Genomic DNA, 113734 nt, shown 5'->3' with positions numbered 1-113734 from the left:
CCCTTGCCCGCGATGTCCGGGGCGCTCCCGTGCACCGGCTCGAACATCGACGGGTTGGTTCCCGAGGCGTCGATGTTGGCGCTCGCGGCCAGGCCGATACCGCCGGTGACCGCACCGGCCAGGTCGGTGATGATGTCACCGAACAGGTTGTCGGTGACGATGACGTCGAAGCGGCCCGGGTCGGTGACCATGTAGATGGTCGCGGCGTCGATGTGGCAGTACGCCGTCTCGACGTCCGGGAACTCGGCACCGACCGTCTCGACGGCGCGGGTCCAGATCGCGCCGGCATTGGACAGCACGTTCGTCTTGTGGATGAGCGTCAGATGCTTGCGGCGGGTCTGCGCCAGCTCGAACGCGTAGCGCACGACGCGCTCGGCGCCGAACCAGGTGTTGACCGACACCTCGGTGGCGATCTCGTGGGGGGTGCCGACGCGGATCGCGCCGCCGTTGCCGGTGTACGGACCCTCGGTGCCCTCCCGGACCACCACGAAGTCCATGTCCGGGTTCCCGGCGAGCGGCGACGTCGAACCCGGGTACAGCCGCGACGGGCGCAGATTCACGTGGTGATCGAGCAGGAACCGCATGTTCAGCAGCAGACCCCGCTCGAGGATGCCCGGGCCGACGAGCCGCGGGTCGCCGATCGCACCGAGCAGGATCGCGTCGTGCCGGCGGATCTCCGCGAGTTCGGCATCGGGCAGCAGTTCACCGGTCGCGTTGTACCGGCGGGCACCGAGATCGTATTCGGTGGTCTCGAGATCGGGCACCAGTTTCCGCAGCACCTTCAGTGCTTCTGCTGTGACCTCGGTACCGATGCCGTCACCGGGGATGACCGCAAGCTTCATGGGCTCAACTCACTTCCTTGTGCGCGGTGGCCGCGACCGTGCAGACGGTCGCGGCCACCGGGGTGAAGCCGGGGGGTGAAATCAGGAGAGGTCGACCTGCGCGACGCGGGCGTCGAGCTGCTCGACGATCTGCGCGACCTCGGCGTCGCCGACGACACGGTCCACGCGCAGGATGACGGTGGCGCCCTCGCCCTCGACGTCCTGGCTCAGCGCAGCAGCCTGGATGTCGATCGACGCATTGCCGAGGATCGTGCCGAGGACGCCGAGCACGCCCGGACGGTCCGCGTAGTGCACCACGATGTTGTGGCCCTCGGCGCGCAGGTCGAAGCTGCGACCGTTGACGTTGACGATCTTCTCGACCTGCTGCAGACCGGTCAGCGCGCCCGCGACGGCGGTCACGGAACCGTCGGCGGCCACGGCACGCACCTCGACGGCGCTGCGGTGGGTCTGCGCCTCGGTGTGCTTGTCGACCTCGACGCTCACGCCACGCTGCTCCGCGAGCTGCGGGGCGTTGACGAAGGTGACGGCCTCGTCGCTGCTGGCCGAGAACAGGCCGCGCAGAGCCGCGAGCCCGAGGATCTCGACGTTCTCGGCGGACAGCTCGCCGCTGACGACGACCTGCACGTTCTGCACAGCCTCGGGCGACAGGGTGCCCGCGAGCAGGCCGAGCTTGCGAACCAGCTCGAGCCACGGCGCGACCTCTTCGCCGACCGGGCCGCCGGAGACGTTGACGGCGTCCGGCACGAACTCGCCGGCCAGGGCCAGCAGCACGCTCTTGGCGACGTCGGTGCCCGCACGGTCCTGCGCCTCGGAGGTGGAGGCGCCCAGGTGCGGGGTCACCACGACGTTGTCCAGGTCGAACAGCGGCGAGTCGGTGCACGGCTCGGTGTTGAACACGTCGAGGCCGGCGGCGCGGACCTTGCCGGAGACGAGAGCGTCGTGCAGGGCTGCCTCGTCGATCAGGCCACCGCGCGCGGCGTTGACGATGATGACGCCGTCCTTGGCCTTGGCGAGGCGCTCGGCGTTGATCAGGCCGGCGGTTTCCTTCGTCTTGGGCAGGTGCACCGAGATGAAGTCGGCGCGCTCGACGAGTTCGTCGATGTCGACGAGCTCGATGCCGAGCTGCGCGGCGCGGGCAGCGGGCAGGTAGGGGTCGTACGCGATGATCGTGGTCTCGAACGCGGCGAGACGCTGCGCGAACAGCTGTCCGATGCGACCCAGACCGACGACGCCGACGGTCTTGCCCAGGATCTCGGTGCCGTTGAAGCTCGAGCGCTTCCAGGTCTTCTCACGCAGGGTGCGGTCGGCCGCCGGGATCTGGCGCGCGGTCGACAGCAGCAGCGACACCGCGTGCTCGGCGGCCGAGTGGATGTTGGAGGTCGGCGCGTTGACCACCATGACGCCACGCTCGGTGGCGGCGGGGATGTCGACGTTGTCCAGTCCGACACCGGCGCGCCCGACGATCTTGAGCTTCGTCGCGGCAGCCAGCACCTCGGCGTCGACGGTAGTGGCGGAACGGACGAGCAGGGCGTCGGCGTCGGGCACAGCCGCGAGCAGCGCGGGACGGTCGGGACCGTCGACCCAGCGCACCTCGACACCGTCTCCGAGCGCATCGACGGTCGATTGCGCGAGCTTGTCGGCGATCAGGACAACGGGGCGGCCATTCTGGCTCACGTGCGAACTCCCTGTGGTTGATTTTCTGGCGGGTGTCGACGACGCGCGCACCCCCTCGGCACACGACACAGCCGTGACAGCGTCGAGTTTAGAACCCCAGGCCCCCGTGTGGGCGCGCGACCCGGGGTTGTCCTACCAGGTGGTACGAAACCGCGGAATCGGTGTGAGGCGGCCAGCGAGCGCCCGACAGAGGTGATTTCGGTTACACCGTTCCGGCTCGGCGCCCGCGGTTCGTCGCCTATGCCCGAGAAGCCGGGTTCACGAGAAACCACTCGCGCGGTGCAGGATTCGCGAACCCGCTGTCGACTTTTGTTCTCGCGCTGTGGGATTCACGGACCCGGACCATCCGTCTCCTCTGCCGCCTGCCGATGTTCCCGGAAGGCGGTGACCGCGGCCGCACGGTCGGATGGAAGTGTGTCGCGTCGAATCTGCCTCCCACCCCGAAGCGCACCAGCTTGTCCTTGACCGGGCCCTTCATCGCGGCGAACGCCAACCGGATTCCCTGGCGGCCGAGACCCGGACTCCACGACATCGGCACATCATCCACCGTGGCAGGGGTGACACAGGCCGGGAACGCCGCCGGCCCGGCACCCGCGATCGGGTGCCGGGCCGGCGGACGAGCGGAAACCGCTTACGCGGTCTCGGTGATCGGGCGATCGACCCAGCTCATCAGGTCGCGGAGCTGCTTGCCCACGACCTCGATGCCGTGCTCGGCGTTCTGCTTGCGCAGACCCTCGAGCTCGGTGTTGCCGTTCTCGACGTTCGCGACGAGACGCTTGACGAAGGTGCCGTCCTGGATGTCCTTCAGGATGTCCTTCATGCGGTCCTTGGTGCCGGCGTCGATGACGCGCGGGCCGGACAGGTAGCCGCCGAACTCGGCGGTGTCGGACACCGAGTAGTTCATGCGCGCGATGCCACCCTCGTACATGAGGTCGACGATGAGCTTGAGCTCGTGCAGGCACTCGAAGTACGCCATCTCCGGCGCGTAGCCCGCCTCGACGAGGACGTCGAAGCCGGTCTTGACGAGCTCCTCGGTGCCACCGCAGAGCACGGCCTGCTCACCGAACAGGTCGGTCTCGGTCTCTTCCTTGAAGTCCGTCTTGATGACGCCGGCGCGGGTGCCGCCGATGCCCTTCGCGTAGGACAGAGCCAGGGCCTGGCCCTCGCCCTTCGGGTCCTGGTGGACGGCGATGAGCGCCGGGACGCCCTTGCCGTCGACGAACTGGCGGCGCACCAGGTGGCCGGGGCCCTTGGGGGCGACCATGCCGACGGTGACGAACTCCGGCGCCTTGATCAGACCGAAGTGGATGTTCAGGCCGTGGCCGAAGAACAGCGCGTCGCCGTCCTTCAGGTTCGGCTCGATGTCGTTCTTGAAGATCGACGCCTGCGCCGTGTCGGGGGCGAGCAGCATGATCAGGTCGGCCCACTCCGAAACCTCGGCGGGGGTACCGACGGTCAGGCCGGCCTCCTCGGCCTTGGCACGCGACTTCGAGCCTTCCTTGAGACCGATGCGCACCTCGACGCCCGAGTCACGCAGGCTCAGCGAGTGCGCGTGCCCCTGGCTGCCGTAGCCGATCACAGCGACCTTGCGGCCCTGGATGATCGACAGATCGGCGTTGTCGTCGTAGAACAGCTCGACTGCCACAGTTCCTACCTCTTTCAGCTTTTGGGGTGTGTTCAGGCTAACGGGTGGCCGTGATCGACTTCGGACCACGTCCGACGGCGACGACACCGGACTGCACGATCTCGCGGATGCCGTACGGCTCGAGCATCCGCAGAAGCGCGTCGAGCTTCGAGCGGGTGCCGGTGGCCTCGATGGTCAGCGACTCGGGCGAGACGTCGATCACCTTGGCGCGGAACAGGTTCACCGTCTCGATGACCTGGGTGCGGACACTGGCGTCCGCACGGACCTTGATGAGCACGAGCTCGCGCGCCACCGACGCCTCGCCCTCCTGCTCGACGATCTTGATGACGTTGACGAGCTTGTTGAGCTGCTTGGTGACCTGCTCGAGCGGGAACTCGTCGACGGTCACGACGATCGTCATGCGGGAGATGTCGGGCAGCTCCGTTCCGCCGACCGCGAGGGATTCGATGTTGAATCCGCGTCGCGAGAACAGTGCCGCGACACGGGCCAGCACGCCCGGCTTGTCCTCGACGAGAACGCTGAGGGTGTGACTCGTGCTCACTGACGATCCTCTCCTGCTGCGGCATCGGTGGCCTGCTCGCGGTTCATGGCCTCGTGGATGACGGCCGGCTCGGAGGCCTGCTCGTCGTCGTCGAACAGCGGGCGGATGCCCCGCGCCGCCATGATCTCGTCGTTGCTGGTGCCGGCGGCGACCATCGGCCACACCTGGGCGTCCTTGCCGACGATGAAGTCGATGACGACGGGACGGTCGTCGATGGCCTGGGCCTGACGGATGGCCGGCTCGACGTCCTCTTCCCGCTCGACCCGGATCCCGACGCAGCCGAGGGCCTCGGCGAGCTTGACGAAGTCGGGGATGCGGACCTCACCGTGGGTACCGAGTTCGGTGTTCGAGTACCGCTGGTCGTAGAACAGCGTCTGCCACTGCCGGACCATGCCGAGGTTGCCGTTGTTGATGAGCGCGACCTTGATCGGCACGCCCTCGACCGCGCAGGTGGCCAGTTCCTGGTTGGTCATCTGGAAGCAGCCGTCGCCGTCGATCGCCCACACCTCGGCCTCCGGCTTGCCCATCTTGGCGCCGAGGGCGGCCGGAACGGCGTAGCCCATGGTGCCGAGACCACCGGAGTTCAGCCACGTGCGCGGCTTCTCGTAGTCGACGAACTGCGCGGCCCACATCTGGTGCTGACCGACGCCGGCGCAGTAGATGGCGTCCGGACCGGCGAGCTTGCCGACGGCCTGGATGACGTACTGCGGAGACAGGGAACCGTCGGCGGGACGGTCGTAACTCAGCGGGTAGGTGCGGCGGATGTCGTCGAGGTACTCCCACCACTGCGCGTAGTCGAGCGTGGTGCCGGTCGCCAGATCCGCGCGGATCGCCTCGACCAGTTCGACGAGGACCTCGCGGCAGTCGCCGACGATCGGGACGTCCGCGTGCCGGTTCTTACCGATCTCGGCGGGGTCGATGTCGGCGTGGATCACCTTCGCGTCCGGCGCGAACGAGTCGAGCTGGCCGGTCACGCGATCGTCGAAACGGGCGCCGAGCGTGACGAGCAGGTCGCTCTTCTGCAGCGCCGCGACCGCCGCGACGGTGCCGTGCATACCCGGCATACCGCAGTTGAGGCGGTGGGTGTCGGGGAACGCTCCGCGCGCCATGAGCGTGGTGACGACCGGGATGCCGGTCAGTTCGGCGAGCTCGAGCAGCTCCGCGGACGCGTCGGCCTTGATGACGCCGCCGCCGACGTACAGCACCGGGTTCGTGGCCTCGGCGATCAGGCGCGCGGCCTCGCGGACCTGCTTGCCGTGCGGCTTGGTCACCGGGCGGTAGCCGGGCAGGTGCATCTCCGGCGGCCAGCTGAAGGTGGTCTGCGCCTGCAGGATGTCCTTCGGGATGTCGACGAGCACGGCACCCGGGCGGCCCGACGCGGCGATGTAGAACGCCTCGGCGAGGATGCGCGGGATGTCGGCGCCGTCGGTGACGAGGAAGTTGTGCTTGGTCACCGGCATCGTGATGCCGGAGATGTCCGCTTCCTGGAACGCGTCGGTGCCGATGAGACCGCGGCCGACCTGGCCGGTGATCGCGACGATCGGGACGGAGTCCATCTGGGCGTCGGCGAGGGGGGTCACGAGGTTGGTGGCGCCGGGGCCGGAGGTGGCCATGCACACACCGACCTTGCCTGTGGCCTGCGCATATCCGGTCGCAGCGTGACCGCCACCCTGCTCATGACGGACGAGGACGTGGCGCACCCGCTTGGAATCGAAGAGCGGGTCGTAGACGGGAAGGATCGCACCCCCGGGAATACCGAAGACCGTGTCGACCTCGAGCTCTTCGAGGGCTCGGACGACCGACTGGGCTCCGGTGACCCGCTCGGGGGCCACCTGACGGCGGTTTCCGGGCTGCGCTGCGGCGGCCGCGGGAGTCGGGGTGGACCCCGGCTTTCGCGGCGAGGGTTGAGGCCGTGCGGTTGGTGCGCTCACTGCGAATTCCTCTGATTCTGGCTCCGGGCAACAAAAAACCCTCGTCAGCATGTGCTGTACGAGGGTGGCGCGTCGTGGGCGAGTTGCGTTATGCGGCTCAGGCGACGACGCGCCGGCCGATTACGAGCAACTCATTCTGATTCACGCGCTAGACGGTAGGTGCGCGCAACGCAGACAGTCAACTTGGTTCGGTCATCTGTCCCAGAATGTGAGATGCCTCGGCTGCAATGAGAAGATGGTGAGGTGTCATCTTCCCAGCAGCCCGTGCCACCGTCTACATCATCCCACACGCCGGAAGCGACGACGCGCGTCATCCGTATTTCCCGGCTGTCGCTGCTCGCGTGCGGCTTCCTGCTGCTCGCCGTGGCGTCACCCGCGATGGCGTGGCCCGCGGCGTTCTCGTGGATGCTGGTGATCCCGTTCCTCGTCCTCGCGTGGATCCTGCGCGTGCGCACCGTCGTCGGACCCGACGGCATCACCGCCCGCGCCACGTTCTCGACGACCCGCATCGGATGGGATGCGCTCGCGGGAATCCGTTTCCCCAAGCGCGGCTGGGCCCGCGCGACCCTCACCGACGGTTCCGAGGTACCGCTGCCCGTCGTCACCTTCGGCCGGCTGCCCGAACTCGCCGCAGCCAGCGGCGGGCGCATCACCGATCCGTACGCCGCGGCCGATGCCGCCCGCGCCGCTGCTGCTTCCGCGGAGGATGACGCTGCCGCAGCCGAGTCGGATGACGCAACGAAATAACACAGCGGTAAATTCGTCAGTGCTGCACCCCGGCCCCTGCCCCAGCCCGGCAGCCGGCCCGGCAGCCGAAGGCGCAGCCACCAGCCCCGTGAAGGAAACCAGCACATGCCCCCGTTGAGGTCACGCACCACCACCGTCGGACGCAACGCCGCCGGTGCCCGCTCCCTGTGGCGCGCCACCGGTCTGACCGACTCCGATTTCGGCAAGCCGATCGTCGCGATCGCGAACTCCTACACGCAGTTCGTCCCCGGACACGTCCATCTCAAGGACGTCGGCGAGATCGTCGCCGAGGCGGTGCGGGCGGCCGGTGGCGTTCCCCGCGAATTCCACACCATCGCCGTCGACGACGGCATCGCCATGGGCCACGGCGGCATGCTGTACTCGCTGCCGAGCCGCGAAATCATCGCGGACTCCGTGGAATACATGGCGAACGCGCACACCGCCGACGCGCTGGTGTGCATCTCCAACTGCGACAAGATCACCCCTGGCATGCTCAATGCCGCGATGCGCCTGAACATCCCGACGGTGTTCGTCTCCGGTGGTCCGATGGAGGCCGGCAAGGCCGTCGTCGTGGGTGGTGTCGCGCAGGCCCCGACCGACCTCATCACCGCGATCTCCGCGTCCGCCAACGATTCCGTCAGCGAAGAAGGCCTCGGCGAGGTCGAACGCAGCGCGTGCCCGACGTGCGGTTCGTGCTCGGGCATGTTCACCGCGAACTCGATGAACTGCCTCACCGAGGCGCTGGGCCTGGCGCTGCCGGGCAACGGCTCGACCCTCGCCACGCACTCGGCGCGGCGCGCGCTGTTCGAGCGGGCCGGCACCACGGTCGTCGAGGCGGCGCTGCGGTACTACCGCGACGGCGACGAGTCGGTGCTGCCCCGCAACATCGCGACCCCCGCGGCGTTCCGCAACGCGATGGCACTGGACGTCGCGATGGGCGGTTCGACCAACACGGTGCTGCACACCCTCGCCGCGGCGCAGGAAGGCGAGGTCGACTTCGACCTGTCGACCATCGACGCGATCAGCCGCAAGGTGCCGTGCCTGTCGAAGGTCTCCCCGAACTCGGACTACCACATGGAGGACGTGCACCGCGCCGGCGGCATCCCTGCCCTCCTCGGTGAGCTGCGTCGCGCCGGCCTGCTCGAAACGGACGTCCACACCGTGCACACCGCGAGCTTCGACGAGTGGCTCGACGACTGGGACATCCGGTCCGGCAAGGCCACCGACGAGGCCCTCGAGCTGTTCCACGCAGCGCCGGGCGGCGTCCGCACCACCGAACCGTTCTCGACGGACAACCGGTGGTCCTCACTCGATACCGACGCTGCCGGTGGATGCATCCGCGACATCGAACACGCCTACACCGTCGAAGGCGGCCTGTGCGTGCTGCGCGGCAACATCGCAGTCGACGGCGCGATCCTCAAGACCGCGGGCATCGACGAGGAGCTGTTCACCTTCCAGGGCCCGGCGGTGGTCGTCGAGTCCCAGGAGGCCGCGGTCTCGGCGATCCTCCAGAAGGAGATCAAGCCCGGTGACGTGATCGTCGTCCGCTACGAAGGCCCCAAGGGCGGTCCGGGTATGCAGGAGATGCTGCACCCGACCGCGTTCCTCAAGGGCGCGGGCCTGGGCAAGGTGTGCGCGTTGATCACCGACGGCCGGTTCTCCGGCGGCACCTCGGGCCTGTCGATCGGGCACATCTCCCCCGAAGCCGCTGCAGGTGGCGTGATCGGGCTCGTCGAGAACGGCGACCAGGTCCGTATCGACGTCGCGACCCGCACGCTCGAGATCCTGGTCTCCGACGAGGAACTCGCCACCCGCCGCGCCAAGATGGAGGCCTCGGAGAAGCCGTGGCAGCCCGTCGACCGCCAGCGCACCGTCACCACGGCACTGCGCGCGTACGCAGCGCTGGCCACGTCCGCCGACAAGGGTGCCGTGCGTTACGTCCCGTGATCCACCCCTCGTGCGCGGTTCCGGTAGCTCCCGCTACCGGAACCGCGCACGGGCGCGTCAGCGCACGAACAGCCAGAGGCACACGCCGCCGGCGACGCCGAGCAGCAGGGCCACGAACGACCCGATGAACGGGCGGGTCGCCCAGCCGCGGGCTCCGTCGACCGCGATCCGGCCGGGACCGGTCAGCACGATCGCCACCGCCGCCGCGCCGAGCAGCACCTCGAACTCCACACCGGACTGCTCGGCCGCGAAGTACTGCAGTCCCGGTTCGAGATTGTGCTTGAACAGCACCGCGTTGATCATGATCGCGACCACGGCGGCCGCCGCGAGCGGCGTCAGCAGCCCCAGAACGAGCAGCACACCCGCCGCGACCTCGCCGATCGCGCCGACGGTCGCGAGGATCCCCGAGTACCGGTATCCGGCGCTCTCCACGGCCGCTTCGAACCCGTCGAGTCCGGGCCCGTCCCACCACCCGGTGAGTTTCTGCAGGCCGTGCACGATCATCGTGGCGCCGACCGCCAGCCGCAGGATCAGCAGACCGAGATCGAGGGTGCCGCGCCGCGCCTTCGGAGGCTCCGCCGGGGCAACCGGTTCCGGCTCGACGTACCCACCCGGCGCGATCGGCGGGTCCGGCCGGTAGATCTGCTCGGTGGGCCGGGAATCGAATGCCGCGCGGTCGAGACCGAGGTCGTCGTCGGATTCGAGCATCGACGAACGCGGACGGTTCAATTCCAGCGTCGGATTTTCGTACGGCTCCGGCTCCGGTACGGGGTCTTTCGCCTTGTCGCTCACATCTCCCAGCGTAGGTCGCGCGGCGGGGCGCACCCGGGAACCGAGGCGACGCCGGGCGTGCCGGTAACGTTTGCGGCATGACGAGGGGTGCGCGCTCGAGGGGTTCACGACGGCTGCCGACGCTGGTTCTGGCGGTGGGACTGCTCGCGACGGTCACATCGTGCGCCCGGTTCGACGATGCGGCCACGACGCCGTTCACCCCGGAACCGTCGTTCGACGGTGGCGCCGACATCGGCCCGCTCGAGCAGTCGCCGTCCTCGTCGACGACACCGTCCGTCCCGCCGGTCCCACCCGGTCCGTGTGTGGACCCGGATCCCGCGGTCGTCGCCACCTGCCTCGACACGACCGGGGGACTGGTCACCGTGCCCGACGGCAGTTCGGCGTTCGTGGCCGAGCGCCGGACCGGCCGGATCCTGCAGGTCGCACCGGGCACGGAACCGGTCGAGATCGCCACGATCCCGGTGGACGGCTCGGGCGACGGTGGCCTGCTCGACCTGACGCTGTCCCCCACCTACGGCGAGGACCGGTTGATGTACGCGTACATCACGACACCGTCCGACAACCGGGTGGTGCGAATCGCCGCCGGCGACGTCCCCAAGGACGTGTTCACCGGTATCCCGCGCGGCGCGAACGGCAACGCCGGCGCCCTCGAGTTCGTCTCCCCCACCGAGCTGGCCGTCCTCACCGGTGACACCGGAAATCCCTCCGCCGCAACGAATCCCGCATCGTGGGCCGGGAAACTGCTGCGGGTTCCCCTGCCCGCCCCCGGCGGTCCGGCCCCTGCACCGACCGTGATGCTGTCCGGTATCGGAACCGCCGGCGACGTGTGCCGCGACCCGATCGGGAACCTGTGGATCACCGACCGCACGCCGTTGGAGGACCGGCTGCAGCGGGTCGGTTCGGACGGTTCCGTCGGCGCCGCGCCGGTGTGGACGTGGCCCGACCGGCCCGGACTCGCCGGATGTGCGGCCGGCCCCGACGCGGTGGCGATTTCGCTCACCGGCGGCGAAGCGGTGGCGGTGGTCACCACCGACCCGGGAACCGGGGCGGTCACCGCGGCGCCGGAACTCGCGGTCCAGGATCGATACGGGCGACTGGGCGGCGCATCGGCCGGTGCCGACGGGCTGCTGTGGGTTTCGACCGTCAACAAGGACGGTGGCGAGCCGGGACCGAACGACGACCGCGTGGTGCGCATCCAGTTCCCCGCAGGCGGCGGTGGATTCGACTGAGCCGCGATCGTTGCCGCGTCGGTCACGCCGGGACCCGATCGGGACGGCGGAGCAGTCCCGCGACCATCGGCAGGATCAGTACCGTGATCGCCCCGGCCGCAACGAGAATCGACGCACTGGCATTCGTCATCTCCCCCGCCGCGACCGCAACGCCGGTGACCGCCACGATGAGAGGCAGCCCCGTCGTCGAGTACAGCGCGATCTGCAATTGTTCGGACGTGTCGAATCCGGCGGCCCGGTCCAGTCGCGCGGACACGAACACCGGCATGCCCCGAACCAGGACCAGCAGCACGAGGAACGCCACGAGCACACCCGGAGCGCCCACGACGGCGCTCACGTCGATGGCCATTCCGGACGTGACGAAGAAGATCGGGATCAGGAACCCGTAGGCCAGTCCGTCGAGTTTCGTCTCGAGCAGCGGATCGCCGGTGGGGATGGCCCGGCGCAGGATGAATCCGGCTGCGAACGCGCCGAGGATCACGTCGAGGTCGAACACGACCGCGACGGTGATGAGGCCGACGAGAAGCAGTATCGTCAAGCGGACGGATGTCTGGGCGGTGGTCACCGAGGTACGCCGCACGAACCCCAGGAACTGGGATCCTTCCCGCAGGATTCGCGGGGGCAGCACGGCCACGAACACGGCCACGACCGCGAACGCCGCGAGGACCAATAGGGAACCGAGCGCGCCGCGGGCGCCCAGCAGTGTCGCCATCGCGATCACCGGCAGCAGCTCGCCGATGGCGCCGTGATTGAGTACCGACCGTCCGAGGGGCGTTTCGACGAGACCCCGGTCGGCGAGGATCGGCAGCAAGGTCCCCAGCGCGGTCGACGTCAGGGCGATCGCGACGGCGATCTCCGCCCGGACGAGTCCCATCGCGCCGAGCACGACGACGGTCACGAGCGCCAACGCCATACACACGCACCACGTGATCAGGGCGCGCCGGCCACCGCGACCCCGCAACTCGGTGGGATCGATCTCGTACCCGGCGAGCAGGAACAGCAATCCGAGGCCGAGTTCACGGAGCATCTCGATCCCACCGTCGACCTGCGCGATGCCGAGTGCGTTGGGGCCGATGACGATCCCGGCGACGAGCAGCAGCACCACTTCCGGCACGAGCCGGCGCGGGACCGCTCCCGCGACGATCGGCGCGACCACGGCCGCTACAACGATCCAGAACAACGACGTAGCGACAGCAGGTTCCATGCACCGCAACGTTAGCGGTACAAGATCAAGTACACGCGGCAACCGAACTACGGAACGTCGCTGTCGCCGCCTGCATCCCGGGCAGGTTCCCGCAACCATCTCCGCCGATGTTCCCGCAACTCCGCCTCGCGGCGGGCACGGTAATGCGCCAACGCCGCCGACAACAGATCACCGAGATGATGACGCTGATTCACCCGAGGTTTCTGCTCGGGATCGATGTGTGGTGGCGGAATCCACTCGGTGCGGCCCGGATACTCGGCATCTGCCGCTGCGACGCGGGTTTCCCAGCCGCCGGGCCCGTCGTGCACCAGCGCATGACACGCATCGCACGCCAGATCCTCATTGGTGATGTCGGTGCGTCCGCCGTCCCTCCACTCGGTGATGTGATGCACCGCGGTCAAGGTGGCCGGCGCGTCGCACCCCGGGCGGGTACAACCCCCGGACGCGGCGATCAACGCGAGCCGCTGATCGGCCGACGCCAACCGTCTCGCGCGCCCCAGGTGCAGCGGCCGCCCGTGATGATCGAAAATCGCCAGCACCGGATGCGCGGCCTCCGCCATCCGCAACGCGTCCCGGATCGGTACCAGACCACCCGAGGCGGTGGTGACGACGCCGGTCGCTTCTTCGACCTGCGTGACCGTCATGGTCAGGATCGCGGTGACCGGAAGCCCACGGTGACTGCCGAGCGCACCGGACGACAGGATCTGCCGCAACGCCACCGTCAACGCGTCGTGGTTCCGCTGCACCGCGGTGCGGGTGTCGCGGGCCGCGGCCTTCGCGAGGGCATCACGGTCGAGACTCTCGGATTCGACGTCACCGCGCGGTGATGCGGGGTCGTCGGGGTTGTTCATGCCGGGGCGGGCGAGTTTCGCGAGGACCGGTTCGAGCAGCGCCCGGGTCTCGGGATCGATCAGCCCGGAGATCGGGGTCATGAGGTCGGTGCCCTGCTTACCGATTCGCAGGCCGCGGCGGCGCTTACGTTCCTTCTCGTCGGGTACGTCCCCGTCGGGATTGAGATAGGCCAGCAGATGCGCGCCGAGTTTCACGAGATCGTCGGGAGTGACCGAACACGCCGCGTCCGCCAGAATCCTCTCGGCGACGGCGATCTCGTCGAACCCCACCCCGTGCGGAACCTTTCGCATCACCTTCGCGACCGCAGCGACATGGTCGGGCCCGATCGCCCCGGCCCGGACAGCAGCAGCGGTGGCTGGCAGTTCCGGTTCCACGTCTTCGCCGCCGAAGGCATGCCACGTGCCGACCTTCCTCGCACCCTTGACCCGTTGGGCCGCATCCGCCGCCGAGATCCGCAGGGTCCCGATGAGGAAGTCGTTGATCGACCGGCAGCCGAGATGTTCGGCGGTCCGTCCTTCGACGGCGGCGACAGTCATCCGATGCCCAACCGCGGAGGCCTTGCGCAAGGAGGTTTCCAGCCGTTGCAGGACCTCGACGATGTCGTCGTGCGAGAACGCGGTCAGGTCGTCCCCGAGCAGGCCGTCGACGGCCTCGTCGAGGGCGGTCAGCCGCGCCTCGACGAACTCCCCACCGACGCTGTTCGAAAGCATGTTCGAATTGTAGCGAGGACCACCGACAGAAACGGTCGGGCCGGAAAACGACCACGGCCGCCACCGTTCCTGAGAACAGTGACGGCCGTGGACGGCGAGAGATCAGCTGCAGGCGGCGATCACGAGTTCCTTGACGCGGGCCGGGTCGGCCTGGCCGCGAGTGGCCTTCATGACGTCACCGACGATCTTGCCGGCGGCCGCGACCTTGCCGGAGCGGATCTTGTCGGCGATGTCGGGGTTCGCGGCAAGCGCCGCATCGACGGCGGCCTGCAGCGCCGAGTCGTCGCGCACGACCTCGAGGCCACGGGCAGCGACGACCTGCTCCGGGTCGCCCTCACCGGCGAGGACACCGTCGACGACCTGCCGCGCCAGCTTGTTGGTGAGCTTGCCGTCGGCAACCAGGGCGATGACCTTCGCGACCTGCTCCGGGGTGATCGGCAGATCCGCCAGCTCGACGCCGCGGGTGTTGGCCTGCTGCGTGAGGTAGGCGACCCACCACGACCGGGCCTCCGATGCGGGTGCACCGGCCTCGGTCGTCGCGATCACCAGGTCGAGGGCGCCGGCGTTGACGAGGTCGCGCATCTCCTCGTCGGACACGCCCCATTCCTTCTGGATGCGGGCACGGCGCAGCCACGGCAGCTCCGGCAGGGTGCCGCGCAGTCCCTCGATCCACTCGGCACTCGGCGCGACCGGCTCGAGGTCCGGCTCCGGGAAGTAGCGGTAGTCCTCGGCAGTTTCCTTGCGGCGACCCGGCGAGGTGGTGCCGTCGCCCTCCTGGAAGTGGCGGGTCTCCTGGATCACCTCACCACCGGCGACGAGCACCGCGGCCTGGCGGCGCATCTCGTAGCGGACGGCGACCTCGACGGACTTGAGCGAGTTCACGTTCTTCGTCTCGGTGCGTGTACCGAACTCGTCCGCGCCGATCGGATTGAGGGAGAGGTTGGCGTCGCAGCGCATCGAACCCTGGTCCATGCGCACGTCGGACACGTCGAGGGACTTCAGCAGGTCGCGCAGCGCGGTGACGTAGGCACGGGCCACCTCGGGGGCGCGCTCACCGGCACCGACGATGGGCTTGGTGACGATCTCCACGAGCGGCACACCGGCACGGTTGTAGTCGAGCAGCGAGTGGTCGGCACCGTGGATACGTCCGGTCGCACCGCCGACGTGCAGCGACTTGCCGGTGTCCTCTTCCATGTGGGCGCGTTCGATCTCGACGCGCCACGTGCTGCCGTCGTCGAGGACGACGTCGAGGTACCCGTTCGTCGCGATCGGCTCGTCGTACTGCGAGATCTGGTAGTTCTTCGGCTGATCCGGGTAGAAGTAGTTCTTCCGCGCGAACCGGCCCCACGGGGTGATCGAACAGTTCAGGGCGAGGCCGATGCGGATCGCGGACTCGACGGCCGCCTGGTTGACGACGGGAAGCGAACCGGGCAGGCCCAGGCACACCGGGCACACCTGCGTGTTGGGCTCGGCGCCGAACGTGGTCGGGCAGCCGCAGAACATCTTGGTGGCGGTGTGCAGTTCGACGTGCACCTCCATGCCCATCACAGGCTCGAACTTCGCGAGCACGTCGTCGTAGGCGAGCAGATCATCGGACATGGCGGCAGTCATGGGCTCGATTTTAGACGCCGGCCGCCGGCGCCCTCACCACCACTCAGCCGAACAGAACCCGCATCTCGTGGTATCGCTCCTCCGGCACCAGCTTGTGGTGTGCGAGGGCCTCGTCGAATCCGACCCGGACGATCTTCGTTCCGTGCAACGCCACCATGTGCCCCCAGTCCTCGTCGGCGACGAGATCGGTGACGGCCATGCCCAGGCGCGTGGCGAGCACCCGGTCGAACGCTGTGGGTACTCCCCCGCGCTGGATGTGCCCGAGTACCGTCGCGCGGGTCTCGATGCCGGTGCGTTCCTCGATCATCGGGGCCAGGATCTCGCCGATTCCGCCGAGTCGCGGGCGGTCGAACCCGTCGAGGCCCTTGTGCGAATGCGCCTCCGTCATGCCCGGGAGCGTGAACCCTTCGGCGACGACGACCATCGGGGCGCGACCGCGGTCGCGCACGCTGGTGACCCACGCACAGATCTGCTCGATGCTTTCCGGGTGCTCGGGGATGAGGATGGCGTGGGCGCCGCCCGCGGTACCCGAGTGCAGTGCGATCCACCCGGCGTTGCGGCCCATCACCTCGAGCACCATGCAGCGTTTGTGCGAATTGCCGGTGGTGCGCAACCGGTCGATGGCGACGGTTGCGATCTCGACGGCGGTGTCGAACCCGAACGTGTAGTCGGTACGACCGAGGTCGTTGTCGATCGTCTTGGGCACGCCCACGATCGGGATTCCTTCCTCGAAAAGCCGTTTCGACGCTGCCGCGGTGCCTTCCCCGCCGATCGCGACGACCGCGTCGACGCCGAGCTTGTCGAGGGTGCGGGCGATGTTCTGCGCCCCGCCCTCCGGGGTCTGGTACGGCCCGAATCGGCTCGTGCCGAGGATCGTGCCGCCCTGGTTCGACAGACCGCGCACCGAGCTGCGGTCGAGCGGCACGACATCGCCTTCGACGAGTCCGCGCCACCCGTCGAGGAATCCGACGAACTCCTGGCCGTGCACGGTCTCGCCCTTCAGGACCGCGCCGCGGATGACCGCGTTCAGTCCCGGGCAATCGCCACCGCTGGTGAGAATTCCGACTTTCGTCATGTACACCTCCCGCTGCAGAGGAACCGTGTCGCTCCTGTCATCCTGCCCGCAACCGCCGTGAGCGTCATCTCGATCGGCAACGTTGCCCGCTGCGAAGTCTCACCGTGCGACTGCGGTGTCGCTGAGCGGAACGCAACGCGCACTAACGACGAGGCAACACACCGGTCACCGTGAGCCCGGACACTTTCTCCGATCCCACAGGAGGTTGCCGTGTCCTATGTCCCGCCGGCCGAACTGGCCCGTGCAATGGTCGACGCCGGCCATAGCAAAGTTCTCACGTCCACCCGCGACACGTTGATCCGCGCGTTCATGGGCGGTGCGCTGCTCACGCTCGCGGCAGCGTTCGCGGTCACCGTGACCGTCCAGACCGGCAATGCCCTCCTCGGAGCCGCGCTGTTCCCCGTGGGTTTCTGCCTGCTCTACCTGCTCGGTTTCGACCTGCTCACCGGCGTGTTCACGTTGGCACCGATCGCGTATCTGGATCGCCGGCCGGGCGTCACCATCGGCGCCGTCCTGCGCAACTGGGGGCTGGTGTTCCTCGGCAACTTCGCGGGAGCGTTCACCGTCGCCGTCATCATCACGTTCGTCCTCACCTACGGCTACTCGATCCCGCCGAACGACGTGGCCGAGAAACTCATGCACATCGGCGAGGGCCGGACCATCGGCTACGCCGAGCACGGCGCCGCCGGTATGGCGACCTTGTTCCTGCGCGGCGTGCTGTGCAACTGGATGGTGTCGACCGGCGTCGTCGCGGCGATGATGTCGAAGCATGTGACGGGCAAGGTCCTGGGCATGTGGATGCCGATCATGCTGTTCTTCTACATGGGTTTCGAGCACTCGGTGGTCAACATGTTCCTGTTCCCGTCCGGCCTGCTGCTCGGAGCCGACTTCACCATCGCCGACTACCTGGTGTGGAACGAGATCCCCACGGTACTCGGCAATCTCGTCGGCGGATTCGTCTTCGTCGGCCTGGCCATCTACACGACCCACGTTCGTACCCGGCCGAAGCGGGCCGAAGTCGAGATCGCACCCGTTCCGGTTCGGGAGACCGAAACGGTCTGATCCCGAACGATTCTCCGGCAGGATAGCGGACGGACCGGGCGCGGATGGGGCGCTCGGTCCGTTCGTCCTGCACACCGTGCACCCACACTGTGCGGAAATCAGCGCTCAGACCGTCGGTCCTGTCGTCAGCCGGGCACCACCAGTCCCGACTCGTAGGCCACCACGACCGCCTGCGCGCGGTCGCGCAGATGCAGCTTGCCGAGCACCTTGCCGACGTGCGTCTTCACCGTCTGCTCGGCGACGAACAACTGCTCGGCGATCTCCTGGTTGGACAGGCCCTGCGCGATGAGTTCGAGCACTTCGGTTTCCCGCGGAGTCAACACGTCGAGCGCGGTGTTGCGGCGCGGAGTCCGCCGCCGGGTGACGTCGGCGATGAGCCGGCGTGTGACGGTCGGAGCCAGCAGCGCCTGCCCTTCGGCGACGACCCGCACGGCCCGCACCAGTTCGTCGGCGGGCGCGTCCTTGAGCAGGAATCCGCTCGCACCCATCCCCAGTGCCTCGTACACGTAGTCGTCGAGGTCGAACGTGGTGAGCATCAACACCTTCGATCGGGGCTCACGCCGGTCCGCGAGGATGTGCCGGGCGGCGTCGAGTCCGTTCATCTCGGGCATGCGCACATCCATGAGCACGACGTCGGGCCGCAACCGCGCGACCTCGCTCACCGCGACCTTCCCGTCCGGGGCGTCCCCGACGACGCTGATGTCGGGTTGCGCGGCGAGCAGAGCGCCGAAGCCCTGGCGGACCATGGCCTGATCGTCGGCGATGAACACGGTGATGGGTGCATGCGGCTCGGTCATTGCCCCGAGCCTAGGCGGCGGGGACGCGTGGCAGCGACGCCGACACCTCGAATCCCCCCTCGGGTCGCGGATGTGCGTACAACCGGCCGCCCACCGACGCCGCGCGATCCACCATGCCGCGGATGCCGTTGCCTCCGGCGAGTTCCGGTTGCATCACAGGACTGTCGCCGCCGCCGTCCTTCGCGGCGCCGTTGCACACCGTCACGTCCACCCGGTCCGGACCGCACACGACCTGCACGGACACCTCGGATCCCGGCGCGTGCCGGACGGCGTTCGCGAGCGATTCCTGCACGATCCGGTACACGGCGAGTCCCGCGCCGTCGGACACCGACGCGGGGTCCCCGTCGATCCGGGCCGTGAGGTCGACCCCGGCGCGACGCGACGCGTCGAACAGCTCGTCGAGCCTTCCCATTCCCGGCTGCGGGGCATTCTCGGGCAGCGTGCCGTCGCTGCGCAGCACACCGAGCATGCCGCGAACCTCGTTGAGCGCCTCGCGCGCGAGCACCCCGATCGACTCGAATTCGGCGCGTGCGGCGTCGGAGACGTCCGGCAGCCGATACGGGGCGCTCTGTGCCTGCACCACGACGAGTGACATGTGGTGGGCGACGATGTCGTGCAGGTCGCGGGCGATGCGTGCCTTCTCTTCGAGCGCCGCGCGACGGGCACGTTCGAGTTCGCTGATCTCCTCCTCGCGGGCGAGCTGGCGCCGTGACAGCACGAGCCACCGAACGAGCAGCGCGAACGCGGCGATCGCGGTGAGGCCGATCGCCCACCCCCACCCGTCGTTACCGGGAACGTACGCGAAGAACAACAGGACGGTTGCGAGCCAGACGACGAGCACGATGCGCATCTCCTCGCGCAGGCACACCGCGGTGAGCAGCGCGAGGAGCACGAGGATGTGCACGACCTGCCAGGGGTAGTCGTAGCCCGGGATGCGGTCGAACGCCCACGGCACGATCATCGCCGCGACCGCGGAGATCGCCCAGCCGAGCGCCGGCTGTGCCCGCACCAGCAGGAACGGGAACACGGCCAGCCCGGAGATGATCGGCATGAGCGGGGCAGGCACGTCGTGTGTGAGCTGGAGCGTCGGCCACGCAATCGAATAGAGGATCAGGGTGGTCACGACGATCGCGACATCCCACCACCGACCGCGGCCGTACCGGACCGACAGTTTCACACCGTCACGAACTCCATTACGCACGAACGACTTCACGATCCCCACACTAGGGTCCGTATTCTCGTCGGTCCTCATACCGTGGAGTGAGATGCGGCCGCTACCTCGGTAGCACCGCCTGCGCACGCAGCAACCGAGGCGTCAGACGATCACCACGTCGAGGGTCCGCGGGCCGTGGACCCCCTCGACGCGTTCGAGCTCGATGTCGGATGTCGCCGACGGCCCACTGATCATGGTGGTGGGCCGTTCCGGCACCAGCCTGGCCAGTGCCTCCGGCACACCGACCTCGATGCTGCTCAGCGTCACCACGCACACGTGCAGGTCGGGCACCAACGTCAGGGCGCGCCGGCCCTGACCGGTGCTGCCGTCGAGGAAGATCGTGCCCGTTTCCGCGCAGGACACCGCCGACGCGGTCACCACACCGTCGAGTTCGCCGAGTTCCGGCGCCGAGATGTCGGCACTGTCGACGATCGTCTCGCCGTCGAACAGCGACATCCACGCTGTGTCCAGTCCCGCCGGGACACCCACCCGGCGGGCACCGCGCTCGGCCAGCACGCGGGCGATGGTCGCGGGCAACTCCTCGGCGGTGGTGCGATGCACACTCGCCTTGTAGTCGACGAGCCGGTCGACGAACAATTCGCAGCGTTCGTCGTCGGGAAGCGTGCGACCGGTGCGGTATTCGCGCGGGATGTCCGCAGGTACCGGCGGCGCCAGCACTGCTGCATCGCGGATACGACCCAGGATCGTGTCGCGGGAAGTCACTCGAGTTCTCCCGTCTCGCGCGCCTGCGCGATCGCCGCGGCCCCCTCGTCGGAGTTCCACCATTGTCTGAACGTCTGCTTCGGCGGGGCCGGGATGTCCCGGGCCGCCGTCCACCCTGCGAGTGGTCCGGGCAGATTGGAGATCTTGCCCTTCTTCCCGGCGACGATCCGCAGCGCCCCGGCGGCCTTCTGGGCCGCGGTCCAGCGAGTGGACGAGGCCATCGCCACCGAGGCCGCTTTCATCGCCGCGGCTTCGAGCCCGAACCCGGCATGTTCGACCTTCTGGTGCCGCAATTCGACGAGCAGGGACGGAATGTCGATCTTGACGGGGCATGCGTCGAAGCACGCTCCGCACAGACTCGAGGCGAACGGCAGGGTCGCGTTTGGGTCCCCGGGCTCGCTCATCCCTGCCAGCTGCGGGCTGAGCACCGCACCGATCGGACCGGGATAGGTGGAGCCGTAGGCGTGTCCGCCGGTGCGTTCGTACACGGGGCACACGTTCAGGCAGGCGGAACACCGGATGCAGTGCAGCGCTTCGCGTCCGATCCGATCGGCGAGCGCTGCGGTGCGGCCGTTGTCGAGCAGTACGAGGTGGAAGTTCTGCGGACCGTCGCCGGGGGTGACACCCGTCCACATCGAGGTGTAGGGATTCATCCTCTCGCCCGTCGAGGACCGCGGCAGCAGCTGCAGGAACACCTCGAGATCGCGGTAGGTGGGCAGCAGCTTCTCGATGCCCATGACGGTGATGAGGGTGTCGGGCAGGGTCAGGCACATACGGCCGTTGCCCTCGGATTCGACGACGGCGAGCGTTCCGGTTTCGGCGATCCCGAAGTTCGCTCCGGACACCGCCACCGGAACCGTCATGAACTTTCCGCGCAGGAACGTTCGTGCCGCTTCGGCCAGGTGTACCGGATTGTCGTCGAGATCCGGATCGACGCCGGTCATCTCGCGCAGGAAGATCTCGCGGATCTCGGTGCGGTTGCGGTGGATGGCCGGCACCAGGATGTGCGACGGCTTGTCGTGCCCGAGCTGGACGATGAGCTCGGCGAGGTCGGTCTCGTACGCGCGGATCCCCTCGGCTTCGAGGTGCTCGTTGAGTCCGATCTCCTGCGTGGCCATGGACTTGACCTTGATGACCTCGTCGGAGCCGGTGTCGCGGACGAGCTGCGCGACGATCGCGTTGGCTTCGGCGGCGTCGGCGGCCCAGTGCACCACTCCGCCGCGTTCGACGACGGCGGCTTCGAGTTGCTCGAGCAGTTCCGGCAGCCGGTTCAGCACATCGGTCTTGATCGCGGCACCCGCGTCGCGCAACTGTTCCCAGTCGGCCAGCTCGCCGGTGACGTGCAATCGCTTGGCACGGATGGTGTGCGTCGCCTTGCCGATGTTCCGCCGCAGCTGTCCGTTCGCGAGCTCGTGGTGCGCTGCGGCCGGAAACGTCTCGGTTCCACGCAGATTGCCGAAGCCGCGCGGGGGAACGGTGGGAACTCCGAGTGCGGTCGATGTCATGCCGAGATCACCTCCGACTCGGTGGCGCAGAGAATCTCCGCGAGATGGACGGTTCGGGTTCCGGTCTGCAATCGGGACATGCCCCCGCCGATGTGCATGAGGCAGGACGAATCGCTTGCGCTGCAGAATTCGGCTCCCGTGGTCGAGACGTTGCGGATCTTGTCGGCCAGCATCGCGGTCGAGGTCTCGGCGTTCTTGAGCGCGAACGTTCCACCGAAGCCGCAGCACGCGTCGGCCTCGGGGAGCTCGATCAGGTCGAGACCGCGGACCTCCCGCAGAAGCCGGAGGGGCTTGTCGCCGACACGCAGCATGCGCAGCGAGTGGCAGGTGGGGTGGTAGGTCACCCGATGCGGGAAGTAGGCCCCGACGTCGGTGACACCGAGAACGTCGACCAGGAACTCGGACAGCTCGTAGGTCTTGGCCTTCACGGTTTCCACCCGCCCGCAGAGCGAGGGTGTGCCGTATCGCGAGGCGACGATCTCGTGCTGGTGTCGCACGGATCCGACGCAGGAACCGGACGGTGCGACGACGGCGTCGATCGACGGATCGCCGAACGTGTCGGCGAAGTTCGAGACGAGGGGCAGCGCGTCGGGTTGATACCCGGTGTTGACGTGCATCTGGCCGCAGCACGTCTGCCCTTCGGGGAAGACGACCTCGTGGCCGAGCCTGGCGAGCAGCAGGGCCGTGGATTTGACTGCATTCGGGAACAGTGTGTCGCCCAAACACGTGGCGAACAACGCGACTCGCATGGGAACTCCGCATCGGATGGTGTGGTCTGACCACACAATAGCGTACCGAAAGTGGGTGGGGTCACCGATCGCGGAGATTGCCCGATCCGGAACCGGCGCTCGATTGTGACCCGCATCATGGTGTAGCTTCCTGTGGTCCGACCACGTGGTCCGACCACAGACCTCGCCGCACCCGCGGCCGCGACCTCAGGAGACCCCGGTGGAAACCGATCTGCTCGCGGTGAGCTTCACCCCGTCGACGACCGCCGTCGCCGGCAGCCTCACCGCCTCCGCACTGCTCGGCCTGGTGCCGCTGCTGACCTTCTTCGTCCTGCTCGCCGGATTCAAACTCAAAGCCTGGTACTCCGGGCTCGGCGCGCTCGCCGTCGCCCTGATCGTCGCGGTCGTCGGATTCGGGATGCCCGCACAGCTCGCCGGCCTCTCCGCCCTGCAGGGCATCGCGTTCGGCCTGTTCCCGGTCATGTGGATCGTGGTCACGGCGATCTGGTTCTACGAACTCACCGTCGTGAGCGGTCGCTTCGAGGACCTGCGACAGGTCTTCAACTCCGTCGGCCGCGGCGACATGCGCGTCCAGGCGATGCTCATCGCGTTCTGCTTCGGCGGCATGCTCGAAGCCCTCGCCGGCTTCGGCGCACCGGTCGCGATCACCGGCGCCATGCTCATCGCCATCGGGATGCCGCCGATTCGCGCCGCCGTCACCGTGCTCGTCGCCAACACCGCACCGGTCGCGTTCGGCGCCATGGCAATTCCGATCACCACCGCAGGCAACCTCACCGGCATCCCGGCCACCGAGATCGCCGCCGTCGTCGGTCGTCAAACGCCCGTGCTGGCGCTGTTCGTGCCGATGCTGCTGCTCTTCCTCGTCGACGGCCGCCGCGGTTTCCGTCAGGTGTGGCCGATCGCGCTGGTCACCGGCGTCGCGTTCGCGTTCGCCCAGTTCTGGTGCTCCTCGCACTTCTCGTACGAACTGACCGATGTGGTCGCGTCGCTGGTTGGCCTGGCCGCCGCGGTCGTCATGCTGCGTTTCTGGGCACCCCGCACGCCCGAAGACCAGCTCTCACAGGCCTCGGCCGAACCCATCGGCCCCACCCGCACGATGTTCGCCCTGTTCCCCTACCTGCTCGTCATCGTGGTGTTCGGTATCGCCAAACTGTGGACGATCGGCGTCGACGTCCCGAAGTGGCTGGCGTCCACCGATATCAAGATCGAGTGGCCCGGACTGTACGGAAACCTGCTCAACGCCGACGGATCGGCATCGACCAGCGCGATCTACACCCTGCCGTGGCTGTCCACCCCCGGCACCCTCCTGCTGATCTCCGGTGCCATCGTCACCGTCGTCTACACGGTGTGGACCCACGCGGGCAGATTCCCCATGACCGGGCGCCTCGCCGTGGTGACCCTGGGCAGCACCGCGTGGAAGATGCGCCTCGCCATCGCCACCGTCGCAACGGTGCTGGGACTGTCGTACGTGATGAACCAGTCCGGGCAGACCGTCGCGATCGGCACGTGGCTGGCCGGGGCCGGCGCGATCTTCGCGTTGCTCTCCCCGATTCTCGGCTGGCTGGGCACCGCGGTCACCGGCTCCGACACCTCGGCCAACGCCCTGTTCGCGCGACTGCAGCAGGCGGCGGGTCAGACCGCCGGAATCGACCCGACGCTGCTGGTCGCGGCGAACACGTCCGGCGGTGTCGTCGGCAAGCTGATCAGCCCGCAGAACCTCACCATCGCGGCAACGGCCGTGGATCGGCCCGGCAGCGAACCCGAACTGCTGCGCAAGGTGGTCGGATACAGCGTCGGCATGCTCGCGATCCTCTGCGTGCTGGTGTACCTGCAGTCGACGCCGGTGCTGTCCTGGATGCTGCCCTGACCAGGGTCGATACGTAAGCTGTCCAGCTATGCCGACACAGTCCGAACCGCGCGCGTGGGAACACGTGCTCAACCATCTCGAGCAGATGCTGGTCTCCGGGGAGCTCTCCCCGGGCCAGCGTCTGCCCGGGGAACGCGTACTCGCCGCCGAACTCGGTGTCGGACGCTCGTCGGTACGCGAAGCCCTGCGCGTCATGGAAGCGATGGGACTGCTCAAGTCGCAGACCGGGTCCGGCCCGACATCGGGCGCGATGATCGTCTCCCGGCCCACCGGTGGAATGACGATGCTGATGCGGATGCAGGTCGCCGCCCAGAACTTCCCGGTCACCGACGTGGTGCAGACCCGACTCGTCCTCGAATCCGAGGTGATGCGGTCCCTGGCGGCCCGCACCCCCACACCGGATCTCGGGAGCGCCGAGGAGTTGCTCGACGCGATGGACGACACTGCGCTGGAACCGCACGAGTTCCTGGTGCTCGATTCGCAGTTCCATATCGCGCTGGCCGATGCCGCGGGGAACCAGGTGATCGCGGCGATGATGGCGGGTCTGCGCGAATCCATCGAGGGTTACGTTCTCGCCGGAGCTCCGCTGGCGATCTGGCCGGCGACGTGCGGGCGCCTGCGGCACGAGCACCGCGGGCTGGTCGCAGCGGTGCGTGCGGGAGATCCGGACCTGGCATGTGCACGCATCGAAGGCCATATCCGCGGGTACTATTCCGAGACCCTGGGCTCGACGAGCACGCATCCGACGCCCCCCGGTTCGACCACCCACGTGTAGAAGACCGTCCGCGCCGGGCGTGGCTCCGCCTCGCCCGGCGTCATACCGTGGGGTGAGTCCGGGGCACTACTGCGGTGCTGGACGATCCACCGGGAACCGGTCCGGCGTGTGATCCGGACACCGGTATCGCGCTCTTAGCGTCGGATTCATGATCATCCGATCCGGGAAAGCCCGGGCCGCAACGGCTGTCGGTGTCCTCGCCGCACTCGCGTGCGTGGGTGCCGCGAACCCGCCCACGGTGAGTTCCTCCGTCCCCGAACATTCCGCGGCCGCCGCCACCGTCGTTGCGCTCGGCAACGGCGACAGCGATGCGGCGAGCGCCGCGTTCCCGTCGGACTTCGCGGCGGCGATGCACTACGACCCGATCCGCGAATCAGGCGCCGAGGGCGATCGCCTCAGCGACCCGGACGGTTCGTGTTCGTCTCCGGTTCCGCTGCCCGGGTTGTTCGAACCGGCATGCCGCACCCACGATCTCGGATACGACCTGTTGCGGTTCGCCCGCGATTCCGGCGGTGAACTCGGGCCGGACGCGCGCCGGGCACTGGATCGGAACCTGACACGGGACCTGCGTGCGGCGTGCGCGACGGAACCGGACGCCGGGGCCGGGTGCGCGGTCGTCGCCGAGATCGCTTCGGTTGCGGTGCGGATCAATTCGTGGCGGCAGGAATATCGGGCGCCGGGTCCGGAATCCCCGCTCCCCGTCCTGCTCGGGTTGGGCGCGGCAGTCGCGGCCGCAGGAATGCGGGTGCGATCGTGAGCACAGCGACCGCCGGAACTCCACGGCCACAGAGCCTTTCGCTGTCCCTGGCACGCACGATCGCGTGGCCCCGGGTCACCACCACGATCGCGGTGACCTCCGCGGCGGGACTCTCCCTCGCACCGTCGCTGTTACCGCGGTCGGCCGTCACGCAGGCGGTGTTCACCGCGCTGTCGGTGTTGTGCGCGCTCACGCTCCTCGCGGCGAGCCGGGCACTGCGCGGCAAGCTCGGCAGGACGCCGCGAACGGTCTCGGCCGGAGCCCGGCAGGGTGTGCTCGTCGTCTCGATCGCCGGTTGCGGTGCGGCGGTTCTCGCCGCGGATCATTGGCAGAACGGACTGCGCGCCGCAATGGGGGTGGACCCCGTCGGCGCCGGGCACTGGACGACGGTCGCGATCGTTTCGGGCCTCGTCGTGGCCGGCACCCGGGGTCTGGCGATCGGGGTCCGCCGTATCGGCCCGGTGCGCACCGTCGCTGCCGGAGCGGTGCTCGCTGTCGCCGGGTACGCCGCGTCGCTCGGCGTCGTTCCGACGGCAGGTACCTCCGCACTGTCTGCATCCCTCGCGGCAGGCGTCTCGGGGTCGTCGGAGTCGCTGGTGTCGTGGGAAACCCTCGGCGAGCAGGGTCGGCGCTTCGTCACCCTGGCATCGGACCATTCCCCGATCCGCACGTATGTGGGTGCGGAATCGGCGCCCGATGCGCAGGCACGGGCCGTCCTGGCGGTCCGGGAACTCGATCGGGCCGGTGGATTCGATCGTGGACACGTGGTGGTCGCGGTGCCCACCGGATCGGGCTGGGTCGACGCGAATGCGGTGGCGGGCTTCGAAGCGGTGTACGGCGACGACCTGGCACTGGTGGCCACGCAGTACTCGTCGGCTCCGAGCTGGGTCACGTTCGTGTTCGACCGCGACGCCGCCACCGAGGCGGCCACCGCGCTGGTGGATACGGTCCGCGCACACCTGGCCACTCTGGCTCCGGCGCACCGTCCGCAGCTGCACGTGTACGGGCAGAGCCTCGGCGCGGTCGGGGCCGGCGCCGCGTTCGACGGCTTCCGCGCGCCGGGGCCGTGCGAGGCGTTGTGGGCCGGCCCGCCCGCAGGCTCGGTGCGGGCGGACGGCGGGACGGTGCTGGCGAATTCGTCCGATCCGGTGATCCGCTGGCAACCGTCGCTGCTGTGGTCCCCACCGGATCTGTCCCGCGCCCGCGTCGACGCACCGATGCCCACGTGGCTGCCGATCGTCGGATTTCTCCAGACCACAGTGGATCTGCTGTTCGCGTTGGACGCCACCCCCGGTCACGGACATCGTTACGGGCCGGACCAGGCCCGCTGCGCGTCGTAGGGTGGCGCCGTTCCGAGCGTCGATCGGTCAGTTCGTGGCTGCCAGGAACTCGGTGATCGCCGCGGTCAGTTTCTCCGGTTGATCCTCGGCCAGAAGGGTGTAGCTGTCGTCGATCTCGACGAGTCGGGCATCCGGGAACAGGTCGGCGAGGCGACGCCCGTGGTCACGGGGCATCATCCGGTCTTCGGTGGCCCACACGATCAGCACCGGACCGGCGAACTGCCCGGACTTCGCCGCAAGGTCGAGCAGTTCCTTCTTCGGCGGCGCCGAGACCGAGTATCTCGCGACATCACGACGCACGTCGCGATCGACGGTGGCCGGACGGAACCAGGCGTCGTAGACCTGTTCGGGTACCGGTCTCTTGCTCATCCAGCCCCACGTGCCGGGACCGCGCCTGCCCAGCCGGGTGCCCAGCACCGACATCAGCACACGGAACCCACCGGGCATCCGGGCCAACGGAAGAAGCAGCTTGACCGGGCCGGGCGGATAGTTGTCGAACGCCTCGCACGCGGTGAGTACGAGCCGGGACACGCGTTCGGGATTCGCGACGGCGAGAAAGATCTGGGCGACACCCCAGTCGTTCTGGACCAGCGTGACCTCACGCAGGTCGAGTGCCTCGAGGAATTCTCCGACGAGACGGCCCATTCCGATCAGCGTCAGGTCCGCGTCCGGGTGCATCGGTTTGCGGTGCGAACCGATCGGCCAGGTCGGCAGGATGCACCGGTACGTGCCACGCAGTTCCGGGACCACGTGCCGCCACCCGGTGCTGTCCATGAGCAATCCGTGGATGAAAACCAGGACCGGACCGTCACCCCCGGTGTCCTCGTACTCGATCGTCCCTGCCGAAAGCTCGACCTCGGGCACGCGATTCCCCCTTCGCGGACAATGCGTTCCATAGTGGCAGAGGACGAGCCGGGGCGCAGGGGAAGCAGCGCAGCGGATCCCCGGGACGAAAACGGACGCCGGGCCCGGGACCGTGTGGTCCCGGGCCCGGCGCCGGCTGTTCAGGTCAGGCGAGGACCGGGCCGCGCGCAGCCTCGAAGGCCGCGCCGACGCGGTAGAGGCGCTCATCGGCGAGTGCCGGAGCCATGATCTGCAGACCGACGGGCAGTCCGTCGTCGTCGGCGAGACCCGACGGCACCGACATCGCGCAGTGCCCGGCCAGGTTGGTCGGGAGCGTGCACAGGTCGGACAGGTACATCGCCAGCGGATCGTCGACCTTCTCGCCAATCTTCCACGGCGTGAACGGGCTCGTCGGCGACACCAGGACGTCGACCTGCTCGTAGGCCTTGTCGAAGTCCTGCGCGATGAGCGAGCGGACCTTCAGCGCCTGGCCGTAGTACGCGTCGTAGTAACCCGAGGACAGCGCGTAGGTGCCGATCATGATGCGCCGCTTGACTTCCTTGCCGAAACCGGCGGCACGGGTGGCGGCCATGACCTGCTCCGCGCTCATGTTGCCGTCGTCGACCCGCAGGCCGTAGCGCATCGCGTCGAACCGTGCGAGGTTCGAGGAGACCTCGGACGGCAGGATGAGGTAGTAGGAGGCCAGCGCATACTCGAAGTGCGGGCAGGACACCTCCACGACCTCGGCGCCGAGCTTCGTCAGCGTCTCGACCGCGGCATCGAACGACGAGATCACGCCCGGCTGGTAGCTGTCGGAGTGCAGTTCCTTGACCACACCGACGCGCAGGCCCTTCAGGTCGCCGGAAGCACCCTGGCGAGCGGCCTCGACGATCGGGCGGACCGGAGCCTCGACGGAGGTGGAGTCGCGCGGATCATGGCCGGCGATGACCTCGTGCAGCAGCGCGGTGTCGAGGACGGTGCGACCGCACGGACCGCCCTGGTCCAGCGACGACGCGCAGGCGACCAGACCGTAGCGGGACACCGTGCCGTAGGTGGGCTTGGTGCCGACGGTGGCGGTGACGGCCGCGGGCTGGCGGATGGAACCGCCGGTATCGGTGCCGATCGCGAGCGGCGCCTGGTACGACGCGAGCGCCGCGGCCGAGCCGCCACCGGACCCGCCCGGGATGCGGGTGGTGTCCCACGGGTTGCGGGTCGGGCCGTAGGCGGAGTTCTCGGTCGACGAGCCCATCGCGAACTCGTCCATGTTGGTCTTGCCGAGGATCGGGATGCCGGCCTGGCGCAGCTTGGTGGTCAGCGTCGCGTCGTACGGCGCGACCCAGCCCTCGAGGATCTTGGAGCCGCAGGTGGTGGGCATGTCCGTGGTGGTGAACACGTCCTTGAGAGCGATCGGCACACCCGCGAGCGGCGAGACCGGGGTGTCGCCGGCGGCGACGGCACGGTCGACCTCGGCCGCGGCGGCGAGCGCCTGATCGGCGGCGACGTGCAGGTACGCGTGGTACTCGCCGTCGACCTCGCCGATGCGGTCGAGGTGCGCCCGGGTGACCTCGACCGAGGACACCTCGCCGGCGTGGATCCGCGACGCCAGGTCGGCGGCGGACAGACGGGTCAGTTCGCTGCTCATTCGCCCTCTCCCAGGATCTGCGGAACCGAGAAACGGCCTTCCTCGACGACCGGCGCACCCGAGAGCGCTTCGTCGGGGGTCAGGCCCGGCACCACGACGTCGGGGCGGGTCACGTTGGTCACCGCGTTCGGGTTGGCCATCGGAGCCACGTCGTCCGCGGCCACTTCCGACACCGCCTTGACGTGGCTGAGGATCGAGTCCAGCTGGCCGGCGAACTCGTCGAGTTCGGCGTCGGACAGCGCGAGCCGGGACAACCGGGCGAGGTGTGCGACCTCGTCACGGGAGATGGCAGGCACCTTCGGTGACCCCTTTCATGGAGAACGAACGTCGCGTCCAGCGTAGTGCGTGCCCGGTTCGGCCTCCTGTGCGGGACCCTGAACGCGGCCGCACCGTTTCGGATGCGCGAAACACACGTTGCAATCGTGTTTCGTGCCCGTCCTTGACCGGCGGATATTCGACAATGACGCCCGTTTCGTCCGGAATCCGTATACCGGGAGGCTTCCGGAAGTGACAGGATGGTCGCAGTCGGGGGTCGCCGTGCGGCCTCGAAAACAGTAGTGCCCCGGAACCGGTCGGCACTCGTATCGGCCAGAGGTGAAAGGACACACGTGTCGTATCTGTTGCGTGTCCAGCTACCCGATCGGCCCGGTAGCCTCGGCGCGCTCGCCGTCGCTCTCGGCTCGGTCGGCGCGGACATCCTGTCGCTCGACGTCGTCGAACGCGGCGCCGACTTCGCCATCGACGATCTCGTCGTCGACGTCGAGCCCGGCAAACTTCCCGACACGCTCATCACCGCCGCCGAAGCCCTCGACGGTGTCACCGTGGACTCCATCCGGCCGTACGCGGGCATGCTCGACACCCACCGCGAACTCGAACTCATCGACCAGGTCGCCGCCGCACGCGACGGCCGGCTCCAGATCCTCGCCGACGGCGCGCCGCGTGTGCTGCGCGTCGGCTGGGCCACGGTGATCGCCGTCGGCCCCAACGGCCCCTACCGGGTCGCGGGCAGCCCCGGCGCCCCCGAGACCCACGCCCTGAACCTGCCGTGGATGCCGCTGGAGAAGCCTCAGCTGCTCGATCACGAGGCCCCGTGGGTTCCCGAGGTGTGGCGGCAGATGGACACCACGCTCGCTGCCGCACCCCTCGGCTCGCCCACCCGGGTACTCATGCTCGGCCGTCCCGGAGGGCCGGAGTTCCGGCCCTCCGAGGTGGCCCGGGTCGGCTACCTCGCGGGCATCATCGGCACCGTGCTGGGCTGAACCCCGGACCGGTTCGGATCAGACGAGTTCGCGCACCATCGCGGTGAGCTCGACACCGGGAACCGGCACCCAGTTGCGCTCGGCGACGGGAACGAACCCGTTGCGGTCGTAGATACGGCGCGCGTCGACCATGGCCGGTTCCGTCGAGATCACCACGGCGCGGTCCCCGCGCTCGTAGGCGGCGTCGAGCCCGTGCCGTACGAGAGCCGACCCGACGCCGCGGCGGCGTGCTTCCGGCGCGACCGCGAGCATCCGCAGTTCGAGTTCGTCCTTCTCGGCGATGTCCGCGAGCCGCGACATCGGTTCGGCCAGCGTCAGCGACCCGACGATCTCGCCGTCCGCGACCGCGACGACGACCTCGCCCTGCGCGTCGCGGGTGGCGGTGTCGCGCAGTCGCCCGACGTACGGATCGTCGGGTTCGACGAAGCCGCCGCCGACGTACACGCCGACGGTGAGGTCGCCGACGGTCTCGTACTCGTCCGGGCTCACGCGCCTGATCTCGATCATTTCTGCACTATGACAGCCGATTCTGCAGCCGCCCAAAACGGCCGGGAGCGATACTCGCCACAGTCAGGCGTCGGCGTCGTCCACGTCACTGCCGGTCACCGCGTCCGGACCGAACTCGAGCAGAGTGCGGAACCCGGCCTCGTCGAGGATCGGAACCCCCAGATCGGCGGCCTTGTCTGCCTTCGATCCGGGGGCGTCGCCGATCACCACGAACGCGGTCTTCTTCGACACCGACCCGGCGGCCTTGCCGCCGCGCAGCAGGATGGCCTCCTTCGCCTGATCGCGGGAGAAGCCGTCGAGACTGCCGGTGACGACGATCGACAGTCCCTCGAGGTTCCGCTCGACCGATTCGTCGCGTTCGTCCTCCATGCGGACACCGGCGGCCGCCCACTTCTCGACGATCTCGACGTGCCACCCGACCGTGAACCATTCGCCGACGGACGCCGCGATGGTCGGGCCGACGCCCTCGACGGCGGCGAGCTCGTCGACGGACGCGGCCCGGATCCGTTCGAGGCTGCCGAACTCGGTGGCCAGCGCCCGCGCCGCGGTGGGTCCGACGTGCCGGATGGACAGCGCGACGAGCACCCGCCACAGCGGCTTGTCCTTCGCGCGTTCGAGATTCTCGAGCAGCCGCTCGCCGTTCTTCGACAACGCGCCCTTGGCGGTGCGGAAGATCGACGTGGTCATCAGATCGTCGGCGGTGAGTGTGAACAGGTCGCCCTCGTTGCCGATCGCACCGGAGGTCACCAGCGCCGTGGACGCCTCGTACCCGAGCGCCTCGATGTCGAATGCGCCGCGGCCGGCGACATGGAAGACCCGCTCCCTCAGCTGCGCCGGGCAGTGCTGCTGATTCGGGCACCGCAGATCGACGTCGGATTCCTTCGCCGGCGCGAGAGGTGTTGCGCACTCCGGACATTCGGTGGGCATCACGAATTCGCGTTCGGTGCCGTCGCGCAGGTCGACGACCGGGCCGAGCACCTCCGGAATCACGTCGCCGGCCTTGCGCAGCACCACGGTGTCGCCGATGAGCACGCCCTTGCGGACCACCTCGGACGCGTTGTGCAGCGTCGCCAGCGACACCGTCGACCCCGCGACCGTCACCGGTTCCATGTATGCGAACGGGGTGACGCGGCCGGTGCGGCCGACGCTGACCCGGATGTCGAGGAGTTTGGTGGTGACCTCCTCCGGCGGGTACTTGTAGGCGATCGCCCAGCGCGGCGCACGCGAGGTCGCGCCGAGGCGCCGGTGCAGCGACATCTCGTCCACCTTGACGACGAGACCGTCGATCTCGTGCTCGATGTCGTGGCGATGCTCGCCCCAGTACCGCATCCGTTCGACGACCGCGTCGGCGCCCTGCACCCGGACGGTGTGCGGGGAGACGGGCAGCCCCCATGCCGCGAGCGCCGTGTACGCCTCGGACTGGGACTCCGGTTCGAATCCTTCGAGACGTCCGAATCCGTGGCAGATCATGCCGAGCCGGCGTCTGGCGGTGACCGCCGGGTTCTTCTGCCGCAGTGAACCTGCCGCGGAGTTGCGGGGATTCGCGAACGGCGCCTTGCCCTCGGCGACCAGGCTCGCGTTGAGGGCCTGGAAGTCCTCGAGCCGGAAGAACACCTCGCCGCGCACCTCCAGCACCGTCGGTACCGGGAAGTCGTCGGTGCCGGTGATCCGCTCCGGGATGTCCTCGATGGTCAGGGCATTGAGGGTGACCTCCTCGCCGGTGCGGCCGTCGCCGCGGGTCGCCGCGCGCACCAGCCTGCCGTTCTCGTACACGAGGTTCAGCGCGACACCGTCGATCTTCACCTCGCACAGATAGTGCAGGTTGCCGCCGGTCTCGGATTCGACGCGGGCGAGCCATCCGCGCAACTCGTCCTCGGTGAAGACGTTGTCGAGACTGAGCATCCGCTCGAGGTGGTCGACGGCGGTGAAATCGGTGGCGAAGCCGCCGCCGACGAGCTGGGTCGGTGAATCGGGCGTGCGCAGTTCCGAGTACTGCTCCTCGAGGGCGTTCAGTTCGCCGAGCAACTGGTCGAACGCGCCGTCGGAGATGGTCGGGGCGTCGCGCACGTAGTAGCGGAACTGATGCTCGCGCACCTCCTCGGCGAGCTGTTGCCAGCGCTCGCGTGCCTCGGGAGGTGCGGTGATGGCTGCGTCCGTCGATTCACTCACAGCCCGCAAGCCTAGTCGAGGGCGCCGACAGTTCCCGGTCGCTCGGGCCGCGCAGTCAGAGGGATTCGGGGTCCTCGGCGAACGCCGCCGCCACGTCGCGGGTCAGTCGCAGCGCGGTGCGGGCCCACGCCGGATCGGCACCGGCCAGCCCGCACGCGGGAGTCACCGCCACCGACCGCAGGACCGTGCGGGGAAACCCGAGCCGGTCGATCAGCGTCACCGCCGGTGCCGCGGCCTCCCGCCAGGTCGGCGGCGTGGCCGGTGCGGTCGTGGGGACCAGGCCGAGCAGCAGTGTGGTACCGGCGTCGAGGAGTTCCCCGATGCCGTCGAGATCGCTGACCCGGTCGACGTCGAGCGCGACCGCGTCCGCGGCGCTCGCCCGCAGCAGCGCGGTCGGAACGGTCCCACCGCAGCAGTGCACCGCGACCGGACGCCGTGTCGCCTCGATCGTCGTGTCCAGCACGTGCTGGGCTTCCGGTTCGGGCACCGCGGCGACGGTTTCGAGGATCGTCCGGCCCTTCAGGGTTCCCGCCAGAACGTCCGGCAGTGCCGGCTCGTCGAGCTGCACGACGACCGCGGCGCCCGTCCGGCGGGTGATCTCGGCCGCGTGCCGGGACAGACCCTCCCCCAGCGATTCGGACAGGTCCCGCACCGCACCCGGATCGGTGAGCACCCGCCGTCCGGTGGTCAGTTCGGTGTGCGCGGCGAGGGTCAACGGCCCGGCGGACTGCACCTTCACGGTGCGCCCGGAGCCGAGACCCGCGTTCTCCCAGGCCTCTTCGAATCCATCGAGGTCCTGGTGCAGCAGGTCCTCCGCCCGGGCGGCGATCGCGCCGCGACGCCCGGTGAGCCGGTAGCCGGTCGTCGTGCCGTCGAGATGCAGATCCACCAGCAGCGCGCTCGCACGGCCGATCATGTCCGCGCCGAGGCCGCGGGCGGGCAGTTCCACGAGATGCGGGAGCGCGGCGAGCTCGCCGAGGATCACCGCCGCCGATTCACGCGCGTCGACGCCGGGCCACGATCCGATACCCGTCGCGACGCCCGCCCAGCTTCCGGGACCGGGGGCCGCGGTCACCGGGCGCCGGCCGCGGCGGCGATGGTGCCGCTGCCCACGACGATGTCGCCGGCCGCATCGGGGCGGTAGAGCACGGCGGCCTGGCCCGCGGCGACGCCGGTGAGCGGTTCGCGCAGCGTGATCTCGATGCCGGTGCCGACGGCCTCGGCGATCGCGGGGGCGATGCCCCCGTGGGCGCGCACCTGCACGACGCATTCGATCGGTCCCTCGGGTGCCGCGCCCGCGGTCCACACCGCGCGTTCGGCGGTGATCGAGCGGACCTGCAGGTGCTCGGCGGATCCCACTTTCACGGTGCCGCTGTCCGGGTCGATCCCGGTCACGTAGCGGGGACGGCCGTCCGGGCCGGGTCCGGCGATACCGAGACCCTTGCGCTGACCGATCGTGAAGCCGTGCACGCCTTCGTGTTCGGCGAGCACCGCGCCGGAGTCCACATCGACGACCTTGCCGGGCCGCACACCGATGCGGGCTCCGAGGAAGGCACGGGTGTCGCCCGAGGGAATGAAGCAGATGTCGTGACTGTCCGGCTTGTTCGCGACGGCCAGGCCCCGCTCGGCGGCCTCCGCGCGGATCCGCTCCTTGGGGGTGTCCCCGACCGGGAACATCGCCCGGGACAGCTGCTCGGCCGTGAGAACGCCGAGGACGTACGACTGGTCCTTGTCGGCGTCGACTGCGCGGCGGAGCACCCCGTCGTGCAACTGCGCGTAGTGACCGGTGGCGACCGCATCGAAGCCGAGCGCGACGGCCCGATCCGCGAGCGCCGCGAACTTGATCTTCTCGTTGCAGCGCAGGCACGGGTTCGGTGTCTGCCCCGCCGCGTACGCGGCGACGAAATCGTCGATCACGTCTTCCTTGAAGCGATCTGCGAAATCCCACACGTAGAACGGGATGCCGAGCACGTCGGCGGCACGCCGGGCATCACCGGCGTCCTCCTTCGAGCAGCAGCCCCGCGAGCCCGTACGCAGGGTGCCCGGCGCCGTCGACAACGCCAGGTGCACACCGACGACCTCGTGTCCGGCATCGACGGCGCGGGCAGCAGCCACCGCCGAGTCCACACCGCCGCTCATCGCCGCGAGAATCCTCATCGTCCGTCACCTCCACGACCGGCAGCGCTCGCCAATCCGGCGGCACGAGCCCGTTCCACCACCTGCGGCAGAGCCGCGATCACCGCATCCACATCGGCACGAGTCGAGCTGTGCCCCAACGAGAACCGCAACGATCCGCGCGCGGTCCGCGGATCGGCACCCATCGCGACCAGCACGTGGCTGGCCCGGGCGACACCGGCCGTGCACGCCGACCCGGTGGAGCATTCGATCCCTGCCGCATCCAGCAGCATCAGCAGCGAATCACCCTCGCAGCCGGGGAAAGTGAAATGCACGTTGCCGGGGAGCCGGTCCGCGCCGCGCGGCCCGTTGAGGACCGCCCCGGGGACCGCGTCCTCGATGCCCGCGATGAGTGCATCGCGCAGCGCACCGAGCTCGGCGGCGTTCGCAGCGAGATCGGCGGTCGCCGCGCGCAGCGCCGCGGCCATACCGACGATCGAGGCGGTGTCCTGCGTACCCGAACGGATGTCGCGTTCGTGCCCGCCGCCGTGGGCGAGCGGCACGCACGGCACCTGGCGGCCCAGCAGCAGCGCACCGACGCCCTGCGGGCCACCGAACTTGTGGGCCGCGACCGTCAGTGCGGACAGGCCGCTCGCCGCGAAATCGACGGGCAGGTGCGCCACGGCCTGGACCGCGTCGCTGTGGATCGGCACGTCGAACTCGGCGGCGACGGCAGCGAGTTCGGGGATCGGCATCACGGTGCCGACCTCGTTGTTGGCCCACATGACCGTCACCAGCGCGGTCTCGTCGGCGTGCTCGGCCAGCGCGGCCCGCAGCGTCGCCGGGTCGACGCGCCCCTCGGTGTCGACGGGCAGCCACGTCACCTCGGCGTTCTCGTGGTCGACGAGCCATTCGACGGCGTCGAGCACGGCGTGGTGCTCGACCGAGCCGGCGATCACGCGGTTCCGTCGCGGGTCCTGCGCGCGGCGGGCCCAGAAGATGCCCTTGACCGCGAGGTTGTCGCCTTCGGTGCCGCCGGAGACGAACAGCACCTCCGAGGGGCGGGCACCGAGATCGGCGGCGATGGATTCGCGGGCCTCCTCGATGCGGCGGCGCGCGGCACGTCCGGAACCGTGTAGCGACGAGGCATTGCCGACCGTCGCGAAGACCTGCGTCATCGCCTCGATCGCCGCAGGCAGCATCGGCGTGGTCGCGGCATGGTCGAGGTAGACGGTGTGCGGGGAGCCGGATGTGCCGGCGCTGGGCGAGGTCATGACCGGTCCAGGATAGCGGGTGCCGGGGTGGTGCTCGTCCGCTCGCTATCCGGCAACCGGGACCGGGAGCGGCAACGCGTCCGGCTCACCGCGTACGGCGCGTTCGCACCGTGCCGCCAGTTCGTGCCGGTCGGTGCCGGGACGCTGGAGCGGTGCGAGTACGACGTCGGCGACCGTGCCCCGGTGCCGCAGCATCCGGCGGATGGCCGCGCCGATCGTGTCGTCGCCGACGAATGCGGGGGCGGTGCCGACGGCGCCGGTGCCGTCGAGGTAGCGCAGCCGCACCGGCTGAACGGGGCATTCGGCGTCGACCGCCGCCTGGAACAGCGCGGAACGGAAGCGGCCGTGCGCCCGCCCGCACCATGTGGTGCCCTCGGGGAACACGGTGACCCGGTCGCCGAGCCGGAGGCGGGTGCGGATCCGCGCGACGACGTCGGGCAGCTCCCGCAGGTTCTCGCGCTCGATGGGGATCACCCGCATGCGCCGGGCGAGGGCCCCGAGTGCACCCCATCCGAGCAGGTCGGCGCGGGCGACGAAGCCGGACGGTGTGATCGCGGTGAGTACCAGCACGTCGGTCCAGGACACGTGCGGTGCGACGACGAGGACACCGGCTCCGGGTTCGGCGGCGTCGGGTCCGTTCCGCAGATCGGTGACCGTCAGCCGCAGGCCGGCGCACCGGAGCAGCCCCCGCGCGCAGTGCCGCAGCAGCGCGACGCGAGCGGCGGCGGGGAGCATCCGGCTCGCGGCGAGGAGCGGCACGGCGACCAGCGCGAGGATCACGACGAGCCACCTCGCGGCGCATGTGAGAAGACTCACACGTTGCGGCCGGCGCGGCAGGCAGCCGATTCCGCACGGGCTGACGGGCATCCAGGCGTGGGCGCGGATGCTCACGCCGGAACCGCCGGGACCCGGTCGGCCTGCTCGGCGGCCCCGCGCAGCCGCGAAAGATAGCGCGTGTCGGCGTCGTGGAGGTTCAACAGGGCCACGAAGTCCGCGACCCCGAAGTCAGGGTCGTGAGCGGGTTCGCCGCAGATCCGGGCTCCGAGCCGCAGATAACCGCGCAGCAGGGGCGGCAGCACGGCGCGGGCGGGGCGGCCGGAGCCGTCGGGCGCGGGGCGGGCCGGCGGCACCGAACGCAGCGGGCGCACCCGCTGACCGGGTGCCGCCGAGTGCCGTTCCAGAAGCACGTCGCGGACCGCGAGGACGTTGGCACCGGGAATCTCGCCCGGCTGCGCGCACATCGGGACCGACACGCAGCCGAACACCCATGTGTGGCCGGTCGATTCCAGGTATCGCAGGATGCCCGCCCACATGAGGGTGAGCACCGCGCCGGAGCGGTGTGCCGGGTCCACACAGGCCCGGCCCATCTCGACCGCGCCGAGACCGAGCGGATCCAGCACCGCCAGATCGAATTCGGTCGCGGTGTAGTACCCGCCGGCGGCACGGGCGGCCTCGGGCGGCAGCATGCGGTAGCAGCCGACCGTCGCGCCGGTGTGACGGTCGTGGACGAGCACGTGGTCGCAGAACTCGTCGAACCGGTCCTCGTCGAGATCGCCGGCGCCCGCAGGAATCCGGAATCCGGGTTCGGTGGAGAACACCCGCCGGCGCAGGCGTTGCGCGGCCTCGCGGTGTTCCGGATCGGAGGAAACGAACAGGGAGTACCGGGGTCCGGACAGCACCGGCACGGAATGGAGACGGGGACGGGCGAGTACCGACGTCGTGGTCATGGTGCAGGTGTATCGGACCGGTGCGGCGGTCCGGCGGCACCGCGATGACGCCGGGATGCACCGCCGGTGAACACCTTCACGTGCGTGCCGGATGCACCGCGGCCCCGCTCCGGGAGATCGGAGCGGGGCCGCGATCGGGCTACGAGGGCCCGGGCTACGAGGATCAGCCCTTGTGCTTCTTGACCTCTTCGGTCAGCTGCGGGGCGACGTTGAACAGGTCGCCGACGACGCCGAAGTCCGCGATCTCGAAGATCGGGGCCTCTTCGTCCTTGTTGACGGCGACGATGGTCTTCGAGGTCTGCATGCCGGCGCGGTGCTGGATGGCACCGGAGATGCCGAGCGCGACGTACAGCTGCGGCGAGACCGTCTTGCCGGTCTGGCCGACCTGGAACTGGCCCGGGTAGTAGCCGGAGTCGACGGCGGCACGCGAGGCACCGACTGCGGCACCGAGCGAGTCGGCGAGTTCCTCGACGACCGAGAACTTGTCCGCCGAGCCGACACCGCGACCACCGGAGACGACGATCGACGCCTCGGTGAGCTCGGGGCGGTCGCCGCCGACGACGGGCTCACGCGAGGTGATCTTGACGGCGGACTCCTCCTGAGCCGGAACCTCGACGGCGACGCGCTCGGCGGCACCGGCCTGCGGCTGCGCCTCGACGGCACCCGGGCGGACGGAGATGACCGGGACCTCGCCGTTGGCCTTGGCGTCGACGGTGAACGCGCCACCGAAGATGGAGTGGACGGCGGTGCCGTCGGACTTGACGTCGATGACGTCGACGAGCAGACCGGAGCCGATGCGCGCGGCGAGGCGGCCCGACACCTCCTTGCCCTCGACGCTCGCGGCGGTGAGCACGGCGGCCGGGCCGGCGGACTCGACGAGGGAGGCCAGCACGTCGACCTTCGGGGTAACCAGGTAGCCGTCGATGTCGTCGGACTCGGCGGCGTAGACCTTGGCGGCACCGGCCGCGGCGAGCGCGTCCTGCAGCTTGTCCGCGGTGCCGGCGGGGCCGGTGACGACGGCGGCGGGCTCACCGAGCGCACGCGCCGCGGTGATGAGCTCGATGCTGACCTTCTTCAGAGCGCCCTCGGCGTGCTCGACGAGCACGAGTACTTCTGCCATTGCTTCTTTCTCCCTTGGTGTGTCTGCTGTGTTCGCGGGGCGCGGATCAGATGATCTTGTTGGAGACGAGGTATGCGGCGATCTTGCTGCCGCCGTCGCCCTCGTCGGTGACGCGCTCGCCAGCGGTACGCGCGGGCTTCGGGGTGACACCGGTGACGGTGGAACCGGCGTTGGCGACGCCGAAGATCTCGGGATCGAGACCGATCTCGGCGAGCGTGAGGGTCTGCACTTCCTTCTTCTTCGCGGCCATGATGCCCTTGAAGGACGGGAAGCGCGGCTCGTTGATCTTCTCGGTGACCGAGACGATGGCCGGGAGGGAGGCCTCGAGGCCGAAGACGCCCTCGTCGGTCTCGCGCTCGCCGGTGGCCTTGCCGTCGGCGACGGTGAGCTTGCGCAGGTGGGTCAGGTGCGGAAGGCCCAGGTACTCGGCGATGATGGCCGGAACGGCACCGGCGCGGCCGTCGGTGGCCTCGTTGCCGGCGATGACCAGCTCGACGCCCTCGATCTGACCGAGAGCAGCAGCCAGGGCGTACGACGTCTGGATGGCGTCGGAGCCGTGGAGGGCCGGGTCGTTGAGGTGGATGGCCTTGTCGGCGCCCATGGACAGCGCCTTGCGGATGGCATCGGTCGCGCGATCGGGACCGGCGGTGAGCACGGTGACCTCGCCACCGTCGCGCTCCTTGATGAGCAGAGCCTCTTCGACGGCCCGCTCGTTGATCTCGTCGAGCACGGCGTCCGCAGCTTCGCGGTCGAGGGTGTAGTCGCCGTCGGTGAGCTTGCGCTCGGACCACGTGTCGGGGACCTGCTTGATCAAAACGACGATGTTCGTCATGGGTCTACGTCGACCTCCTGTTGTATCGCTGCCTTTTCGGCTCGGCGAGGCGATGCCTGAACCGAGTACTCGTGTTTCGCACGGGGTGTGCGTCAGATTACCTCACGCTAAGTTACCCACCGGTAACTTGGCAAGAGATCCGGTTCACCATAACCACACGAAGGGAACGAGACGCTTGTGATGTGGACCACCCCGAACAGCGAACTAACCGGTACGTCTACTCTCGGGGCGGTGAGCGACTCCACCGTCCGCGCCGACGAGGCGCAACAACTGCCCCTCACGGGCGAGCGAACCGTCCCCGGCATCGCCGAGGAGAACTACTGGTTCCGCCGGCACGAGGTGGTCTACCGCGACATGCTCGCGCGGTGCGCCGGACGAACCGTCCTCGAAGCCGGCTGCGGCGAGGGTTACGGGGCCGACATGATCGCCGACGTCGCGCAGCGCGTCATCGGACTCGACTACGACGAGAGCGCCGTCGCGCACGTGCGCGCCCGTTACCCACGCGTGGACATCCGCCGGGGCAACCTCGCCGACCTGCCCCTCGACGACGCGTCGGTCGAGGTCGTGGTCAACTTCCAGGTCATCGAGCACCTGTGGGATCAGGGCCGGTTCCTGCGCGAATGCCACCGCGTCCTCGCCCCCGGCGGCGAACTGCTCGTGAGCACCCCGAACCGGATCACCTTCTCCCCCGGCCGCGACACTCCCCTCAATCCGTTCCACACGCGCGAGCTCGACGCCGCGGAACTGGCCGAACTGCTCGTCGAGGCGGGCTTCCGCGTCGAGCTCATGACCGGTGTCCACCACGGCCCGGCGCTGCGGGCACTCGACGCCAAACACGGCGGCTCGTTCATCGACGCGCAGATCGAACGCGCCCTCGCGGGTGAGCCGTGGCCGGCCGAACTGACCGCCGACGTCGCGGGCGTGGACGTGGCCGATTTCACGCTCGATCCCGAGAACATCGATGCCAGCCTCGATCTCGTCGCCATCGCCGTGAAGGATCCGGCACGGTGACCACCCGCGCGAACTCGACGGGGGGTGCCACGGCAGGACGTGAGCCGGGCATGTTCGCGCTCGTACTGCACTCACACCTGCCGTGGCTCGCCAACCACGGGCGCTGGCCCGTCGGCGAGGAATGGCTCTACCAGTCGTGGGCCGCAACCTATCTGCCGGTCACCGACGTACTGCACCGGCTCGCCGCCGAGGGCCGCACCCGGCTGCTCACCCTCGGGGTGACGCCCGTGCTGGCGGCGCAACTCGACGATCCGCACTGCCTGACCGGTATGCACCACTGGCTCGGCAACTGGCAGCTGCGCGCACACGAAGCGGCCGGCATGGCCGAGCAGTCCTACCGCGACCTCGGCGCGCGGGAGCACCGCCTCGCCGCCGACGCACGCGACCTGTTCGAAACCCGGTGGCGCCACGGAGGTTCCGCAGTCGTTCGCGGGTTGATCGACGCCGACGCGATCGAACTTCTCGGCGGTCCGCTGGCACACCCGTTCCAGCCGCTGCTCGACCCGCGCCTGCGCGCGTTCTCGCTGTCCGAAGGGCTGTACGACGCACGGGCCCGCTGGCAGCACACGCCCCGGGGCATCTGGGGTCCCGAGTGCGCCTTCACCCCCGGCATGGAATCCGGCTACGCCGCCGCCGGCGTCGAACACTTCATGGTCGACGGTCCGGCCCTGCGCGGCGACACCTCGCTGGGCCGCCCCGTGTGGGACTCCGACGTCGTCGCGTTCGGCCGCGACCTGCAGGTCTCCTACCGCGTGTGGTCACCGAAATCCGGCTACCCCGGACACGCCGCGTACCGGGACTTCCACACCTACTGCCACGACACCGGCCTCAAACCGGCACGGGTCACCGGCCGGACCGTACCGTCGCACGAAAAGGCGCCCTACGACCCGGATCTCGCGTCCGCGACGGTCGACAGGCACGTCGCAGACTTCGTCGAGACCGTGCGCCGGCGACTGCGCAGCGAATCCACGCGGATCGGCCGGGACGCCCTCGTCGTCGCCGCGTTCGACACCGAACTGTTCGGGCACTGGTGGTACGAGGGACCGCTGTTCCTGGAGCGGCTGCTGCGGGCACTGCCCGAGGCCGGCATCGAGGTCGGCACCCTCGCCGACGCCCGCGACCGCGGCTACGTCGGCACGCCGGTCGAGCTTCCCGATTCGTCGTGGGGGTCCGGCAAGGACTGGCGGGTGTGGGCCGGTGAGCAGGTCCAGGACCTCGTCCGGCTCAACGACGAGGTCGTGCGCACCGCTCTCGACACCCTCGACAAGGACCGCGCCACCGCGGCACCCGGTCTGCCCGCGCTGCGCAACCGCGTCCACGACCAGATGCTCCGCGAGGCGCTGATGGCGGTCTCGAGCGACTGGGCCTTCATGGTCAGCAAGGACACCGCCGCCGGATACGCGCGCGACCGCGCGCACAAGCACGCGCACGCGCTGCGCGAGATCGCCGACGCGGTCGCGTCGGGCCGCCACGACGCGGCCGCGCGCCTCGCCGACGGCTGGAACCGCGCCGACAACCTGTTCCCCGCACTCGACGCACGCCGACTGCCGAACGGAGAGCCGACATGAGAGTTCTCATCGTCTCGTGGGAGTACCCGCCGGTCGTCGTCGGCGGACTCGGTCGCCACGTGCACCATCTGGCCACCGAACTCGCCGCGGCGGGCCACGAGGTCGTCGTGCTGTCCCGGCGCCCGACGGGAACCGACCCGTCCAGCCACCCCACCGTCACACACATCGCCGAGGGCGTTCTGGTGGTCGCGGTCGCCGAGGATCCGCCGCACTTCGACTTCGGTGAGGACATGCTCGGCTGGACGCTGGCGATGGGCCACGCGATGGTGCGCGCCGGGGTCGGCCTGAGCAAGGGCGGCATCGGTGACGGCTGGACCCCCGACGTCGTGCACGCGCACGACTGGCTGGTCGCACACCCCGCGATCGCGCTCGCCGAATACTTCGACGTGCCGCTCGTGTCCACCCTGCACGCCACCGAAGCGGGCCGGCACAGCGGCTGGCTGTCCGGGAAGATGAACCGTCAGGTGCACTCGGTGGAGTGGTGGCTCGCGAACGAATCGGATTGGCTCATCACGTGTTCGGCGTCGATGCGCGACGAGGTCGCCGAGCTGTACGGGCCGGACCTGCCGTCGATCTCGGTGATCCGCAACGGCATCGACGTCACCACCTGGTCGTATCGCGACCGCGAGCCGCGCACCGGCCCGGCCCGGCTGTTGTTCGTCGGGCGACTCGAATACGAGAAGGGGGTGCAGGACGCGATCGCGGCACTACCGAAGATCCGGCGGTCGCATCCGGGCACGACGCTCGTCGTCGCCGGTGAGGGCACCCAGTTCGAATGGCTGCGCGAGCAGGCGCGCGTCCACCGGGTCGCACGGTCGGTGACGTTCCTCGGCAACCTCGACCACACCGAACTGCTCGGCTGGCTGCACGGCGCCGACGCGATCGTGCTGCCGAGCCGCTACGAACCGTTCGGGATCATCGCGCTCGAGGCCGCCGCTGCCGGCACACCGCTCGTCACCTCCACCGCCGGCGGGCTCGGCGAGGCCGTCGTCGACGGTGTCACCGGCCTGTCGTTCCAGCCGGGCGACGTGGCCGGGCTCGTCTCCGCGGTACGGGAACTGCTCGACGAACCGGACGCCGCGCAGGATCGTGCCCGCGCGGCCCGGGCGCGGCTCACCGACGACTTCGACTGGCGGCAGGTCGCCGAGGAGACCGCTCAGGTGTACTCGGGCGCAAAACGCCGGGTCCGTCATCCGCTGGCGCGCCCGCAGATCCCGCAACGTCCGCTTCCCGACCGCGGCTGATCACGTCCCCTGCACGTTTCCGTCTCGTGCGTGTTTCCGGTAGCGGGTGCTACCGGAAACACGCACGGGGGCAGTCAGTCCGATGCGAGTGACGGCTGCAGGTGCGCCCACGGCCGCGCCTGCTCCAGTTGCGCCGCGAGCGCAAGCAGCAGGCCCTCCCCGCCGAGCGGGGCGACGAACTGGACGCCGAGCGGCAGCCCGGCGGCGGTCCGGTACAACGGCACCGAGATCGCCGGCCGCCCGGTGATGTTCGCCAATTGCGTGTAGGGCGTGCGGCCCAGATTGTCGTCGACGATCGAGTCCAGGAGGCCACCGAGACGCGCGAGACGGCCGAGCCTGCCCGCGACGATCAACCGGCTGAGCACCCGGATCAGCGGCGGCGTGGTCAGTTCGCCGACCCGTACCGGTGGCGACGCCAACGTCGGCGTGAGCAACAGGTCGTAGCGTTCGTGGAACGCCACCAGCCCCCGGGTGTACCCGTTCCACCGTTCCAGTGCCGCAAGATAATCCGGTGCCGGCACCGAGCGCCCGACGGCCGCGAGAACCCGGGTGTCGAGTTCGAAACCCTCCGGTCCGCACCCTGTCCGGCGCCGGGCGTCGTCGACCTCCTGGGCGAGCGAGGCGAACCACATGGTCAGGAAGTCCGTGGCGAGGCGCCGCTCGTCGATTCCCGTCTCGGCGGGTTCGACGTGGTGCCCGAGTTCGTCGAGCAACGCGACCGCGTCGTCGACGGCGGTGACCGCTTCCCGGTCGACGGGGGTGCCCAGCGGCGACGCGGTCGCGTAACCGATGCGCAGTTGCCGCGGCGGCCGGCCCGCGATCGCCGCGTACGACTCCTCGGCGCGGGCACCGAGGTACGGACCGCTCGGGTCGGCACCGGCGACGACGTCGAGCATCGCGGCCGCATCCCGAACCGTCCGGGTGACGACACCGTTGGACACCGCCCCGTGCAGGGGTTCGCCGATGGCCGGGCCGTTCGGTACCACACCGCGTCCCGGTTTGAGTCCGACGAGTCCGCAGCAGGCCGCGGGAATCCGGATGGATCCGCCGCCGTCGTTCGCTCCGGCAGCGGGCACCACCCCCGCCGCGACCGCGGCGGCCGAGCCACCCGACGACCCGCCCGGGGTGTGCGCCGGGTTCCACGGGTTGCGCGTCGGCCCGTTCGCCTCGGGCTCGGTGATGTTCTTGGCCCCGAACTCCGGGGTGTTCGTCTTCCCGAACACGACCAGCCCGGCGTCGAGCCAGCGGTCGACGACGAGCGCGTTGCGCGCGGCCGGGAGCGCTGCCAGGGCGCGGCTGCCGCTCCCGGTCGGGGTGCCCACGACGTCCTGCGCGAGGTCCTTCACCAGGAACGGCACGCCGGCGAAGGGACCGGTGAGCGAACCCCGCGCGCGGGTGCGGGCCCGCTCGTCGAGGCGGTACACCACCGCATTCAGTACCGGATCGACCGCGTCCAGACGCGCGATCGCGGTGTCCAGCAGTTCTTCGGCGCCGACCTGCCCGCTGGCGACGAGCTCGGCCAGCCCGACCGCGTCGTGACCGCGGTAGTCGGAATACTCCATCGCGCAACTCCCCTCGTGCTCGTCGACGGCGAATCCCGGATCAGGAACCGGCGTCGGCGCCTTCCGGCAGGTCCCCCGCCTTCTTGCGGGCGATGTCCTCGAGGGCGGCGATGTATTCGGCGCGCTGCGCGGCACCCGCCTCCCAGTCGGCCCTGCGGTTCTTCACGGCCCTGGCCGGGGAACCCACGGCGATGCTGAAGTCCGGGATGTCGCCCTTGACCACGGCGTGCGCTCCGAGCACGCAACCGCGACCGACGCGGGTACCGCGCAGGACGGTGACCTTCGCGGCGATCCACGTGTCGGGGCCGATCCGGACGGGGCTCTTGACGATGCCCTGGTCCTTGATCGGGTAGGTCACGTCCTCGGTGCGGTGGTCGAAATCGCAGATGTAGCACCAGTCCGCGACGAGCGTGGACGCACCGATCTCGATGTCGAGGTAGGTGTTGACGACGTTGTCCTTGCCGAAGACGACCTTGTCGCCGATGCGCAGCGATCCCTCGTGACAGCGGATGGCGTTGCCGTCGCCGATGTGGACCCACTTGCCGATCTCGAGCCGGGAAAGTTCCGGGGTCGAGTGGATCTCGACGTTCTTGCCGAGGAAGACCATGCCGCGCAGGATCACGTGCGGGTTCGCGAGTTTGAACTTCGCGAGCCGGTAGTACCGCACCAGGTACCAGGGTGTGTAGGCCTTGTTGGCCAGCACCCACCGCAGCGAGTCGACGGTCAGGAACTTCGCCTGATCGGAATCCCGCCGACGGGAACCACGCCACCTCGTGCGCAACGGTGCGCCCCACATGCTCGTCATAGCATGCCAGCCTACGGTCAGCCTCGTGCGGAGGGTACGGGACCCGGCCCGATAGGCTGGTCGATCGTATCCTTCGGGCCTGAGGAGAGATGTGTGATGCGGGGTGTCCTGCGGACGGCAGTGCTGGCGACGACGGCGGCACTCGCGTTGAGCGGATGCGGAAGCGGGAACGAACCGATCGACATCCTCTCAGCCGGGGGCTGGCCCGGCCGCTATTCCGATGCCCGCAACAGCAGCACCTCCACCGTGGCCGGACTGCCGGATGTGTCGGTCGCCTGGACCCGGTCGGTCGGCGGGACGGTCGGCTCCCCGCCGTCGATCGCCGCGAACGGGCAGATCTTCGTGAGCGCCTCCACCGACGCCGGGTGCAATCTGTTCGCGTACCAGATCGACACCGGTCGCAAACGCTGGTGCACGCGGATCGCTCCGGGTGTCGGCGTGGTCACGCCGGTCGCCGACACCGTCGCCAACGTCTACGTCGGCGAGGAGGGTGGGCTGTACTCGTTCAACGAACACGGTCAGCGGCGCTGGCGCATTCCCGTGAGCGGCACACCGCGCAGCCCGCAGTTCACCGGCGACGGAAACCTGCTGGCGGTCACACATTTCGGTCAGGTCAACGTGGTGGACACACAGACCGGCAAGCTCGTCGCCCCGATCTACGACATGATTCCGGTCCCCGCGGTGGAGGACGGCACGGACGTACCCCGGCAGGCCCCCGACCACGGACTCGCCGCGTGTTTCGGCGGCTCACCCGACTGCCCCGTCGCGACGACCCCCGCGGTCGACCTCGCGACCGACCGCATCTTCGTCACCCTGTGGCGCCCGGGAGCGGACCGTGCGGCGCTCGTCGCGTTGCGCTACACCGGAGGCGACGACGCGCACATCGCCCAGGAATGGTCGTTCGACGATCTGCCGGGTGGTGCGGTCACGAGCCCGGTGCTCTCCGCTGACGGCGCGACGGTCTACGTGCACGACGGTGACGGCACCCTCTGGGCGATCGACTCCGCGTCGGGATCGGCACGCTGGAGCCACGATCCGGGGTATCTGACGTCGACGGGCCCAGCCATCACCGCCGACGGGACGATTCTGCTCGCCGGTGGCGGCGCGGACGGTCCGCTCGTGGCGCTGCGTGACGCCGGGGATCACGCCGAATCGCTGTGGCAGCGGGACGACGTGCGCCAGCTCGGTGCCGTGGCCGCCGCGGCGGACGGGATCGCGTACACGGTGGTGCGGTCGCCGGAGGGTCTCGACGCGCTGGTCTTCGACGCCTCCGACGGCACCACCCTGGATCAGGAATCCCTGCCGGGAGCATCCGGTTTCGCGGTCGGCACCGCGATCGGTCCGGACGGGGAGTTGCTGGTGACGACGCTGCTCGGGGACCTGTACACCTTGCGCTGACGGCTCCCCTACCGCCGGCGCCGGGTCAGGCCGCCAGGACCGTCAACTCGATCCCGCTGCCGCGCCGGATCGTGTTGTAGATCGGGCAGGTGGCGACGAACCGCTCGCCCAGGACGTCCGCGGCGGCCTGATCCACCCCGCGCACGGAGATCGTGACCCGGGTGAAGTCGTACCGGGTCGGGTCCGCGCTTCCCCGTGCGTGGGACGCATCGACATGAATCCCGCTGACCGCCATCCCGAGTTCCTGCGCGTTCGACTCGAAGTTCGCCATCGCGCACGAGACGAGCGCCGACAGAAGCAGTTCCCCTGCCTGGATCGACTCACCGGGACCGAACCGCGAGTCGGTGACCAGATGGTTGGCGCGGGCGTCGATCACGAACCGGCCGGGAACCCCGGCAATGGTGTGGCCGGACACGGCCGCGACGTTCGCGACGGGCACGGCGTCGTCGATGCTCATTCGGCAACCGTCCCAGGCTTGGGAACACGGTTCTCCCACTCGCGCGCGGTGGACCGCTCGAGCCCGAGGTTCTGCCGCAGGGTGGCGCCCTCGTACTCGGTGCGGAACAGGCCGCGCTTCTGCAGTTCGGGAACGACCTGCCGCGTGAAGTCCTCGAACCCGCCCGGCTGGTAGGGCGCCTGCACCATGAAGCCGTCGCACGCGCCGCCGGTGAACCATTCCTCGAGTCCGTCCGCGACTTCCGTTGCGGTACCGATGAATCCGCCTTCGACACGGCCCCCGTACTGCTTGCCGAGCTCACGCAGCGTGAGTCCCTCGCGTTCGGTGATCTCGCGGACCTCGCGGTAGTGGCCCTCGACGCCGGGAACTTCGACGTCCGGGAGCCGCTCGTCCAGCGGGAACGTCGACAGGTCCACGTCCAGGTGGTAGGCGAGGGTGGAGAGCCCGCCCAGTGACGGCACCAGCTCGAACAGTTCCTCGAAGGTCTGCCGCGCGATCGCGTTCGTGGCTCCGACGACCGGCGCGATCGACGGCAGGATCTTCACCTGACGCGGATCGCGGCCGTGTGCAGCAACCCGTTCCTTGATCTCCCGGTAGAAGTCCTGCGCCGACTCGAGCGACGCGTGACTGCAGAAGATCACGTCGGACCAGCGCGCGGCGAAATCCTTGCCCTTGGACGAGGCACCGGCCTGGATCACCACCGGGTAGCCCTGCGGCGGCCGCGGCACGTTGAGCGGCCCCTGCACGGTGAACCACTCGCCCTTGTGGTCGATCGCGTGCACCTTGGCGGGGTCAGCGAACAGCGGCGCCTCGGTGTCGAGGACCAGCGCGTCGTCCTCCCAGCTGTCCCAGAGCTTCGCGGCCACCTCGAGGAACTCGTCGGCGCGTTCGTAGCGTTTGTCGCGGGGGAACTGCTCGTCCCGGTTGAAGTTGCGCGCCTCGGATTCCTGGAAGGAGGTCACCACGTTCCAGGCGGCGCGGCCCGCGGTCAGATGGTCCAGGCTGGCGAACGATCGGGCCACGGTGAACGGTTGTGCGTACGTGGTCGACACAGTGGCGGCCAGCCCGAGGTGCTCGGTGACCGCTCCCATGGACGCCAGCACGTGCAGCGGATCGAGGCGCATCGACCCGAGCGCGCCGTTGCGCAACTGCGTGTCGGTGCTCGACCCGAAACGGTCGGGCACCGAGAGGATGTCGGCGAAGAACGCGAGGTCGAAGCGCCCGTCCTCGAGGGTGCGGGCGATGTTCTGGTAGTAGTCCGCGGACAGCCATCCGGGGACCGACGCCGGGTAGCGCCAGCCACCGGGACGACCGGGTCCTGCAGTGATGAATGCGGCGAGGTGCATCTGGGAATCGGACATGACGTGGGCAATACCTACTTCGAGAGTTCCTGGTCGATAACGGTTTTGATCGAGTCGAACCGCGGATCCCGCAGCCATGTCGCGACGTCGACCTGCTCGGGGTAGATGCCGAGCCGGTGGAAATTGTCGGCGAGATCCTGCGTGCCCGTGATCGCGTCGTCACCCACCGAGACGAGCTGCCCCGCCCCGGAGTACGAGAGCCGGCTCGTCTCGACGAGGTCCCGGTACACCTCGGCCTCCATGGCGCTGCCGCCGAAGCCGCCCAGGCGGGTGAACTCGTCGACGGCGGCTGCCGGGTTCGCCTCGATCCAGCGTTGCGCGTCCCGGACGTTGCGGACGAGGGCTGCCGCGACCTCGGGATGGTTGTTCGCGAAGGACTCGCTCGCGACGAAGAACGCGTAGTCGTAGGTCTTCACGTCGGGCAGTGTCGCGGCGCCGTGCTTGCGCTTCGCCAGCTCGGCCATCGGCTGCCACGTGATCCACGCGTCCACCTTGCCCTGCGCGAACGCCGCTTCGGCGTCCGCGGCGGTGAGGTTGACGTACTCGACGTCGTCGAGCGTCAGGCCCGCGGTCCCGAGATACTCGACCAGACTGTACGTGCCGGTCGTGCCGCGGTGGTCGGCGACCTTGCGGCCCTTCAGATCCGCTGCGGACCGGATGTCGGACCCCTGCGGGACCAGAACGTCGACCTCGTTGCCCGGCAACGGATACGCCACCAGCGGCACGATGGGAACGCCGCCGCCGATCGCGTAGATGACGGCGGTCGCGGTCGCGAAGGAGAAGTCGACGCTGCCGGACTTGATCGCTTCCATCACCGGCAGGGACGCCGGGAATCCGGTGGGCCATTCCACGGGGACGCCGAGGTCGGCGCTCACGTCGAACCCACCGAGGTTGTTGCGCAGCACGGTGCCCGGCTCGGCGTTGCCGTCGCCGATCAGTGCGTATCGGACCCGGGTGAGAGGTCCGTCCTCGTCGGCCGCGGCGTCGGAGCCGCATCCGGCGAGGGACAGGGCGGTCAGGCCGAGCACACCGGCACCGGTGGCCTTGAGGAATCCGCGTCGGCTCAGCGACGAGGAGGTCAGGGGTGACATAGCGGGGGTGAAACCTTCCTACGGACGAAGCGGGAGAGCAGGGTCAGGAGTGCAGGACGCGATCGGCCTCGAGAAGCCCGTCGAGGAACTCCTCCTTCCAGGCGGCGAGCCGGGCGTCGCCGCGATGCCGCGGACGGGCCTGGTCGATCCGGAGTTCGCGCGTGATCCCGGATTCGGTGAGCAGCAGAACCCGGTCGGAGAGGATGAGCGCTTCTTCGACGTCGTGGGTGACGAGCAGGACGGTGCGCGGGCGCTCTGCGAGCATGCGTTCGAGCAGTTGCTGCATCGTGACGCGGGTGATCGCGTCGAGGGCGCCGAAGGGTTCGTCGAGGAGCAGCACGTCGGGCCGGTGGAGCAACGCCCGGACGAGGGCGACGCGCTGACGCTGGCCGCCCGACAACTCGGAAGGCCAGGCGCTCTCGCGCCCGGCGAGCCCGACCTCGGCGAGAAGCGCGGCTGCCTCGTCGCGACGCCCGCGGGTGCCGAGCCGGACGTTGTCGAGGACGGTACGCCACGGCAGCAGCCGGTCCTCCTGGAACATCATCCGGAAGACGACGGCCCGGTCGACGGTCGGCTCGACGCGCCCCTCGGTCGGCTCCTCGAGCCCGGCCAGAATACGGAGCAGGGTGGACTTTCCGACACCGCTGGGGCCGAGGAAGGTGACGAACTCGCCCGGCGCGATCGACAGGTCGATGTCGTCGAGAATTCGCTTGTCCTGGTAGTGGTGTCCCACTCCGAGCAGATCGAGACCGACGAGATCGTCGCGGGACATCAGCGGGTTCCCTTCCGGTAGTTCGGGTTCCAGCGGAGAACCCGCGCCTCGACCAGCCTGATGAGCTGGTCGGCCAGGAGACCGGCGAGGGCGTAGAGGACGATCGCGAGGACGATCCGGTCGTTGCGGAGCAGGTCGCGACCGTTCTGAGCGAGGAAACCGATACCTTCGCTGGTCGCGATGGTTTCGGCGATCACGAGCGTCAGCCAGGCCACGCCGAGCGCGTAGCGGATGCCGGTCAGGATCATCGGCATCGCTCCGGGCACGATGACCTGCCGGATCAGCTCGCCGCGACCGAGGCCGTAGGAGCGGCCGAGCTGCACGAGCTTGGGGTCTACGGTGCGGATGCCCGCGACCGTGTTGAGATAGACGGGGAAGATGACGCCGAGAGTCACGAGCATGACCTTCGGCAGCTCGCCGATGCCGAACGCCGCGATGAGCAGCGGGACGAGAGCGAGATGCGGAAGGGCGCGCAACATCTGCAACGTCCGGTCGACGAGCCCCTCGGCTATCCGCGAGAGTCCGACGGCGAAGCCGAGGACGAGCCCGATCGCCGCGCCGATGGTGAAACCGATGACGATGCGCCGCACGCTGACCAGCAGATGGGTCTGCAGTTCTCCCGCGCTCCAGAGATTCCGTGCGGTGTCGAGGACCTTGCTGGGCGGAGGCAGGATCGACGCGGAGACGAGTCCGGTGGTCGAGGCCCACTGCCAACCGAGCAGCACGAGGACCGGTACGACCCACGGCAACAGCGCGCTCGCGCGGAGCCGGCGCGCGGCGCGGCGGGGACGGGTCCGCCCGGCGTCGGGCACGGCGGCCGGTGCTGTGGAAACCGTGAGATCAGACATGGTCGGTCGCCGTCGGGGTGGGTGTGGTCGTGTTCATCGTTCTCCTCGCGGACAGCAGTGCGAGGAGCACTATAAATACAGCCGACAACTTACGACGACAGTTGTATACACATGGATTCAAACTCTTCCCATTCGTGGGGCATCCTGGTATGCGTTGCTCGATCGACTTTCTGCACGCTTCGAGGAGGAGACCACCCGGTGGACGACGACAGATCGCCGTACGCACAACTGCGCGAACGCATCACGAGCGGCGAATGCGCGCCCGGGTCCATGCTGGTGCCCGCCACCGTCGGCACCGGGATGGGGCTGTCGCGGACCCCCGTCCGCGAAGCCCTGCAACGCCTCGAATTCGATGGGCTGGTGGTCAAGGTCACCCGCGGTTACATGGTGCGCGAGCGCACCGAGGAGGAAGTACTCGCGATCTGCGATGCCCGGATCGCCCTGGAATCCGCCGCGGCCTTCGCGGCGGCCACCAGACGCTCCGAGATCGACGTCGCCCGGCTCGACAGCCTGTTCGAGCGCGCCCTCACCGCACCGGACCCGACGACCGCGCTCCGCCTGCACAACGAGTGGCACGCAGCGCTGCGTTTCGCCGCACACAACCCCACCATCGCCGAGCTGATGGAACGGCTCGACGCACAACTTGCCGTATACGACGCCGAGGAATCGAAGGCGTCCGGCAATCTCGACGCCATCGAGACGGAGCACCGTGCCATCCTCGACGCGATCGTCGCGGGAAACGGCGAACAGGCACGTGCCCTGATGACCTCTCACCAGGAGCGCACCCGGGATCTGCGGATCACCGCCATGGCGGCGCGGTAGCTCCGGTCCCCCCACGGCCGCAGGTCGTGCGACGCTTGCCCCCATGACGCGGGCAGCGACGAAGAACATGGTCCGGATCCCGGGCGGCACGTTCTGGATGGGTTCGGAGGACTTCTATCCCGAGGAACGCCCGGTCCATCGGGTGACGGTCGGCGGATTCCTGATGGACGAGCACCCGGTCACCGTCGCCGAGTTCCGGCGCTTCGTGAAGGCCACCGGGTATGTCACGACCGCGGAGGTCGCGCCCGACCCCGAGCAGTACCCGGGCGCGGACCCGGCCCTGCTCGTACCCGGGTCGCTGGTGTTCACGCCGCCGCCGGGACCTGTTCCCCTCGACGACCACACACGATGGTGGTCCTTCACCCCCGGCGCCGACTGGCGTCACCCCGAGGGTCCCGGCAGCAACGTCGGGGGCCGGGAACGGCATCCCGTCACGCACGTGTCGTGGTTCGACGCCCAGGCATACGCCGACTGGGCCGGCAAGGACCTGCCGACCGAGGCGGAGTGGGAATTCGCCGCGCGGGGTGGGCTCGACCGCAAGCCCTTCGTGTGGGGCGACGAGCACGAGCCCGGCGGCAGGCCCGGTGGGAACGTCTGGCAGGGCGAGTTCCCGTGGCAGAACCTCCTGGAGGACGGGTTCGCCGGAACCTCCCCCGTCGGGCACTTCCGGTCCAACGGGTACCGGCTCCACGACATGGCGGGCAACGTGTGGGAGTGGACCGCCGACCACTTCGCGGCGGACCACTCCGCGAGCGGCAAGAACGTCGCGCCGGCGTCGTCGTGCTGCATTCCGGCCGATCCCCGGGTGGACAGTGCGGTCGGCCTCGACCCGCAGGAGCCGTATCCGCGTCGCGTCATCAAGGGCGGCTCGCACCTGTGCGCACCGAACTACTGTCTGCGTTACCGGCCCGCGGCCCGGCAGGGCGAGACCGAGGAGACCTCGACGAGCCACATCGGCTTCCGGTGCATTCTCCGTCCGTGACCGCAGTGCTGTTTTCACCCGGTGCGGGTGACGCCGCGGCACGGATCCGCTGGTGCACTGGAAACGGGTGGGGCGAGGGAGGGATCCGGGAATGAACCAGCAGTTGCGGGCGACGCCGATACCCGGCGGAGAGACTCTGCCGTTTCCGCCGACGCCGTCGGGCAGCATCGCGGGCCGCACCATGCAGGAATCCGTGTACAGCCCGCGCGCGCAGCAGCGCCGCCTTCCCCCGGACGCTCCGAACATCCTCGTCGTCCTCATCGACGACGCCGGGCCAGGCCTGCCGAGCGGGTTCGGCGGCGAGGTGAACACCCCCACCCTGGATCGCATGCTCGGCGAGGGCGTCGCCTACAACCGATTCCACACGACGGCAATGTGTTCCCCGACCCGCGCCTCCCTGCTCACGGGCCGCAACCACCATCGCGTCGGCAACGGCCAGATCGCCGAACTGGCCAACGACTGGGACGGATACTCGGGCCACATCCCGAAGTCGAGCGCGACGGGCGCCGAGGTGCTGCGGCACTACGGATACACCACCGCGGCGTTCGGGAAGTGGCACAACACCCCGGCGGAGGAGACCACCGCCGCCGGGCCGTTCGACAACTGGCCCACCGGCGTCGGATTCGACTACTTCTACGGCTTCCTCGCCGGGGAGGCATCGCAGTACGAGCCGAACCTCGTCCGCAACACCACCGTCGTCCTGCCTCCGAAGACACCCGAGCAGGGTTATCACCTCAGCGAGGACCTCGCGGACGATGCGATCGGCTGGCTGCGGCGGCACAAGGCGCTCGACGCCGACCGGCCCTTCTTCATGTACTGGGCCAGCGGCTGCCTGCACGGCCCGCACCACATCATGAAGTCGTGGGCCGACCGGTATGCGGGCAGGTTCGACGACGGCTGGGACGCCTACCGCGAGCGCGTGTTCGCCCGGGCCAAGGAGAAGGGATGGATCCCGCCCGAGGCCGAACTCACCGACCGCGACCCCACCATGACGGCATGGGACGACATTCCCGACGACGAGAAACCGTTCCAGCGACGCCTCATGGAGGTGGCGGCCGGCTACGCCGAGCACTGCGACGTGCAGGTCGGGCGGCTGTTCGACGAGCTGGACCGGCTCGGTTACCGGGACAACACCCTCGTCCTCTACATCTGGGGCGACAACGGATCGTCCGGTGAGGGCCAGGACGGGACCATCAGTGAACTACTGGCGCAGAACGGAATTCCGACGACCACGGCGCAGCACATCGCGGCGCTCGAGGAACTCGGCGGACTCGACGTACTCGGATCCCCGAAAACCGACAACATGTACCACGCGGGATGGGCGTGGGCGGGCAGCACGCCTTACAAGGGCATGAAGCTTCTCGCCTCGCATCTCGGCGGGACGCGCAACCCGATGGTGGTGCGCTGGCCCGCGCGGGTCGCGCCGGATCGGACCCCGCGAACCCAGTTCCTGCACTGCAACGACCTGGTGCCCACCTTCTACGACCTGCTCGGCATCACCCCACCCCGCACGGTGAGCGGGATCCCTCAGGATCCGATCGACGGCGCCAGCTTCGCCCGGACCCTGATCGAACGGGATGCCGCGGCCGGCAAACTCACCCAGTACTTCGAGATCATGGGCAGCCGCGCGATCTACCACGACGGCTGGATGGCCTCCGCGTTCGGACCCCGCGCACCGTGGTTGCAGGGCATGCCCGGCGGAATCCGGGACTGGAACCCCGACGACGACACGTGGGAGCTCTACCATCTCGACGAGGACTGGACCCAGAATCGCGATCTCGCGCAGCAGCATCCCGAGAAGCTGGCCCAGCTGCGGGAATTGTTCGCGATCGAGGCCGCCAAGAACAACGTCCTGCCCGTCGGCGGCGGACTGTGGGTGGTGGCACTGCACCCCGAGCAGCGGATCACCACGCCGTACACCAGCTGGGAGTTTACCGGCGATGTCACCCGGATGCCCGAATTCTGCGCCCCCGCACTCGGAAACAGGAACAATCGCGTCACCGTCGAGTCGACCGTCCCCGAACGGGCGAACGGTGTCCTCTACGCCCTCGGCGGCAACGGCGGCGGGCTGACGTGTTTCATGGACGACGGCCACCTCTGTTACGAGTACAACCTGTTCATCCTGATGCGCACCAAGATGCGTTCGGCGGAACCGGTTCCGCCCGGCGAGCACGTTCTCGAGGTGATCACCGAGTACGCCGAGGACCGGCCCGGCGGCCCGCTGAACGTCCGGATGTGTGTCGACGGACAGGTGGTCGGTGAGACCGTCGTGCCGGTCAGCGCACCGCTGTTGTTCACGGCGAACGACTGCCTCGACATCGGTACCTGCCTGGGCTCGCCGGTATCGCTCGACTACTTCGATCGCGCACCGTTCCCGTTCGACGGCACCATCGGCAAGGTGGTCGTCGACTACATCTGAGGCCGGTCCGAGGCTTCGCACACGAACGCTTCGGCGGTCCGGCCGATCCGGGTCAACACCACCGACAGCGAACGCGACCCCCGCAGTTTCAGGCGTGGCCGCAGTACCGCGGGGTCGACGTCGACGCCGCGGACGAGGATCTCGGCGATCCCGCAGTCGTGTTGCGCGAGAGCCTGTTTCAACGTCTTCTCGGTGTACTTGAACCGGTCGAGGACGCGGAACCCGCGCACCCCGTCGGGCAGGGTGTCACCCGTGAGATAGGCGATGCGCGGATCCAGTTGCCACAGGCCGTGATACGCCGCCCAGTGGCGGACCAGCCCGGCCCGCACGATCGCGCCGTCGGGGTCGACGATCCACCGCCCCGGCGGCCGGTCGTCGATGTCGTCGGACATCGCATCGGTGACCTCGAATCCGCTGCCGTCCGACCGCAGCACGCTAGCCCGGCGCCGCACACCGGGACTCGACAGGCCCGGCGAGTACAGGCACGCCTCGCGGACACCGCCGTCGAGCGAGACCACCTCGACCTCCCCCGCCCAGTCCAACGCGTCGAAATCCAGTCCGGGCGCGCATTTGACGGCCAGGTCGCGTCCGGCGTACACGTCGAGCAGATCCGGCAGCGGCGGCTGCAGCGCCGCCGGGTCGTGCGTACGACGCCCGCCGGCGCGGCGCGCGGGATCGGCGATCACGGTCGTACCGCGGGTGACGGGCCGCAGTGCGTCGGCCCGGATCAGGGACGCAGCAGGCACGTTGTGCGCCGCCATCGCCAGCCGGACCGGGTCCAGGTCACTGCCGATCACGGTGCCGGCGAGACCGTCGAGGGCGGCCAGTTCCGCGCCGATCGAGCACGTCACATCGTGCACGCGCCGCCCGGCCAGGCGTCCGGCCCGGTGCGCGGCGACCGCGGCAGGGGTGGCCTGCTGTACCGCGTCGTCGGTGAGCAGCCACTTCCCTGCCGCCGGCAGTTTCGCCACGGCCTTGCGACGCGCCAGCACGGTTTCGACGAGCAGTCCGGCACGGTCCGCGAAACGCGTACGCGCCCAGCCGATGTCGGCCAGACGCGTACGCGTGGACAGTTCCCGGCCGTCCACCTCGGCCAAGGCGGACGCCGCCTCGTCCGACGTCAGGTAGGCGACGTCGGCGAGGGTGAAGTCGTAGCCCAACTACTTGCCGGGCTTCACACCGGTGATCATGACGTTGTAGAAGAAGCTGCGCGGCACGACGTGCTTGAGCACGTTCTCGTCGACCCAGCTCAGCGTCTTCCATCCGCCGAACGCGAACTTCGCCCAGCCCCAGCCGAGCTTCTCCTCCGGCACGGCGGCCTCGAAGGTGCGCACGGGCCAGCCCAGCAGCGCCGCCGCGAACTCCTCGCTCGACGCCTTGGCCTCGACGGCTCCGGCGGCGGTCGCGATTCGCTCGAGATCGGAGGGGTCGAACGTGTGCAGATCGACGACGGCTTCGAGAGCGGCGGCCCGCGAGGACTCGTCGAGCTCGGTCTGCGGGCGCCGCCAGTCGCTCAGGAACGGCAGCTTGGTGACGTTGGTCGTCGCCTCCCAGGTGATGCGACCGAGCCAGCGTGCATAGAAGTTGCCGACGGTGCTGGGCTCGCCTGCGAAGACGAACCGGCCACCGGGCTTGAGGACGCGCAGGACCTCGCGCAGCGACTGCTCGACATCCGGGATGTGGTGCAGCACAGCGTGACCGACGACGAGGTCGAAGGTGTTGTCCTCGTACGGGATGGTCTCGGCATCGGCGACGCGGCCGTCGACGTCGAGTCCGAGGTTCTCGGCGTTGCGCAGCGCGACCTTGACCATGCCGGGCGACAGGTCCGTCACGGAACCGGATTGCGCGACGCCGGCCTGCATGAGATTGAGCAGGAAGAACCCGGTGCCGCAGCCGAGTTCGAGGGCCTTCCCGTACGGGAGGGGCTGCTCACCCGCGGCCGCGTCGAAGCGCCCCTTGGCGTAGTCGATGCACCGCTCGTCGTACGAGATCGACCACTTCTCGTCGTACGTCTCGGCTTCCCAGTCGTGGTAGAGCACCTGGGCGAGCTTGGTGTCCTCGAGCGCAGCCGCCACCTCTTCAGCGGTGGCGTGCGGGTTCGGCGCGGGATCGTTCCCGTCGGTCCTGCTTGCAGTCATGAGGTGATCCTACCCATCGGTAAGTGTAGAACAAGTTCCAGTTTCCGGGAGTCTAGCTGCCCGTGAACTCGGCCTTGCCGGGGCCGTTCGCGATGAACGACTCCATCCCGATCGTGCGGTCGGCCGTGGCGAACAGCGACGCGAACACATGCTGCTCGATCTTCAGCCCGGTGTCCAGGTCGGTGTCCAGCCCCTGATCGATCGCGGCCTTGGCGGCAGCCAGGGCACGCGAGGCGGCGCCGGTGAACTGCGCCGCCCACCTCCGCGCCGCGTTGTACACCTCGTCCGGCGCGACGACCTCGTCGGCCAACCCGATCGCGAGCGCCTCGTCCGGTCCGACGAAACGGCCGGAGAAGACGATGTCCTTCGCCTTCGACGGACCGACAAGCCGCGCGAGCCGCTGTGTGCCGCCGCCACCGGGAATGATGCCCAGCAGGATTTCCGGTGTTCCGACCTTGACGTTGTCGCCGATGATCCGGCGGTCCGCGCCGAGCGCGAGCTCGAGGCCACCTCCGAGCGCGTAGCCGGTGATGGCCGCGACCGTCGGCTTCGGAATTTCGGAGATCGATCCGATCGCCGACTGCAGGTCCGCGACGACCTCGCTCATCTGCACGAAGCTCATCTCGGCGAGTTCCTTGATGTCGGCGCCGGCGGCGAACACCTTCTCCCCGCCGTACACGACCACGGCCTTGACGTCCGCGCGGACCGTCGCCTCCCGGGCCGCGGCACGGATCTCCTCCTGCACCTGCCGGTTCAGCGCGTTCATCGGCGGGCGGTCGAGCCGGATCGTTCCGATGCCGTCGGACACGTCGAGAGTGACGAATTCAGCCATGCCGCTCAGGCTAGTGCCCGCCGGCCACGGATCACCGACCAGGCCGGTGCCGTCCGTCTACAGATCGGTGCGCGCCGCCCAGGGGTGCGGTCCCCCGCCGGTGTAGTAGCCCTCGTCTCCACCGAACGCGATGTGGATCTGCCCGGCGTCGTTGCGCGACATGATCGGCAGGATCGGTTCGATCACGACCTCGTCCGCGAGAGCCTCCGCGACCGTGCGGTAGCCGGCGAGGGAGGTGAGCTGCGCCCACGTCGGCGGCAGCAGGATCGACGCACCCGACTTCCAGTCCTCGAGCGCGTCGACCGCTGTCCGCCATTGCACGTGCTCGGCTTCGGTGGTGTCGCCGTCCGCGCGCTGCCCCTCGGGCAGGGCCGCGACGAAGAAGTTGGTGTCGTAGCGGCGGCGCTCACCGAGCGGGGTGATCCAGTTCGCGCGGGGCCGCAGCAGGTCGGTGCGCACCGTGAGCCCTTCGGCGGCGAGGAAATCGCCGAACGACAACTCCCGCGCCTCGAGACGGCGACGTGCCTGCGCGTACGGCGCGGTGTCGGCGACGACGGTGTCCTCGGTGGGGCCGGCCAGCAGCAGGCCGCACTCCTCGAACGTCTCCCGGACCGCGGCCAGCACCAGCGCCTGCGCGCGTCCCTCCGTGGTCTTGAATCGCTCGGCCCACCATGCGACGGAGGGGCCGGCCCACCGCACGGACGCGTCGCTGTCGGAGGGGTCGACGCCGCCGCCCGGGAACACCGTCATGCCACCGGCGAAATCCATGCCGACGACCCGGCGCTGCAGGAAGACTTCGACCCCACGGTCGGAGTCGCGGATCAGGAGCACGGTGGAGGCGTCCTTGATCGGCACTGCCGCCGGATCGAAGGGTGCTGCCGAACGTTCGCTAGACATACGTACAAGCTACGTGACGGAGTGACCCGCATCGCATCGGGACCGGCATCGCGGACACCGGCCCCGAACCGCGCGGTTCAGACGTGCACGCGATGGCGGCCCGGTTCCCGGGTGCGGCGGGCGAAGAACCGACCGTCGACACGGTCGAGCGTGATCGACTGACTGAACGCGTCGCTCAGGTTCTCGGCGGTGATCACGTCGTCGATCAGCCCCTGCGAGACGACGTGCCCCTCCTTGAGCAGCATGGCGTGGGTGAACCCGGGAGGGATCTCCTCGACGTGATGGGTGATCAGCACCGTCGCGGGTGCGTCCGGATCGGCGGCGAGTGTGGCGAGCCGCGCGACGAGTTCCTCGCGGCCCCCGAGGTCCAGTCCCGCGGCCGGTTCGTCGAGCAGCAACAGTTCCGGATCGGTCATCAGCGCGCGGGCGATGAGAACCCGCTTGCGTTCACCCTCCGACAGGGTGCCGTACAAGCGGTCCGCGAGGTGTTCGGCGCCGAGACTCTCGAGCATCTCCGTCGCGCGCTCGGTGTCGATCGCGTCGTACTGCTCCCGCCACCGGCCGAGCACCCCGTACCCGGCGGAGACCACCAGATCGGAGACCTTCTCGTCGAACGGCACCCGGTTCGCCAGCGCCGACGACGACATTCCGATGCGCGGACGCAACTCGGACAGGTCGGTGCGCCCGAACCGCTCGGCCAGCACGCTCGCCGTGCCGGAGGTCGGGAACGTCTCCGCGGCCGCGACCCGGAGCAACGAGGTCTTGCCGGCGCCGTTGGGCCCGAGCACCACCCAGCGTTCGTCCAGTTCCACTTTCCAGGTCACGGGTCCGACCAGGACGTTGCCGCCCCGCCGTACCAACACGTCGTCGAATTCGATGAGCAGATCGGGATCAGGTTGTGCCACGCCGTCCATCTTGGACTACCCCGTCCGCCGATTCACGGCAGGATCGTCTTTCGTGTCGCCCTCCACCACCGAACCCACCGCGCCGCCGGTGGCCCACGCCGGCCGTGGCCCGTTCCCGCTCGGCGCGACCCCCCTCCCCGGCGGGGGGACCCACTTCGCCGTGCACGCCCCGCACAGCGACCGCGTGCAGGTGTGCCTCGTCGACGAGAACGGTCGCGAACAACGGGTCGATCTGCCGGACCGGACCTTCGGGATCTGGCACGGCACCGTCCCCGGCGTCGGTCCCGGGCAGCGCTACGGATACCGGGCGTACGGCCCGTGGCGACCCCGCGCCGGGCTGCGTACGAATCCGCACAAGCTGCTGCTCGATCCGTGGGCACGCCGGCTGACCGGGGGCATCGGCGACCCGCAGCGTCTGCTCGCCTACGACGACGACCCGTTCGGAGCGCCGTCGACCGTCGATTCCCTCGGTCACACCCCGCTGTCGGTGGTCACCGGCCCGGCCGGGACGGCCCGGTCCGCCCGGCCCGGCACCGCGTGGGAACAGACCGTGCTCTACGAACTGCACGTCGGTTCCTTCACCGCCCGGCATCCCGGTGTACCACCCGAACGACGCGGCACCTACCTGGGGCTGACCGCACCCGCGGTGCTCGATCATCTCGCCGGTCTCGGCGTGACCGCGGTCGAACTGCTACCGGTGCACGCGTTCGTGACCGAGCCTCCGGTGCGGGCGCGTGGGATGCGCAACCACTGGGGTTATTCGACCGCCTCCTACTTCGCGCCGCACCCCGGATACGCGAGCGTGCCCGGTGCGGAGATCGCCGAGTTCGGAGCCATGGTGGACGCACTGCACGCGGCCGGGATCGAGGTGATCCTCGACGTGGTCTACAACCACACGTGCGAATGGTCGGTGGCCGGCCCGACCCTGTCGTGGCGCGGGCTCGACGCGCCGGGCTACTACCTGCTCGACGAACACGGCGGCGACATCGACCTGACCGGCTGCGGCAACACCGTCGACGCCGCCTCGCCCATCGCGGTGCGGATGGTGTGCGACAGCCTGCGCCACTGGGCGAACGAAATGGGGGTCGACGGGTTCCGGTTCGATCTGGCCAGCGCACTGGGACGCCCCCGCGGCGGGCAGTTCGATCCACGCGCCGCGCTGTTCACCGCCGTCACCACCGATCCGGTCCTGACGGATCTGAAGCTGATCGCCGAACCGTGGGACGCGACCGGACCCGGCTATCGGCTCGGCGAGTTCGGGGCGCAGTGGTCGGAATGGAACGACCGCTACCGCGACGCGGTGCGCCGGTTCTGGGCGGGCCGTTCCGGGGTGCGCGAGATCGCGTCGCGCCTCGCGGGTTCGGAGGATCTCTACGACCGGACCGTGCGGCAGCCGTGGATGTCGATCAACTTCGTCGCCGCCCACGACGGGTTTCCCGTCGCCGATCTCGTCGCCTACGAACGCAAGCACAACGAGGCCAACGGCGAGGACGGACGCGACGGTGCCGAGCACAACGAGTCCGTCAACCACGGGGTGGAAGGACCGTCGGCCGACCCCGAGATCGTCGCGGCCCGGGAGCGGCATGTGCGGGCACTGCTGGCGACGCTGTTGCTCTCCACCGGCACCCCGATGCTTCTCGCCGGGGACGAGTTCGGCAACAGCCAGGGCGGCAACAACAACGCGTACTGCGTCCCTGCCGACACCCCGGTGACCGATGCGTGGCCGTTGGACTGGTCGTCGGCCGACCCGGCCCGGATCGCCTTCGTGCAGCAGTTGCTCGGGTTGCGCAAGGTCGTGCCGGTGCTGCGTCAGCGACGCTTCTTCGACGGCCGCGCCCGCACCGTCGGTTTCCCCGATCTGGTGTGGTTCGGCGGTGACGGCGCCGAACTCGACGAATCCGGCTGGCACGATGACGACCGCCGCACCCTGCAGGCGTGGGTGGACGGGTCGCAACTCGGCACGGTCACGCGGGCAGGAGTACCGCTCGCGGACAGCAGCGGCCTGATCGTGCTGCACGCCGGGGGCCCGGCGTCCATCGTGCTCGCCGGACCCGAGTGGTACCGGGGCCGGGTGGTGTGCGCGTTCGATTCGAGCGCGCCCGACGGTGCGCCCGCCGACCGGTCACCCCGGCCCGTCGGCACCGAAACGGAAGTGTCCGGTCCGACCGTGCTGGTGTTCCGCACGGAGGGGTGACCGGCGGTTCAGTCCGCGACCGCGATCACGGTCATCGAACCCGGCGCGACCTCGGTGAACCCGGCGTCGCGGACCGCGGCGATGAGGCCGCCGGCCTCAGCCTTCTCGGCGCGGGCTCGCAGCGCGCGCCAGCGTTCCGGGTCCGCGTCGCGCACGGCGCACCGGTAGCCGTCCGCGGCCCACGCCCGGGCGGCGTCCTCGTCGAGGGCACCGGCCAGCAGCATCACGGCGTGCCCGACCTGCGCAGCAGCCTTACCCACGGTCATGTCCAGGGCGGCGTCGATCCACAGCACCGGAACACCCGGTTCCGGGTCGGCGGGGTCGTCGTGCGGCAGATCGGTGCCGCCGATCTGCAACCGCGAGATGCGCGGGTCCAGCTTCCCGACCGGACCCGGCACGAGAGCGCGGGCCTGCGCCCCGTCGCGGTCGACGGTGATTCCGTCGACGTCCTGCGCGGCCCGCCACTGCGCGCCGCGGGCGCGCCGGCTGACCTTCCGGATACGGGCGTCGTTCCACGCGAGGAAGGCGTCCTGCCACGGGCCGGGTTGCCCGTCCTCGTCCGGCCCGACACGCGGGTCCAGGCACAGAGCGATCGTCGCTGCCGCGGCGGCCTCGAGCAGCGCGCTGCGCCGCGGCGGGTCCTGCTTGGGGATGTGCAGCACGATCGGCATCGCGAGGACGGCGGCCGGATCGTCCGGGTCCGGGCGATGTCCGTATCCGCGGGTGAGGACCCGGTGACGTGCACCGAACCCGGTGCCGGGATCAGGCACCGCTGTCGAGCGGCACGCGTCGGAGCGTCCCGTCCACCCGGTCGGCGGCCTCGACCTCTTCGCGGGTCACGCCCAGCACGAACAGCACCGCGTCGAGGTAGGGGTACGACAGGGCCGTGTCCGCGACCTCCCGCAGCGCGGGCTTGGCGTTGAAGGCGATACCGAGACCGGCGGCGCTGAGCATGTCGATGTCGTTCGCACCGTCGCCGACCGCGACGGTCTGCTCGATCGGCACACCCACCTCGTCGGCGAACTCGCGCAGGGCACGGGCCTTGGCGGCGCGGTCGACGACGTCGCCGACGACCCGGCCGGTGAGCTTGCCGTCGACGATCTCGAGGGTGTTGGCACGCACGAAATCGAGTTCGAGTTCGTGGGCGAGCCCCTCGATGACCTGACGGAACCCGCCGGAGACGACACCGCAACGGAAACCGAGGCGGCGCAGCGTGCGGATGGTGGTGCGGGCGCCGGGAGTCAGCTCCAGGGTCTCGGCGACCTCGTCGATGACGGTCGCGGGCAGACCGGCCAGGGTGGCGACGCGCTGGTTCAGCGACTCGGTGAAGTCGATCTCGCCGCGCATCGCGGCCTCGGTGACCGCCCGGACCTTGTCCTCGACGCCGGCGTGGGCGGCGAGCATCTCGATGACCTCGCCCTGCACGAGGGTCGAGTCGACGTCGAACACGATCAGGCGCTTGGACCGCCGGGCCAGACCGCCGCGCTCGACCGCGATGTCGATCTCGAGGCCGGCGGCGACCTCGGCGAGTCCGGCCCGCAGCTTCGCGTCGGCGTCGGCGTCGGTGTCTGCCGCGGTGACCATGAGTTCGAGGCCGGTCAGCGGGTAGTCGGCGACGCCGCGGATGGAGTCGATGTTGGCGCCGAGGCGGGCCAGTTCGCGACCGACCGAGCGCATCGCGCGGGCGCTGACGGGGCTGCCGAGCACAACGACGGCGTGCGTCGAGACCGAATGCTCGAGTCCGCGTTCGACGCCGGTCTGCACGTCGGCGTGCATGCCGACGGTGGCCATCGCGGCCTCGACCTCGTCCTGCAGGGCCTCGGGGTCGTTCGGGCACGCAACCAGAACTCCGAGGGTCAGCCGGCCGCGGATGACGACCTGCTCGACGTCGAGCAGATCCACATCGTGACGGGAGAGCGCCGCGAAGAGCACACCGGTCACACCGGGATGGTCCGGTCCTGTCACGGTCACCAGCACAGTGGTGTCAGACGGCACTACGTCTCCGATCCTTCGTTCTTCTCGCGGCACGGGCCCGTCCATTCTGCCAATCGGAACGGCCTGTGCCGGGGTTGGGGTGGTAGGTCCGGTCATGCGCAAGGCCCCGCCCGAGGCTCGGGCGGGGCCTTGCGTTCACCGTATGCGGTGCGGGTCGACGGAACGACCCGGATCAGGCTTCCCTGTCTGCACCCTCGTGCACGGCCACGTTGTGCTTGTGGCTGCCCGGGCCGACGTGGGCCTCGGCCCGCATCCGCTCGACCATGTGCGGGTAGTGCAGCTCGAACGCCGGACGCTCCGAACGGATGCGCGGCAGCTCGGTGAAGTTGTGCCGCGGCGGCGGGCAGGAGGTCGCCCACTCGAGCGAGTTGCCGTAGCCCCACGGATCGTCGACGGTGACGACCTGGCCGTACCGGTAGCTCTTGAACACGTTCCACAGGAACGGCAGCGTCGACGCACCGAGGATGAACGCACCGATCGTGGAGATCGTGTTCAGCGTGGTGAAGCCGTCGGTCGGCAGGTAGTCGGCGTACCGGCGCGGCATGCCCTCGTTGCCCAGCCAGTGCTGCACCAGGAAGGTGGTGTGGAAACCGATGAACGTGAGCCAGAAGTGCCAGCGTCCGAGCCGCTCGTCGAGCATGCGGCCGGTCATCTTCGGGAACCAGAAGTAGACGCCGGCGTAGGTGGCGAACACGATGGTGCCGAAGAGCACGTAGTGGAAGTGCGCGACGACGAAGTACGAGTCGTGCAGGTGGAAGTCCAGCGGCGGGCTGGCCAGGATGACGCCGGTCAGGCCACCGAAGAGGAACGTGATGATGAAGCCCACCGAGAACAGCATCGGTGATTCGAACGTCAGATGACCCTTCCACATGGTCAGGATCCAGTTGAAGAACTTCACACCGGTCGGGACCGCGATGAGGAACGTCATGAACGAGAAGTACGGCAGCAGCACCGCGCCGCTCGCGTACATGTGGTGCGCCCACACCGCGATCGACAGGGCGGCGATCGCCAGGGTCGCGTACACCAGGCCCGTGTAGCCGAAGATCGGCTTGCGCGAGAACACCGGGAAGATCTCCGAGACGATGCCGAAGAACGGCAGCGCGATGATGTACACCTCAGGGTGACCGAAGAACCAGAACAGGTGCTGCCAGAGGAGCACGCCGCCGGTGGCCGGGTCGAAGATGTGGCCACCGAGGTGACGGTCGACGAACAGGCCGAAGAACGCTGCGGTGAGCAGCGGGAAGGCGAGCAGGATCAGCAGGCTGGTGATGAGGATGTTCCAGGTGAAGATCGGCATCCGGAACATCGTCATGCCGGGCGCGCGCAGGCAGACGATCGTGGTGGTGAAGTTGACCGCACCGAGGATGGTGCCCAGACCCATGACGCCGAGGCCCAGGACCCAGAAGTCGGCGCCGACGCCCGGGGAGTGGAGCTCACTCGTCAGCGGCGTGTAGGCGGTCCAGCCGAAGTCCGCGGCACCGCCGGGGGTGACGAACCCGAGCATCACGATGGTCGCGCCGAACAGGTAGAGCCAGTAGCTGAACGAGTTCAGACGCGGGAACGCCACGTCGGGCGCGCCGATCTGCAGCGGCACGATGTAGTTCGCGAATGCGAACACGACCGGCGTCGCGTACATGAGCAGCATGATCGTGCCGTGCATGGTGAACAGCTGGTTGAACTGCTCGTTCGACAGGAACTGCAGGCCCGGAACCGCCAGCTCGGTGCGCATCAGGAGGGCCATGAGGCCACCGATGAGGAAGAACGCGAACGAGGTGACGAGGTACATGATCCCGAGCATCTTGGGATCTGTCGTCGTGATCATCTTGTAGATGAACGAACCCTTGGGTCCCTGCCGCGGCGGGTACGGCCTTGCTGCAGCTATCTCTGGGACTGGCTGGGGCGCTACGGCAGTCACTAATCCTCCTGAATGCGCGCTCGACCTCGGGCTGGAGGTGAGCGGTCTCTGGCTTGCGCTGAATCGAATCGTAGACCCTGCACACAGTGGCCGCCCACCGGGTCCTACTCAGTGTCGTACTCGGTGCGACAGCGTACCTCGAGGTGTCGTCACGACCAGCGTGTTGTTCCGCGGCCAGGGTCGCGGAACGCCCCTCCCGGCGTGTCGCGCCTCCGCCACGCGGGGATGATGTACGTCACATTCCACACGGAATTAGGGTAGGGATACCTTAGGCAACTAAGGTTGGCGCCGCATCATCGCTCAGCCCCGAAAGCCCGAGGTATGGACGTGTTCCCACGATTCCGTCGCCGCGCGACCGTCGCGCTCGCATCCGCACTGACCGCCGCAGTCACCCTCGCCGGTTGCTCCGCCGAGGACACCGAGCCGGAGACGTCCGTCTCGTCCACCGCCGGATTCCCGCGCACCGTCGACCACTTCCGCGGCTCGACCACCCTCGACGAGGCCCCCCTGCGCGTCGTCGCCCTCGACACCAGCTACGCCGACGCGACGCTGCTGCTGGAGAGCGAACTCGTCGGCTACGTGGACTATCGCACCGAGGGCCTGCCCGACTACGTCGGTGACGCCCGCGAGAAGTACGCGGCCAACGCAGTCTCGGTCGGCAAGGTCTCCGACGTGAGCATCGAGCAGATCGCCGCACTGCAGCCCGACCTGATCCTGTCCGCGGAGGTCCGCAACGGCAAGGACTACGAGGCCCTGTCGGCGATCGCCCCGACCGTCTTCTCCCAGTCGACCGGACCGACCTGGAAGGACAACATCCGCCTCGCCGCGCGGGCGCTCGGCAAGGAGGACCTCGCCGAGCAGAAGATCGCAGACTACGAGGCGCGGGCGAAGGCCATCGGCGACGAGATCAACGCCACGGCGGACAACCCGACCGTCTCGGTCGTGCGCTTCGCCGGGGAAGCCACCGCACGGCTGTACCGCACCACGTCGTTCAGCGGCATCGTCCTCGAGGACGCGGGCCTGGCCCGCCCCGAGAGCCAGGGACCGGATCCGGCCGACCCGAGCAGCATCATGGCCGCGATCAGCCCCGAGCTGATCGCCGAGGCGGACGCCGATGTCATCTTCGTCTCCATGTACCGCGATCCCGAGGGCAAGTCGGCGGAGGCGGCCGAGCCGTTCCTGACCAACCCGCTGTGGGGCAACCTCCGGGGACGCAAGGTCGACGTCGACGACAGCATGTGGATGACCCCCGTCAGCATCCAGGGAGCACACGCGATCCTCGACGACCTCGCGGAGGCGTTCGGGGTCGATCCGCACAAGGGATAACCTGGACCGTCCCCGAATCAGGAAGTGGTCGAATTGCCCGTTGCGCACCGGTCCCGCACTGCCGTCCTCGCCGCCGCCACCGTGGCGGCGCTCGCCCTCGCCGGGTGCGGGGAGACCACGGACGATCCGGCGGACACCATCGTGCGCACGACCACCCGCATCGCCGAAGCCGCGGTGATCGGCGTCGACCGCGACACCACGACCTCGTGTGCACTGCCCTCTCCCCTGGACGCCGGGCAGCCGGCGTCGGGCACCCGGACCGTCGTCCACACCGCGGGCACCGCGGAGGTTCCCGCGGACCCGCAGCGCATTGTCGTACTCGACCTCGCCGCCATGGACGCGGTGTGCGCGCTCGGCTTGTGGGAGCGGGTGGTCGGTACGGCGTTCACCCCGATCGAGCCCGGCTATTTCGACTACCTCGGCACCGGCATCGCCGAACTGCCGTCGGTCGGCTCCGGTGACGTACCCGATCTCGACCTCGTCGCCGGGGTCGCGCCCGACCTGATCCTGGGGTCGTCCGTCGACACCGACCTCCGGGACCGGCTCGGCGCGATCGCCCCGACCGTCACCGTGGGCTCGGACCCGGTGTTCTGGCGTCAGCAGTTCCTGCGCGTCGGCGACGCCCTCGGCCGCCGCGACGCCGCGCAGCGGGTTCTCGACGACTATCTCGCCGCAGCCGCGGAGACCGGCCGCGAACTCGCCTCGTCCCAGACGCAGGCATCGATCGTCCGGTTCACCGGCGACGGACCGGTGGTCGAAGGCACCGCCTCGTTCGCCGGTCAGGTCATGGCCGACGCCGGCGCCGACCGGCCGCCGGCTCAGCGTTTCGGTGTCGTCGACGGGCGTTCGTCCGAACCGGTCGACACCGACGATCCGGCAGCGGCCGACGCGGACGTGATCTTCGTCCGCTTCGACGGGGAGGACGGTCTCGCCGACGGGACCGAATACATGAGAACGGACCGATGGTTCGAGCTCGGCGCGGTGAGCGACAGCCGGTTGTTCGCGGTGACCGACGACGTGTGGTCCACGCCCGGCCCGGTCGCCGCCCGGGCCGTACTCACCGACCTGAAGGTGGCGCTCAATGGTTACTCGAACTGACCTGGCTGTTCGAACCGGCCTCGGACGACCGGCCGCGCGGGCCGGCGCGCTCGTCACCGGATTGTTCGCAACCCTGCTCCCGCTGGCGGCCCCGGTTGCGGCGCAGCCGCCGACCGGCCCCGCCATCGAGGTGTTCGCCGCCGACGGTGTCACCCCGCTCGGCGATCGGACGGTGCACGAGGGCGACACCGTCGTCGTGCACGGCACCGGATTCGATCCGGACGCCAACCGCAGCGGCGGCCTGCCGCTGCCGGTGCCACCGGGGGTTCCGCACGGCACGTTCGTCTCGTTCGGTGCCTTCGCCGAGCACTGGCGGCCCTCCGAGGGCGCCCCCACCTCCAACCGCGCGACCGTGCGCTCCACCAACGCGTGGGTGCTGTCCGAACAGGCACTGAATCAGGTGCCGGACGCTCCGTTCGACATGCGCCGCACCGTCCGGCAGCAGTGGGTGCCGCTGTCCGACGACGGCTCGTTCACCGCGACCGTCACGGTCGACGCGCCCACCACCGTGCCCGCCGACGCCGTGTACGGCATCTACACCTACGGCGCTGCCGACGCGATCAACGCCGAGCAGGAACTGTCGGTGCCGGTGAACTTCGATCCCACCCCCGGCCCGAACGCTCCGGTCCCCCCGTCGCAGGATCTGGTGTGGGGATTCGCACCCGGGTACACCGACCTGGTCACCGACACCACGCAGGGCTCGGTGGTCGGCAGGGACGGAGCGGCCGTCAACCCGGACGGAACGCTCGCGTTCGAACTGGCCGGTGCGCAGATCGACCCGGCGACCGGGCTCGGCCGGATCGAGTACCGCGGCATCGTCGTCTCGTTCACGCGGTTCCATCTCCTCGAGATCGCCCTGGCCGATCCGTGGATCGAGTTCACCGGGAACGGCACGTACCTGACCGCCGAATCGTCGACGGGTAACCAGGTCGGGACCGACTCGACGAGCCGGATCACCGTCGCGCGTCTCGATGCCGCCGCCGATGCGGACCGCACCGAGTGGGCCGGTGTTCCCGCCCGCTTCTCGGTACCGCTGCAGCCGTCGGTGCTCCTGCCCTACTCCGGTGGGCAGGCCGCACCCGTGACCTTCCGCTACTGAGGGCGGCTGTCGTGCCCATCCCCGAATTCGTGGCCGCGCTGCGCGCCCACGTCGGCACCGCCCCGCTGTGGCTGTCCGGGGTGAGCGCCGTGGTGCGCGACGACGACGGCCGGATCCTGCTCACCCGCCGCGCCGACAACGGCCGCTGGGCCGTCGTGTCCGGCATCCTCGAGCCCGGTGAGGAGCCCGCGGTCGCGGCGGTGCGCGAGGTCGCAGAGGAGACCGGAGTGGTCGCCGACGTCGTCCGGCTGACGAGCGTCGACGTCACCGCGCCGATCACCTATCCGAACGGCGATGTCGCGCAGTACCTGGACGTGTGTTTCCTGCTGCGCGCGACCGGCGGGTCCGCACACGTCGCCGACGACGAGAACCTGGAGGTCGCGTGGTTCGCGCCCGACGCGCTGCCTGCCGATCTGACGGACACCTCGACGCTGCGCATCAACAAGGCGCTGCGCAACGTACCCGATGCCTGGTTCCGCCGGCCCTGAACCTCCCACCCCTGAAGACACCGCCACCCGGGTGATGGTTCCCATCACCCGGGTGGACCGAATACTGGTTCCCCTCACCCGGGGGCGCGGGTGATGCGGGGTCAGGCGGAGGCGGGTGTCAGAAGTCCCAGTCCTCGTCCTCGGTGAGAACGGCCTTGCCGATGACGTACGAGCTGCCCGACCCCGAGAAGAAGTCGTGGTTCTCGTCGGCGTTGGGCGACAACGCCGACAGGATCGCCGGGTTCACGTCCGTCTCGTCCTTCGGGAACAGCGCCTCGTAACCGAGGTTCATCAGCGCCTTGTTGGCGTTGTACCGCAGGAACTTCTTGACGTCCTCGGTCAGGCCCGCCTCGTCGTAGAGGTCTGCGGTGTACTGGGTTTCGTTGTCGTACAGCTCGAACAGCAGCTCGAACACCCAGTCCTTGAGATCGTCGCGCTCGGCCTGGGTGACCTGCTCGAGACCCTTCTGGTACTTGTAACCGATGTAGTAGCCGTGCACCGCCTCGTCGCGGATGATCAGGCGGATCATGTCGGCGGTGTTGGTGAGCTTGGCGCGCGAGGACCAGTACATGGGCAGGTAGAAGCCCGAGTAGAACAGGAACGACTCGAGCAGCGTCGAGGCCGCCTTGCGCTTGAGCGGGTCGTCGCCCTGGTAGTAGTCGAGGACGATCTGCGCCTTGCGCTGCAGGTTCTCGTTCTCCTCCGACCAGCGGAACGCATCGTCGATCTCGCGGGTCGAGCACAGCGTCGAGAAGATGTTCGAGTACGACTTCGCGTGCACCGACTCCATGAATGCGATGTTGGTGAGCACCGCCTCCTCGTGCGGGGTGACCGCATCCGGGATCAGCGACACGGCGCCGACGGTGCCCTGGATCGTGTCGAGGAGCGTCAGGCCCGTGAACACGCGCATCGTGAGCTGCTGCTCGTAGGCGGTCAGCGTGCCCCAGGACGGGATGTCGTTGGACACCGGCACCTTCTCCGGCAGCCAGAAGTTGCCGGTGAGGCGGTCCCACACCTCGGCGTCCTTCTCGTCGGGGACACGGTTCCAGTTGATCGCGGAGACCCGGTCGATCAGTTTGACGTGGGCGCCGTCGGCCGGCGAGTGCGCACGGGGTGCGGAAGTGGTCATCAGTCTTTCCCTACTGGAAGTCGAAGAGTGTCGGCGGATTTCGTCACAACATGCAGGAGACGCAACCCTCCACCTCGGTGCCCTCGAGCGCCATCTGCCGGAGGCGGATGTAGTAGAGCGTCTTGATTCCCTTGCGCCACGCGTAGATCTGCGCGCGGTTCACGTCGCGGGTGGTGACGGTGTCCTTGAAGAACAGCGTCAGCGACAGCCCCTGGTCGACATGCTGCGTTGCCGCGGCGTAGGTGTCGATGATCTTCTCGTACCCGATCTCGTACGCGTCCTGGAAGTACTCCAGGTTGTCGTTCGTCAGGTAGGGCGCCGGGTAGTAGACGCGACCGATCTTGCCTTCCTTGCGGATCTCGATCTTCGACGCCACCGGGTGGATGGAGCTGGTGGAGTTGTTGATGTAGGAGATCGAGCCGGTCGGCGGGACGGCCTGCAGGTTCTGGTTGTAGATGCCGTGCTGCTGCACCGACGCCTTCAGCTCACGCCAGTCGTCCTGCGTGGGGACGTGGATGTCCGAGTCGGCGAAGAGCTGCCGCACCCGTTCGGTCGCCGGCTCCCACACCTGCTCGGTGTACTTGTCGAAGAACTCACCCGAGGCGTACTTCGACTCCGGGAATCCCGCGAAGTACGAACCACGTTCGATCGCGAGCTTGTTCGACGCACGCAGCGCGTGGAACAGCACCGTGTAGAAATAGATGTTCGTGAAGTCGACGCCCTCGTCGGATCCGTAGAAGATCCGCTCGCGCGCCAGGTAGCCGTGCAGGTTCATCTGGCCCAGGCCGATCGCGTGGCCCTCGTCGTTCGCCTTCTTGATCGAGGGGACGGAGTCGATGGACGTCTGATCGGCGACCGCGGTCAGCGCGCGGATCGCGACCTCGATGCTCTGCGCGAAGTCCGGTGAATCCATCGCCTTCGCGATGTTCAGCGACCCCAGGTTGCACGAGATGTCCTTGCCCACATGGTTGTAGGTCAGGTCGTCGTTGTAGGTGGAGGGGGTCGAGACCTGCAGGATCTCCGAGCACAGGTTCGAGTGGGTCACCTTGCCTGCGATGGGGTTCGCGCGGTTGACGGTGTCCTCGAACATGACGTACGGGTAGCCCGACTCGAACTGCAGTTCGGCGACCGTCTGGAAGAACTCGCGCGCCTTGATCTTCGTCTTGCGGATGCGCTTGTCGTCGACCATCTCGTAGTACTTCTCGGTGACGTCGATGTCCGCGAACGGCTTGCCGTAGACGCGCTCGACGTCGTACGGCGAGAACAGGTACATGTCCTCGTTCTTCTTCGCCAGCTCGAACGTGATGTCCGGGATCACGACGCCCAGCGACAGCGTCTTGATACGGATCTTCTCGTCCGCGTTCTCCCGCTTGGTGTCGAGGAACCGGTAGATGTCCGGGTGGTGTGCGTGCAGGTAGACGGCGCCGGCACCCTGACGGGCACCGAGCTGGTTTGCGTACGAGAAGGAGTCCTCGAGCAGCTTCATGATCGGGATGACGCCCGAGGACTGATTTTCGATCTTCTTGATCGGAGCGCCGTGCTCCCGAATGTTGCTGAGCAGCAAGGCGACACCGCCGCCACGCTTGGACAGCTGCAGAGCCGAGTTGATCGCGCGTCCGATCGACTCCATGTTGTCCTCGATGCGCAGCAGGAAGCACGAGACCGGTTCGCCGCGCTGCTTCTTGCCGGAGTTGAGGAAGGTCGGGGTCGCCGGCTGGAACCGGCCCGAGATGATTTCGTCGACCAGGTGCGTCGCGAGGATCTCGTCGCCGTCGGCGAGGGTGAGCGCGACCATGCACACGCGGTCCTCGAAACGCTCGAGGTAGCGCTTGCCGTCGAACGTCTTGAGCGTGTACGACGTGTAGTACTTGAACGCGCCCAGGAACGTCGGGAAGCGGAACTTCTTCGAATACGCGTGCTGGAACAGCTTCTTCACGAACGGGCGCGAGTACTTCTCGAGAACCTCGGGCTCGTAGTAGTTCTCTTCGACCAGGTAGTCGAGCTTCTCGTCGAGGTCGTGGAAGAACACGGTGTTCTGGTTGACGTGCTGCAGGAAGTACTGCCGTGCCGCCGCCACGTCCTTGTCGAACTGGATCTCTCCGTTGGGCCCGTAGAGATTCAGCATCGCGTTGAGCGCGTGGTAGTCGAGGCCTTCGAGCGAAGCGTCCGACTTGGCGCTCGTCGCGGCCGGCGCGGGATCGGTGATGGTCACGGTGTTTGCTCCCACTGTGAGTTTCGGGTGACGTGGAGGTATGGGCGGGCCCACGCACGCGGATCCACCGGTACGCGGTCGGTCGTTCGACGCGTGGACCACGCGCGGCGGCTAGGCGGTCTGCAGGGACCGGTCCCAGAACTGGTGAAGTCCCGCCCGGACGCGTTCGACGTCCTCGGCGGTTCCCATCAGCTCGAATCGATAGAGGTACGGAACCTTGCACTTACGCGAAACGATATCTCCCGCAAAGCAATACGACTCGCCGAAATTGGTATTGCCCGCAGCGATGACGCCCCGGATCAGTGCGCGGTTGTGTTCGTTGTTGAGGAATCGGATGACCTGCTTGGGCACGAAGCTGGTGTCCCGGCCGGTCACGGTGGTGCCGCCCCCGTAGGTCGGCACGATCAGAACGTAGGGCTCGCGTACCTCGAAGACACCCTCCCGGTCGTGCAGCGGGATCCGGTGCGCCGGCATCCCGAGCCGCTCGACGAATCGATGGGTGTTCTCCGACGCACTCGAGAAGTACACGAGGCGCGTTCCTGTGGGTGCTGACGAACTCATCGGTACTCACCATCTGCTCGCTCGATCGGAAAGGACCGGCCCCACACGCAAGGGGTCGTGCCGGTGCCGCCGAAGCGGCACCGGGGACATCAGGCCGCGACGGCGAGCTGCTTGATGCGATCGGGACGGAAGCCCGACCAGTGATCCTCACCGGCGACGACGACGGGCGCCTGCAGGTAACCCAGGGCCATCACGTAGTCGCGCGCCTCCGGGTTCTCGGAGATGTCGATGATGTCGTACTCGATTCCGGCCTTGTCGAGGGCACGGTAGGTGGCAGTGCACTGGACGCAAGCAGGCTTGGTGTAGACGGTGATGTTCATGGGAGCCCCTTTGGTTCGAACGGGCCGAAACGGCCTGACGACTGACTGCTGCGTGATGCTCGAATGCCTGCCGAATCGAGTCGATCCTTCTTCCCCGAGGGATCGGTGGCGTTGTGGCCTTCCAGCGGTCTAGACACTACACCTTGTGCCTGACACTTTCACCAAACCCAGGATGTTGTGAACTACATTCTTGGTATTCCCAGGTCGCACATGTCCGACCGGGCGTTTCCCAGCGTCCTCCGGCGTGTCGGGCGCCGTCCGTCACAGTGTGCGATCGACCACATGTCGAGGCGCCGTCGAGCACAGTGTGGCGCAGCCCACCGACATGCTCTGCCGTGTCACAGTGCGGGAAGCAGATCGTCCAGACGCACCGGCAACGACCGCACCCTCGTCCCTGTCGCGTGCCAGATCGCGTTGACCACGGCCGCCGCGCTGCCGACGATGCCGATCTCCCCCACGCCCCGCGAGCCCATCGGCGTGGCGTGCCGGTCGTCCTCGTCGAGCCACGCGGCGTCGACGTCACCGATGTCCGCGTGGGTCGGGACCAGATACTCGGCGAGATCGTGGTTGACGACATGCCCGAGTCGCGGATCGCGGACGCTCTCCTCGAACAGCGCCATGGAGATCCCGAAGCTCATGCCGCCGATCAGCTGGGACCGGGCGGTGCGCGGATTGACGACACGCCCCACCGAGAACATCCCGAGCATCCGGGGCACCCGGATCTCGCCGGTGTCGACGTCGACCCGGACCTCGGCGAAGTGCGCGCCGAACGAGTGGATGCTGTAGTGCTCGAGTTGCGGATCCTCGCCGGCACTCGCGCTCGCTTCGGCGCCCGGCCCGGGATTGTCGCCGTGCCGCTTGTGGAACTCGTCCGCCGCCGCGACGATCGCGCTGCCCCACGACGACGTGCCGGACGATCCGCCCGCGACCGTCGCGTTCGGGAGTGCGGTGTCGCCGATCTCCACCTCGACGTCCTCGGGAGAGCAGCCGAGCGCGTCGGCGGCGACGAGGGTCAGCGCCGTCCACGCACCGGTCCCGATGTCGGCGGCCCCGGTGCGGACCGAGAAGCGGCCGTCGCCGAGGTACCGCACGCTGACCTCCGAGCCCGGGTTGACCATGTGCGGGTAGGTCGCGGCGGCGACACCGGTCCCGACGAGCCAGCGGCCGTCGCGCCGGGTCCCGGGTTCCCGGTCGCCGGGGTCCCATCCGAACCGGCGTCCACCTTCGCGCAGGCACTCGATCAGGCGCCGCGACGACCACGGTTTCCCGGATTCGGGATCGGTCTCGGGTTCGTTGCGCACGCGCAGTTCGACGGGGTCGGTGCCGCACCGATGGGCGAGTTCGTCCATCGCGACCTCCAGCGCGAACATGCCGGGCGCCTCGCCGGGGGCGCGCATCCAGAACGGCGCCGGTACGTCCAGGGTGACCGCCCGGTGGGTGGTGCGCAGGTTGTCGGTGGCGTACATGATCCGCGCGGGAACCGCGGCCTGCTCGACGAATTCGTCGACGTGGGAGGACTGCACGACGCAGTCGTGGGCGATCGCTGTGAGGCGGCCGTCGCGGTCGGCGCCGAGCCGCATGTGTGAGACGGTCGGCGCGCGGTAGCCGACGTACGCGAACATGTCGCGGCGGGGTACCGCGAACTTCACGGCGCGGCCGGGAAGTTTCCGCGCGGCCATCGCGGTGAGCACGTCGTGTGCGTGCGGTCCGCCCTTCGATCCGAATCCGCCACCGACATAGGGGGCGATGACCCGGATCCGGTCCTGCTCGATTCCCAGCGCCGACGCGAGCGCCGCGGCGACGCCGTGGGGATGCTGGGTCGAGTCGTACAGGGTGAGCCGGTCGTCGGCCCACACCGCGACCGCGGTGTGCGGTTCGAGCGGATTGTTGTGTTCCTCCGGGGTGGAATACGTTTCGTCGACGACCACCTCGGCGCGTGCGAGGGCGGTGTCGACGTCGCCGCGCGCGGTGTCCGGTGGGAATCCGCCGTTGACCTTCTCGGGCGTGTAGCGGCCCGGGTGGTCGGCCCGGAAGGCGACGTCGTGCGGCTGCTCGTCGTAGTCGACGGCGATCAGGTCACATGCCTGCTGTGCGATCTCCGGTGTCTCGGCGACGACCGCGGCGACGATCTGCCCGCGGAAGGCGACCTCGAAGCTCTGCAGCACCCGGTGCTCGCCGCTGTCGGGTTCGACCAGCCGCGGCGCGTTCTGTGGGGTGAGCACGGTCAGGACTCCGGGCACGGCCAGCGCCGCGTCGGTGTCGATGGCCCGGATCGTCCCGCGGGCGACGGCCGCGGTCAGCGGAACGAGGTAGGCGGGGTGTTCGACCGGATGCTCGTAGGCATAGGGGGCGGTGCCCGCGACCTTCTGCGGGGCGTCGACGCGCGCCGTCGATGTTCCGATCGCCGAGTGTGTGGCGGTCACGATCGTTCCTCCCGGGTGGCCGATTCGGTCAGGTCGCGCAGCACCGCCACGGTGGTCCGGCGCAGCAACGCCACCTTGAAGGCGTTGCCTCCGAGGGGCCGCGCGTCGGCGAGTTCGGCGTCGGCGGCCGCGCCGAACACCGCGTCGCCGGGGGCATTGCCGAGCACGGTCTCCTCGGCACGGTGGGCGCGCCAGGGCCGGGTTCCGACGCCGCCGTAGGCGAGGCGGCAGCCGGTGATCGTGCCGTCCGAGACGGTCAGGTCCGCGGCGACCGACACGAGCGCGAACGCGTAGGACGCCCGGTCGCGCACCTTGCGGTAGGTGGCTGCGGCGTTCTGCGGCGGGGGCAGTTCGACGGCGACGACGAGATCGTCGCGGTCGAGGACGGTGTCGGTCTGCGGTTCGTCGCCCGGCAGCCGGTAGAGCTCTTCGAGCGGGATCCGCCTTTCCCCTGTGGTGTCGAGCACCACGACGACCGCGTCGAGCGCGACCATCGCGACAGCCATGTCGGACGGGTGCGTCGCCACGCACCGGTCGGAGCCGCCGAGGACGGCGTGCTGGCGGTTGAAGCCCTCGAGGGCACTGCAGCCGCTGCCCGGGTCGCGTTTGTTGCAGGGCGTGGTCGGATCACGGAAGTACACGCAGCGGGTGCGCTGCAGCAGGTTCCCGCCGACGGTCGCGGCATTGCGGATCTGCGCCGACGCTCCGGAGAGGAGCGCACGAGAGAGCGCGGGATAGCGGTCGCGGATCGCCGGGTGCACCGCGAGGTCGGTGTTGGAGACGGTCGCGCCGATCCGCACTCCCCCGTCCGCGGTCGGCTCGATCCCGTCGAGCGGCAGCCGTGAGATGTCGACGAGCAGGTCGGGGGCGGTCACACCGAGTTTCAGATGATCGACGAGGTTCGTTCCCCCTGCGAGATACACGGCGCCGGGTGCGGAGTGCATCGCGGCGACCGCCGCCTCGGGGTCCGGAGGACGGGTGTAGTGGAGCGGCTTCACGGCCGGGCCTCCCGGTTCGTGGCGACACTGCGCACCGCAGCGACGATGTTGGGGTACGCCGCGCAGCGGCACAGGTTCCCGCTCATCCGTTCGCGGATCTCGGCGTCGTCGAGCTCGAGGGCATCTGTCGGCTCCCCGGTCACGGCACTGGGTTCGCCGCGGTCGAATTCGGCGAGCATGCCTGTCGCTGAACAGATCTGACCCGGTGTGCAGTAGCCGCACTGGAAGGCGTCGTGGTCGACGAACGCGTCCTGCAGAGGGTGGGCCGTCCGGTCGGCGAGTCCGGCGGCGGTGACGATGTCGGCGCCGTCGTGCGCGACCGCGAGGGCCAGACAGGTCACGACGCGCCGGGAGTCGAGCAGGACCGTGCACGAGCCGCACTGGCCGTGGTCGCAACCCTTCTTCGGGGACATGCAGCCGATCCGGTCTCGCAGGGCGTCGAGCAGTGTGGTGCGTACGTCCACGACGATGCGCCGCTCGTCGCCGTCCACCCGCAGGGTGACGGGATGCCGGTGACCGTCGGTGTCCGGGTGGTGCGCGCCGTTCGACATGTTCCCTCCGTTCGCGTGTGTGTCCCGGAGGAGTTCCCGCTATCGGCGGCCGGAAACCCTGCTGCGGTGGACCTCACGCGGATCGGGACACCCGTCCGCTCGCGGCACGACGCGACCGGCCCCGCATCGGGATGTGATGCGGGGCCGGTGCGAGGATTCGGTGCCGTCAGGCGTCGACGAGGGCCTTCTCGGCGGCGAGGAGCTTGGTGAGAACCTCGGTGAGCTGACCGGCGGTCTCGGCGTGCTCCTTCGGGTGGGCCTCACCGAACTTGCCGATGGTGCCTCCGACGGACAGCGAGCTGTCCTCGACGATCTTGCCGCCGGCGATACCCACGGCCTTGACGGTGTCCTCGAGGGCCCACTTGGCGGCGTTGCCGCTCGGCGAGGCGCTGACGACCGCGACCGGCTTGCCCGAGATGGCACCGGCGCCGTAGGGGCGGGAGAGCCAGTCGATGGCGTTCTTGAGCACGGCGGGGATGGTGCCGTTGTACTCGGGGGTGAACAGCAGCACGGCGGCGGCGTCGTTGCCGGCTTCGCGGAGCGCGACCGCGGCGGCGGGCGCGCTGTCACCGTCGATGTCCTCGTTGTAGAACGGAACCTGGGCGAGGCCTTCGTAGATGACGACCTCGGCGCCTTCGGGTGCGAGTTCGGCGGCGGCCTCGGCGAGCTGACGGTTGACGGAGGCCGAGCGGAGGCTGCCGACGAGAGCGAGAATGCGCGTCTGGGACATGGGTCATCCTTCGTTGGTGCGGGGGTGGGGCGGGTTACCCACCACAGCATAAACGGACCGCGGTCCACTTTCATTCCGGGGCGGCTATTGTGATGTCGTGAACACCATCCCCCTGCCCCGGGCGGACGACGCGCACACCGCCGAACGATGCGACGCCGCCCGCAACCGGCGACTGCTCCTGGACGCGGCCACCCTCCTGGTCGGCGAACGCGGCGTCGACGCCGTGACGATGGAAGCCGTCGCTGCCCGGGCCGGCGTCGGCAAGGGCACCGTGTTCCGCCGCTTCGGCTCGCGCGGCGGACTGATGCAGGCGCTGCTCGACCACACCGAACGCGAATTCCAGGAAGCGTTCATGACCGGCCCGCCGCCGCTCGGCCCCGGCGCAGATCCCGTCGAGCGCCTGATCGCCTTCGGCCGCGCACGCATCGCCCTCGTCGAGGTGCAGGGCGAGTTGCTGCGCGCGGCCGAGGCGTCGAGTTCCAACCGGTTCGGTGCGCCCGCCCGCGCGGTCACCCACACACACATCGAGACACTGCTGCGGGCCGCCCGGGTCGGCGGCGACCTGCCGCTGCTCGCGTACTCGCTGACGGCGTCCCTCGAGGCCACCCTGGTGCTTCACCAGTGGCGCAACCTCGGTCATCCCCTCGACCGGCTCGCCGACAACTGGTCCGATCTGGTGCGACGCGTCGCAACCCCACCCGCGACGGACGGTGTCGCCGTACTGTGACGCCATGACCCGCGCCTTCGGAGTTCTTGCCGCACTTGCCCTCACCGTCGTAGCGACCGCGTGCGGCAACGACGAAGGCGCCGACGCCACGACCTCGGCCACGGACCCGGCCGCCCTGACCGGCCGCACGTTCGTCTCCACCGAGGTCACCGGCACCCCGATCCCCGGCGACGGTCCGCTCGTCGTCGAGTTCCCCGAGGCGGGCCGGATCGCGGCGACCGCCGGCTGCAACCGGGCCGTCGGCGACGTCGATCTCGCCGACGGTGTACTGCGCACCGATCGTCTGGCGAGCACGATGATGGCCTGCCCGCCCCCGCGGGACGGCGCCGACGCGTGGCTCGGCGCGCTGTTCGACTCCGACCCGCGCTGGACGGTGTCCGGTGACGTGCTCACCCTCACCGGCAACGCGGTGACCGTCTCGCTCACCGACAGGAGGGTGGTCGACCCGGACCGGTCGCTGACCGGCACCGAATGGGTGGCCACCACGATGTACACCCCGGACGCGGCCGTCACCTCGGTGGCCCTGGAGACCTCCGCTCCCACCCTGACCGTCGCCGAGGACGGGTCGGTCAGCGGCAGCACCGGCTGCAACCGGTTCACCGGCGCCGCACGCATCGGCGACGGCACCCTGGCATTCGGACCGCTCGGCACGACGCGGATGGCGTGCCCGGACCCGGAGGTCGCGGCGATCGAGAACCACGTCCTGGCGGTGCTGGCCGGCGAGACCACCTACGAGATCGACGGCGCAACGATGCGGATCACCGCCCCGAACGGCGCGGACGGACTGGGCTTCACCGCCCGATAGCCGCCCCGAACAGCCGCTCAGTAGCGGTCGGTCAGCCACGTCGCGAGAATGCGGGCGCTCTCGTCGACCTGCGCCGGCCAGTCCAGCGCGGACTCGTCGGCGTGATCGCTGACGTGTTTGACGAGCCGGCACGGTGCGCCCATGCGGGCCGCGGCGAACGCGATCGCGAACCCCTCCATGTCGACGAGGTCCGCGCGGGCCGCGAGTGCGTCGCGCACCTCGGCGTCGGAGACGAACGCGTCACCGGTGGCCAGGACCGTGCCGTCGCCGTCGGGCAGTTCGAGCACGTCCTGCACCGGATGTCCGAGGCTGCGCAGGATCTCGCTGCTGATGTCGTGGTTGACGGCCGTCGACGGCACGTACAGGCCGCCGTGGTGCGAATGCAGCGCGCCGGCGGTGCCGATGTTGACGATCGTCGGTCGCGCGTCCGGCCGGTACGCCGCCAGTGCCTCGGTCACCGCGACCGCCGCGGCCACCTTCCCGATGCCGGTGATCACCGTGTCGTAGCGCTTCGGCACGTGCGCGGCCTCGCCCTTCGTGGCGGCCACGACCAGAATCCCGTTCACGTGCGTTCTCCCAGTTCCAGGGTCGCGAGCGCCGCCCGGTGCAACGCCCTCCCGTACCCGGAACCGTATCCTGCGGCGTGCACGGCGAGCGGATGCAGCTGATGCAGCGGCACCCGCTCGCGCCACCCGGGCCGCAACGGACGGGCGGAGTCGTATCCGGCGAGCACGTCGTCGAGATACGGGCACCCGAACAGCGCGAGCATCGCCAGGTCGGTTTCGCGGTGGCCGCCGTGCGCAGCCGGATCGATGACGATCACCCCGTTCGCCGCCCACAACACGTTGCCGTTCCACAGGTCGCCGTGCAGCCGTGCCGGGGGCTCGTCGTCGTCGAAGGCCCCGGACGCGACGAGCGCGCACGCCCGCTCGATGTCGGGCAGTTGCCGGGAGGTGACACTGCCGGCGTCGACCGCGATCCGCAGGAACGGCAGCACACGTTCCACCGAGTAGAACTCGCCCCAGCTCGCATGCACCGTGCTGCTCATCGGCCGCCGGCCGATGAAGATCTGCCCGTCGAACCCGTCCGGCGCACACCCGAATCCGCCGGCACCGGCGGCGTGCACGGCCGCCAGGCACGCCCCGAACGCCCGGGCCGCCGCCGCATCCGGTGCCGTCTCGGTGATCCGTTCGAGTTCGATGGATTCCGCGTCGACGCGGCGGACCCGCGGTACCGGCAGCCCGGCCCGCCCGAGCCAGTCCAGACCGGCCGCCTCCGCCCGGAAGAAATCCGGATGCGCACCGGAATCATGTTTGCGAAAGACACGCTCGCTGGTCACCACATCGAGTCTGCCCGTCCACCGGGGACATCGGCGCGCGGCACCCATGCGACACCGCTAGGGTTTCCGAAATGACGACCCTACGCGCTCAGATCATCGAAGAGCTCGGCGTCAAGCCGACGATCGACCCGCAGACCGAGATCCGGTCGCGGGTGGACTTCCTCAAGGACTACCTGCGCAGCACGCTCGCCAAAGGTTTCGTCCTCGGCATCAGCGGCGGCCAGGACAGCACACTTGCCGGCAAGCTGACACAGCTCGCGGTCGAGGAGCTGCGCGGCGAGCACTACGACGTCGAATTCGTCGCGCTGCGCCTGCCCTACGGCGAACAGGCCGACGAGCACGACGCGCAGGTCGCGCTCGACTTCATCCGGCCCGACCGGTCGCTGCGGGTCAACGTCAAGCCCGGCGCCGACGCGAGCGCCGCCGAGGCCGGCCAGGCGCTGGCCGAGATCTTCGGGGAGAGCACCCGGCTGCGCGACTTCGTGCGGGGCAACATCAAGGCCCGCGAGCGCATGATGCTGCAGTACGCGATCGCCGGGGAACTGGGCTACCTCGTCGTCGGAACCGACCACGCCGCCGAGGCCGTCACCGGATTCTTCACCAAGTTCGGCGACGGCGGTGTCGATCTGACACCCCTGACGGGTCTGACGAAGCGGCAGGGCGCCGAGTTGCTGCGCGCGCTGGGCGCGCCGGAGAGCACGTGGAAGAAGATCCCCACCGCAGACCTCGAGGACGACCGCCCCGCACTCCCCGACGAGGAGGCGCTCGGCATGACCTACGCCGAGATCGACGACTACCTCGAGGGCAAGCCCGTCAGCGAGGAACTGGCCGCCAAGCTGGAGCAGACGTTCCGCAACACCCGGCACAAGCGCACGGTGCCGGTCACGCCCCACGACACCTGGTGGCGCTGACGGTTTGCGACCCGGTCGATCGACGGCGGAAGGGAGCCGAACGGTGGTGACGGTATTGGTGGCCGGTGGCACCGGAGAGGCCGGCCGGGCCGTGGTCGCGGAACTGGCCGGCCGGGGGCACGACGTCCGGGTGCTCAGCCGCCGCGGTGGAAGCCCGATCGCGGGAGCTCACCCGGTCGCGGCCGACCTGATCTCCGGGTCGGGGCTGGCCGACGCGCTCGCCGGTGTCGACGTGGTCGTCGACACCACCGACGGCAAATCGCGCCGGGCCCGGCCCGTACTGACCACCGGCGCGGCGAATCTGATCGCCGCGGCCGGAGCCGCGCATGTCACGCGGACGGTGCTGCTGTCGATCGTGAACGTCGACCGCGGTCCGTTGGCCTACTACCGGGCCAAGGCCGAGCAGGAACAGCGCTATCGGACGGCCGGCCTCGACACCCGGATCGTGCGGGCCACCCAGTTCCACAGCTTCGTGCCGATGCTGTGCGCCCCGGCCGCGCGGGTCGGGCTGCTTCCCGCACTCACACACACCGCCTTCCAGCCGATCGACGTGCGGGACGTCGCCCGCGGGCTCGCCGACGCCGCCGACGGCCGATCACCCGCACCGGACATCGTCGGTGGTCCGGAGATCCTCCGGATGGACGACATCGTCCGGCAGTGGAAGAGCGCCACCGGCGTCCGTGGCGCGGTCGCGCCGATCCGGTTGCCCGGTGCTCTCGGCCGATTCTGGCGTGCCGGGGAGAATCTCGTCCCCGGGCACCGCGACGGCACGATCACCTTCGCGCAATGGCTCGCGCAGCAACCCCGACGCTGACGGAACGGCCACTATCCGCCGGCGAACGGCGGCAGCACGTCGACGCGGTCCCCCGCCGGACGCGTGAGGTCGCGGGTGAGCTCGGCGTCCGGGCCGGATCCGACGAGGAACGCCGCCACCGTCAGGACCCGTTCCATGCCCGGACCGTGTCGGTCGATCAACGCCGCCTTCAACGCCCCCAGATCCGCCGGCGGTGCCAGTTCGACGGTTTCCTTGTCGCGGCCCGCCGCGTCGACCGCCGCCGCGAAGTACCGCACCTCGATGCCGGTCACCTCATCACCCACCGATAGCTCCCATGCTGCGCTGCGGCGGAGCGAAGTCCGCCGCGTCGATACCGTGCCCGGCCCACTTGTTCCACATCGCGCCGCGCCACACCGCGGCCAGTTCCTCGTCGCTCGCGCCACCGCGCAGCGCAGCGCGCAGATCGGTCTCGGTGTCGCTGAACAGGCAGGACCGCACCGTGCCCTCGGAGGTGAGGCGCGTGCGATCGCAGTCCGAACAGAACGACCGGGTCACCGAGGCGATGATCCCGACCGTGGCGGGACCCCCGTTCACGAGCCAGCGCTCCGCCGGGGCCGACGGATCCTCCCGGCCGGTCCCGGTCAGCTCGAACCGTTCGCCGAGGACGTCGAGCAGGCGCTGGGCGGTGATCATGTTCGCCCGCGCCCACGCGTGGTCGGCGTCGAGCGGCATCTCCTCGATGAAGCGCAGCTCCACCTTCTCGTCGAGGCACCACTGCAGCAGATCGGCGGCACCGCCGAGGGTCTCGGGCATGAGCACCGCGTTGACCTTCACCCGGGAGAACCCGGCGGTGTTCGCAGCCCGGATCCCGGCGAGCACCGAATCCAGGCGGTCCCGGCGGGTCAGGCGCGCGAAACGGTCGCGGTCGACGGTGTCGAGGGAGATGTTGACGCGGGTCAGGCCGGCCTCGGCGAGCCCGGCGGCACGGTGCGCGAGACCGACCGCGTTGGTGGTCACCGCCAGCGGTGTTCCCGGCGCGGCCGCCGCACACCCGGCGATGATCTCCTCGAGGTCGCGGCGCATGAGCGGTTCGCCACCGGTGAAGCGGACCTCCTCGATCCCGAGCCGGTGCACCCCGATCCCGACGAGGCGGACGATCTCGGCTGCGGTGAGCAGGTTCTCGCGCGGAATCGCGGGCAGGCCCTCCTCGGGCATGCAGTACGTGCAGCGCAGGGAACATTTCTCCGTGATCGACACCCGCAGGTCCCGGGCCACGCGCCCGAACCGGTCCACCAGTTCCGGCGTGTCGGGACGGTCGGATACGTTGTCCGTGGCGACTCGCACGGACGGCATCCCCACATCGATCGTCGTCATCGGATCACCGCCGTCATAGCGCCAGTATGCCGCTCCCGGCCGATTCCCGGAGTCAGACACCGGCCCGGCGTGTGGTCGCCCCGGGTGTGGACGGGCACGCGCCAGCGCGTCGCGCCGCCACCCCGACCGGCGAGCGGTCCGATATGCCTAGGATTGCGGGCATGACAGGCGGCAGGCGGTCCGTGGAGGAACACGTGGAGCACGTTGCGGCGCTACTGGCGCCGCTGCGCTCCAGGCCGACGGTGCGGGTTCCGCTCGCCCGCGCCCTGAACCGGGTGCTGGCCGAACCCATCCACGCGCCGATCGATCTGCCGGCCTTCCGCAACTCCCAGATGGATGGCTACGCCGTCGACGCCGCGGCGGTCGCGACCGTGCCGGTGACGCTGCCGGTGCGCGGGGTACTCGCCGCCGGCGCCGGGGATTCCGTCCACGAACCGGGCACCGTCCGCAAGATCATGACCGGCGCGCCCATTCCCGAGGGTGCGGACGCGGTCGTCCCCGTCGAGGACACCACCGCCAACTCCGCCGACGGGGAAGCGCCGACGGTCACCGTGCACCGATCCGTCGGGGTCGGCACGTATGTGCGCGAACGCGGCAGCGACATCACCGCCGGTGCCGAACTGCTGCCCGCCGGGCAGATCATCGCGGCCCGGCACATCGCCGCACTCGCCGCGGTCGGTGTGACCGCGATTCCGGTGCGCACGCTGCCGCGGGTCGCGGTGATCTCCACCGGCAGCGAACTGGTTTTCGGCGGCACCGATCCGGAACCCGGCAAGATCTTCAACTCCAACGGGCCGGCACTCGCGGCCAGCGCACTCGCCAACGGCGCGGAGGTGGTGTCCGTCGACCACAGCGACGACGACGCGGAGGAGTTCGCCGTGAAGATCGCGCACGCCGCGGCCGTCGCCGAGATCGTGTTCACCTCCGGCGGCGTGTCCAAGGGCGACTTCGAGGTCGTCAAGGATGTGCTCGGCCCGCGCGGCGGCGAGTTCGTGTCGGTGGGGATGCAGCCCGGCGGCCCGCAGGGCACCGCGGTCGTCGACGGGGTTCCGGTGCTGGCGTTCCCCGGCAATCCCGTCAGCGCCCTCGTCTCGTTCGAGGTGTTCGCCCGGCCGCTGTTGCGCGCCGCGGCGGGACTGCCCGCGATCGACCCGCTGACGCTGCCGCTCACCGCCGATCTGACCTCCGTGGCCGGTAAACGCCAGTTCGTCCGCGCCCGTCGCGACGGTGACGGAGTGACCGTCGTGTCCGGGCCCGGTTCACACCTGATCGCCGGGATGTCGGGAGCCGATGTGCTGCTGGACATCGCGGCGGACACCACCACCCTCCACGCCGGAGATCTCGTGAAAGTACTTCCGCTGTGAGCGATCTGAGCCACCTCGACGACCAGGGACGGGCCCGCATGGTCGACGTCTCGGCCAAGGCCGACACCACGCGGGTCGCGGTCGCGGCCGGCGAACTGGTCACGACCCCCGAGGTCGTCGCGCTGGTGCGCGCCGACGACATGCCCAAGGCCGACGTCCTCGCGACCGCGCGCATCGCGGGAATCGCTGCCGCCAAACGCACCTGGGAGCTCATCCCGCTGTGTCACCAGCTGGCGTTGTCGTCGGTGAAGGTGTCGTTCGGGTTCACCGACACGTCCATCACCGTGGAGGCAACCGCGAAGACGAAGGGCCCCACCGGCGTCGAGATGGAGGCCCTGACCGCGGTCGCGGTCGCCGGCCTGACCCTGCACGACATGGTCAAGGCCGTCGACCCCGGCGCGGTGATGAACGGGGTGCGGCTGATCTCCAAGGACGGCGGTAAGCGCGGACACTGGACACGCGAGGACGCCCCGGCCCCGGAAGCGGTGGCGTCCCCGGAACGGTCGGCGGTGGTGCTGGTGTCGTCGACCGGGGTCGCGGCCGGCACCCGTGAGGACACCACCGGGCCGGTGATCGCACGGTGGCTGACCGAACGCGGATTCGCGGTGCGCGGCCCGCTCGTGTACCCGGACGCGCGGATCGCCGAAGGTCTGGCAGATGCGCTGACCGGCGCACCCGCACTGGTGCTGAGCACCGGCGGAACCGGGGCCTCCCCCACCGACGCGACCCCCGAAGCGACACTGGCCGTGCTCGATCGGGAACTTCCGGGTGTCGCCGAGTCGATCCGGCGCCGCGGTCTCGAGGTCACCCCGCACGCGGTTCTCTCGCGTGGGGTCGCCGGGCTGGTGGGCCGCACCGTGGTGGTGAACATGCCCGGATCGCCAGGTGGAGTGAAGGACGGGCTCGCCGCGCTCGATCCCATCGTCGATCATCTTCTCGCGCAGGTTTCGGGAGGCGGAGCTCATGAGTGAACTGCTGGCACGGATTTCGTCGGAGCCGCTGGACCCGGTGGCAGTCGATGCCGCGGTCGCCGGGCCGGAGCACGGTGCCGTCGTGCTGTTCACCGGCGTCGTCCGCAACCACGACGGCGGGCAGTCCGTGACCGCGCTCGAATACCAGGCGCATCCGGACGCGGAAGCGTTCCTGCGCAAGTGCTGCGAGCAGGTCGCCGCCGAATCGGGCCTGCCGGTCGCCGCGGTGCACCGAGTGGGCCATCTCACCATCGGCGACCTCGCCCTGGTCGCCGCGGTCGCGGCACCGCACCGGGCGGAAGCGTTCGCGACCTGCGCGGAGCTGGTCGAGCGCATCAAACGCGAAGTGCCGATCTGGAAGCGGCAGGCGTTCACCGACGGTGCCTCGGAGTGGGTCGGACTCTGACGGCGGCAGGAACCGGTCCGTACATGGGGTAGGCTGGCCCGGTTCGAGTGTCACGACGACACTCACCGTCGTGGGATACCGGCGGCCCGGGATCGTGCCCGGCCCGCACGCACCAGCATCGGCCTTCCTCGCGGCGATCCACCGCACCACCGGATCTTCCGGTCAGGTGCACACACGCCGCAGTGAAAGGCAGCGCCGTACCTTGACCACATCCTTTTCCGATCTCGGTGTCCCGCGGACCCTCGTCGCGACCCTCGGCGACAACGGGATCGCCGCACCGTTCCCGATTCAGGTCGACACCCTCCCCGACACCCTCGCCGGGCGCGACGTTCTCGGTCGCGGACGCACCGGCAGCGGCAAGACTCTCGCGTTCTCGATTCCGTTGACCGCCCGCCTCGCCGGCGGTTCGGCGCGCGCGGCCGGCCGTCCGCGCGGCCTGGTTCTGGCGCCGACCCGTGAGCTGGCGACCCAGATCGCCGCCACCGTCGAACCGCTCGCCCACACCACGGGTCTGCGCGTGACGACGATTTTCGGTGGCGTGTCCCAGAATCGCCAGGTCGAGGCGCTGCGTCGCGGCGTCGACATCATCATTGCGTGCCCCGGCCGCCTCGAGGACCTCATGCGTCAGGGCTTCGTCACGCTCGACGCCGTCGAGATCACCGTGCTCGACGAGGCCGACCACATGGCCGATCTCGGGTTCCTGCCCGGTGTCACCCGGATCCTCAACGCGACCCCCCGGGGCGGTCAGCGGCTGCTGTTCTCCGCGACCCTCGACAACGGTGTCGACAAGCTCGTCAAGCGTTTCCTGAACGACCCGGTGCTGCACTCGGTGGACGAGGCGCACTCGCCGGTCGCCGCGATGACCCACCACGTGTTCGACGTCGACGGCGTCGACTCGAAGAAGGCTCTGGTGCGGACCCTCGCGTCGGGCACCGGGCGCCGGATCCTGTTCATGCGCACCAAGCATCAGGCCCGGAAGCTGGCCCGTCAGCTCACCGAGTCGGGTATCCCCGCCGTCGATCTGCACGGCAACCTGTCGCAGAACGCCCGCGACCGGAACCTCGCGGCGTTCGCGTCCGGTGAGGCGCGGGTGCTGGTCGCGACCGATGTCGCGGCGCGCGGTGTGCACGTCGACGACGTCGAACTGGTCGTGCACGTCGATCCGCCGGCCGAGCACAAGGCGTACCTGCACCGGTCCGGCCGCACGGCGCGCGCGGGCAGCGCGGGCGACGTGGTGACGGTGGTGCTTCCGGATCAGCGCAAGGATCTTCAGGTCATCATGCGCAAGGCCGCGATCACGGTCTCGCCGATCCGCGTGACCGCGGACTCCGAGCACGTGCTGAAGCTCGTCGGCGAGGTCGCACCGCACGTGCCGCCGGCGCCGAAGGCGTCCGCGGCACCGTCGCGGCCGCAGCGGTCGGGCGGTGGTCAAGGTCGTCGCGGGGGCGCACGTCAGGGCGAGGGTTCCCGTCAGGGTGCCGGCTCCCGCCAGGGTGGAGGCGCACGTCAGGGCGGCGGGACCCGTCAGGGCACCGCGTCGCGGCAGGGCGGCACCGCCCGGCAGGGCGGCGGATCCGGCCAGGCCCGCTCCGGTCAGGCCGGCCAGGGTCAGGGCGCTGCGGGTCGTCGCCGTCGTCCGCAGCGCAATTCCGCTGCGCGCTAGTTCCTTTCGCTGACGGTCGTCAGCGCGGTGTGAACCGGTGGACGGCGTACATCGCGTCCGCCGACACCGGTTCCGTCGGCACACAACCGTCCAGCCGCTCGCGGACCGCGTCGGCGTCGAGGTCGGCGCCGATCACCACGAGTTCGGTCGTCGCGGGCGCCCCACCGCGACGGGCCGGTTCGAACCGGATGTGGTCGCCGACGGTGTGCACCAGATAGGCGCGGCTGCGCAGGCCCGCGGCGACGTGGACGTATCCCTTGATCCGGAACACCCCGGCGGGCTGGTTCTCGAGGAAGTCGACGAACAGCCTCGGGTGCAGCGGTTTCGACGATGCGAACGCGATGGCGTCGTAGCCGTCGTGCAGATGCGTGTGCTCACCGTCGTGATCGTCGTAGAGCAAGCGATCGAGAGTCAGCTGCTCCCCCGGTTGCGGTTCCGGCCGGTCCGGGATGTCGAAGAGCAGGCCCGGGTCCATGCGGGAGTGCTCGGTGGACACGACCGCCGCACGCCGGTTGAGGGCACACAACCGCCCGAGCAGTTCGTCGTGGGCGTCCGCGTCGATACGGTCGGTCTTGTTGAGCAGCAACAGATCTGCCAGTGCCACATGCTGTTCGAGCTCGGGGTGGCGGGCGCAGGCGTCGTCGAACTCGACGGCATCGACGACGAGGACCAGACCGCCGTAGATGATGTACTCGTTCGCCGATCCGGTGACGAGCCGGATCATGTTGCGCGGCTCGGCCAGACCGCTCGCCTCGACGACGATGACGTCGAGATCCGAGGACCGGTGCGCGAGCTTGTCGAGCATTGCGTCCATGTCGCTGACGTCGACGGCGCAGCACAGGCAGCCGTTGCTGAGCGAGACCATCGAGTCGACCTGCCCGGCGACCATCATCGAGTCGATGTTGACCGATCCGAAGTCGTTGACGACGACCCCGATCCGCGCGCCTCGCGTGTTGCGCAGCAGGTGATTGAGCAGAGTCGTCTTCCCGGCCCCGAGGAATCCGGCGACGATGACGACCGGGATCCGCGTTCTCGACATGGCCGTGTCAGTCCTCCGTCGTCGACGTCGCGTTCATCCGGGCATCATACGTGCGCCCGTCGGCTCAGCTTCCCGCCCACCGGCCCCGCCCCGTGCGTGCTTTTGGTAGCGGGTGCTACCGAAAGCACGCACGGGGGGCGGTCAGCTGCCGCGCTTGATCCACTCCTCGAGATGCGGGGATTCGGTGCCGATCGTGGTGCCGTCGCCGTGACCGGTGTGCACCGTCGTCTCGGCGGGCAGCGCGAACAGCTTGTCGCGGATCGAACCGATGATCGTCGGAAAGTCCGAGAACGAGCGGCCGGTCGCGCCGGGACCACCGGAGAACAGCGTGTCCCCGGTGAACAACTCGCCGGCCTCGGGCAGATACAGGCACGTCGAGCCCGGCGAGTGACCGGGCGTGGCGATCGCCTGGATCTCGGTGCCGGCCACCGCGATCCGCTGCCCGTCCTCGATCGTGCCGTGCGCGACACCGGGATGGGTCATCTCCCACAACATGTCGTCGGCCGGGTTGAGCAGGATCGGGGCGTCCAGCTTCTCGGACAGTTCCGGGGCCACGGTGATGTGGTCGTTGTGCGCGTGCGTGCACACGATCGCCACGACCTTCCGGCCACCGACCGCGTCGATGATCGGCTGCGCGGTGTGTGCGGCGTCGATCACCACGACCTCGTCGTCGTTGCCGACGAGCCAGATGTTGTTGTCGACCTGCCATTCGCCTCCGTCGAGCGCGAACGTTCCGCTGGTGACGACCCGGTCGACGCGAATCGGCGAGACGCTCACAGGACCACCACCGAACGCAGCACCTCACCGCGGTGCATGGTCTCGAAAGCCTTCTCGACGTCGTCGATGCCGATGCGTTCGGTGACGAACTTCTCGAGCGGCAGCCGGCCCTGCTGGTACAGGTCCACATAGGTCGGGAAATCGCGTTCGGGCAGGCAGTCGCCGTACCACGACGACTTGAGCGAGCCTCCCCGGGAGAAGAAGTCGATCAGCGGCATCTCGAGGGTCATGTCGGGGGTCGGCACACCGACCAGGACGACGGTGCCGGCCAGATCACGGGCATAGAACGCCTGCTTCCAGGTTTCCGGCCGGCCCACGGCGTCGATGACGACATCGGCACCGAAACCGCCGGTCAGTTCCTGGATCGCCTCGACGGCGTCGACCTCGGCGCTGTTGATCGTGTGCGTGGCCCCGAGGTCGGTGGCCCACTCGAGCTTCTTGCCGTCGCGGTCGACGGCGATGATCGTGCCCGCCCCGGCCAGGCGCGCACCCATGATCGCGGCGTCGCCGACGCCGCCGCAGCCGATGACCGCGACGGACTGGCCGCGGGAGACCCCACCGGTGTTGACCGCGGCGCCGAGACCGGCCATCACGCCGCAGCCGAGCAGGCCCACGACGGCCGGATCGGCGGTGGGGTCGACCTTGGTGCACTGACCGGCATGGACGAGGGTCTTGTCGGCGAACGCGCCGATGCCCAGCGCCGGGGACAGTTCGGTGCCGTCCTCGAGGGTCATCTTCTGCGTCGCGTTGAACGTGTCGAAGCAGTACTGCGGCTGCCCGCGCTTGCAGGCGCGACACTGGCCGCAGACCGCACGCCAGTTCAGGACGACGAAGTCGCCGACCGCGACGGAATCGACCCCCTCGCCGACCGATTCGACGACGCCGGCTGCCTCGTGCCCGAGCAGGAACGGGAATTCGTCGTTGATGCCGCCTTCGCGGTAGTGCAGGTCGGTGTGGCAGACGCCGCACGCGGCGACCGCGACGACGACCTCGCCCGGTCCCGGATCCGGGATCACGATGGGCACGACCTCGACGGGTGCGCCCTTCGAGCGGGCGACGACTCCGCGGACTGTCTGCGGCATGACGGTGTCTCCTTCTGTGGATCGATTGCGGTATCGCGATATGTGCACACCGTATCCAGAGCGGTACGACCTCGTACCTGATCGAACGGCCTGACCGACCTATCCGAAAGAGCAGACCCGACTTTGTTCTCAAAAATACCTAAGTGCTGTTGTGTGCGGTTCTAAGTTCGGCTAACGTCGGATTCACCCGCCCCCGGCCTGCCCTGAGGAGTGAAATGTCGATCGTCAACACGGTGACCCTCCCCCGACCCCACGCCGCCATCTGGGACTGGCAGCTCGACGCAGCCTGCCGTGGATTCGAGTCGTCGGCGTTCTTCCACCCCGACGGCGAACGTGGTCATGCCCGCGAGCAGCGCGAACTGCGCGCCAAACTCGTCTGCGCCGGGTGCCCCGTGCTGGAACTGTGCCGCGAACACGCCCTGACGGTCGGCGAACCCTACGGTGTCTGGGGTGGACTGTCCGAAACCGAACGCCGGTCCCGCACGAACGCGGCGAGCCGGGCCCGCCGGTGGGCCGCGCTGCACCGCTGACGCCGCCGACGCCGCTGATGCCGCTGATGCCGCGAAGGGCGACTACAGAGCGGCCTTGACCCCGGCCTCCGCGCCGAGCGCCGCGGCCTCACCGCGACTGCCGGCGCCGAGCTTCCTCAGCACGCTCGCCACATGGAACTTCACGGTCGATTCGCTGACGCCGAGCCGTTCGGCGATCGCCCTGTTCCGCCGTCCCGCCACCAGATGTTCGAGCACCTCGACCTCGCGGGGACCGAGTTCCGCGAGGGCCTCGAGGGCCGGACTGCCCGGCGGCGGCACCGCCAGATCCAACGGCAGCCGCGCAGCGACCCGGCACCCCCAGCCGGGTGTCGACTCGGATTCCAGACTGCCCCCGAGGGTTTCGACCCGATCGCGGAGCTGACGACCGAGTTCGGCTCCGTCGACCTGCCCCGCGCCGTCGTCCCGGATGTCGATGTGCAGGTTCTCGCCGTCGCAGTGCCACGCCACCCGGATCCGCGTCACCCCGGGTTGTTCCGCGAGGGCGAGCACGGCGCCGCGCGCGACGGCCCGTGCCGCGTGCGCGACCTCACCGGGCATGCCCCGGCCGGCCGCGGACGGTTCGACCATCTCCAGCATCAACGACCGGTGCCGGACCAGGCCGCGCAGCTCACCGTGCATGCGGGCGAACGCGGTCGTCACCGCCTCCTCCGCGAACTCGCGGTGCCGGTCCACCGCCGACCGCAGGCCGATCAGCGCGCTCGTCGCGGTCTCCCGCGCCGTCGTGCGGGCGCGCGTGTCGTCGAGATCCCTCGATCGGAGTGTCGCGAGAATCGTCTCGAGCGTCACGGCGTGCGCCTCGGTGAGCTCGGCGACCGTGCGTGCCCGCTCGGTGGACGCCGCGCGCGACTCGGCGAGATACGCCGGGCTTGCCCCCTGCACCTGGAGCTGGATTCCGGTCGCGACCACGGTGAACAGTGCCCGGGCCAGCTCGAAGCGTTGCGCCGTCGGCCATGATCCGCGCGGAACCAGCACCAGCAGCGTGTCGGTGCGGTCGAGGATCGCGCACACCTCCCGGCTGCGGCCGCCGATCACCGCGGGGCCGCGCCTGATCTGTCCGCCGGTCAGTTCGCTTCGGACACGGTCGAGTTCGGCGATTGTGACGCGGTTCACGACGGTTGCGTCGCCCGCGACCTTCCGCGGCCGGCCCGTGCATTCGCGGGTGAAGACGACGAGCGCGTCGTGCGGGACGAGGTCGGTGAGCAGCGTCGAGAAACGTTGACCGATCTCGGTGAGCGGACCGACGAGCACGTCGCGCAGTGCGGTGATCAGCGGGCCGGTCTCGGGGTTCGTCGTGCTCACGTCCCCACGATATCGGGGCGATGTCTGCGACCCACCTGCCGAGACGGTCCCGGTTCCGCGGCGCGCCGACAGCTACGATTTCGGAGCAGGAAACAGGAGGTGCCCGTGGTGTCCGCCGCAGACGACGACGCTGCCCGCGGGACCGTGCCCCGCCTGCTGTTCGCGCGGGTCGCCGACACACCCGACAGCGAGGCCTACCGTTTCCGGGATTCCACCGGCTGGACGAGCGTGACCTGGGCGGAGGTCGGCTCCCGCGTGACCACACTGGCGGCCGGCCTCGTCGCCCGCGGCGTCGGGCCGGGCTCACGGGTCGCGATCCGCGCGGCCACCGGCTATCGGGCGATCCTCGCCGATTTCGCGGTCGCGTGCGCGGGCGCGGTGGTCGTGCCGGTGTATGCCCCGACTCGCGACGAGGAGGTCGCGCGGCTGGTGCGGCACTGCGACTCGGCGCTGACCGTGACCGATCGCGACGCGGGCGCCGCGACGCTGCATCTCGATCGGCTCGCCGATCTCGCGGCCGACGGTGAAGAACTGCTCGCCGGCGAACCGGACGCGGTCGCGTCCCGGATGGCGGGGTTGACTGCCGGTTCCCCGGCCTGCCTGGTCTACACCGCGTGCGACGACGGCGGCACGAAGGGCGCGGCACTGTCGCACGGTGCGGTCGCGTACGTGGCGCGGGCGATGGCGGAACTGGGCATGCTCGGGCCGCGCGATCTGCAGTTGCTGTGGCTTCCGCTCTCGCACGTGTTCGGCCGGGCATTGCTGTATGTCGCGGTCCGGGTGGGCCTGCCGACGGCGGTGGACGCCCGGGCCGATCGGGTCGTGGAGAATCTGCGGTCGGTGCGGCCGACCTTCCTCGGTTCGGTGCCGCACGTGCTGGAGAAGATCGGCGCCGCCGCCGCGGCCGATCCGGCGGCGCTCGGTGGAAGGCTGCGGTTCCTCATCTCGGGGTCGGCCCGTCTGGCCCGCGACCTCGCGGACCGGTTCGAGGACCTCGGCGTCTCGGTGTTCGAGGGTTACGGCATCACCGAGACCGCGGGGCCCGCCTGCGTCAACCGTCCCGGCGCGCACAGGCCGGGGTCGGTCGGTCTTCCGTTGCCGGGCACCGAGATCAGGCTCGCCGACGACGGTGAGCTGCTCGTCCGGAGCCCTGCGGTGATGACGGGCTATCACGCCGATCCCGGGCACACCGCGGCGGCGCTCGACGAGGACGGCTGGTTCCACACCGGTGACTGCGCGACGATCGACGGGGACGGATTCGTCTCGATGCGCGGCCGCAAGAAGGACGTGTTCAAGACGACCACCGGAAAGTACGTGGCACCCCACGCGATCGCCGAACGATTCCGCGTGTTGTGCCCGGGGGCGGAGATCGTCGTGGCCGGCGAGCGGCGCTCGCACTGCGTGGGTCTGGTCTTCCCCGGTGACCGCGGCACCGAGGTGCAGGCCTCCGTCGAAAGGCTCAACAGCGAACTGAACAGATGGGAGCGCATCCGCCGGGTCGCGGTCGTCGAGCTGCCTCTCCTCGACGAGGATCGGGACGAGGCCGGGGTCCCGCACCGGGCTCGGATCCTCGAGCGGTTCGCGGATGTGATCGATCGTCTCTACGACGCCGGGCGTTGACATATGCAGTCAATCGGCTGCATATTGGAGTGGTGGATGAGGACGCCGTGTTCAAGGCCCTCGCCGACCGCACCCGGCGGCGCCTGCTCGACTCGCTGCGCGCACGTCCCGGACAGACCCTGGGCGAGCTGTGCGACGGCCTCGACATACGCCGCCAGTCGGTGAGCAAGCACCTGGAACTACTCGAGGACGCGAACCTCGTGGCCACGATCCGGGACGGGCGCCGCAAGTTGCACTATCTGAATCCCGTTCCCGTCCACGAGATCCGCAAACGCTGGATCTCGAAGTTCGACGAACCCCGGGTACTCGCCCTGGACGCGATCACCCGACACGCAGAGGAGATGGCAATGACCCCGACCGACGCGCACACGATTCCCGACTACGTCTACACGACCTATATCCGCTCGACACCCGAGGACGTGTGGCACGCCCTCACCGACCCCGACCTCACGGCCCGCTACTGGGGCCACGCCCAGGTCTCCGACTGGACGCCCGGCAGCCGAGTCGAGCACGTCCGCACCGACGGCTCCGGCATCGCGGACTGCGCGGGCCGGGTGATCGAGGCCGACCGGCCCCGGCGCCTGGTGTTCGGATTCGACGATGCGTCCCTGGTCGACGACCCGGACTTCGAGCCGAGCGTCGTGACCTTCGAGATCGAGGCACATCAGGACATCGTCAAACTCACTGTGCTGCACCGGAAGCTGCGGAACACGGACGATCTGCACTCGATCGGCCAGGGATGGCCGGCGGTCCTCGCCAACCTCAAGACCCTGCTGGAGACAGGCGAGGTACTCCCCCAGGCCCCGTGGGAGTTCCACGCCGAGGAACGCGACGCCCACATGGCGCAGAACGGGTGAATCGGGGAGAACCGAGCGCCAGGGTGCGGGTAGGCAGCGACCACGGCCGGGGAAACTGGTACTTTTGTCCGCAGTGATCAACACATCTCATCTGTGACGCAGACGCTTCGCGCTTCTCATAGGCCGTGCCTACGTGCGGTGGTGATTCCGTGTGCCCGGAGAGGGAACCCGACAGCGGGTTCCCCGGCTCTCGCCTACATCGGAATCGTCTCTTGGAGCTCTCTTGATCACCCCATCGCACAACCCACTCCCGGTTGCCGTTCGTCGTCCTGCCCGCCGGGCCGGCGCCACGGAACCCGAGGCAACGCTTCGACGGCTCGACCTTCGGGCGGACTGCGGCCGGTGCTTCGCACTGTGCTGTACGGCCTTCGGGTTCTCGAGATCGGCGGACTTCGCCGAGGACAAGCCTGCCGGGTCACCGTGCCGCCACCTCGACTCCGGCTTCGGGTGCAGCATCCACGCAGGACTGCATTCCAGGGGGTTCCGCGGATGCACGGTCTTCGACTGCCTGGGCGCGGGACAGGCGGTCTCGCAAGGATTGTTCTCGGGCGTGAGCTGGCGAGAACGTCCCGAAACCCGGGACCGCATGTTCTCGGCATTCAGGATCGTGAGGCAGCTGCACGAGATGACGTGGTACCTGCTCGAGGCACAGGAACGCACCTACGATCCGGCGACCGCGCGTGAGGCGCGCGACCTCGCCGATTCCATCGCGTCGGTGACTCACGCCGACGTGGACGAGCTGCTGTCGATCGACGCGGAAGGCATGCACGCGTCCGTGAGGGAGTTGCTCATGGACGTCAGTGCGGAGGTCCGGGGTTCGTACTTCGCGGACGCCGGTCGTCCGGACCCGCGCCTCCACCCGGGCGCGGACCTTGCGGGAACGGACCTGCGCGCACGCAGATTGTGCGGCGCCGACCTCCGGGGTGCCCTTCTGATCGGGGCCGACCTCCGGGGATGCGACCTCGCCGGGACTGATCTGCTCGGCGCCGACCTGCGCGGCGCCCGGCTGGAGGACGCCGACCTGTCCTACGCGTTGTATCTCACCCAACCTCAGATCGGTTCGGCCCGAGGTAACAGCAGAACGCGAGTCCCAGCGGTCGTGTCCGCACCCGCGGGCTGGCGCGGCGCCTAACCGAGCCAGCCCGAACGCGAACGAGGTCACGAACTCCTTCGAATTCGTGACCTCGTTCGTTGCGTTCTGTGGAACTGCTCGCTGCGGAACTGTTCTCTGTGGAGCTAAGGGGACTCGAACCCCTGACCCCCACACTGCCAGTGTGGTGCGCTACCAGCTGCGCCATAGCCCCTTGTGAAACTGTGAAACCGTGATTCTCGGCCCGCCGGCGCGGGAACGAGTACCCCTTCTCAAGACTACAGGCGAGAGTGTGAACTCTCGCCTGTAGTCGGAAGTGGAGCTAAGGGGACTCGAACCCCTGACCCCCACACTGCCAGTGTGGTGCGCTACCAGCTGCGCCATAGCCCCGTATTCAGTTCCTCGTTCGCGTCCGGGGCGAGCCCCTCGCGCTGAAAGAAAGCTACACCATCGCGCTCGACGGCAACAAATCGGCTGGTCAGCGCGGTGATGCCGGGATCGCCTCCCGGCATCACCGCCGGTGCTCAGCCGAGTTCGGCGACCCAGTTCTCGTTGCCGAACGCATCGATCACGGTGCCGTTGTGGACGACGGCGGGGGTGCCGGTCGCGCCGGTGGTGGCGAGCAGCTGCCGGCCGGCCTCGGCGTCGGCGCGGGCCTGCTCGACGCGGGCACCGTCGGCGATGCACTGCGCCGCCTCGTCGGAGGCGCCGGCGTCACGAGCCATCTGTGCCAGTTCCTCGTTGCTGTGATCGCTGCCGCCCCGCTCGGCGGGCTGATTGTCCGGGGACATCAGAGCGGCGTGGAAAGCCGAGTACGAGATGGCATCGCCGGTCGCGGCGACGCACTGCGCCGCCGCGACCGCGCGGGTCGAGTAGTCGCCGCTGGCGGAGAGCTGATCGAGGAACGCCAGCATGTGATAGCGCACGGCGACCCGGCCGTCGTCGATCGCCTGCGCGAGTTCCTGACCGTGCTTGTGCTCGAGCTCGGCGCAGTACGGGCACATCGGGTCCTCGAACAGGTCGATGGTGGTGGCCGCGTCGGGCACCCCGACGACAGCGACCCCGTTGTCCTCGACCGTCACCTGCACCGCGGCGTTCTGCACCCCGCCGTAGCCCTCGTTGCGGGCCTTGCCGCTGTCGGCCTGCCACAGGACACCACCGATGACGAGCGCGGCGACGACGAGGACGGCGAGACCACCGAGGATGAAAGTGGACCTGCTCGACGTCGGCTCCGGTGTGTACTTGACCGGCTTGACCTTCTTCGCGCTCACGGTTGCTGCCCTTCGCTGCTCGGGGGATTACTGACGGGATCTCACTCTGCCACCGCGTGCTGAGCGGCGGCTGAGGACGCCGGACGCGACCCGGGACCCAGCGCCACAGGGCTGCGCGGAAACACGATCAGCCACACGGACAGCGCGAGGAACCCGAGGTCGCGCAGGATTTCGCGGGTGTAGTCCCAGCCGTCGACGTCCGCGACACCGCCGCCGCCGAAGCAGCCGCAGTCGATCGACAGCCCGCGCGCCCACGCCGACACGATCGCCGCGATCAGACCCACGAGCACCGCCGCGCTCACCACCGCGACCGGTCGCACCGCCAATCCGACCAGCAGCAGCAGGCCGAGGACGAGTTCGAGGACCGGTAAGCCGGCCGCGACGGGGCGCACGAGTTCGTCGGGCAGCAGCTGGTAGGCCCGGACAGCGACGATCGTCTGCGTGGGATCGGAGAATTTGATCCACCCGGAGACCAGCCACACGGCGGCCAGACCGAGCCGGGCGATCAGGCTGACGATGCGTATCCACACCTGGTCGACAGTACCGAGCGCGAGCTCAGCGGCGTATGTCGTCCGTCACCACCGGTTCGGTGACCGCAGCGGACGGGGTGGTGCGCGCGAGCAGCGCCCACGGCAGGGCCGCGGCGAGCAGCATCGCCCCGGTCACCGTGAACGCCACCCCGTAGGACAGGTGTTCCGCGAGCAGGCCACCGACGATCGGGCCGACCACCGATCCGACGTCGGCGGTCATCTGGAACGCCGCGAGGACCGGACCGCCGCGCGCCTTGCTGCCCACGACGTCGGCGACGGCCGCCTGCTGTGGCGGACCGAGCAGCCCGGATCCGATTCCGGCGACGAGCGAGGTGACGAAGAACAGCGCCACATCGTCGGTCAGGCCCATCCCGATCGTGCCGACGCCGCAGACCAGCAGTCCGACCAGCACGAACGGCCGCCGGCCGTGGCGATCGGACAGGCGACCGGACCACATGAGCACCAGGGCGTTGCCGACCGCGAACACGGTCAGTGCGACGCCGGCGAGCGAGGCGTCCCGTTTCAGGACCTCCACGACGAACAGCGGCATCATCGCCACCCGGACCCCGTACACGGCCCACCCGTTGGCGAGGTTCGACCCGAGTGCCGCCCGGTAGATCGGCTCGCGCAGGGCGTCGCGCAACCGCACCGTGGGGGCGCCGTCGGCCGCGGCCGGTTCGGCGAGCGCGGATCCGCGCAGGCTGATGCCGACGACGGCGGCGGCCAGCAGCAACGCGACCGCGTAGATCACGAACGGGACGCGCAGCCCGAACCCGACGAGGGCGCCACCGACGAGGGGGCCGCCGATGTTACCGAGCAGGAAGCTCGTCGCGTACAGGCCGGAGACGCGGCCGCGCGCGTCGGGAGGCGCGATCCGGATGATCAGACCCAGCGCGGACACCGTGAACATCGTCGAGCCGATGCCGCCGAGTCCGCGGAACACCAGCAGCTGCCAGTAGTTCGCGGCGAAGGCGCACGCGCCGGTGGACAACGCGACGATGAGCACGCCGGTGATGTAGACGGGCCGCTCCCCCAGCTTCTGCACGAGGGCGCCGCTGGCCGGCGCGAACGCCAACCGCATCGCGGCGAACGCGGAGACGACGACGGTCGCAGCCGTGATGCCGACATCGAAGCTGCGCGCGAACTGCGGCAGTGCCGGGGCGACGAGCCCGAACCCGAGGGCGATGACGAAGCTGGCGCTGACCAGCACCCAGATCTCCCGCGGCAACGCCGCGTCACGTGTGCGCATGATGAGCCGATGTTAGCTTCGCGCACGATCCGGCCCGGCGCCGGTCAGGCCAGCACGCTCGACACGAGGTCACGGGCCGCGTCCTGGACCCGGGTCAGGTGGTCGGCGCCGAGGAAGGATTCGGCGTAGATCTTGTAGACGTCCTCGGTGCCTGACGGCCGGGCCGCGAACCACGCGTTCTCGGTGGTGACCTTCAGTCCACCGATCGCGGCGCCGTTGCCGGGAGCCTCGGTCAGCGTCGCGGTGATCGGTTCCCCGGCGAGGTCGGTCGCGGTGACCCGATCCGCGGACAGCTTCGCGAGCACCGCCTTCTGGGCGCGGGTCGCCGGGGCATCGACCCGGGCGTAGGCCGGATCGCCGTAGCGCGCCTTCAGGTCCGCGTACCGCTGCGACGGGCTCTGCCCGGTGACCGCAATGATCTCCGAGGCCAGCAGCGCCAGCAGGATGCCGTCCTTGTCGGTGGTCCACACCGATCCGTCAGTACGCAGGAACGACGCGCCGGCGCTCTCCTCGCCCCCGAAGCCGAGACTGCCGTCGAGCAGGCCCGGCACGAACCACTTGAATCCGACCGGCACCTCGAGCAGGTCGCGTCCGAGACCGGCGGCGACCCGGTCGATCATCGACGAACTGACCAGCGTCTTGCCTACCTTCGCGGTGGACGGCCAGCCGGGCCGGTGCCGGTACAGGTATTCGATGGCAACGGCGAGATAGTGGTTGGGGTTGAGCAGCCCGGCGTCGGGGGTGACGATGCCGTGCCGATCCGAGTCCGCGTCGTTGCCGGTCGCGATGTCGAACTTCTCGCGCGCACCGATCAGGGTGGCCATCGCGTTCGGCGACGAGCAGTCCATCCGGATCCTGCCGTCCGTGTCGAGCGTCATGAACCGCCAGGTGGCGTCGACGAGCGGGTTGACGACGGTCAGGTCCAGGCGGTGCCGTTCGGCGATCGCGGCCCAGTAGTCGACGCTGGCGCCGCCGAGCGGATCGGCACCGATCCGCACCCCGGCGGCACGGACCGCGTCGAGGTCGACGGCATTGGGCAGGTCGTCGACGTAGGCGGCGAGGAAGTCGTGGCGGCCCGCGGTCGCGAGGGCACGCGTGGCCGGTACCCGGCGGACCGCGTCGAGTCCGGCCGCGAGCAGTTCGTTGGCGCGGGCCGCGATGACGGAGGTGGCGTCGGTGTCGGCGGGCCCGCCGTGCGGAGGGTTGTACTTGAAACCGCCGTCGCGCGGCGGATTGTGCGACGGGGTCACGACGATGCCGTCGGCGCGCGGTCCGGTGCCCGCATTGTGCCGCAGGATCGCGTGGCTGACCGCCGGGGTGGGGGTGTAACGGTCGCGGGCGTCGACGATGACCTCGACGCCGCCGGCGACGAGCACTTCGAGTGCCGTCGTCCACGCAGGTTCGGACAGCGCGTGGGTGTCGCGACCGAGGAACAACGGTCCGGTGATGCCCTGAGCGGCACGGTATTCGACGATCGCCTGCGTGGTCGCGAGGATGTGCTGTTCGTTGAACGCACCGTCGAGGCTGGACCCGCGGTGCCCGGAGGTACCGAACACGACCTGCTGCAACGGGTCCTGCGGATCGGGCTGGACGGTGTAGTAGGCGGTGACGAGATGAGCAAGGTCCTCGAGATCCCCGGGAGCTGCCGGTTGTCCTGCTCGTTCGTGCGCCATGAATCCTCCTCGTCGACGGCTGTGCCGATCCCATCTTGCCCGCGGCCCGCCACGAGCGCGCGGTGGACGCGATCAGCTCGTCAGCGTGTAACCGGCCCAGGCCGCGGCGAGACCGGCGACGACACTGACGACCACGTAACCGATCCCGCTGAGCGGCCGCCGGATCCGGGTGAGGCCGACGGCTTCGACCGCGAACGTCGAGTACGTGGTGAGGCCGCCGCAGAAACCGGAGCCGAGGAGAGCGAACGATTCCGGGGACAGGGTCGCACCGGAGAGCGCCCCGAGCAGGGCGCAGCCGAACACGTTCACCGCGAGGGTCGCGACCGGAACACTGCGGTAGGACCGGATGTAGCGTCCCGCGAGGTAACGCACCACGGCTCCGGCGCCGCCGCCCAGCGCGACGAGCAGCACGGTCACCGCGCGGCCCGCCGTCGGTGCCACCGTTCGCCGGCTGCCATCCCGCACCGGGCGGCGATCAGCGCCCCCGCGAGTGTGACCGTCACGTAGGCCACGGCGAACACCGGATTGCGGACCGCGTCGACCGCGAACGTCGAGAACGTGGTGAAACCACCCAGCACGCCGACGCCGAGGAACAACCGCAGCAAGCGGTCCGGTCCGACCAACGCCGCGAGAACGCCGAGCAGCAGTGAGCCCGCGATATTGATCACCGCGATGGTCCACAGCCCCGGGAACGCCGTGGACAATCCGTAGCGCGCGACCGCGCCGAGCGCGCCACCGGCAGCGACCACGGCGACCGCCCGCGGAACCACGGCCGTCACGGTTCGCCGGTCACAGGGTGGGCGGAGTCTGGGATCCTGGGCACAAATCTGCGACGGTACCCGCTTCGACCGCGCCGTGCGGCCGGGTCGCCGGTCCGCGCTCACGTGCGGCGAACGGCGCGGGGCGCCCGTTCACCGACGGAGCATTCCCGGTGGCCGATGCCGCGGGTCCTCGCCTTGCGAGACGGAGCGAACGTTCGGTTCCCTCGAAGCATGAAGAGGTCCCGATGGAATCCGGACAAGCCGCTGTTCGGCGACGACAACGCCGCGGCCGGCGCTGCGCTGGCGATCGGTCTCGCGGTCGTCGTCGCCCTCGTGCTGCTCGCCTATCTGCTGCTCTGATCCCGGAGGTTGCCGGACCGGTCGCGGCCAGGCCCGCCCGACCCTGCGACGTTCCCGAGTCGCACCAGGTCCGCAGCCAGCTCGCGGGAGCGGTCGCGATGCGCGGGGATCAGGTTGACGATGACCAACTCGAACGGTCGCGGCATCGCCAGGACCCGGTTGCTCATGACGATGCGCGACCGGTCCCCGAGCGGCTCCACACGCAGGGTCCAGGCCGTGGCGTCGCGGGTGATCGCGCCGCGCGTGCGATACGCGAAGGTGTGCGGTGGGGAAACCTCCGTGACCGTGCACACACGGTTCCAGCGGAGCAGGCCGACGCGGTTGCGGCCACGGAACCTCGCTCCGACCTCGGGTCCGGTGGCGTCGCCCAGCCAGTCGGCGCCGAGGCATTCACTGCTCCACTCGCCGATCCGGGTGACGTCGGACATCACCGCCCACACCTGCTCGGGTGACGCCTCCACCACGGCCTCGACGTCGCCGCTGCGCGGGATCCGCGCGGTACTCACGGCAACCGCCCCGAGGAACGCGCGATCGGCCGGGACGGAACGCCGGCCGCGTCGGTTCCCGACCAGAGAGCCGCGAAGTGGCGGCGATTACCGATACCGAGGACGTGGAGCAGGAGAAAACGCGGGATCGCCGGCACCAGGTGGACGACGTGGTCGCGGGAGTCGTCGTCGAGTCCGTCGATGAGCCAGACGCCTTCCCTGCCCAGGGCCCGCATGCTCTTGGGAGCGATGTTGGTTTCCTCGTCCCAGGTGCGCCACTGCGCGTCGGTGAGGGTCTCCGACACGACCGGCATCATGTCGAGTTCCTCTCGTTCGAGGTGCGGCAGCAGTACGTCGGACAGTGCCGCCAGGGCCGCGCTGAGCCGGGCCTGCGCATCAGGTTCGATGTTGCCGAATCGTCTTGCCGCTTCTTCGAGTTCGGTGACAGCGGGTTCGATCCGCCGGTGGTCCTCGTCCATGATGCGCACGAGCGCCTCGGCGTCCGGATTGCATCGGACGACGAGCGGGTAGAGCGCGGTGTCCTCACCTTCGTGATGGTGTCGCAGCAAGTCCATGAGCCACAGGATGTGCTCGGCGAGCGGGACGCGGCGGGCGTCGGGCACCGGTCCTGTGTCGAGGACGATGCGGGTCCGGATCAGGTCGCGCCTGAGCGCAGAGTGCACGATGCCCATGATCCGGGTGTCGGCGGGTCCGTGCGGGTCGGAGATCATGACTTCTCCCGGTGTTCCGTGGGTCGATCGGAGCGCGGCGAAGCGTCGGCGGCGGTGCGTGGATCCAGTCCGAGAAGCCGGATGATCGCGTCGGCGATCCAGTCGCGATATCGCTGCGGCGTCCACCCGGAGTTCTCGACGAGGAGCAGATAGACGTCGGGGCTGCCGACGGCCCACAGGCCGTCGACCAGGTCGGGATCGGGGTCCCGACCGAGGACGAGCGCGGCTGCCTGACGGAAGTTCACGCGGCGGCGCTCGTGCTGGGCCCGCTGCCGGACGGCGAGGTCCGGGTCGGCGGCGGCAGCGTGGGCGAGGGTGCGTTCGAGCAGAGCGACCCGGCCGAATTGAGCCGTCAGCAGGTCCGCTGCCGCGACCGCCCGATCGGCGAGTCCCCCGGTGCCGAGCGCCAGGAACTCCGGACGGTCGGCCACCGGGATCGGTTCGGAGTCGCCCACCAGAGCCACGTCGATGACCCGCAACAGCAGGTCGGGCTTGGTGCCCGCGGTGGCATAGACGGTTTCGACCGACACCTGTGCACGGCGTGCGATGTCGCGCATGCCGGTCGCCGACCAGCCGCGCGTGGTGAACAGATACGTCGCCGCATCGAGGACGGCCTGCCGGGTCTCCGCGGCGTTCGCTCGGCGGCGAGGCGAATGATACGACCGCCTCTGCGGGGTCGGCTGTGCCGACGAATCCGTCTTCGGCATGCTCCCATTGTGGAACAGCCATGAATTCAATACAAGAGTGTTCCAGTGCGAAAACGCTGCGAAACGGGCCGACTGGCCGGTTTCATTGAGGTATGGACAATGCGAAGTGGGATCCGGACACCCCGCTCTTCGCGGAAAGCTGCGCCGCGGGCAATACCACCCTCGTGATCGGCCTGGGCGTGGTCGTCGCCCTGCTGCTGGTGGTCTTCCTCGTGCTCTGACCGAAGAGGTGCGCCCCGCTTCTCCGGGTACAGGGGTCGGGAAGCGGGGCGCGTCGGTGGCCGCAGCGAGCGTGTCGGGGGCGCGTCTCCACGACCACCGGCAGTTGAATCGACAACCATACCGGGTGCGTTACACACGGCATGTATCTCTTTTTGTGCGGAGCGTTCGGCGGTCGTGACGGGTAGCGCTCGGAGCGTCGATACGGGACGGCGACAAAGAAGCACCGGCGACTTGCCGAACCGGCACCAACAGGAACGCCATCGGACCGGCCTGCATCCCCTCGCGGGTTCATTTTCCGTTCACCGGGGAATAGTGTTGCTGGTGGGGTGAATCGATCCCCTGCACATCGGGCAATCGCGATTCCGCGAAATCGGGTGAATGCGATGAACGTTCTGAAAGGCACGGCACGGCTCGTCTCCGGAGCCGGGGAGACCGCGGTCGCCACGGTCGGTGCGGTGGGCGGCGCGGCGGTCGGGAGCGTCGGCGGGAGCGTCCGGGGTGCCGTCGAAGGCGCCCTGGGCGGCGCTCGATACGGACGCCGCTCGACACCGGTCGCCTTGGCGACCATGGGCGCGGTCGGCGCGGCAGGGTTGGTGGAATGGCCGATCGTTCTCGCCGCGGGCGGCACGGCACTTGCGCTGCGACTTGCAAAACCGGCGCAGCCGGAAAGATCCGGTGCAGCGACAGTCGGCGCACAACAGAATCATGCCGGCACCTCGCCGCCCGCACCCGCGTCGGCACCCGCGCCGACCGCCGGCAGTCCTCCCGCGGACACCTCGCCGCGCCGTCGCGCCAAGCCGACCCCACCCGGGCACACGACCGGGTCCGCGGCACCGACGGTTCCGGCACAGCCGCACCCGTGACTACCGAACAGCGGATGAGAATCCTCGCATCGCTCCCCGGCGGGGGCGTTCACATCGGAACCCGTGCGGTCGCGGTGGGCGCGGCGATCGCCCGCGATACCGCCCTGGTCGGCGCGGCCACCACCCTCGGCGTCGGATCGGTGTTGCTCAAAGCCCCGGCCGCAGTGTCGCCGCCGTCGGCACGCGCGGTCGCCGGATCCGTGGCGGGCCTGGCCCGGGAGGCCGTCGGCGGGAAGCCGGTACGGCGGTGCGCCTCCGGTTCCGGGCGCATCTGGGTCGAGGTCCGCGGCCTCGACGGCCCGCACGGATCGCAGGTGGCCGAACGGGCACTGGCGGCGGTCCGGTCGACACCGGGTGTCGACGACGCGGTTCTCCATCGACCGTGGTCGCGGATCGTCGTGTCCACCGGATCCGACGGTCCCGACCCGGCGACTCTGTGCCGGATTGTCGACAAAGCCGAAATCGACGAGCACACAACCCGTTCCGGAAACCGTCCTGTGAACCTGCCCGGCGACGACGCAGTCCTGGCCGCCCGGGCGGCCGGCGCCGCGGTGTCGATCCTGGGATTCGGTGTGGCACTGGCCGGCAGATTTCTGCGTCTGCCCCGCCTACCCGCAGCGATCGCATCCGGGGTGATCTCGGTCGACTATCAACCGCGACTGCGACGACTGGTGGAGAGTGCAGTCGGCGCCGACGCAGGCGGAGTGCTGTTCGCGGCCCTGACCGCGACCGCCTACACGCTGACGTTGTCACCGGATTCGCTGGCCGTCGAGGCGGCCAAGCGCAGCGCACTGGTCGCGGAGGCATGGTCCGGCCGGCGCGCGTGGCAGCAGATCGAGCCGACGCTGACCGCCGCTGTGGACGGTCCGCCGAGTGCCGGATGGCAGCCGGACCGCGTCCCCGGTCCGGTGGAACGCTATTCCGAGCGTGCCGGACTCGCGGGCCTCGCCGGCGACGTGGCCATCGGCGCGATCACCCGTAGCCCGGCACGAGTCGGCACCGCGACCCTGGTGTCCGCACCCAAGGCCGCCCGCACAGCGCGGGAGCTGTTCGCCGGCACCCTCGCCCGGGGACTCGCGGACCGGTACGACGTGCTCCCCCTGCGTCCCGAGGCGCTGCGCCGGCTGGACCGGGTCGACGCCGTGGTGATCGATCCCCGCATCCTCTACACCCCTGCCCTGACGGTCAGCCGGGTGCGCGGGGTGCGGGACCGCGACCGGACCCGTGTGTGGCAGTCGGCCGCCGCCGAGGTGCGCCGGGGGGCCCTCGGTCCCGGCTGGCATCCGGTGACCGCCCTACCCGAAACCCCAGACCCTGCCCCGGACGATGCCCGGGTGCTGGTCAGCCCCGTCCACGACGGGTACGCATCCGCGATCGTCGCCGAAGCACGAAACGCCCGGACCGAGGTCGTGTCCGTCGACGACGACGCCCTCCGCTCGCTGCGCAACGGATTCGATCGTCTCGACCCGCTCACCGATTCGGTGGACGACACCCTGCGGAAGGCGGTGGAACGACTTCGGCACCAGGGGTCGACCGTCGCCGTGGTCTCAGCGCACGCGCCGCACGCCCTCGCGCTGGCCGATGTCGGAATCGGTGTCCTCCTCGACGGTTCGCCCCCGCCGTGGGACGCTCACCTGTGGGCCGCCGACCTGCCCGGTGTGTGGCGCATCCTGCACGCGCTGCGGGCGGCACGGACAGCGAGCCGCCGCGGAGTCGAGATCTCCGTGCAGGCCTCGGCGCTGGGCACCCTGCTGATGCTCCCCGGGATCCCCGGGACCGGGCCCGAACCGGTCACCGCCGGCGCCGCCCTCGGACTGTGGGCCGGGCACGCCCAGGCCCGCGGCGCGCTCCGCACGCCGATGCCCGCCCCGCGGCCCGGACACGAATGGCACGCCATGCCTGCCGAGGAGGCGCGTCGGCTGTTACCCGCACCGCCGGAGGACGAGCCATCCCGGGCCGCCGCACCGGCGGCCCAGCTCGTCTCGGGGGCGGTCCGATCGATCCACCGCATCGGCGGGCCCGTTCTGTCCGCCCGGGGTTTCCTCCACGCGGTGCGCGCCGAGCTGAACGATCCGCTGACCCCGGTGCTGGCGACGTGCTCCGCCGCGAGCGCCGTGCTGGGTTCACCGATCGACGCCGTTCTCGTCGGTTCCGTGCTCGTGCTCAACGCCGGCATTTCGGCGACCCAACGGCTGCGGGCCGAGGCTGTTCTCAACCGCCTCCTCGCCGTCCAGGACCCGCCGGCGCGGAAGGTCACCGACCTCGACGGCGATCACGACCGCGTCGAGGTCACCGCGGACGGCCTCCGGCCGGGGGACGTGATCGAAGTCCACCCGGGCGAGGTGGTGCCCGCGGACGGCCGGCTGATCGATACCGACAGTGTCGAGGTCGACGAGTCGGCACTGACCGGCGAATCCCTCCCGGTGGCCAAACAAACACTCCCGACGCCGGGCGTGCCGCTGGCCGAGCGCACCTGCATGCTCTACGCCGGGACCACCGTGCTGACCGGAACCGCCGTCGCCCTGATGACCGCCACCGGCCGCGGCACCGAGACCCGGCGTGCCACGGCTCTCGCTCCGGCGAAGATCCGTGAAGTCGGGCTGCAGGCACAGCTCGGCCGGCTCACCCGCCGGGTGATGCCGATCAGTTTCGGCGGCGGCGCCATCGTGACCGCGCTCGGCCTCCTCCGCGGCGTCGGGCTCCGATCCGCGGTGACCAGCGGTGTCTCCGTCATCGTTGCCGCTGTGCCGGAAGGACTTCCGCTGGTGGCCACGCTGGCACAGATGTCCGCCGCCCGTCGCCTCACCGCGTCCTCCGTCCTGGTCCGTGTGCCCAGCGCGGTCGAAGCTCTCGGCCGCGTCGACGTCGTCTGCTTCGACAAAACCGGAACTCTCAGCGAGAACCGGCTGCGGGTGGCCGCCGTGGAACCGTCAGCGGGATGTTCGCGCGAACAGGTCTTGGCCTACGCTGCCCGCACCGGTTGGTCGTCGAACGGTGGACCCCCCGATCACGCCACCGATGTCGCGATCGTGGAGGCGGCACGAGTGGAATCCGGCCCGGCCGCGGGCCTGGAAAGGCGGGCCCATCTGCCGTTCCGTTCGGGCCGCTCGTACGCCGCCGCGGTGTGCGGAACGCACCTCACGGTGAAAGGTGCGCCCGAGGTGATGCTCGACGCCTTCGGCGACGAACAGGGGCTGCTCGCCGAACGGGTGGAGTCGATGGCCGCCGCCGGACTTCGGGTCATCGCCGTCGGGGAGCGTCACCTCACGGCAGCCGAGGTGGCGGCCACCGACGATCCGGCGGTGCTCGAGAAACTGTCCGAGCGGAAGCTGCAGCCGGTGGGACTTCTCGGTCTGTCCGACACCCCCCGCCCCGACGCCGCGGGACTGCTGCCCACCCTGATCGAGCAGGATATCGCCGTACGCCTGATCACCGGGGATCACCCGGTCACCGCGGTCGCGATCGCCGAGGAGCTGGGCATGCCGGTCGCCCCGGACCAGGTGATCAGCGGTCCGGACTGGGACACCCTGTCCCACCACGAGCAGGAGCAGGCCGTCGAGGAGTGTCTGGTCTTCGCCCGGATGGCGCCGGAACACAAGGTGCAGATCGTCCAGACACTCGAACGGATCGGCCGCGTCTGCGCGATGGTCGGGGACGGCGCCAACGATGCCGCCGCCATCCGGGCGGCCAGCCTCGGCATCGGCGTGGCCTCGCACGCCAGCGCTCCCGCCCGCGGCGCGGCGGATGTGGTCCTGCTCGACGGCCGGGTCGGGGCACTGCTGGATGCGTTGGAGGAGGGCCGAGAGTTGTGGCGGCGGGTCCAGGCCGCCGTGGCGGTGCTGGTCGGCGGGAATGCCGGGGAGGTGGCGTTCGCCCTGATCGGCAGCATCGCCACCGGGCGCTCACCGTTGAACGCACGCCAACTGCTGCTGGTGAACATGCTCACCGACGCGCTGCCCGCGGCGGCGCTCGCGGTGAGCGCGACCAACCGCAACGGCACCGGCGTCGCGCGTGGACCGGACGAGGGGGCCCTGCTGCGGACGGTCGCGTCCCGCGGCATCACCACTGCGGCCGGAGCCACCGCAGCCTGGGCCATGGCGAGTAGCACGGGGGGCCCGCGGCACGCCTCCACCGTCGCCCTCGTCGCATTGATCGGGACCCAGCTCGGGCAGATCCTTCTCGACTCCCGCAGCCCCCTCGTCGTCGCCACGTCCGTCGGGTCCCTCGCCGTGATGGCCGCGTTGATCAGCGCCCCCGGAGTGAGCCAGTTTCTCGGCTGCGTGCCCCTCGGCCCGATCGGCTGGGCCCAAGGGATCGGGTCCGCCGCCGCTGCCACCGCCGCGGCGGCGATCGCCCCCGAACTGCTCGCCCGCGCACCCGGGATCAGCGGCACTGTCCACGGACTCCTGAACTCCGGGGACGCGGAGGAAGTGAGGGTCAGTCGATGATCTCGACCACACCGATTCGCACCAGCAACGCGTACAACTCCTGCAACGGCGGCGTGAACACCTGCGTCATTGCGGACACCACCGGATTTCCATTCATATCGGCCACAGAATTCGCCACGCTGCGATCCTGCGCAACCGAAACGAACTCCCGGTAAACCCCAGCCAGTGCGGAGGCAAGCAATGGCCGACAATTCATGCAACTACCTGTCCCACCGGGACACCGTCGAACGTGTGCAGCACGCCGAGCGGTTCGCGGTGAACCTGCCGATTATCGGGCACATCGGCATTCCCCGGCCCGAGCACCTCGCGTTCTACGCCGCCCTCGGTGCCCTCGCGGCACTCGAGATCATCGAATGGCCCGTCGCCGTGATCGTCGCCGCAGGCCATGTGATGGCCTCCGAGGAACACCACCGCACTCTGCAGGAGATCGGTGACGCCCTGGAGGTGGTGTGAGCAGCCGGTCGCGGGGCGTCGTGCGACGCCGCCGCCGATGTACGAAAAAGCCCCCGACCTGGGCTTCAGGTCGGGGGCCGTGAGGTGGAGCTGCCGGGAATCGA

The 113734-nt window shown here is 69.5% G+C and carries 106 protein-coding genes, 2 tRNA genes and 1 pseudogene (1 of these 109 cut by a window edge); 38 read left to right on the top strand and 71 right to left on the bottom strand.

The window, feature by feature from the left end; all coding sequences use genetic code 11:
• From A8G15_RS06280 to A8G15_RS06260, 6 genes and pseudogenes are all read right to left on the bottom strand, one after another.
• Positions 1 to 842: the 5' portion of a 3-isopropylmalate dehydrogenase gene (locus A8G15_RS06280; RefSeq protein WP_068156779.1), read on the bottom strand. The gene continues 172 nt to the left of window position 1, outside the view; only the first 842 of its 1014 coding nucleotides appear in the window; it begins with the start codon at positions 840 to 842; its stop codon lies beyond the left edge, outside the window.
• A gap of 81 nt (positions 843 to 923) precedes the next feature.
• Positions 924 to 2516: a phosphoglycerate dehydrogenase gene (serA, locus tag A8G15_RS06275; protein ID WP_068156777.1), complete on the bottom strand. Its 1593-nt coding sequence runs from the start codon at positions 2514 to 2516 to the stop codon at positions 924 to 926.
• Between the two features lie 329 nt (positions 2517 to 2845).
• Positions 2846 to 3024, bottom strand: a pseudogene (locus A8G15_RS31680) (sodium-independent anion transporter); the annotation flags it as partial.
• Positions 3025 to 3147: 123 nt separating this feature from the next.
• Complete coding sequence (gene ilvC, locus A8G15_RS06270) at positions 3148 to 4161, bottom strand: ketol-acid reductoisomerase (RefSeq protein WP_068156774.1); 1014 nt, start codon at positions 4159 to 4161, stop codon at positions 3148 to 3150.
• Positions 4162 to 4198: 37 nt separating this feature from the next.
• Positions 4199 to 4702 (bottom strand): acetolactate synthase small subunit, encoded by a 504-nt coding sequence (gene ilvN / locus A8G15_RS06265; RefSeq protein WP_068156771.1) that lies wholly within the window; start codon positions 4700 to 4702, stop codon positions 4199 to 4201.
• Entirely contained in the window at positions 4699 to 6633 is a 1935-nt protein-coding gene (locus A8G15_RS06260) for an acetolactate synthase large subunit (RefSeq protein WP_068156768.1), read from the bottom strand. Before A8G15_RS06260 ends, ilvN begins: the two co-directional genes overlap by 4 nt.
• Before the next feature lie 264 nt (positions 6634 to 6897).
• Here A8G15_RS06260 and A8G15_RS06255 point away from each other — a divergent pair, with 264 nt between their 5' ends.
• Together A8G15_RS06255 and ilvD are read left to right on the top strand one after the other, a co-directional pair.
• Positions 6898 to 7380 carry a PH domain-containing protein gene (locus A8G15_RS06255; protein ID WP_068156762.1) on the top strand — a complete coding sequence of 161 codons (483 nt, stop codon included), beginning with the start codon at positions 6898 to 6900 and terminating at the stop codon, positions 7378 to 7380.
• 105 nt (positions 7381 to 7485) lie between these two features.
• Positions 7486 to 9327, top strand: a complete 1842-nt coding sequence (gene ilvD, locus A8G15_RS06250; protein ID WP_068156758.1) for a dihydroxy-acid dehydratase — start codon at positions 7486 to 7488, stop codon at positions 9325 to 9327.
• A gap of 57 nt (positions 9328 to 9384) precedes the next feature.
• On the opposite strand, the gene A8G15_RS06245 is transcribed toward ilvD, so the two are convergent.
• Positions 9385 to 10119, bottom strand: coding sequence for a DoxX family protein (locus A8G15_RS06245; protein ID WP_068156755.1), 735 nt, complete (start codon positions 10117 to 10119; stop codon positions 9385 to 9387).
• A 77-nt stretch (positions 10120 to 10196) separates the two neighbouring features.
• Here A8G15_RS06245 and A8G15_RS06240 point away from each other — a divergent pair, with 77 nt between their 5' ends.
• Positions 10197 to 11348, top strand: coding sequence for a PQQ-dependent sugar dehydrogenase (locus A8G15_RS06240; RefSeq protein ID WP_068156752.1), 1152 nt, complete (start codon positions 10197 to 10199; stop codon positions 11346 to 11348).
• Positions 11349 to 11370: 22 nt separating this feature from the next.
• Here the strand turns inward: A8G15_RS06240 and A8G15_RS06235 are convergent, their stop codons facing one another.
• The 4 genes from A8G15_RS06235 to A8G15_RS06220 form a co-directional block, all read right to left on the bottom strand.
• Positions 11371 to 12552, bottom strand: a complete 1182-nt coding sequence (locus A8G15_RS06235; RefSeq protein WP_068156749.1) for a cation:proton antiporter — start codon at positions 12550 to 12552, stop codon at positions 11371 to 11373.
• Positions 12553 to 12599: 47 nt separating this feature from the next.
• Complete coding sequence (locus A8G15_RS06230; protein WP_068156745.1) at positions 12600 to 14114, bottom strand: HNH endonuclease signature motif containing protein; 1515 nt, start codon at positions 14112 to 14114, stop codon at positions 12600 to 12602.
• A 102-nt stretch (positions 14115 to 14216) separates the two neighbouring features.
• On the bottom strand, positions 14217 to 15725 hold the full coding sequence (gene gatB / locus A8G15_RS06225) for an Asp-tRNA(Asn)/Glu-tRNA(Gln) amidotransferase subunit GatB (protein ID WP_068156742.1): 1509 nt from the start codon (positions 15723 to 15725) through the stop codon (positions 14217 to 14219).
• Between the two features lie 43 nt (positions 15726 to 15768).
• Positions 15769 to 16800, bottom strand: coding sequence for a 6-phosphofructokinase (locus A8G15_RS06220; protein WP_068156836.1), 1032 nt, complete (start codon positions 16798 to 16800; stop codon positions 15769 to 15771).
• Positions 16801 to 17010: 210 nt separating this feature from the next.
• On the opposite strand from A8G15_RS06220, the gene A8G15_RS06215 reads away from it, so the two are divergent.
• Entirely contained in the window at positions 17011 to 17862 is an 852-nt protein-coding gene (locus A8G15_RS06215) for a formate/nitrite transporter family protein (protein WP_068156737.1), read from the top strand.
• Between the two features lie 125 nt (positions 17863 to 17987).
• On the opposite strand, the gene A8G15_RS06210 is transcribed toward A8G15_RS06215, so the two are convergent.
• From A8G15_RS06210 to A8G15_RS06190, 5 genes are all read right to left on the bottom strand, one after another.
• Positions 17988 to 18659 (bottom strand): response regulator, encoded by a 672-nt coding sequence (locus A8G15_RS06210; RefSeq protein WP_068156734.1) that lies wholly within the window; start codon positions 18657 to 18659, stop codon positions 17988 to 17990.
• Between the two features lie 10 nt (positions 18660 to 18669).
• Entirely contained in the window at positions 18670 to 19881 is a 1212-nt protein-coding gene (locus tag A8G15_RS06205; RefSeq protein WP_245687724.1) for a sensor histidine kinase, read from the bottom strand.
• A gap of 93 nt (positions 19882 to 19974) precedes the next feature.
• Positions 19975 to 20595: a LutC/YkgG family protein gene (locus A8G15_RS06200; protein ID WP_068156731.1), complete on the bottom strand. Its 621-nt coding sequence runs from the start codon at positions 20593 to 20595 to the stop codon at positions 19975 to 19977.
• A complete protein-coding gene (locus A8G15_RS06195; protein ID WP_068156728.1) occupies positions 20592 to 22100 on the bottom strand; it encodes a LutB/LldF family L-lactate oxidation iron-sulfur protein in 1509 nt (502 codons plus the stop codon). Before A8G15_RS06195 ends, A8G15_RS06200 begins: the two co-directional genes overlap by 4 nt.
• Complete coding sequence (locus A8G15_RS06190) at positions 22097 to 22849, bottom strand: (Fe-S)-binding protein (RefSeq protein ID WP_068156724.1); 753 nt, start codon at positions 22847 to 22849, stop codon at positions 22097 to 22099. The genes A8G15_RS06195 and A8G15_RS06190 overlap by 4 nt, the downstream gene beginning before the upstream one ends.
• Before the next feature lie 199 nt (positions 22850 to 23048).
• Between A8G15_RS06190 and A8G15_RS06185 the strand changes: the two genes are divergently transcribed.
• The 4 genes from A8G15_RS06185 to A8G15_RS06170 all read left to right on the top strand — a co-directional run bounded on the left by A8G15_RS06185 (position 23049) and on the right by A8G15_RS06170 (position 27588).
• Positions 23049 to 24716 (top strand): L-lactate permease, encoded by a 1668-nt coding sequence (locus A8G15_RS06185; RefSeq protein ID WP_068156719.1) that lies wholly within the window; start codon positions 23049 to 23051, stop codon positions 24714 to 24716.
• 28 nt (positions 24717 to 24744) lie between these two features.
• The gene (locus A8G15_RS06180; RefSeq protein ID WP_068156717.1) at positions 24745 to 25491 is read left to right on the top strand and encodes a FadR/GntR family transcriptional regulator; all 747 of its coding nucleotides are present in this window, start codon (positions 24745 to 24747) and stop codon (positions 25489 to 25491) included.
• A gap of 148 nt (positions 25492 to 25639) precedes the next feature.
• Positions 25640 to 26248: a phospholipase A2 family protein gene (locus A8G15_RS06175; RefSeq protein WP_068156715.1), complete on the top strand. Its 609-nt coding sequence runs from the start codon at positions 25640 to 25642 to the stop codon at positions 26246 to 26248.
• Positions 26245 to 27588 carry an alpha/beta-hydrolase family protein gene (locus tag A8G15_RS06170; RefSeq protein ID WP_082899689.1) on the top strand — a complete coding sequence of 448 codons (1344 nt, stop codon included), beginning with the start codon at positions 26245 to 26247 and terminating at the stop codon, positions 27586 to 27588. Before A8G15_RS06175 ends, A8G15_RS06170 begins: the two co-directional genes overlap by 4 nt.
• A 27-nt stretch (positions 27589 to 27615) precedes the next feature.
• On the opposite strand, the gene A8G15_RS06165 is transcribed toward A8G15_RS06170, so the two are convergent.
• The 3 genes from A8G15_RS06165 to gatC form a co-directional block, all read right to left on the bottom strand.
• The gene (locus tag A8G15_RS06165; RefSeq protein ID WP_068156711.1) at positions 27616 to 28452 is read right to left on the bottom strand and encodes an alpha/beta fold hydrolase; all 837 of its coding nucleotides are present in this window, start codon (positions 28450 to 28452) and stop codon (positions 27616 to 27618) included.
• 145 nt (positions 28453 to 28597) lie between these two features.
• Positions 28598 to 30073 (bottom strand): Asp-tRNA(Asn)/Glu-tRNA(Gln) amidotransferase subunit GatA, encoded by a 1476-nt coding sequence (gene gatA / locus A8G15_RS06160; RefSeq protein ID WP_068156708.1) that lies wholly within the window; start codon positions 30071 to 30073, stop codon positions 28598 to 28600.
• Complete coding sequence (gatC, locus tag A8G15_RS06155; RefSeq protein WP_068156706.1) at positions 30070 to 30369, bottom strand: Asp-tRNA(Asn)/Glu-tRNA(Gln) amidotransferase subunit GatC; 300 nt, start codon at positions 30367 to 30369, stop codon at positions 30070 to 30072. Before gatC ends, gatA begins: the two co-directional genes overlap by 4 nt.
• 312 nt (positions 30370 to 30681) lie before the next feature.
• Between gatC and A8G15_RS06150 the strand changes: the two genes are divergently transcribed.
• Positions 30682 to 31332, top strand: coding sequence for an ACT domain-containing protein (locus tag A8G15_RS06150; protein WP_068156704.1), 651 nt, complete (start codon positions 30682 to 30684; stop codon positions 31330 to 31332).
• An 18-nt stretch (positions 31333 to 31350) separates the two neighbouring features.
• Here A8G15_RS06150 and A8G15_RS06145 read toward each other — a convergent pair whose 3' ends face one another.
• The 9 genes from A8G15_RS06145 to A8G15_RS06105 form a co-directional block, all read right to left on the bottom strand.
• Positions 31351 to 31839 carry a GNAT family N-acetyltransferase gene (locus tag A8G15_RS06145; protein WP_068156702.1) on the bottom strand — a complete coding sequence of 163 codons (489 nt, stop codon included), beginning with the start codon at positions 31837 to 31839 and terminating at the stop codon, positions 31351 to 31353.
• Between the two features lie 63 nt (positions 31840 to 31902).
• On the bottom strand, positions 31903 to 34008 hold the full coding sequence (gene ligA / locus A8G15_RS06140; RefSeq protein ID WP_068156699.1) for an NAD-dependent DNA ligase LigA: 2106 nt from the start codon (positions 34006 to 34008) through the stop codon (positions 31903 to 31905).
• A 55-nt stretch (positions 34009 to 34063) separates the two neighbouring features.
• Positions 34064 to 35083: a uroporphyrinogen decarboxylase/cobalamine-independent methonine synthase family protein gene (locus A8G15_RS06135; protein WP_068156695.1), complete on the bottom strand. Its 1020-nt coding sequence runs from the start codon at positions 35081 to 35083 to the stop codon at positions 34064 to 34066.
• A complete protein-coding gene (gene mnmA, locus A8G15_RS06130; protein WP_068156692.1) occupies positions 35080 to 36165 on the bottom strand; it encodes a tRNA 2-thiouridine(34) synthase MnmA in 1086 nt (361 codons plus the stop codon). The genes A8G15_RS06135 and mnmA overlap by 4 nt, the downstream gene beginning before the upstream one ends.
• Complete coding sequence (locus tag A8G15_RS06125) at positions 36162 to 37397, bottom strand: cysteine desulfurase family protein (RefSeq protein WP_068156689.1); 1236 nt, start codon at positions 37395 to 37397, stop codon at positions 36162 to 36164. The genes mnmA and A8G15_RS06125 overlap by 4 nt, the downstream gene beginning before the upstream one ends.
• A 45-nt stretch (positions 37398 to 37442) precedes the next feature.
• Positions 37443 to 38288 (bottom strand): lysophospholipid acyltransferase family protein, encoded by an 846-nt coding sequence (locus A8G15_RS06120; RefSeq protein ID WP_082899688.1) that lies wholly within the window; start codon positions 38286 to 38288, stop codon positions 37443 to 37445.
• Positions 38285 to 39124, bottom strand: a complete 840-nt coding sequence (locus A8G15_RS06115; RefSeq protein WP_068156685.1) for a GNAT family N-acetyltransferase — start codon at positions 39122 to 39124, stop codon at positions 38285 to 38287. Before A8G15_RS06115 ends, A8G15_RS06120 begins: the two co-directional genes overlap by 4 nt.
• A 163-nt stretch (positions 39125 to 39287) precedes the next feature.
• The gene (locus A8G15_RS06110; protein WP_068156682.1) at positions 39288 to 40244 is read right to left on the bottom strand and encodes an electron transfer flavoprotein subunit alpha/FixB family protein; all 957 of its coding nucleotides are present in this window, start codon (positions 40242 to 40244) and stop codon (positions 39288 to 39290) included.
• 46 nt (positions 40245 to 40290) lie between these two features.
• Complete coding sequence (locus A8G15_RS06105; protein WP_068156679.1) at positions 40291 to 41076, bottom strand: electron transfer flavoprotein subunit beta/FixA family protein; 786 nt, start codon at positions 41074 to 41076, stop codon at positions 40291 to 40293.
• A 180-nt stretch (positions 41077 to 41256) separates the two neighbouring features.
• Here A8G15_RS06105 and A8G15_RS06100 point away from each other — a divergent pair, with 180 nt between their 5' ends.
• Genes A8G15_RS06100 through A8G15_RS06090 form a run of 3 tightly spaced genes read left to right on the top strand, consistent with a single transcriptional unit; the run spans position 41257 to position 44899 of the window.
• On the top strand, positions 41257 to 42087 hold the full coding sequence (locus A8G15_RS06100) for a class I SAM-dependent methyltransferase (RefSeq protein ID WP_082899687.1): 831 nt from the start codon (positions 41257 to 41259) through the stop codon (positions 42085 to 42087).
• A gap of 50 nt (positions 42088 to 42137) precedes the next feature.
• Positions 42138 to 43655, top strand: coding sequence for a 1,4-alpha-glucan branching protein domain-containing protein (locus A8G15_RS06095; RefSeq protein ID WP_068156823.1), 1518 nt, complete (start codon positions 42138 to 42140; stop codon positions 43653 to 43655).
• Positions 43652 to 44899 carry a glycosyltransferase family 4 protein gene (locus A8G15_RS06090; RefSeq protein WP_068156674.1) on the top strand — a complete coding sequence of 416 codons (1248 nt, stop codon included), beginning with the start codon at positions 43652 to 43654 and terminating at the stop codon, positions 44897 to 44899. The genes A8G15_RS06095 and A8G15_RS06090 overlap by 4 nt, the downstream gene beginning before the upstream one ends.
• Before the next feature lie 74 nt (positions 44900 to 44973).
• Here the strand turns inward: A8G15_RS06090 and A8G15_RS06085 are convergent, their stop codons facing one another.
• Both A8G15_RS06085 and A8G15_RS06080 read right to left on the bottom strand, forming a co-directional pair.
• Positions 44974 to 46461, bottom strand: a complete 1488-nt coding sequence (locus A8G15_RS06085; RefSeq protein ID WP_068156671.1) for an amidase — start codon at positions 46459 to 46461, stop codon at positions 44974 to 44976.
• A gap of 40 nt (positions 46462 to 46501) precedes the next feature.
• Entirely contained in the window at positions 46502 to 47266 is a 765-nt protein-coding gene (locus A8G15_RS06080; RefSeq protein ID WP_068156668.1) for an acyltransferase, read from the bottom strand.
• A 96-nt stretch (positions 47267 to 47362) separates the two neighbouring features.
• Between A8G15_RS06080 and A8G15_RS06075 the strand changes: the two genes are divergently transcribed.
• Positions 47363 to 48664 carry an outer membrane protein assembly factor BamB family protein gene (locus A8G15_RS06075; protein WP_068156665.1) on the top strand — a complete coding sequence of 434 codons (1302 nt, stop codon included), beginning with the start codon at positions 47363 to 47365 and terminating at the stop codon, positions 48662 to 48664.
• A gap of 25 nt (positions 48665 to 48689) precedes the next feature.
• Here the strand turns inward: A8G15_RS06075 and A8G15_RS06070 are convergent, their stop codons facing one another.
• From A8G15_RS06070 to A8G15_RS06050, 5 genes are read right to left on the bottom strand one after another with little or no spacing between them, the layout of a single operon-like run.
• Positions 48690 to 49121: an OsmC family protein gene (locus A8G15_RS06070; RefSeq protein ID WP_068156662.1), complete on the bottom strand. Its 432-nt coding sequence runs from the start codon at positions 49119 to 49121 to the stop codon at positions 48690 to 48692.
• The gene (locus A8G15_RS06065; RefSeq protein ID WP_068156661.1) at positions 49118 to 50482 is read right to left on the bottom strand and encodes an LLM class flavin-dependent oxidoreductase; all 1365 of its coding nucleotides are present in this window, start codon (positions 50480 to 50482) and stop codon (positions 49118 to 49120) included. The genes A8G15_RS06070 and A8G15_RS06065 overlap by 4 nt, the downstream gene beginning before the upstream one ends.
• Before the next feature lie 14 nt (positions 50483 to 50496).
• Positions 50497 to 51573, bottom strand: coding sequence for an NrtA/SsuA/CpmA family ABC transporter substrate-binding protein (locus tag A8G15_RS06060; protein ID WP_068156658.1), 1077 nt, complete (start codon positions 51571 to 51573; stop codon positions 50497 to 50499).
• 43 nt (positions 51574 to 51616) lie between these two features.
• On the bottom strand, positions 51617 to 52345 hold the full coding sequence (locus A8G15_RS06055) for an ABC transporter ATP-binding protein (protein ID WP_068156655.1): 729 nt from the start codon (positions 52343 to 52345) through the stop codon (positions 51617 to 51619).
• Entirely contained in the window at positions 52345 to 53193 is an 849-nt protein-coding gene (locus A8G15_RS06050) for an ABC transporter permease subunit (RefSeq protein WP_082899686.1), read from the bottom strand. The genes A8G15_RS06055 and A8G15_RS06050 overlap by 1 nt, the downstream gene beginning before the upstream one ends.
• Before the next feature lie 198 nt (positions 53194 to 53391).
• On the opposite strand from A8G15_RS06050, the gene A8G15_RS06045 reads away from it, so the two are divergent.
• The 3 genes from A8G15_RS06045 (at position 53392) to A8G15_RS06035 (ending at position 57416) form a co-directional block, all read left to right on the top strand.
• Positions 53392 to 54015: a GntR family transcriptional regulator gene (locus A8G15_RS06045; protein WP_068156651.1), complete on the top strand. Its 624-nt coding sequence runs from the start codon at positions 53392 to 53394 to the stop codon at positions 54013 to 54015.
• A gap of 43 nt (positions 54016 to 54058) precedes the next feature.
• Positions 54059 to 54997, top strand: a complete 939-nt coding sequence (locus A8G15_RS06040) for a formylglycine-generating enzyme family protein (RefSeq protein ID WP_068156648.1) — start codon at positions 54059 to 54061, stop codon at positions 54995 to 54997.
• A 91-nt stretch (positions 54998 to 55088) separates the two neighbouring features.
• Positions 55089 to 57416: an arylsulfatase gene (locus A8G15_RS06035; RefSeq protein WP_068156645.1), complete on the top strand. Its 2328-nt coding sequence runs from the start codon at positions 55089 to 55091 to the stop codon at positions 57414 to 57416.
• Here the strand turns inward: A8G15_RS06035 and A8G15_RS06030 are convergent.
• From A8G15_RS06030 to A8G15_RS06010, 5 genes are all read right to left on the bottom strand, one after another.
• Positions 57407 to 58576: a THUMP-like domain-containing protein gene (locus A8G15_RS06030; protein ID WP_068156642.1), complete on the bottom strand. Its 1170-nt coding sequence runs from the start codon at positions 58574 to 58576 to the stop codon at positions 57407 to 57409. The two genes, A8G15_RS06035 and A8G15_RS06030, sit on opposite strands and share 10 nt — an antisense overlap.
• The gene (locus A8G15_RS06025; RefSeq protein WP_068156639.1) at positions 58577 to 59554 is read right to left on the bottom strand and encodes a class I SAM-dependent methyltransferase; all 978 of its coding nucleotides are present in this window, start codon (positions 59552 to 59554) and stop codon (positions 58577 to 58579) included.
• Between the two features lie 52 nt (positions 59555 to 59606).
• A complete protein-coding gene (locus tag A8G15_RS06020; RefSeq protein WP_068156637.1) occupies positions 59607 to 60386 on the bottom strand; it encodes an enoyl-CoA hydratase-related protein in 780 nt (259 codons plus the stop codon).
• Between the two features lie 57 nt (positions 60387 to 60443).
• A complete protein-coding gene (locus tag A8G15_RS06015) occupies positions 60444 to 61283 on the bottom strand; it encodes an NUDIX hydrolase (protein WP_068156634.1) in 840 nt (279 codons plus the stop codon).
• A gap of 77 nt (positions 61284 to 61360) precedes the next feature.
• Positions 61361 to 62197, bottom strand: a complete 837-nt coding sequence (locus A8G15_RS06010) for an ABC transporter ATP-binding protein (protein WP_068156632.1) — start codon at positions 62195 to 62197, stop codon at positions 61361 to 61363.
• A 43-nt stretch (positions 62198 to 62240) separates the two neighbouring features.
• Here A8G15_RS06010 and glgX point away from each other — a divergent pair, with 43 nt between their 5' ends.
• The gene (gene glgX, locus A8G15_RS06005; RefSeq protein ID WP_245687723.1) at positions 62241 to 64382 is read left to right on the top strand and encodes a glycogen debranching protein GlgX; all 2142 of its coding nucleotides are present in this window, start codon (positions 62241 to 62243) and stop codon (positions 64380 to 64382) included.
• Between the two features lie 8 nt (positions 64383 to 64390).
• Here the strand turns inward: glgX and A8G15_RS06000 are convergent, their stop codons facing one another.
• The 3 genes from A8G15_RS06000 to ctaD all read right to left on the bottom strand — a co-directional run bounded on the left by A8G15_RS06000 (position 64391) and on the right by ctaD (position 68292).
• A complete protein-coding gene (locus A8G15_RS06000) occupies positions 64391 to 65152 on the bottom strand; it encodes an aminoacyl-tRNA hydrolase (protein WP_068156629.1) in 762 nt (253 codons plus the stop codon).
• The gene (serB, locus tag A8G15_RS05995) at positions 65145 to 66422 is read right to left on the bottom strand and encodes a phosphoserine phosphatase SerB (RefSeq protein WP_068156626.1); all 1278 of its coding nucleotides are present in this window, start codon (positions 66420 to 66422) and stop codon (positions 65145 to 65147) included. The genes A8G15_RS06000 and serB overlap by 8 nt, the downstream gene beginning before the upstream one ends.
• Positions 66423 to 66549: 127 nt before the next feature.
• Positions 66550 to 68292 (bottom strand): aa3-type cytochrome oxidase subunit I, encoded by a 1743-nt coding sequence (gene ctaD / locus A8G15_RS05990; RefSeq protein ID WP_082899683.1) that lies wholly within the window; start codon positions 68290 to 68292, stop codon positions 66550 to 66552.
• A 321-nt stretch (positions 68293 to 68613) separates the two neighbouring features.
• Here ctaD and A8G15_RS05985 point away from each other — a divergent pair, with 321 nt between their 5' ends.
• Genes A8G15_RS05985 through A8G15_RS05970 form a run of 4 tightly spaced genes read left to right on the top strand, consistent with a single transcriptional unit; the run spans position 68614 to position 72303 of the window.
• A complete protein-coding gene (locus tag A8G15_RS05985) occupies positions 68614 to 69618 on the top strand; it encodes an ABC transporter substrate-binding protein (protein ID WP_068156620.1) in 1005 nt (334 codons plus the stop codon).
• Between the two features lie 33 nt (positions 69619 to 69651).
• Positions 69652 to 70716, top strand: coding sequence for an ABC transporter substrate-binding protein (locus tag A8G15_RS05980; protein ID WP_068156814.1), 1065 nt, complete (start codon positions 69652 to 69654; stop codon positions 70714 to 70716).
• A complete protein-coding gene (locus A8G15_RS05975) occupies positions 70700 to 71815 on the top strand; it encodes an HtaA domain-containing protein (RefSeq protein WP_068156616.1) in 1116 nt (371 codons plus the stop codon). The genes A8G15_RS05980 and A8G15_RS05975 overlap by 17 nt, the downstream gene beginning before the upstream one ends.
• A gap of 11 nt (positions 71816 to 71826) precedes the next feature.
• A complete protein-coding gene (locus A8G15_RS05970; protein WP_068156613.1) occupies positions 71827 to 72303 on the top strand; it encodes an NUDIX hydrolase in 477 nt (158 codons plus the stop codon).
• A 118-nt stretch (positions 72304 to 72421) separates the two neighbouring features.
• On the opposite strand, the gene nrdF is transcribed toward A8G15_RS05970, so the two are convergent.
• The 8 genes from nrdF to A8G15_RS05930 form a co-directional block, all read right to left on the bottom strand.
• Positions 72422 to 73432: a class 1b ribonucleoside-diphosphate reductase subunit beta gene (gene nrdF / locus A8G15_RS05965; protein WP_068156610.1), complete on the bottom strand. Its 1011-nt coding sequence runs from the start codon at positions 73430 to 73432 to the stop codon at positions 72422 to 72424.
• Between the two features lie 43 nt (positions 73433 to 73475).
• Positions 73476 to 75557 (bottom strand): class 1b ribonucleoside-diphosphate reductase subunit alpha, encoded by a 2082-nt coding sequence (gene nrdE, locus A8G15_RS05960; RefSeq protein WP_245687728.1) that lies wholly within the window; start codon positions 75555 to 75557, stop codon positions 73476 to 73478.
• 198 nt (positions 75558 to 75755) lie between these two features.
• Positions 75756 to 76205, bottom strand: a complete 450-nt coding sequence (nrdI, locus tag A8G15_RS05955; RefSeq protein ID WP_068156602.1) for a class Ib ribonucleoside-diphosphate reductase assembly flavoprotein NrdI — start codon at positions 76203 to 76205, stop codon at positions 75756 to 75758.
• An 89-nt stretch (positions 76206 to 76294) separates the two neighbouring features.
• Positions 76295 to 76525, bottom strand: a complete 231-nt coding sequence (locus A8G15_RS05950; protein ID WP_068156599.1) for a redoxin NrdH — start codon at positions 76523 to 76525, stop codon at positions 76295 to 76297.
• A gap of 338 nt (positions 76526 to 76863) precedes the next feature.
• Positions 76864 to 78951 (bottom strand): xanthine dehydrogenase family protein molybdopterin-binding subunit, encoded by a 2088-nt coding sequence (locus A8G15_RS05945; protein ID WP_156665270.1) that lies wholly within the window; start codon positions 78949 to 78951, stop codon positions 76864 to 76866.
• Entirely contained in the window at positions 78945 to 79946 is a 1002-nt protein-coding gene (locus tag A8G15_RS05940; protein ID WP_068156593.1) for an FAD binding domain-containing protein, read from the bottom strand. Before A8G15_RS05940 ends, A8G15_RS05945 begins: the two co-directional genes overlap by 7 nt.
• The gene (locus A8G15_RS05935) at positions 79943 to 80497 is read right to left on the bottom strand and encodes a (2Fe-2S)-binding protein (protein WP_068156589.1); all 555 of its coding nucleotides are present in this window, start codon (positions 80495 to 80497) and stop codon (positions 79943 to 79945) included. Before A8G15_RS05935 ends, A8G15_RS05940 begins: the two co-directional genes overlap by 4 nt.
• A gap of 166 nt (positions 80498 to 80663) precedes the next feature.
• Complete coding sequence (locus tag A8G15_RS05930) at positions 80664 to 81227, bottom strand: NADPH-dependent FMN reductase (protein WP_068156586.1); 564 nt, start codon at positions 81225 to 81227, stop codon at positions 80664 to 80666.
• A 97-nt stretch (positions 81228 to 81324) separates the two neighbouring features.
• Here A8G15_RS05930 and A8G15_RS05925 point away from each other — a divergent pair, with 97 nt between their 5' ends.
• A complete protein-coding gene (locus A8G15_RS05925) occupies positions 81325 to 81954 on the top strand; it encodes a TetR/AcrR family transcriptional regulator (RefSeq protein ID WP_068156583.1) in 630 nt (209 codons plus the stop codon).
• Between the two features lie 4 nt (positions 81955 to 81958).
• Positions 81959 to 82759: an META domain-containing protein gene (locus A8G15_RS05920; RefSeq protein ID WP_068156581.1), complete on the top strand. Its 801-nt coding sequence runs from the start codon at positions 81959 to 81961 to the stop codon at positions 82757 to 82759.
• Positions 82760 to 82776: 17 nt separating this feature from the next.
• Here the strand turns inward: A8G15_RS05920 and A8G15_RS05915 are convergent, their stop codons facing one another.
• Both A8G15_RS05915 and A8G15_RS05910 read right to left on the bottom strand, forming a co-directional pair.
• Positions 82777 to 83325 carry a nucleosidase gene (locus A8G15_RS05915; protein WP_068156578.1) on the bottom strand — a complete coding sequence of 183 codons (549 nt, stop codon included), beginning with the start codon at positions 83323 to 83325 and terminating at the stop codon, positions 82777 to 82779.
• A complete protein-coding gene (locus A8G15_RS05910) occupies positions 83322 to 84146 on the bottom strand; it encodes a fructosamine kinase family protein (protein ID WP_068156576.1) in 825 nt (274 codons plus the stop codon). The genes A8G15_RS05915 and A8G15_RS05910 overlap by 4 nt, the downstream gene beginning before the upstream one ends.
• A gap of 23 nt (positions 84147 to 84169) precedes the next feature.
• Here A8G15_RS05910 and nadE point away from each other — a divergent pair, with 23 nt between their 5' ends.
• A complete protein-coding gene (gene nadE, locus A8G15_RS05905; protein ID WP_068156572.1) occupies positions 84170 to 85009 on the top strand; it encodes an ammonia-dependent NAD(+) synthetase in 840 nt (279 codons plus the stop codon).
• Positions 85010 to 85055: 46 nt separating this feature from the next.
• Positions 85056 to 85823: an SDR family oxidoreductase gene (locus A8G15_RS05900; RefSeq protein WP_245687721.1), complete on the top strand. Its 768-nt coding sequence runs from the start codon at positions 85056 to 85058 to the stop codon at positions 85821 to 85823.
• 11 nt (positions 85824 to 85834) lie between these two features.
• Here the strand turns inward: A8G15_RS05900 and A8G15_RS05895 are convergent, their stop codons facing one another.
• Together A8G15_RS05895 and moaA are read right to left on the bottom strand one after the other, a co-directional pair.
• Positions 85835 to 86107, bottom strand: a complete 273-nt coding sequence (locus A8G15_RS05895) for a MoaD/ThiS family protein (protein ID WP_068156566.1) — start codon at positions 86105 to 86107, stop codon at positions 85835 to 85837.
• Positions 86100 to 87158, bottom strand: coding sequence for a GTP 3',8-cyclase MoaA (gene moaA, locus A8G15_RS05890; protein WP_068156563.1), 1059 nt, complete (start codon positions 87156 to 87158; stop codon positions 86100 to 86102). The genes A8G15_RS05895 and moaA overlap by 8 nt, the downstream gene beginning before the upstream one ends.
• Before the next feature lie 161 nt (positions 87159 to 87319).
• Here moaA and A8G15_RS05885 point away from each other — a divergent pair, with 161 nt between their 5' ends.
• The 4 genes from A8G15_RS05885 to A8G15_RS05870 all read left to right on the top strand — a co-directional run bounded on the left by A8G15_RS05885 (position 87320) and on the right by A8G15_RS05870 (position 91562).
• Entirely contained in the window at positions 87320 to 88522 is a 1203-nt protein-coding gene (locus A8G15_RS05885) for a molybdopterin molybdotransferase MoeA (RefSeq protein ID WP_068156560.1), read from the top strand.
• Positions 88519 to 89493 carry a bifunctional molybdenum cofactor biosynthesis protein MoaC/MoaB gene (gene moaCB / locus A8G15_RS05880; RefSeq protein ID WP_068156557.1) on the top strand — a complete coding sequence of 325 codons (975 nt, stop codon included), beginning with the start codon at positions 88519 to 88521 and terminating at the stop codon, positions 89491 to 89493. The genes A8G15_RS05885 and moaCB overlap by 4 nt, the downstream gene beginning before the upstream one ends.
• Positions 89486 to 89899 carry a molybdenum cofactor biosynthesis protein MoaE gene (locus A8G15_RS05875; RefSeq protein ID WP_068156554.1) on the top strand — a complete coding sequence of 138 codons (414 nt, stop codon included), beginning with the start codon at positions 89486 to 89488 and terminating at the stop codon, positions 89897 to 89899. Before moaCB ends, A8G15_RS05875 begins: the two co-directional genes overlap by 8 nt.
• Positions 89900 to 90101: 202 nt before the next feature.
• The gene (locus A8G15_RS05870) at positions 90102 to 91562 is read left to right on the top strand and encodes a DEAD/DEAH box helicase (RefSeq protein WP_068156812.1); all 1461 of its coding nucleotides are present in this window, start codon (positions 90102 to 90104) and stop codon (positions 91560 to 91562) included.
• 19 nt (positions 91563 to 91581) lie between these two features.
• On the opposite strand, the gene A8G15_RS05865 is transcribed toward A8G15_RS05870, so the two are convergent.
• From A8G15_RS05865 to A8G15_RS05855, 3 genes are all read right to left on the bottom strand, one after another.
• Positions 91582 to 92601, bottom strand: coding sequence for a CobW family GTP-binding protein (locus A8G15_RS05865; protein WP_068156551.1), 1020 nt, complete (start codon positions 92599 to 92601; stop codon positions 91582 to 91584).
• 141 nt (positions 92602 to 92742) lie between these two features.
• Positions 92743 to 93378, bottom strand: coding sequence for an MBL fold metallo-hydrolase (locus A8G15_RS05860; protein WP_068156547.1), 636 nt, complete (start codon positions 93376 to 93378; stop codon positions 92743 to 92745).
• Entirely contained in the window at positions 93375 to 94460 is a 1086-nt protein-coding gene (locus A8G15_RS05855; RefSeq protein WP_068156543.1) for an S-(hydroxymethyl)mycothiol dehydrogenase, read from the bottom strand. The genes A8G15_RS05860 and A8G15_RS05855 overlap by 4 nt, the downstream gene beginning before the upstream one ends.
• A 215-nt stretch (positions 94461 to 94675) precedes the next feature.
• Between A8G15_RS05855 and A8G15_RS05850 the strand changes: the two genes are divergently transcribed.
• Positions 94676 to 94990 (top strand): WhiB family transcriptional regulator, encoded by a 315-nt coding sequence (locus A8G15_RS05850; RefSeq protein ID WP_156665269.1) that lies wholly within the window; start codon positions 94676 to 94678, stop codon positions 94988 to 94990.
• A gap of 42 nt (positions 94991 to 95032) precedes the next feature.
• On the opposite strand, the gene A8G15_RS05845 is transcribed toward A8G15_RS05850, so the two are convergent.
• Positions 95033 to 96310, bottom strand: coding sequence for a helix-turn-helix transcriptional regulator (locus tag A8G15_RS05845; protein WP_068156539.1), 1278 nt, complete (start codon positions 96308 to 96310; stop codon positions 95033 to 95035).
• Between the two features lie 108 nt (positions 96311 to 96418).
• Here A8G15_RS05845 and A8G15_RS05840 point away from each other — a divergent pair, with 108 nt between their 5' ends.
• From A8G15_RS05840 to A8G15_RS29685, 3 genes are all read left to right on the top strand, one after another.
• Positions 96419 to 97930 carry an AMP-dependent synthetase/ligase gene (locus A8G15_RS05840; protein ID WP_068156806.1) on the top strand — a complete coding sequence of 504 codons (1512 nt, stop codon included), beginning with the start codon at positions 96419 to 96421 and terminating at the stop codon, positions 97928 to 97930.
• Positions 97931 to 97962: 32 nt separating this feature from the next.
• Positions 97963 to 98787 carry an ArsR/SmtB family transcription factor gene (locus tag A8G15_RS05835; protein ID WP_068156804.1) on the top strand — a complete coding sequence of 275 codons (825 nt, stop codon included), beginning with the start codon at positions 97963 to 97965 and terminating at the stop codon, positions 98785 to 98787.
• 550 nt (positions 98788 to 99337) lie between these two features.
• On the top strand, positions 99338 to 99919 hold the full coding sequence (locus A8G15_RS29685; protein ID WP_245687720.1) for a pentapeptide repeat-containing protein: 582 nt from the start codon (positions 99338 to 99340) through the stop codon (positions 99917 to 99919).
• A 99-nt stretch (positions 99920 to 100018) separates the two neighbouring features.
• Here the strand turns inward: A8G15_RS29685 and A8G15_RS05825 are convergent.
• From A8G15_RS05825 to A8G15_RS05790, 8 genes are all read right to left on the bottom strand, one after another.
• Positions 100019 to 100091, bottom strand: a tRNA-Ala gene (locus A8G15_RS05825).
• 103 nt (positions 100092 to 100194) lie between these two features.
• A tRNA-Ala gene (locus tag A8G15_RS05820) sits at positions 100195 to 100267 on the bottom strand.
• A gap of 134 nt (positions 100268 to 100401) precedes the next feature.
• Positions 100402 to 101148: a DsbA family protein gene (locus tag A8G15_RS05815; protein ID WP_068156534.1), complete on the bottom strand. Its 747-nt coding sequence runs from the start codon at positions 101146 to 101148 to the stop codon at positions 100402 to 100404.
• A gap of 41 nt (positions 101149 to 101189) precedes the next feature.
• Entirely contained in the window at positions 101190 to 101678 is a 489-nt protein-coding gene (locus tag A8G15_RS05810) for a MauE/DoxX family redox-associated membrane protein (RefSeq protein ID WP_068156532.1), read from the bottom strand.
• Between the two features lie 25 nt (positions 101679 to 101703).
• Positions 101704 to 102927, bottom strand: a complete 1224-nt coding sequence (locus A8G15_RS05805; RefSeq protein WP_068156529.1) for an MFS transporter — start codon at positions 102925 to 102927, stop codon at positions 101704 to 101706.
• Positions 102928 to 102971: 44 nt separating this feature from the next.
• Complete coding sequence (gene pgm / locus A8G15_RS05800; RefSeq protein WP_068156526.1) at positions 102972 to 104600, bottom strand: phosphoglucomutase (alpha-D-glucose-1,6-bisphosphate-dependent); 1629 nt, start codon at positions 104598 to 104600, stop codon at positions 102972 to 102974.
• Positions 104601 to 104672: 72 nt separating this feature from the next.
• Entirely contained in the window at positions 104673 to 105017 is a 345-nt protein-coding gene (crcB, locus tag A8G15_RS05795) for a fluoride efflux transporter CrcB (protein ID WP_068156801.1), read from the bottom strand.
• A complete protein-coding gene (locus A8G15_RS05790; RefSeq protein WP_068156523.1) occupies positions 105014 to 105379 on the bottom strand; it encodes a fluoride efflux transporter FluC in 366 nt (121 codons plus the stop codon). Before A8G15_RS05790 ends, crcB begins: the two co-directional genes overlap by 4 nt.
• Before the next feature lie 213 nt (positions 105380 to 105592).
• Here A8G15_RS05790 and A8G15_RS32205 point away from each other — a divergent pair, with 213 nt between their 5' ends.
• Entirely contained in the window at positions 105593 to 105721 is a 129-nt protein-coding gene (locus A8G15_RS32205) for a hypothetical protein (protein WP_281180600.1), read from the top strand.
• Here A8G15_RS32205 and A8G15_RS05785 read toward each other — a convergent pair.
• The 3 genes from A8G15_RS05785 to A8G15_RS05775 are packed head-to-tail and all read right to left on the bottom strand — an operon-like array spanning position 105706 to position 107644.
• Positions 105706 to 106227, bottom strand: coding sequence for an SRPBCC family protein (locus A8G15_RS05785; RefSeq protein WP_068156521.1), 522 nt, complete (start codon positions 106225 to 106227; stop codon positions 105706 to 105708). The genes A8G15_RS32205 and A8G15_RS05785 overlap by 16 nt on opposite strands.
• Entirely contained in the window at positions 106224 to 106937 is a 714-nt protein-coding gene (locus A8G15_RS05780) for a hemerythrin domain-containing protein (protein WP_068156517.1), read from the bottom strand. Before A8G15_RS05780 ends, A8G15_RS05785 begins: the two co-directional genes overlap by 4 nt.
• Positions 106934 to 107644, bottom strand: a complete 711-nt coding sequence (locus A8G15_RS05775) for a TetR/AcrR family transcriptional regulator (RefSeq protein WP_068156512.1) — start codon at positions 107642 to 107644, stop codon at positions 106934 to 106936. Before A8G15_RS05775 ends, A8G15_RS05780 begins: the two co-directional genes overlap by 4 nt.
• 92 nt (positions 107645 to 107736) lie before the next feature.
• On the opposite strand from A8G15_RS05775, the gene A8G15_RS32200 reads away from it, so the two are divergent.
• From A8G15_RS32200 to A8G15_RS05765, 3 genes are all read left to right on the top strand, one after another.
• Positions 107737 to 107865 (top strand): hypothetical protein, encoded by a 129-nt coding sequence (locus A8G15_RS32200; RefSeq protein WP_281180599.1) that lies wholly within the window; start codon positions 107737 to 107739, stop codon positions 107863 to 107865.
• A 384-nt stretch (positions 107866 to 108249) separates the two neighbouring features.
• Positions 108250 to 108729, top strand: coding sequence for a hypothetical protein (locus tag A8G15_RS05770; protein WP_068156510.1), 480 nt, complete (start codon positions 108250 to 108252; stop codon positions 108727 to 108729).
• A gap of 14 nt (positions 108730 to 108743) precedes the next feature.
• The gene (locus A8G15_RS05765; protein ID WP_068156508.1) at positions 108744 to 113177 is read left to right on the top strand and encodes a cation-translocating P-type ATPase; all 4434 of its coding nucleotides are present in this window, start codon (positions 108744 to 108746) and stop codon (positions 113175 to 113177) included.
• On the opposite strand, the gene A8G15_RS31675 is transcribed toward A8G15_RS05765, so the two are convergent.
• Complete coding sequence (locus A8G15_RS31675) at positions 113167 to 113247, bottom strand: hypothetical protein (RefSeq protein WP_245687726.1); 81 nt, start codon at positions 113245 to 113247, stop codon at positions 113167 to 113169. The two genes, A8G15_RS05765 and A8G15_RS31675, sit on opposite strands and share 11 nt — an antisense overlap.
• A gap of 110 nt (positions 113248 to 113357) precedes the next feature.
• Between A8G15_RS31675 and A8G15_RS05760 the strand changes: the two genes are divergently transcribed.
• Entirely contained in the window at positions 113358 to 113630 is a 273-nt protein-coding gene (locus tag A8G15_RS05760; protein ID WP_068156504.1) for a hypothetical protein, read from the top strand.
• Positions 113631 to 113734 lie beyond the last annotated feature (104 nt).

The sequence above is a fragment of the Rhodococcus phenolicus genome (genome assembly GCF_001646785.1).
Lineage (GTDB): Bacteria > Actinomycetota > Actinomycetes > Mycobacteriales > Mycobacteriaceae > Rhodococcus > Rhodococcus phenolicus.
Note: the sequence above shows the minus strand (reverse complement) of the source record. Positions and strands in the feature narration are given on the sequence as shown.

What these genes read in the sequence shown, in the direction of transcription:
- A8G15_RS05770 (WP_068156510.1), top strand. Translation starts at nt 108,250, where the DNA reads ATGAACGTTCTGAAAGGCACGGCACGGCTCGTCTCCGGAGCCGGGGAG.
- nadE (WP_068156572.1), top strand. Translation starts at nt 84,170, where the DNA reads ATGACGACCCTACGCGCTCAGATCATCGAAGAGCTCGGCGTCAAGCCG.
- nrdF (WP_068156610.1), bottom strand. Translation starts at nt 73,432, where the DNA reads ATGACCACTTCCGCACCCCGTGCGCACTCGCCGGCCGACGGCGCCCAC.
- A8G15_RS06080 (WP_068156668.1), bottom strand. Translation starts at nt 47,266, where the DNA reads ATGACGAGCATGTGGGGCGCACCGTTGCGCACGAGGTGGCGTGGTTCC.
- A8G15_RS06035 (WP_068156645.1), top strand. Translation starts at nt 55,089, where the DNA reads ATGAACCAGCAGTTGCGGGCGACGCCGATACCCGGCGGAGAGACTCTG.
- A8G15_RS05935 (WP_068156589.1), bottom strand. Translation starts at nt 80,497, where the DNA reads ATGTCGAACGGCGCGCACCACCCGGACACCGACGGTCACCGGCATCCC.
- A8G15_RS06235 (WP_068156749.1), bottom strand. Translation starts at nt 12,552, where the DNA reads ATGGAACCTGCTGTCGCTACGTCGTTGTTCTGGATCGTTGTAGCGGCC.
- A8G15_RS05885 (WP_068156560.1), top strand. Translation starts at nt 87,320, where the DNA reads ATGACAGGCGGCAGGCGGTCCGTGGAGGAACACGTGGAGCACGTTGCG.
- A8G15_RS06100 (WP_082899687.1), top strand. Translation starts at nt 41,257, where the DNA reads ATGTGGACCACCCCGAACAGCGAACTAACCGGTACGTCTACTCTCGGG.
- A8G15_RS06175 (WP_068156715.1), top strand. Translation starts at nt 25,640, where the DNA reads ATGATCATCCGATCCGGGAAAGCCCGGGCCGCAACGGCTGTCGGTGTC.
- A8G15_RS06025 (WP_068156639.1), bottom strand. Translation starts at nt 59,554, where the DNA reads ATGACTGCAAGCAGGACCGACGGGAACGATCCCGCGCCGAACCCGCAC.
- A8G15_RS06240 (WP_068156752.1), top strand. Translation starts at nt 10,197, where the DNA reads ATGACGAGGGGTGCGCGCTCGAGGGGTTCACGACGGCTGCCGACGCTG.
- A8G15_RS05985 (WP_068156620.1), top strand. Translation starts at nt 68,614, where the DNA reads ATGGACGTGTTCCCACGATTCCGTCGCCGCGCGACCGTCGCGCTCGCA.
- A8G15_RS06060 (WP_068156658.1), bottom strand. Translation starts at nt 51,573, where the DNA reads ATGTCACCCCTGACCTCCTCGTCGCTGAGCCGACGCGGATTCCTCAAG.
- A8G15_RS06015 (WP_068156634.1), bottom strand. Translation starts at nt 61,283, where the DNA reads ATGTCTAGCGAACGTTCGGCAGCACCCTTCGATCCGGCGGCAGTGCCG.
- A8G15_RS31675 (WP_245687726.1), bottom strand. Translation starts at nt 113,247, where the DNA reads ATGACGCAGGTGTTCACGCCGCCGTTGCAGGAGTTGTACGCGTTGCTG.
- A8G15_RS06125 (WP_068156689.1), bottom strand. Translation starts at nt 37,397, where the DNA reads ATGACCTCGCCCAGCGCCGGCACATCCGGCTCCCCGCACACCGTCTAC.
- A8G15_RS05975 (WP_068156616.1), top strand. Translation starts at nt 70,700, where the DNA reads ATGGTTACTCGAACTGACCTGGCTGTTCGAACCGGCCTCGGACGACCG.
- A8G15_RS06230 (WP_068156745.1), bottom strand. Translation starts at nt 14,114, where the DNA reads ATGCTTTCGAACAGCGTCGGTGGGGAGTTCGTCGAGGCGCGGCTGACC.
- A8G15_RS06090 (WP_068156674.1), top strand. Translation starts at nt 43,652, where the DNA reads ATGAGAGTTCTCATCGTCTCGTGGGAGTACCCGCCGGTCGTCGTCGGC.
- A8G15_RS06195 (WP_068156728.1), bottom strand. Translation starts at nt 22,100, where the DNA reads ATGACATCGACCGCACTCGGAGTTCCCACCGTTCCCCCGCGCGGCTTC.
- serB (WP_068156626.1), bottom strand. Translation starts at nt 66,422, where the DNA reads ATGGACGGGCCCGTGCCGCGAGAAGAACGAAGGATCGGAGACGTAGTG.
- A8G15_RS06220 (WP_068156836.1), bottom strand. Translation starts at nt 16,800, where the DNA reads ATGACGAAAGTCGGAATTCTCACCAGCGGTGGCGATTGCCCGGGACTG.
- A8G15_RS06040 (WP_068156648.1), top strand. Translation starts at nt 54,059, where the DNA reads ATGACGCGGGCAGCGACGAAGAACATGGTCCGGATCCCGGGCGGCACG.
- A8G15_RS05805 (WP_068156529.1), bottom strand. Translation starts at nt 102,927, where the DNA reads ATGCGCACACGTGACGCGGCGTTGCCGCGGGAGATCTGGGTGCTGGTC.
- A8G15_RS32200 (WP_281180599.1), top strand. Translation starts at nt 107,737, where the DNA reads ATGGACAATGCGAAGTGGGATCCGGACACCCCGCTCTTCGCGGAAAGC.
- A8G15_RS06085 (WP_068156671.1), bottom strand. Translation starts at nt 46,461, where the DNA reads ATGGAGTATTCCGACTACCGCGGTCACGACGCGGTCGGGCTGGCCGAG.
- A8G15_RS06210 (WP_068156734.1), bottom strand. Translation starts at nt 18,659, where the DNA reads ATGACCGAGCCGCATGCACCCATCACCGTGTTCATCGCCGACGATCAG.
- A8G15_RS05775 (WP_068156512.1), bottom strand. Translation starts at nt 107,644, where the DNA reads ATGCCGAAGACGGATTCGTCGGCACAGCCGACCCCGCAGAGGCGGTCG.
- A8G15_RS05865 (WP_068156551.1), bottom strand. Translation starts at nt 92,601, where the DNA reads ATGTCGAGAACGCGGATCCCGGTCGTCATCGTCGCCGGATTCCTCGGG.
- A8G15_RS06070 (WP_068156662.1), bottom strand. Translation starts at nt 49,121, where the DNA reads ATGAGCATCGACGACGCCGTGCCCGTCGCGAACGTCGCGGCCGTGTCC.
- A8G15_RS05765 (WP_068156508.1), top strand. Translation starts at nt 108,744, where the DNA reads ATGAGAATCCTCGCATCGCTCCCCGGCGGGGGCGTTCACATCGGAACC.
- A8G15_RS05855 (WP_068156543.1), bottom strand. Translation starts at nt 94,460, where the DNA reads ATGCCGCAGACAGTCCGCGGAGTCGTCGCCCGCTCGAAGGGCGCACCC.
- A8G15_RS06190 (WP_068156724.1), bottom strand. Translation starts at nt 22,849, where the DNA reads ATGCGAGTCGCGTTGTTCGCCACGTGTTTGGGCGACACACTGTTCCCG.
- pgm (WP_068156526.1), bottom strand. Translation starts at nt 104,600, where the DNA reads ATGGCGCACGAACGAGCAGGACAACCGGCAGCTCCCGGGGATCTCGAG.
- A8G15_RS06105 (WP_068156679.1), bottom strand. Translation starts at nt 41,076, where the DNA reads ATGACGAACATCGTCGTTTTGATCAAGCAGGTCCCCGACACGTGGTCC.
- A8G15_RS06075 (WP_068156665.1), top strand. Translation starts at nt 47,363, where the DNA reads ATGCGGGGTGTCCTGCGGACGGCAGTGCTGGCGACGACGGCGGCACTC.
- A8G15_RS06110 (WP_068156682.1), bottom strand. Translation starts at nt 40,244, where the DNA reads ATGGCAGAAGTACTCGTGCTCGTCGAGCACGCCGAGGGCGCTCTGAAG.
- A8G15_RS05910 (WP_068156576.1), bottom strand. Translation starts at nt 84,146, where the DNA reads ATGGGTGCCGCGCGCCGATGTCCCCGGTGGACGGGCAGACTCGATGTG.
- mnmA (WP_068156692.1), bottom strand. Translation starts at nt 36,165, where the DNA reads ATGAGGATTCTCGCGGCGATGAGCGGCGGTGTGGACTCGGCGGTGGCT.
- moaA (WP_068156563.1), bottom strand. Translation starts at nt 87,158, where the DNA reads ATGACGACGATCGATGTGGGGATGCCGTCCGTGCGAGTCGCCACGGAC.
- A8G15_RS06050 (WP_082899686.1), bottom strand. Translation starts at nt 53,193, where the DNA reads ATGTCTGATCTCACGGTTTCCACAGCACCGGCCGCCGTGCCCGACGCC.
- A8G15_RS05850 (WP_156665269.1), top strand. Translation starts at nt 94,676, where the DNA reads ATGTCGATCGTCAACACGGTGACCCTCCCCCGACCCCACGCCGCCATC.
- A8G15_RS05875 (WP_068156554.1), top strand. Translation starts at nt 89,486, where the DNA reads ATGAGTGAACTGCTGGCACGGATTTCGTCGGAGCCGCTGGACCCGGTG.
- A8G15_RS05950 (WP_068156599.1), bottom strand. Translation starts at nt 76,525, where the DNA reads ATGAACATCACCGTCTACACCAAGCCTGCTTGCGTCCAGTGCACTGCC.
- A8G15_RS05930 (WP_068156586.1), bottom strand. Translation starts at nt 81,227, where the DNA reads ATGTCCCAGACGCGCATTCTCGCTCTCGTCGGCAGCCTCCGCTCGGCC.
- A8G15_RS06180 (WP_068156717.1), top strand. Translation starts at nt 24,745, where the DNA reads ATGCCGACACAGTCCGAACCGCGCGCGTGGGAACACGTGCTCAACCAT.
- nrdI (WP_068156602.1), bottom strand. Translation starts at nt 76,205, where the DNA reads ATGAGTTCGTCAGCACCCACAGGAACGCGCCTCGTGTACTTCTCGAGT.
- A8G15_RS06010 (WP_068156632.1), bottom strand. Translation starts at nt 62,197, where the DNA reads ATGGACGGCGTGGCACAACCTGATCCCGATCTGCTCATCGAATTCGAC.
- A8G15_RS06115 (WP_068156685.1), bottom strand. Translation starts at nt 39,124, where the DNA reads ATGACCACGACGTCGGTACTCGCCCGTCCCCGTCTCCATTCCGTGCCG.
- A8G15_RS05780 (WP_068156517.1), bottom strand. Translation starts at nt 106,937, where the DNA reads ATGATCTCCGACCCGCACGGACCCGCCGACACCCGGATCATGGGCATC.
- A8G15_RS32205 (WP_281180600.1), top strand. Translation starts at nt 105,593, where the DNA reads ATGAAGAGGTCCCGATGGAATCCGGACAAGCCGCTGTTCGGCGACGAC.
- ilvD (WP_068156758.1), top strand. Translation starts at nt 7,486, where the DNA reads ATGCCCCCGTTGAGGTCACGCACCACCACCGTCGGACGCAACGCCGCC.
- A8G15_RS06095 (WP_068156823.1), top strand. Translation starts at nt 42,138, where the DNA reads ATGTTCGCGCTCGTACTGCACTCACACCTGCCGTGGCTCGCCAACCAC.
- A8G15_RS06145 (WP_068156702.1), bottom strand. Translation starts at nt 31,839, where the DNA reads ATGATCGAGATCAGGCGCGTGAGCCCGGACGAGTACGAGACCGTCGGC.
- gatB (WP_068156742.1), bottom strand. Translation starts at nt 15,725, where the DNA reads ATGACTGCCGCCATGTCCGATGATCTGCTCGCCTACGACGACGTGCTC.
- gatA (WP_068156708.1), bottom strand. Translation starts at nt 30,073, where the DNA reads ATGAGCAGCGAACTGACCCGTCTGTCCGCCGCCGACCTGGCGTCGCGG.
- A8G15_RS06055 (WP_068156655.1), bottom strand. Translation starts at nt 52,345, where the DNA reads ATGTCCCGCGACGATCTCGTCGGTCTCGATCTGCTCGGAGTGGGACAC.
- A8G15_RS06065 (WP_068156661.1), bottom strand. Translation starts at nt 50,482, where the DNA reads ATGTCCGATTCCCAGATGCACCTCGCCGCATTCATCACTGCAGGACCC.
- A8G15_RS05920 (WP_068156581.1), top strand. Translation starts at nt 81,959, where the DNA reads ATGACCCGCGCCTTCGGAGTTCTTGCCGCACTTGCCCTCACCGTCGTA.
- A8G15_RS05760 (WP_068156504.1), top strand. Translation starts at nt 113,358, where the DNA reads ATGGCCGACAATTCATGCAACTACCTGTCCCACCGGGACACCGTCGAA.
- A8G15_RS06020 (WP_068156637.1), bottom strand. Translation starts at nt 60,386, where the DNA reads ATGGCTGAATTCGTCACTCTCGACGTGTCCGACGGCATCGGAACGATC.
- nrdE (WP_245687728.1), bottom strand. Translation starts at nt 75,557, where the DNA reads ATGCTGAATCTCTACGGGCCCAACGGAGAGATCCAGTTCGACAAGGAC.